This window comes from Leisingera sp. ANG1 (genome assembly GCF_000203975.2).
In the GTDB taxonomy this organism is placed as follows: Bacteria; Pseudomonadota; Alphaproteobacteria; order Rhodobacterales; family Rhodobacteraceae; genus Leisingera.
Genome location: NZ_AFCF02000016.1, coordinates 57,264 through 157,570, shown reverse-complemented (window position 1 = coordinate 157,570; position 100,307 = coordinate 57,264). Strand labels below are relative to the sequence as shown.

Annotated in this window: 83 protein-coding genes; 31 read left to right on the top strand and 52 right to left on the bottom strand. The window is 63.5% G+C overall.

Annotation, left to right across the window (positions count from 1 at the left end; all coding sequences use genetic code 11):
• From GC1_RS21765 to GC1_RS21740, 6 genes are all read right to left on the bottom strand, one after another.
• Nucleotides 1–455, bottom strand: a 455-nt coding sequence (locus GC1_RS21765; protein ID WP_039498887.1) for an NAD(P)/FAD-dependent oxidoreductase, incomplete at its 3' end; no start/stop codon positions are given.
• Between the two features lie 153 nt (nucleotides 456–608).
• Complete coding sequence (locus tag GC1_RS21760; protein ID WP_019296981.1) at nucleotides 609–1,862, bottom strand: aminotransferase class V-fold PLP-dependent enzyme; 1,254 nt, start codon at nucleotides 1,860–1,862, stop codon at nucleotides 609–611.
• Between the two features lie 119 nt (nucleotides 1,863–1,981).
• Entirely contained in the window at nucleotides 1,982–2,710 is a 729-nt protein-coding gene (locus tag GC1_RS21755) for an aspartate/glutamate racemase family protein (protein WP_019296982.1), read from the bottom strand.
• On the bottom strand, nucleotides 2,707–3,972 hold the full coding sequence (locus GC1_RS21750) for an NAD(P)/FAD-dependent oxidoreductase (protein WP_019296983.1): 1,266 nt from the start codon (nucleotides 3,970–3,972) through the stop codon (nucleotides 2,707–2,709). The genes GC1_RS21755 and GC1_RS21750 overlap by 4 nt, the downstream gene beginning before the upstream one ends.
• Nucleotides 3,969–6,194, bottom strand: a complete 2,226-nt coding sequence (locus GC1_RS21745; RefSeq protein ID WP_019296984.1) for a TRAP transporter permease — start codon at nucleotides 6,192–6,194, stop codon at nucleotides 3,969–3,971. The genes GC1_RS21750 and GC1_RS21745 overlap by 4 nt, the downstream gene beginning before the upstream one ends.
• A gap of 118 nt (nucleotides 6,195–6,312) precedes the next feature.
• Nucleotides 6,313–7,323, bottom strand: a complete 1,011-nt coding sequence (locus tag GC1_RS21740) for a TAXI family TRAP transporter solute-binding subunit (RefSeq protein WP_019296985.1) — start codon at nucleotides 7,321–7,323, stop codon at nucleotides 6,313–6,315.
• Nucleotides 7,324–7,475: 152 nt separating this feature from the next.
• On the opposite strand from GC1_RS21740, the gene GC1_RS21735 reads away from it, so the two are divergent.
• From GC1_RS21735 to GC1_RS21725, 3 genes are all read left to right on the top strand, one after another.
• Entirely contained in the window at nucleotides 7,476–8,399 is a 924-nt protein-coding gene (locus GC1_RS21735; RefSeq protein ID WP_019296986.1) for a LysR family transcriptional regulator, read from the top strand.
• A 165-nt stretch (nucleotides 8,400–8,564) separates the two neighbouring features.
• Nucleotides 8,565–10,256: a thiamine pyrophosphate-binding protein gene (locus GC1_RS21730; protein WP_019296987.1), complete on the top strand. Its 1,692-nt coding sequence runs from the start codon at nucleotides 8,565–8,567 to the stop codon at nucleotides 10,254–10,256.
• A 115-nt stretch (nucleotides 10,257–10,371) separates the two neighbouring features.
• A complete protein-coding gene (locus GC1_RS21725; RefSeq protein WP_019296988.1) occupies nucleotides 10,372–11,487 on the top strand; it encodes a cystathionine gamma-lyase in 1,116 nt (371 codons plus the stop codon).
• Between the two features lie 51 nt (nucleotides 11,488–11,538).
• On the opposite strand, the gene GC1_RS21720 is transcribed toward GC1_RS21725, so the two are convergent.
• Complete coding sequence (locus GC1_RS21720) at nucleotides 11,539–12,426, bottom strand: LysR substrate-binding domain-containing protein (RefSeq protein ID WP_019296989.1); 888 nt, start codon at nucleotides 12,424–12,426, stop codon at nucleotides 11,539–11,541.
• Between the two features lie 105 nt (nucleotides 12,427–12,531).
• On the opposite strand from GC1_RS21720, the gene GC1_RS21715 reads away from it, so the two are divergent.
• Entirely contained in the window at nucleotides 12,532–14,190 is a 1,659-nt protein-coding gene (locus tag GC1_RS21715) for a GMC family oxidoreductase (protein WP_019296990.1), read from the top strand.
• Between the two features lie 13 nt (nucleotides 14,191–14,203).
• Nucleotides 14,204–15,412 carry a mandelate racemase/muconate lactonizing enzyme family protein gene (locus tag GC1_RS21710; RefSeq protein WP_029204882.1) on the top strand — a complete coding sequence of 403 codons (1,209 nt, stop codon included), beginning with the start codon at nucleotides 14,204–14,206 and terminating at the stop codon, nucleotides 15,410–15,412.
• Nucleotides 15,413–15,427: 15 nt separating this feature from the next.
• Here the strand turns inward: GC1_RS21710 and GC1_RS21705 are convergent, their stop codons facing one another.
• The 7 genes from GC1_RS21705 to GC1_RS21675 all read right to left on the bottom strand — a co-directional run bounded on the left by GC1_RS21705 (nucleotide 15,428) and on the right by GC1_RS21675 (nucleotide 24,328).
• Nucleotides 15,428–16,999 carry a trimethylamine methyltransferase family protein gene (locus tag GC1_RS21705; RefSeq protein ID WP_019296992.1) on the bottom strand — a complete coding sequence of 524 codons (1,572 nt, stop codon included), beginning with the start codon at nucleotides 16,997–16,999 and terminating at the stop codon, nucleotides 15,428–15,430.
• 72 nt (nucleotides 17,000–17,071) lie between these two features.
• Complete coding sequence (locus GC1_RS21700; protein ID WP_019296993.1) at nucleotides 17,072–18,271, bottom strand: aromatic ring-hydroxylating oxygenase subunit alpha; 1,200 nt, start codon at nucleotides 18,269–18,271, stop codon at nucleotides 17,072–17,074.
• The gene (locus GC1_RS21695) at nucleotides 18,271–20,346 is read right to left on the bottom strand and encodes an oxidoreductase (RefSeq protein ID WP_019296994.1); all 2,076 of its coding nucleotides are present in this window, start codon (nucleotides 20,344–20,346) and stop codon (nucleotides 18,271–18,273) included. The genes GC1_RS21700 and GC1_RS21695 overlap by 1 nt, the downstream gene beginning before the upstream one ends.
• A gap of 76 nt (nucleotides 20,347–20,422) precedes the next feature.
• Nucleotides 20,423–21,484, bottom strand: a complete 1,062-nt coding sequence (locus GC1_RS21690) for an ABC transporter substrate-binding protein (protein WP_019296995.1) — start codon at nucleotides 21,482–21,484, stop codon at nucleotides 20,423–20,425.
• Between the two features lie 17 nt (nucleotides 21,485–21,501).
• Nucleotides 21,502–22,602, bottom strand: a complete 1,101-nt coding sequence (locus GC1_RS21685; RefSeq protein ID WP_082008928.1) for an ABC transporter ATP-binding protein — start codon at nucleotides 22,600–22,602, stop codon at nucleotides 21,502–21,504.
• Nucleotides 22,603–22,616: 14 nt separating this feature from the next.
• A complete protein-coding gene (locus tag GC1_RS21680; RefSeq protein WP_029204885.1) occupies nucleotides 22,617–23,432 on the bottom strand; it encodes an ABC transporter permease in 816 nt (271 codons plus the stop codon).
• 32 nt (nucleotides 23,433–23,464) lie between these two features.
• The gene (locus GC1_RS21675) at nucleotides 23,465–24,328 is read right to left on the bottom strand and encodes an ABC transporter permease (RefSeq protein ID WP_019296998.1); all 864 of its coding nucleotides are present in this window, start codon (nucleotides 24,326–24,328) and stop codon (nucleotides 23,465–23,467) included.
• Between the two features lie 239 nt (nucleotides 24,329–24,567).
• Between GC1_RS21675 and GC1_RS21670 the strand changes: the two genes are divergently transcribed.
• Complete coding sequence (locus GC1_RS21670) at nucleotides 24,568–25,254, top strand: TetR family transcriptional regulator C-terminal domain-containing protein (RefSeq protein ID WP_019296999.1); 687 nt, start codon at nucleotides 24,568–24,570, stop codon at nucleotides 25,252–25,254.
• Here the strand turns inward: GC1_RS21670 and GC1_RS21665 are convergent.
• Nucleotides 25,243–26,328, bottom strand: a complete 1,086-nt coding sequence (locus GC1_RS21665) for an extracellular solute-binding protein (protein ID WP_019297000.1) — start codon at nucleotides 26,326–26,328, stop codon at nucleotides 25,243–25,245. The genes GC1_RS21670 and GC1_RS21665 overlap by 12 nt on opposite strands.
• 25 nt (nucleotides 26,329–26,353) lie before the next feature.
• Nucleotides 26,354–27,325: an agmatinase gene (speB, locus tag GC1_RS21660; RefSeq protein ID WP_019297001.1), complete on the bottom strand. Its 972-nt coding sequence runs from the start codon at nucleotides 27,323–27,325 to the stop codon at nucleotides 26,354–26,356.
• A gap of 98 nt (nucleotides 27,326–27,423) precedes the next feature.
• Here speB and GC1_RS21655 point away from each other — a divergent pair, with 98 nt between their 5' ends.
• The 3 genes from GC1_RS21655 to GC1_RS21645 all read left to right on the top strand — a co-directional run bounded on the left by GC1_RS21655 (nucleotide 27,424) and on the right by GC1_RS21645 (nucleotide 30,888).
• Nucleotides 27,424–28,221 carry a helix-turn-helix transcriptional regulator gene (locus tag GC1_RS21655; protein ID WP_019297002.1) on the top strand — a complete coding sequence of 266 codons (798 nt, stop codon included), beginning with the start codon at nucleotides 27,424–27,426 and terminating at the stop codon, nucleotides 28,219–28,221.
• 191 nt (nucleotides 28,222–28,412) lie between these two features.
• Complete coding sequence (locus GC1_RS21650) at nucleotides 28,413–29,186, top strand: inositol monophosphatase family protein (RefSeq protein ID WP_019297003.1); 774 nt, start codon at nucleotides 28,413–28,415, stop codon at nucleotides 29,184–29,186.
• 4 nt (nucleotides 29,187–29,190) lie between these two features.
• On the top strand, nucleotides 29,191–30,888 hold the full coding sequence (locus GC1_RS21645) for a Na/Pi cotransporter family protein (RefSeq protein ID WP_039498884.1): 1,698 nt from the start codon (nucleotides 29,191–29,193) through the stop codon (nucleotides 30,886–30,888).
• 96 nt (nucleotides 30,889–30,984) lie between these two features.
• Here GC1_RS21645 and GC1_RS21640 read toward each other — a convergent pair whose 3' ends face one another.
• Nucleotides 30,985–31,788, bottom strand: coding sequence for a helix-turn-helix transcriptional regulator (locus GC1_RS21640; protein WP_019294588.1), 804 nt, complete (start codon nucleotides 31,786–31,788; stop codon nucleotides 30,985–30,987).
• 224 nt (nucleotides 31,789–32,012) lie between these two features.
• On the opposite strand from GC1_RS21640, the gene GC1_RS21635 reads away from it, so the two are divergent.
• The 7 genes from GC1_RS21635 (at nucleotide 32,013) to GC1_RS21605 (ending at nucleotide 40,554) form a co-directional block, all read left to right on the top strand.
• A complete protein-coding gene (locus GC1_RS21635; RefSeq protein WP_019294589.1) occupies nucleotides 32,013–33,575 on the top strand; it encodes an ABC transporter substrate-binding protein in 1,563 nt (520 codons plus the stop codon).
• A 111-nt stretch (nucleotides 33,576–33,686) separates the two neighbouring features.
• Complete coding sequence (locus GC1_RS21630; protein WP_019294590.1) at nucleotides 33,687–34,625, top strand: ABC transporter permease; 939 nt, start codon at nucleotides 33,687–33,689, stop codon at nucleotides 34,623–34,625.
• Nucleotides 34,626–34,639: 14 nt separating this feature from the next.
• Complete coding sequence (locus GC1_RS21625; RefSeq protein ID WP_019294591.1) at nucleotides 34,640–35,497, top strand: ABC transporter permease; 858 nt, start codon at nucleotides 34,640–34,642, stop codon at nucleotides 35,495–35,497.
• Nucleotides 35,494–36,474 (top strand): ABC transporter ATP-binding protein, encoded by a 981-nt coding sequence (locus GC1_RS21620; RefSeq protein WP_019294592.1) that lies wholly within the window; start codon nucleotides 35,494–35,496, stop codon nucleotides 36,472–36,474. Before GC1_RS21625 ends, GC1_RS21620 begins: the two co-directional genes overlap by 4 nt.
• Nucleotides 36,471–37,394, top strand: coding sequence for an ABC transporter ATP-binding protein (locus GC1_RS21615; protein ID WP_019294593.1), 924 nt, complete (start codon nucleotides 36,471–36,473; stop codon nucleotides 37,392–37,394). The genes GC1_RS21620 and GC1_RS21615 overlap by 4 nt, the downstream gene beginning before the upstream one ends.
• 38 nt (nucleotides 37,395–37,432) lie before the next feature.
• Nucleotides 37,433–39,055, top strand: coding sequence for an amidohydrolase (locus tag GC1_RS21610; protein ID WP_019294594.1), 1,623 nt, complete (start codon nucleotides 37,433–37,435; stop codon nucleotides 39,053–39,055).
• Between the two features lie 2 nt (nucleotides 39,056–39,057).
• Entirely contained in the window at nucleotides 39,058–40,554 is a 1,497-nt protein-coding gene (locus GC1_RS21605; protein WP_019294595.1) for a M81 family metallopeptidase, read from the top strand.
• A gap of 57 nt (nucleotides 40,555–40,611) precedes the next feature.
• On the opposite strand, the gene GC1_RS21600 is transcribed toward GC1_RS21605, so the two are convergent.
• The 4 genes from GC1_RS21600 to GC1_RS21585 all read right to left on the bottom strand — a co-directional run bounded on the left by GC1_RS21600 (nucleotide 40,612) and on the right by GC1_RS21585 (nucleotide 44,112).
• Nucleotides 40,612–41,115, bottom strand: a complete 504-nt coding sequence (locus GC1_RS21600; protein WP_019294596.1) for a universal stress protein — start codon at nucleotides 41,113–41,115, stop codon at nucleotides 40,612–40,614.
• 17 nt (nucleotides 41,116–41,132) lie between these two features.
• On the bottom strand, nucleotides 41,133–42,473 hold the full coding sequence (locus tag GC1_RS21595) for a TRAP transporter large permease (RefSeq protein WP_019294597.1): 1,341 nt from the start codon (nucleotides 42,471–42,473) through the stop codon (nucleotides 41,133–41,135).
• A gap of 18 nt (nucleotides 42,474–42,491) precedes the next feature.
• Nucleotides 42,492–43,028, bottom strand: a complete 537-nt coding sequence (locus GC1_RS21590) for a TRAP transporter small permease (RefSeq protein WP_019294598.1) — start codon at nucleotides 43,026–43,028, stop codon at nucleotides 42,492–42,494.
• Nucleotides 43,029–43,098: 70 nt separating this feature from the next.
• Nucleotides 43,099–44,112, bottom strand: a complete 1,014-nt coding sequence (locus GC1_RS21585) for a TRAP transporter substrate-binding protein (RefSeq protein WP_019294599.1) — start codon at nucleotides 44,110–44,112, stop codon at nucleotides 43,099–43,101.
• 168 nt (nucleotides 44,113–44,280) lie between these two features.
• Between GC1_RS21585 and GC1_RS21580 the strand changes: the two genes are divergently transcribed.
• Nucleotides 44,281–45,231: a LysR family transcriptional regulator gene (locus GC1_RS21580; protein ID WP_019294600.1), complete on the top strand. Its 951-nt coding sequence runs from the start codon at nucleotides 44,281–44,283 to the stop codon at nucleotides 45,229–45,231.
• Between the two features lie 11 nt (nucleotides 45,232–45,242).
• Here GC1_RS21580 and GC1_RS21575 read toward each other — a convergent pair whose 3' ends face one another.
• The gene (locus tag GC1_RS21575) at nucleotides 45,243–45,692 is read right to left on the bottom strand and encodes an Lrp/AsnC family transcriptional regulator (RefSeq protein ID WP_019294601.1); all 450 of its coding nucleotides are present in this window, start codon (nucleotides 45,690–45,692) and stop codon (nucleotides 45,243–45,245) included.
• Nucleotides 45,693–46,068: 376 nt separating this feature from the next.
• Here GC1_RS21575 and GC1_RS21570 point away from each other — a divergent pair, with 376 nt between their 5' ends.
• Nucleotides 46,069–48,318 carry a methyl-accepting chemotaxis protein gene (locus GC1_RS21570; protein WP_019294602.1) on the top strand — a complete coding sequence of 750 codons (2,250 nt, stop codon included), beginning with the start codon at nucleotides 46,069–46,071 and terminating at the stop codon, nucleotides 48,316–48,318.
• A gap of 88 nt (nucleotides 48,319–48,406) precedes the next feature.
• Here the strand turns inward: GC1_RS21570 and GC1_RS21565 are convergent, their stop codons facing one another.
• The 6 genes from GC1_RS21565 to GC1_RS21540 all read right to left on the bottom strand — a co-directional run bounded on the left by GC1_RS21565 (nucleotide 48,407) and on the right by GC1_RS21540 (nucleotide 54,155).
• Entirely contained in the window at nucleotides 48,407–49,096 is a 690-nt protein-coding gene (locus tag GC1_RS21565) for an ABC transporter ATP-binding protein (protein WP_019294603.1), read from the bottom strand.
• Nucleotides 49,093–49,848 carry an ABC transporter ATP-binding protein gene (locus GC1_RS21560; protein ID WP_019294604.1) on the bottom strand — a complete coding sequence of 252 codons (756 nt, stop codon included), beginning with the start codon at nucleotides 49,846–49,848 and terminating at the stop codon, nucleotides 49,093–49,095. The genes GC1_RS21565 and GC1_RS21560 overlap by 4 nt, the downstream gene beginning before the upstream one ends.
• Nucleotides 49,841–50,830, bottom strand: coding sequence for a branched-chain amino acid ABC transporter permease (locus GC1_RS21555; protein WP_019294605.1), 990 nt, complete (start codon nucleotides 50,828–50,830; stop codon nucleotides 49,841–49,843). Before GC1_RS21555 ends, GC1_RS21560 begins: the two co-directional genes overlap by 8 nt.
• Entirely contained in the window at nucleotides 50,827–51,747 is a 921-nt protein-coding gene (locus GC1_RS21550; RefSeq protein WP_019294606.1) for a branched-chain amino acid ABC transporter permease, read from the bottom strand. The genes GC1_RS21555 and GC1_RS21550 overlap by 4 nt, the downstream gene beginning before the upstream one ends.
• Before the next feature lie 68 nt (nucleotides 51,748–51,815).
• Nucleotides 51,816–52,952, bottom strand: a complete 1,137-nt coding sequence (locus GC1_RS21545; protein WP_019294607.1) for an ABC transporter substrate-binding protein — start codon at nucleotides 52,950–52,952, stop codon at nucleotides 51,816–51,818.
• A 306-nt stretch (nucleotides 52,953–53,258) separates the two neighbouring features.
• Complete coding sequence (locus tag GC1_RS21540) at nucleotides 53,259–54,155, bottom strand: LysR family transcriptional regulator (RefSeq protein WP_019294608.1); 897 nt, start codon at nucleotides 54,153–54,155, stop codon at nucleotides 53,259–53,261.
• Nucleotides 54,156–54,296: 141 nt separating this feature from the next.
• Here GC1_RS21540 and GC1_RS21535 point away from each other — a divergent pair, with 141 nt between their 5' ends.
• The 8 genes from GC1_RS21535 (at nucleotide 54,297) to GC1_RS21500 (ending at nucleotide 64,770) form a co-directional block, all read left to right on the top strand.
• The gene (locus GC1_RS21535; RefSeq protein ID WP_019294609.1) at nucleotides 54,297–54,917 is read left to right on the top strand and encodes a glutathione S-transferase family protein; all 621 of its coding nucleotides are present in this window, start codon (nucleotides 54,297–54,299) and stop codon (nucleotides 54,915–54,917) included.
• A 59-nt stretch (nucleotides 54,918–54,976) separates the two neighbouring features.
• Nucleotides 54,977–55,963: a pyridoxamine 5'-phosphate oxidase family protein gene (locus GC1_RS21530; protein WP_019294610.1), complete on the top strand. Its 987-nt coding sequence runs from the start codon at nucleotides 54,977–54,979 to the stop codon at nucleotides 55,961–55,963.
• A gap of 136 nt (nucleotides 55,964–56,099) precedes the next feature.
• Entirely contained in the window at nucleotides 56,100–58,505 is a 2,406-nt protein-coding gene (locus GC1_RS21525) for a GcvT family protein (RefSeq protein WP_019294611.1), read from the top strand.
• A 4-nt stretch (nucleotides 58,506–58,509) separates the two neighbouring features.
• Nucleotides 58,510–60,066: a trimethylamine methyltransferase family protein gene (locus GC1_RS21520; protein ID WP_019294612.1), complete on the top strand. Its 1,557-nt coding sequence runs from the start codon at nucleotides 58,510–58,512 to the stop codon at nucleotides 60,064–60,066.
• Nucleotide 60,067: 1 nt separating this feature from the next.
• Nucleotides 60,068–60,739, top strand: a complete 672-nt coding sequence (locus GC1_RS21515) for a TetR/AcrR family transcriptional regulator (RefSeq protein ID WP_019294613.1) — start codon at nucleotides 60,068–60,070, stop codon at nucleotides 60,737–60,739.
• Between the two features lie 248 nt (nucleotides 60,740–60,987).
• Entirely contained in the window at nucleotides 60,988–62,514 is a 1,527-nt protein-coding gene (locus tag GC1_RS21510; RefSeq protein WP_019294614.1) for a DUF4153 domain-containing protein, read from the top strand.
• Nucleotides 62,515–62,527: 13 nt separating this feature from the next.
• The gene (locus GC1_RS21505; RefSeq protein WP_019294615.1) at nucleotides 62,528–63,223 is read left to right on the top strand and encodes a response regulator transcription factor; all 696 of its coding nucleotides are present in this window, start codon (nucleotides 62,528–62,530) and stop codon (nucleotides 63,221–63,223) included.
• Nucleotides 63,208–64,770: a sensor histidine kinase gene (locus tag GC1_RS21500; RefSeq protein WP_019294616.1), complete on the top strand. Its 1,563-nt coding sequence runs from the start codon at nucleotides 63,208–63,210 to the stop codon at nucleotides 64,768–64,770. The genes GC1_RS21505 and GC1_RS21500 overlap by 16 nt, the downstream gene beginning before the upstream one ends.
• A 54-nt stretch (nucleotides 64,771–64,824) precedes the next feature.
• Here GC1_RS21500 and GC1_RS21495 read toward each other — a convergent pair whose 3' ends face one another.
• The 5 genes from GC1_RS21495 to GC1_RS21475 all read right to left on the bottom strand — a co-directional run bounded on the left by GC1_RS21495 (nucleotide 64,825) and on the right by GC1_RS21475 (nucleotide 71,169).
• A complete protein-coding gene (locus GC1_RS21495; RefSeq protein WP_039135870.1) occupies nucleotides 64,825–66,225 on the bottom strand; it encodes a TRAP transporter large permease in 1,401 nt (466 codons plus the stop codon).
• A 12-nt stretch (nucleotides 66,226–66,237) separates the two neighbouring features.
• Nucleotides 66,238–66,870 (bottom strand): TRAP transporter small permease subunit, encoded by a 633-nt coding sequence (locus GC1_RS21490; RefSeq protein ID WP_019297419.1) that lies wholly within the window; start codon nucleotides 66,868–66,870, stop codon nucleotides 66,238–66,240.
• Between the two features lie 71 nt (nucleotides 66,871–66,941).
• Nucleotides 66,942–67,952, bottom strand: coding sequence for a C4-dicarboxylate TRAP transporter substrate-binding protein (locus GC1_RS21485; protein WP_019297420.1), 1,011 nt, complete (start codon nucleotides 67,950–67,952; stop codon nucleotides 66,942–66,944).
• Nucleotides 67,953–68,077: 125 nt separating this feature from the next.
• The gene (locus tag GC1_RS21480; RefSeq protein WP_019297421.1) at nucleotides 68,078–69,415 is read right to left on the bottom strand and encodes a sigma-54-dependent transcriptional regulator; all 1,338 of its coding nucleotides are present in this window, start codon (nucleotides 69,413–69,415) and stop codon (nucleotides 68,078–68,080) included.
• Entirely contained in the window at nucleotides 69,412–71,169 is a 1,758-nt protein-coding gene (locus GC1_RS21475; RefSeq protein WP_237754661.1) for a sensor histidine kinase, read from the bottom strand. Before GC1_RS21475 ends, GC1_RS21480 begins: the two co-directional genes overlap by 4 nt.
• Nucleotides 71,170–71,435: 266 nt before the next feature.
• On the opposite strand from GC1_RS21475, the gene GC1_RS21470 reads away from it, so the two are divergent.
• The 3 genes from GC1_RS21470 (at nucleotide 71,436) to GC1_RS21460 (ending at nucleotide 75,078) form a co-directional block, all read left to right on the top strand.
• Entirely contained in the window at nucleotides 71,436–72,944 is a 1,509-nt protein-coding gene (locus tag GC1_RS21470; protein ID WP_019297423.1) for an FMN-binding glutamate synthase family protein, read from the top strand.
• Nucleotides 72,945–72,976: 32 nt separating this feature from the next.
• Nucleotides 72,977–74,638: an acetolactate synthase large subunit gene (locus tag GC1_RS21465; RefSeq protein ID WP_019297424.1), complete on the top strand. Its 1,662-nt coding sequence runs from the start codon at nucleotides 72,977–72,979 to the stop codon at nucleotides 74,636–74,638.
• Nucleotides 74,639–74,733: 95 nt separating this feature from the next.
• Nucleotides 74,734–75,078: a RidA family protein gene (locus GC1_RS21460; RefSeq protein ID WP_019297425.1), complete on the top strand. Its 345-nt coding sequence runs from the start codon at nucleotides 74,734–74,736 to the stop codon at nucleotides 75,076–75,078.
• 75 nt (nucleotides 75,079–75,153) lie between these two features.
• On the opposite strand, the gene GC1_RS21455 is transcribed toward GC1_RS21460, so the two are convergent.
• The 4 genes from GC1_RS21455 to GC1_RS21440 form a co-directional block, all read right to left on the bottom strand.
• Complete coding sequence (locus GC1_RS21455; protein WP_019297426.1) at nucleotides 75,154–76,845, bottom strand: BCCT family transporter; 1,692 nt, start codon at nucleotides 76,843–76,845, stop codon at nucleotides 75,154–75,156.
• 230 nt (nucleotides 76,846–77,075) lie between these two features.
• Nucleotides 77,076–78,497 carry a carnitine 3-dehydrogenase gene (locus GC1_RS21450; protein WP_039135875.1) on the bottom strand — a complete coding sequence of 474 codons (1,422 nt, stop codon included), beginning with the start codon at nucleotides 78,495–78,497 and terminating at the stop codon, nucleotides 77,076–77,078.
• A gap of 88 nt (nucleotides 78,498–78,585) precedes the next feature.
• Nucleotides 78,586–79,503: a 3-keto-5-aminohexanoate cleavage protein gene (locus GC1_RS21445; protein WP_019294380.1), complete on the bottom strand. Its 918-nt coding sequence runs from the start codon at nucleotides 79,501–79,503 to the stop codon at nucleotides 78,586–78,588.
• A gap of 18 nt (nucleotides 79,504–79,521) precedes the next feature.
• Nucleotides 79,522–81,468 (bottom strand): acetoacetate--CoA ligase, encoded by a 1,947-nt coding sequence (locus GC1_RS21440; protein WP_029204613.1) that lies wholly within the window; start codon nucleotides 81,466–81,468, stop codon nucleotides 79,522–79,524.
• Between the two features lie 128 nt (nucleotides 81,469–81,596).
• Between GC1_RS21440 and GC1_RS21435 the strand changes: the two genes are divergently transcribed.
• Nucleotides 81,597–82,571 carry a GlxA family transcriptional regulator gene (locus tag GC1_RS21435; RefSeq protein ID WP_019294378.1) on the top strand — a complete coding sequence of 325 codons (975 nt, stop codon included), beginning with the start codon at nucleotides 81,597–81,599 and terminating at the stop codon, nucleotides 82,569–82,571.
• 30 nt (nucleotides 82,572–82,601) lie between these two features.
• On the opposite strand, the gene GC1_RS21430 is transcribed toward GC1_RS21435, so the two are convergent.
• The 7 genes from GC1_RS21430 to GC1_RS21400 all read right to left on the bottom strand — a co-directional run bounded on the left by GC1_RS21430 (nucleotide 82,602) and on the right by GC1_RS21400 (nucleotide 88,776).
• Nucleotides 82,602–83,498, bottom strand: a complete 897-nt coding sequence (locus GC1_RS21430) for a complex I NDUFA9 subunit family protein (RefSeq protein WP_019294377.1) — start codon at nucleotides 83,496–83,498, stop codon at nucleotides 82,602–82,604.
• 81 nt (nucleotides 83,499–83,579) lie between these two features.
• Entirely contained in the window at nucleotides 83,580–83,786 is a 207-nt protein-coding gene (locus tag GC1_RS21425) for a dodecin (RefSeq protein WP_019294376.1), read from the bottom strand.
• Nucleotides 83,787–83,965: 179 nt separating this feature from the next.
• Entirely contained in the window at nucleotides 83,966–85,429 is a 1,464-nt protein-coding gene (locus GC1_RS21420; protein ID WP_019294375.1) for an aldehyde dehydrogenase, read from the bottom strand.
• 12 nt (nucleotides 85,430–85,441) lie between these two features.
• The gene (locus GC1_RS21415) at nucleotides 85,442–86,479 is read right to left on the bottom strand and encodes an LLM class flavin-dependent oxidoreductase (protein ID WP_019294374.1); all 1,038 of its coding nucleotides are present in this window, start codon (nucleotides 86,477–86,479) and stop codon (nucleotides 85,442–85,444) included.
• Entirely contained in the window at nucleotides 86,476–87,402 is a 927-nt protein-coding gene (locus GC1_RS21410; RefSeq protein WP_019294373.1) for a flavin reductase, read from the bottom strand. The genes GC1_RS21415 and GC1_RS21410 overlap by 4 nt, the downstream gene beginning before the upstream one ends.
• Complete coding sequence (locus tag GC1_RS21405; protein ID WP_019294372.1) at nucleotides 87,399–88,202, bottom strand: alpha/beta fold hydrolase; 804 nt, start codon at nucleotides 88,200–88,202, stop codon at nucleotides 87,399–87,401. Before GC1_RS21405 ends, GC1_RS21410 begins: the two co-directional genes overlap by 4 nt.
• Nucleotides 88,174–88,776 (bottom strand): amino acid synthesis family protein, encoded by a 603-nt coding sequence (locus tag GC1_RS21400; protein ID WP_019294371.1) that lies wholly within the window; start codon nucleotides 88,774–88,776, stop codon nucleotides 88,174–88,176. Before GC1_RS21400 ends, GC1_RS21405 begins: the two co-directional genes overlap by 29 nt.
• A 107-nt stretch (nucleotides 88,777–88,883) precedes the next feature.
• Here GC1_RS21400 and GC1_RS21395 point away from each other — a divergent pair, with 107 nt between their 5' ends.
• Nucleotides 88,884–89,558 carry a GntR family transcriptional regulator gene (locus GC1_RS21395; protein ID WP_019294370.1) on the top strand — a complete coding sequence of 225 codons (675 nt, stop codon included), beginning with the start codon at nucleotides 88,884–88,886 and terminating at the stop codon, nucleotides 89,556–89,558.
• Between the two features lie 89 nt (nucleotides 89,559–89,647).
• On the opposite strand, the gene hutU is transcribed toward GC1_RS21395, so the two are convergent.
• The 8 genes from hutU to repA all read right to left on the bottom strand — a co-directional run bounded on the left by hutU (nucleotide 89,648) and on the right by repA (nucleotide 100,095).
• On the bottom strand, nucleotides 89,648–91,330 hold the full coding sequence (gene hutU, locus GC1_RS21390; RefSeq protein ID WP_019294369.1) for a urocanate hydratase: 1,683 nt from the start codon (nucleotides 91,328–91,330) through the stop codon (nucleotides 89,648–89,650).
• A complete protein-coding gene (gene hutG / locus GC1_RS21385; protein WP_019294368.1) occupies nucleotides 91,327–92,112 on the bottom strand; it encodes an N-formylglutamate deformylase in 786 nt (261 codons plus the stop codon). The genes hutU and hutG overlap by 4 nt, the downstream gene beginning before the upstream one ends.
• On the bottom strand, nucleotides 92,109–93,632 hold the full coding sequence (gene hutH, locus GC1_RS21380; RefSeq protein ID WP_019294367.1) for a histidine ammonia-lyase: 1,524 nt from the start codon (nucleotides 93,630–93,632) through the stop codon (nucleotides 92,109–92,111). Before hutH ends, hutG begins: the two co-directional genes overlap by 4 nt.
• A complete protein-coding gene (gene hutI, locus GC1_RS21375; protein WP_019294366.1) occupies nucleotides 93,629–94,837 on the bottom strand; it encodes an imidazolonepropionase in 1,209 nt (402 codons plus the stop codon). Before hutI ends, hutH begins: the two co-directional genes overlap by 4 nt.
• Before the next feature lie 105 nt (nucleotides 94,838–94,942).
• Nucleotides 94,943–96,268 carry an MFS transporter gene (locus GC1_RS21370; protein ID WP_019294365.1) on the bottom strand — a complete coding sequence of 442 codons (1,326 nt, stop codon included), beginning with the start codon at nucleotides 96,266–96,268 and terminating at the stop codon, nucleotides 94,943–94,945.
• 354 nt (nucleotides 96,269–96,622) lie between these two features.
• Entirely contained in the window at nucleotides 96,623–97,765 is a 1,143-nt protein-coding gene (gene repC / locus GC1_RS21365) for a plasmid replication protein RepC (RefSeq protein WP_019294364.1), read from the bottom strand.
• A gap of 180 nt (nucleotides 97,766–97,945) precedes the next feature.
• Nucleotides 97,946–98,920 carry a plasmid partitioning protein RepB gene (repB, locus tag GC1_RS21360; protein ID WP_019294363.1) on the bottom strand — a complete coding sequence of 325 codons (975 nt, stop codon included), beginning with the start codon at nucleotides 98,918–98,920 and terminating at the stop codon, nucleotides 97,946–97,948.
• Nucleotides 98,920–100,095, bottom strand: a complete 1,176-nt coding sequence (repA, locus tag GC1_RS21355) for a plasmid partitioning protein RepA (RefSeq protein WP_029204611.1) — start codon at nucleotides 100,093–100,095, stop codon at nucleotides 98,920–98,922. Before repA ends, repB begins: the two co-directional genes overlap by 1 nt.
• Nucleotides 100,096–100,307 lie beyond the last annotated feature (212 nt).

The following is a 100,307-nucleotide window of genomic DNA, read 5'->3' as shown; positions in this document are numbered from 1 at the left end:
CCCGAGGGGTCCACATTGCCGCCGTCGGGTTCGAACATGATGCAGCGGATGTCGTCGAACTGGGCCAGCGGATGCAATTCCTTGGCCTGTTCACGGCTGACCTCGTAGAAGTTCAGGCCGTAGTATTTTGCCTTGGCCTCCTGCAGGCGCAGCTGGTGCTCGCGCTCTTCGGTCTTGGCAAGGTACAGGGAGCCGGGCTGGAACACGCCGCAGCCCTGGCCGGTTTCCTTCTCCAGCTCCTTATAGAGGTTCATCGTGTAGTGCTGGATGCGGGTCACATTGTTGTTGTCGTGCAACCCGTGAATGTTGGCCGCCGCGTGCCAGGTGGAGCCCGCGGTCAGCTCATCGCGTTCCAGCAGAACCACGTCTGTCCAGCCGAGTTTCGCCAGGTGGTAGAGGATCGAGCAGCCGACCAGTCCGCCGCCGATGACAACTGCCTGTGCATGGGTTTTCATGCGTCTATTCCCTTGCCTGCGTGCCTGAAACAGCGCGCCCTGCAGGCCGGGGCGGGCCGCCAATTCCTTCCGGCGACCCTAGCGGCGGCGGGGCTGGATGACCCGTGAAGAATTCAGACCCAATGGCCCCGGATTCGATGGGTCATCCGGCCATCACCCGGTGATCTCTTTCATCACGCCCAGGAACTTCGCCACTTCGCCGATGCTGTTGTAGTGGCACATAGAGACGCGCACGCAGCTGTCCATGCCCAAAGGCGACAGGATATTGCCGGAGTAATGGTCCGCCTTGCGCAGGTGGGTGCGGATGCCCTGTTCGTTCAGCCGTTTGACCACATCCACCGAGGGCACGCCGTCCACGGTCAGCGAAACCAACCCCTCGCGGGCCGGGTTGTCCGGGCCGCCCAGGATGGTGACGCCTTCCATTTCCGCCAATCCCGGCAGATTGCCGGTGCCAAGGATCATCGCGTCGGTCAGGGTTTTCTCGTGGGCATGGATCGCTTCTCCCGCGGCCACGAATTTCGCACGCCGCTCCGTTGCATCGCTCACCTCGCCGCCGAGCCACTCCAGGTAGTCTGCAACATCGGACAGCGTTGCATAGCTGCCGGTGTCGCGGGTGCCCATTTCCCAATTGTCCGCAGGCCCATTGATCAGGCTGTTATGCGGCAGCGCGGTTAGCCGGTCGGAGATCCAGGCCAGCCCGTAGCCGTGGCGCGAGAACATCTTGTAGGGCGAGATTACATAGCCATCGACGCCATAGGCGGTGAGGTCGATACGCCCATGGGCGGCGTGTTGGATGCCGTCCACGATGATGAAGCACTCCGGTGCAACCTCGCGGATGGCGGCAGCGCAGGCGGCGACATCCACGCCCATGCCTGTGACAGGAGACGTATGGACAATTGTGGCCACAACTGTGTCCGGCGAAACCGCCTGAGCATAGGCATCGGCCATAATCGTGCCGGTGGTATCATCATGCGGGATCAGCACGTGTTTCTGCCGCGCCACCCCGGCCCAGCGGGCGCAGGCGGAGCGGGTGGCGGGATGCTCCAGCGTCGAGCCCAGCACAGTCCTGCCTTCAGAGGTGCCGAGGCAGGCGTTCATGATCAGGCGGAACAAGAGCTCTGTGCCGCTTTCACCTGCGAAAAACTGGCCGCCGGGTGCGTTCATGAAAACGCGCATGTCGTCCTTGGCCTTGTTGATGACCCGCACCAGTTCGTGGCTGCCGGGGTTGTCACGGCCCTGGTTGTCGGGGATCGCGGCGTAGCGTGCGGATGTTTCCACCACCGAATTGAGCGCCAGCGCGCCGCCTGCATTTTCAAAGAAGATACGGGCACCTTGTTCGGGGCAGTTGTCCACCTGGGCAAAACGGGCGCGGATCTGGTCCAGCAAGGTGTCGGAGATATGGGGCATGGCACGTCCAGCAGCAAAGGTTTGTTCTGCGCCACATTAGGGGGATTACCCCAGCCGGAGATACAAAAATATCCAGGGCTGAGGGCTGGAAATCTCTGTGCCAGCCCTCAGCGCATTTTTCAGGTGATGAAACCGTGGAAAGGGGCGCGGAAGGCCGCCCTGTGCACCATCTCAGACAGGGTGATGATGTCGAAGACGGGCCGGTTCAGCGCTGCTTGCAGGGCGTGGGCATAGGGCGGCAGGTCGGTGCATTCCAGAACAATCGGGCCGATTTCCGGGTTGCGCGCGATCATGGCCCTGGCGGCGTCCAGCAGTTCAGCCTCAACCTTGGCCAGATCCATTGCGGTGCGTTCATTGCGCAGGATCACGGTGGAGAATTCTTCTGCGTCATCCAGCCCTTGCACAACCACGGGCGTGTTTTCTGCACCGACGCCGCGCAAATGCGCCTCGGTCAGGCTGGCGGCTGAGGCGGTGATCACCCCAACGGTGCGGCCTGTCATCTGATGCGCCAGCGGCACCTGGATCAGCGAGGAGACAAACACCGGCACATTCACCGCGGCTGCAATCTCCTTCTGGAAAATCGCCAGGAACCCGCAAGAGCCGGTGATCGCCCGCACGCCCTTGGCCTCCAGCCGCCGGGCGGCCTCGATCAGCCGGTCCTTCATTTCGCCGGTCGGGTTGGCCAGCAGTTTCGGCACGGTGATCCCGTCCAGCATTTCATAGAGCGTGGTGAAGGGCAGGCTGGAGGGGTTCTTGATATGGCCGGGCGGCTTGGGGAAGTAGCTTTCCAATGCCAGCACGCCAATGGAGACGCCGCAGATGTTCTGGCCGCCGGGGTGGATGGTCATGTCTTGGTCCTTTCATACCGCCGTGTGCGGAACGGCGAGAGGTCTTCGTTCACGGGCGTTCCGCTGACTATATCCGCCACCAGCCGCCCGGTTTTCGGAGCCATCATCAGACCGTAATGGCTGTGGCCAAAGGCGGCGATGAGGTCCGGGAAGCCCTCGACCTCACCGATGCAGGGCAGGCTGTCGGGCAGGCTGGGGCGCTGGCCGGACCAGGTTTCCATGCCATCCGCGCGCAGGTCCGGCAGCAGCGCCTTGGCCAGTTCCGCCAGCCCGTCCAGCCGTTTCCGGTTCAGCGGCTGATCAAGGCCCGCAAATTCGGCGGTGCCGGCCACCCTCAGCCCTTCCTCCATCGAGGAGGCCACGAATTTCATGTCCATATCCATGATCGAGTTATTGAGTGCGACGCCGGGGGCCGGGAACGACACGTGATAACCGCGCTCTGCTTCCATTGGGATCTTGATACCAAGCGGCTTCAGCAGTTCCCCGGACCAGACCCCCATTGCCAGCACCAGCTTAGGCGTCCAGTCCTGGCCCGCTTCGGTGGTATAGGTCCAGCCGCCGGTTTCAGACGGCAGGATGCCCCGCACGGTCCGGGTCTGAATCTCGCCACCCATGGATAGAAATTTCTCTGCGAGCACGGCCCCGATCTTGCCCGGGGAAAGCGCCCGGGCCTGACCCTTGATCAGGATCGCGGCTTGAAACTCTGTCGTCAGCGCCGGTTCCAGATCGCGCAAATCGGCGGCCCCGATCCGCTCCATGTCGGCGCCCTGCGCGGCCCGAAGACGGTTGCCGAGGCTGTTCAGGTCGGCCTCTTCCGGGTTGCGCGAGGCATGGACATAATAGCTGTCCCTGATCAGATCCTCATGGCCGGTGCCGGCCAGATGCAGCCGGAAACCCTCGACGCAATTGCGGCACAGAAAGCCCATGGCGTCGGAAATCTGATGTATCCGCCGGTCACGCCCCTCGGCCAGAAACCGCAGCCCCCAGGGGGCGACCTTGGGCAGGTAGCCGGGCTTCACCGCCACCGGCCCCAGCGGGTCCAGCAGCCAGCCGGGCACTTTTTTCCAAAGGCCCGGCATGGATTGCGGCACCACCGACCAGGGGGAGATGATGCCGGCATTGCCATAAGACGTCGCCTGGCCCGGGGCGTCCCGGTCGATGAGCCGGACCCGGAGGCCCCGCCCAGCCAGGGACAGGGCCGAGCAGATGCCGACGATCCCGGCGCCCAGGACCGTCACATCGGGCGAAGACGATGCGCTCATTGCGCCGCCTTTGCTTGCAGTTTGCGCTGCTGGCCCAGCTGCTGGATCAGCACCGGTGCCATCACAACCAGCGCTGCGATGTCAGAGCCGCCGGAAGGCGCCACCAGCAGCAGGCCGCCAATGGCCATTAGCAGCCGCCAGATGCCGCTGAGCGGTGCCAGGAAGTAGGCCGAGACAGCAGTGGCGATGGCAAAGACGCCTGCCGCGCATGTCAGGGTGACCTGAGTGAAGCTCAGCAGAGTGAAATATTCCGGCAGCACGATCAGCATGGTGGGCGCATAGACAAACACCATCGGCACCATCAGTTTGCCCAGCCCCAGGGTAAAGGCATTAAGCCCGGTGCGGAACGGGTTGGACCCCGCAATCCCTGCTGCCGCATAAGCCGAGGCGCAGACCGGCGGGGTGATTTCGGAAATCACACCGTAGTAGAGCACGAACATATGCGTGGCGAGCGGCGGCACGCCGAGCTGGCTGAGCGCAGGCGTCGCAACAGCAACCAGCATGATATAAAGCGCCGTGGTCGGCAGGCCGGCCCCCATCAGGATGCAGGCCATGGCGATCAGCACCAGCGACAGGAACTGCTGGATCGACGGCTGGCTGAACGCCTCGATGGAGGTCCAGTCGAGGAACGGCGCAATCGCTGCCGCCATGTCCGCCGCGCCGCCGGTGACCATGAAGCCGAGGCGGAAGCCGACGCCAGTGGTGTTGATCACACCCACCACGATGCCCACCGCGGCAGAGGCCGCGCCCACTGCCAGCGCGTATTGCACGCCGACGTGGAAGCTGTCGAACAAGTCGCGGAAGTTTTGCCGCTCATTCCTGTGCAGGCAGCCGATGATGGTGAGTGCGGCCAGCATCCCGGCCATCACCGGGGTGTACCCCTCGCCGGAGTAGGGCGAGGCCTTCCACAAGATAAAGCCGAGCAGGGCAAAGGGGATCAGCAGCGTGGCGGGTTTGTCAAAGGCGCAGAAACCGACAACGATGCACAGGCTGAGACCGATGAAAGCGGCCATGTTGGGCGAGTATCCGGAGAAAAGCACCAGCAGAAGCGCGATCAGCGGAATGATCGTGTACCAGCCGTCCTTCCAGACTTGCAGGAACTTGGGCAGCTGATCCTTGGGATAGGCGGTCAGGCCCAGTTTCTTGGCGGTGAAATGCACGATCGAGATCACCCCGATATAATGCATCAGCGCAGGCACAATCGCCGCAATCACGATGGTAGTGTAAGGCACCTCCAGATACTCTGCCATCAGGAAGGACGCAGCCCCCATGATCGGCGGGGTGATCTGGCCGCCGGCCGAGGCAGCCGCCTCAACCCCGCCTGCGAAATGGCCGGGGTAGCCCAGCTTCTTCATGTTGGGGATGGTCAGCGAGCCGGTGGAGACGGTGTTGGCAATGGAAGAGCCGGAAATCGTGCCGAAGAAGGCCGATGAGACAACGGACACCTTGGCCGGTCCGCCGGTGTAGCGGCCAGCGAGCAGCATGGCGTTGTCGACAAAGAACTGCCCCAGCCCCATCCGCTGCGCCACCACGCCGAACAGCACGAAGTGGAACACGACAGTGGACACCACCCAAAGCGTCACACCGAATATGCCTTCGGACGGGAAGTACATGTTGTTGACGAACTGCTGCCAGTTGACGCCTGGGTGCTTGAGGATCTGCGCGGGCATATATGGCCCGAACAGCGCGTAGACCATGAACACCAGGATGATCAGCGGCAGCACAAATCCGATGGTGCGGCGCGCGATCTCCAGCACCGTCAGGATCAGCACCGAGCCGAAGAACACATCCAGGCTGGACGGATTGCCCTGCCGCAGCGCCTGTTCGGCGATGTCGAAGCCGAACATGTCAAAGCCGCGCCAGCTGACCCAGAGGAACAGCGCCGCCGCCATGCTGAGCCCGGTCAGCGCCCAGTCATAGAGCGGTACATTGCCGGGGCGCAGCGGATGGGGTCCGCGCCACTCCAGGCTGCGGGCTGACTTGATCAGCGGAAAGCCCACAAAAATAAACAGGAACAGGCCCGCCAGGTGAATACCCATATGCACATGGTCCACCGGGGTGCCGAAACCGGCTGTCCACAGGTGATAGAGGGCAAAGGCGATGCTGGCCCAATAGATGACGCCAGTCAGCCTGGGTCCGTTGTCGCGCGTGTTCAGAGCAGAGTCATACTGCTTCTCCAGCTCCTCAAGCGCCTTGTTGTCGAGATGGGTGTCCATGGACATCGGAGTCTCCAGTCCGGGGGCCGTGCCGGCGCGCGCCGTTCACCCGCATTGCGGACAGGGGCGCCGGGAAACAAAAACGGCAGCAAGGCGCGCCCTGCTGCCGCAGTTCAGGGGAAGTTTAGTTGAGCATTCCGATTTCGCGGTAGAAACGCTCAGCGCCCGGGTGCAGCGGCACACCGATGCCCTCGACGCCGTCCAGCGCGGTTTCCAGGGTGATCGCCTTGCCCTTGGGGTGGCCGTTGTCCAAGAGCTTGCGGGCGGTATCGGACCACATCGCCTTGGTGATCTGATAGATCAGCTCTTCGTCCATATTGGCGTTGGTGACCAGCATGCCGGAGACCGCCACAGTGTTCACGTCATATCCCACACCCGGGTAGGTGCCCGCTGGAATGGTCGAGGGGATGTAGTAGGGCACGGTGGTATTGGCCTGCTTGATCTCTTCCTCGGACCAGTTGTGCAGTTCCATGCCCTTTGTGTTGTCGAGCTGGATCATCGCCGCAACAGGCGTGCCTGCGGCATAGAAATAGGCGTCCAGCTGGCCGTCGGCGATACGCTCGGCGGACTGGGCGTTGTTCAGTTCTGCCTCGTCGATGTTGTCGCGGTTGACGCCGTGGTCATTCAGGATCAGCTCCACCGCGATCTGGGTGCCGGACCCCGCCTGGGCAATGCCGACACGCTTGCCCTTCAGATCGGCGAGCCCGCCCAGCGAATGGCCCTTGGGCAGCACCAGATGCAGGTCTTCCGGGAACAGGTTGGCAATCACCCGCAGGTCGGGCTTGGCATTGCCTTCAAACTTGCCCTTGCCGTGATAGGCAAAATGCAGCGTCGCGGCACCGGACAGGCCTGCCTCCATCTGGCCCGCCTGAATGGCATTCACGTTATGCGCCGAGGCATTGGTCGACTGCGCCATCGCCACCAGGCCGGGCACGCCGCAGTTGCCGCCCTCGTCGCAGGCGCGCGAGCCGGGCGGGTTGGAAATGGCGTTGGCGATGATGCCGCCAATCGGGAAATAGGTGCCGCCCGCACCGCCGGTGCCGATACGGAAAAAGGTCATGTCCTGCGCCGCAGCGGCGCCGGTCAGCATGGTGCAGGCCAATGCAGCCCCGGTCAGTTTCTTGAAAAACCCCATAATGTCCTCCCTGGAGTATTGGCTGCGTCTCCTCTTGCGCAGCATTCACCTGTGATCTTTGCATCATGGAAAAGGCAAAGCATAAGTTCAAATTTAAAATTATACTGTTTATATAGATTGAATTTATGTTGGCTTTACGCCGGGAGCAGATCATGAACTCTCACCAGCTTGCGGTGTTCCGCGAAGTTATGAAAACCGGCTCAGTGAGCCAGGCGGCGCGCAACCTGCACCGTACCCAGCCCGCAGTCAGCGCTGCCATCAAGACGCTGGAGGAGGAACTGGGCCTGACACTGTTCTTGCGCGAGGGCCGCCGCCTGGTGCCGGTGCCGGAAGCGCATTACCTGATGGTCGAAGCGTCTGAAATCCTGAACCGGCTGGAGACGGCGCAGCAGAACCTAGTGAAGATGCGCGAACGGGTGCGCGGCGCAATCCGGGTTGTGGCGATGCCGGGGCCATCCGTCATCCTGCTGCCGGAGTTCGTCAGCCGGTTTGTTGCAGACAAGCCCGAGGTCAATGTCACGCTGGCCACCCGGTCTTCGCCGCAAGTCCGCAGCCTGATTGCGGCCAACAGCTTTGACATCGGGTTCTGTGACATGACGCGCTACCAAGGGGACCGGAAGCTTTACAAGACCGTGGAATTGCCCTGCAATTGCCTGTGTGCCGTGCCGGCCGGCCATCGGCTTGCCCGCAAGGACAGCATCTCAGTGCAGGACCTGAGCGGCGAGCCCATGGGTGCCTTGCAGCCCGATCACAGCACCCACCAGGCCACTGCCCAGGCCTTTGTGCAGGCGGATGCGGATTTCAACCTGCGCTATGACGCGGAATACTTCCTGCCGCTGTTCCACTTTGTCGCGGCCGGCCAGGCCTGCGCTGTCGTCGATGTGCTGAGCGCCGAGAGCTACCGCCGCAGCAATGCGGGCGACGAACGCATCCGCTTCCTGCCTTTTGAGCCGGCGATTCCCTTTGGCTATTCAATTCTGACACCCAGCGAGCGTCCGCTGTCCCAGCTTGCAGCCAGCTTTACCGCCGCCTGGCAAGAGCATGTGGCAGAAATCTTGGCGCGAACGTCCGGGTAAACATCTGATTTTTCAATTTATCCCCGTCCATTCCGAAGAACCGCAGCCGGGTGCAGAGTGTCTGACCTTTTGCCTTCACATTGGTCTACAATATTGTATACAGTTTGGAACGCAGATTCCGGGCTTGCCTCGGGACAGGTATCAATCAGGCTTTAGGAGGTCCCGATGAAGAACACGATGAACGGTGCCGAGGCGATGGTGCGCGCGCTTGAGGCACATGGGGTTACCCATATCTTCGGCCTCTGCGGCGATACCACGCTGCCCTTTTATGACGCGATGAACCGGCTGGAGCATGGCATCACCCATGTCCTCACCCGCGATGAGCGCAGTGCGGCCTATATGGCCGACGGGTTTTCCCGCGTGACCGGACGGGTGGGGGTTTGCGAGGGTCCCTCTGGCGGCGGTGCCACATATATTCTGCCGGGGCTGATCGAGGCCAACGAAAGCTCCTATGCGGTGCTGGCGATCACTACAGACATCTCGGTGGGGTCTTACGGGAAATACCCGCTGACCGAGGTCAACCAAGAGGTTCTGATGGGGCCGCTGACCAAGTTCAACACGGTGATCAAACGCGCCGACCACATCCCGCGCATGGTGCGCCAGGCGTTCCGGGCAATGACCACCGGCCGCTCCGGCTCGGCGCATCTGGGGCTGCCCTATGACATCCAGTATGACGATGTTCCGGCGGATGACGTCTGGGGCGATCCAAAACACCAAAGCTACCCCGCCTATCGTGCAGCTCCGGAACCGGGCGCGGCAGAGGCTGCGGTGGAAGCCATCCTCACTGCCAAATCGCCGCTGATCGTCTGCGGCGGCGGTGTGGTGATCTCGGGCGCTATGGAGGAACTGGATAGGCTCGCCTCCCGCCTCGACATTGCCGTGGGAACCTCGATCTCCGGCAAGGGATCGCTGGCCGATACGCATCCGCAATCGCTGGGCGTGGTCGGTTCCAACGGCGGCACGGATGAGACCTGGGAGATGATGGAAGGAGCCGATCTGGTGGTCTTCATGGGCTGCCGCGCCGGGTCCACCACCACCTCGCGCTGGGAGGCACCGAAGCCAGGGCAGCGGATCGTGCATTTTGACAACGACCCGATGACCATCGGGGCCAACTACCCGACCGAGGTTGGTGTGGTGGCCGACCTGAAGCTCAGCTTGCAGGCGGTGAACGCCTATCTGGATGGCCGGGAGGGCGAATTGCCCTCATTTGGTGGTGCCGCAAAAATTTCCGACATCAAGCAGCGCAAGTTTGCCAAGTTTGAGGAGCTGGCGCACAGCAAAACCGATCAGGTTCTTCCGGAGCAGATCATCCACACCCTCAATCAAAACCTGCCGGAGGATGCCATCGTGGTCTCCGACCCCGGCACCAGCTGCCCGTATTACAACGCCTATTCGCAGCAAAAGCACCCGGGCCGCCAGTACATCACCAACCGCGCCCATGGCGCCTTGGGGTATTCTTTGTCGGCGTCGCTGGGCGCATGGTTCGGGCGTCCCGAAGCCAAAGTCGTGGGGATGATGGGCGACGGCTCCTTCAACTTCACCTGCGGCGAGCTGGAAACGGTGGTGCGCTGCAACGCACCGATCTCCTATGTGGTGTTCTCCAATGCCAACTTCGGCTGGATCAAGGCCAGCCAGCGCGACGACTGCGGCAAACGCTACTACAATGTGGACTTCAACCGCACCAACCATGCGGCGGCGGCTGAAGCGTTCGGCGTCAAGACCTGGCGGGTGGAGAAGCCGGAAGACCTGGACGGAGCGATCAAGGAGGCCTTTGCCCACGACGGCCCGACCCTGATTGACGTGGTCTGCCAGGCGTTGGAGGACTCCGCCGCGCCTGTCCGGCGCTGGATGGGGTGAGCGGCCAAGAAAGCGGAAAGAACTGATGGCCGGGAGCAGTGCGTTTCCGGCCTTGTCTCTTTCGCCGGGCGCCCGTTATGAATTTGCGAAACCCGCAGTCAGGAAAGGCGCTCAAATGGACACCCCTACCGCTCCCAAATCCGGTGCCATGCTGCACCTGCGCGGCAATTCCCTGTCCGAGGGCGATCCGGTGGCGCTGCCGCTGACGCAAAGCTCGATGTACCACCTGCCGGGCGACTGGACCGGCGGCCCCAGTTATGGCCGGGTGGACAACGCCACCTGGGAGCATCTGGAGCATGTGCTTGCCTATCTGGAGGACGCGCCCGCGCTGGCATTTCCGTCGGGCATGGCGGCGATCTCGGCGGCGCTGTTTGCCACCGTCAAAGCAGGGTCGAAACTGCTGATCCCGTCGGATGGCTACTACGTCACCCGGCGCCTAAGCGAGCGCTTCTTGCAGAACCTCGGCGTTGAGGTGCACCTGCGGCCGACCACCGGTTTTGCCGACGGCGGGTTTGATGGCTTTGATGTTGTTTTTGCGGAAACACCTTCGAACCCTGGTCTGGACCTCTGCGATCTGCGCGCGATTGCGGAGACGGTGCACGCGGCGGGCGGGCTGCTGATCGTCGACAACACCACTATGACCCCGCTGGGCCAGCGCCCGCTGGAGCTGGGCGCGGATGTGGTTGTTGCCTCAGACACCAAGGCGCCGGGCGGGCATTCGGATGTGCTGATGGGGCATCTGGCGACCCGCAATGCGGATGTTTTGCAGGCCGCGCGCGAGTGGCGCCAGTTCGGCGGCGGCATCCCCGGCCCGCAAGAGGCCTGGCTGGCGCACCGGGGGCTGGAAACTTTGGACGTGCGTTTTGACCGGATGTGCAGCACCGCTGAGGTACTGGCCGAACGGCTCGCCGCGCATCCGCTGGTGCAGGCGATCCGCTTTCCGGGGCTGAAATCCGATCCCTCGCACAACCTGGCGAAACAGCAGATGGCGCGGTTTGGCTTTCTAATTTCCATCACCCTGGACAGCGCGGAACAGGCCGATGCTTTCATCAACAGCTGCCCGCTGATCCGCTCCGCAACGTCGTTCGGCGGGGTGCATACCTCGGCTGAGCGCCGCGCCCGCTGGGGCGATGCGGTGGCCCCGGGGTTTATCCGCATCTCGGTCGGCACCGAACCGGCAGAGGAGTTGTGGAACGCAATGGCTGCTGCGCTGGACACGCTTCAGGGGTAAGGGGCAGTGTTTTCCGTCTCTGTCCCCGCGGGGACCGGCGGGGAAACCCCCTCAGTTCAGCGACTGGTACAGCGCCATGAGCCAGCTGCAGAAGGCCTTGACCTCCTCCCGCTGGCCTGCCCGGTCGTTGATCACGATGTAATGCGAGCGACGCTTCGGCAGCTTGTACGCGGTCGGGACAACCACAAGCCCCTGTTCGATGTACTGTCTGGCAAAGCTTTCCAGCACCATCGTCACCCCGTGGCCGGCCGCCACGGTCTGCAGCGCCAGCAACGACGAGTCCGCCTTGAGCCAGTCCGCGGGTGTCTGCAGGTTCAGCCCGTGCAGCTCTGACAGGCGGCCCCAGTCAGTTTCCGAGCCGAAGATCTGCACCACGTCGGATCCTGCAAGGTCATGAATGGAGGGGCTGCCGCCCAGATCGTGCAGGTAGCCCGGACTGCAGACTGGCACAGCGTTTTCGTGGCCCAGATGCAGGACCTCGCTCTCCTGCCAGTCACCGCCATAGCGGATGTCGATGTCCAGGCCTTCCTCGTCAAACCGGTTGGCCCAGATGGAGGTGGTCAGCTCTACCAGAATATCCGGGTGCGCCGCCTGAAAGCGGCCAAGCTGGGGCGCGATAACCAAGGCGGCGCAGGAAATCGAGGCCCGCACCCGGACCACCCGCTTGCGCTTCTTGCCGAACAAACCGGCGGTGGCCTGCTGCATGTCGATGAAGGACTTGCGGATCGGCTGGGAATAGGCCTGGCCGGTGTCAGTAAGTGCCACCCCGCGGGGAAGACGTTTGAACAGCTGGGTGTTCAGATGCTTTTCCAGCAGGCGGATCTGCTGGCTGATGGCGGCAGGTGTCAGGCCCAGCTCCTCCGCCGCGGCAGAGAAACTGTTCAGCCGCGCGGCGGCTTCAAAGGCCTTGAGCCAGGTGACGTGGGGCAGGTCGGTCATGACTTAGCTTTAAGCACAGCTATGCCATAGGGGCAAAACACATTGTTTGATTTATGCCATTCGCGCGGCGCAATCTGATGGGAAACCAACGGACCCGGGCGTGCCATGGCGCAGACATTTGATTTCATCATCGTGGGCGCCGGTTCGGCGGGCTGTGTGCTGGCCGACCGGCTGACCGCTAATGGCCGCCACAAGGTGCTGCTGATAGAGGCCGGCGGCAGCGACCGGCGGTTCTGGATCAAGATCCCGGTGGGCTATGGCTTCACCTTCTCGGATCCTAAGGTGAACTGGCGCTATTCCGCCGCAGCGGATCCGGGGCTGAACGGGCGCGCGGCCTATTGGCCGCGGGGCAAGGTTCTGGGCGGCTCCAGCTCCATCAACGCAATGGCTTATGTGCGCGGTCTGCCGCATGACTACGACGATTGGGAGGCCGCAGGCGCCACCGGCTGGGGCTGGGAGAACGTGCGCCGCAGCTATGAGGCGCTGGAAACAAACGACGAATGGCACCAGGGCCGCCGACGGTTGCGCGGCAACGGTCCTGTGCGGGTAACCGACCTCAGCGAGCGGATGCATCCCTTTGCCAGGAACTTTCTGGCGGCTGGGCAGGACATGGGCTGGCCGTTCCTGCCGGACATGAATGCCGCGGCAGAGGAAGGCGCCAACACACTGCCCGGCGAGGGCATGGGCTATGTCCGCAGCACGGTGAAAGACGGGCGGCGCTGGTCCTCGGCGGATGCGTTCCTGCGGCCCGCGATGAGGCGCACCAACCTGACGGTGATCAGCGGTGCGCTGGTGGAGAAGGTGCTGACCAGCGGCGGGCGCGCCACCGGCGTCGCATTCCGGCTGAAGGGCCAGCCGCAAACCGCCATGGCGGCGCGCGAAGTGATCCTGAGCGCGGGTGCGGTGAACTCTCCGCAACTCTTGCAGCTTTCCGGCATCGGCCCGGCGGCGCTGCTGCAGCGGCACGGGATCGCGGTGGCGCATGACCTGCCGCAGGTGGGGCAGGGGCTGCAGGACCATTTGGCGGTCTCGCATTTCTACTGGGCCAACACCGCGACGCTGAACGACCGGCTGGGCAGTTTGGCCAAGCAGATGAAGGCCGGGCTGCACTATGTGCTGACCCGCAAGGGACCGCTGAGCGTGCCGGTCAATCAATGCAGCGGCTTTGTCCGCACCGCGGGCGCGGCGCTGCCGGATGTGCAGGTCTATTGCAACCCGGCGTCTTACTCGACACAGGCAAACGGAAAGCCGCAGATCGACAAGGACAACGGCTTCCTGCTGTGCGTTCAGCCGAGCCGCCCGGTCAGCCGCGGGCAGATCACTATCCAATCCGCCGACCCCGGCCAGGCACCGCTGATAGAGCCGAACTCGCTGTCGGCGGAGGAAGACAAGGCAACCGCCATCCGCGCCAGCCACTTGCTGCAGGCGCTGGCAGCAACCGCCGCCATGAAGCGGGTCACGCGGGAGCGGCGGGTGCCGGATATTGCCGGGATGGATGATGCAGCACTGCTGGAAAACTTCCGCGAACGCGCGGGCAGCGTGTTTCATGCAAGCTGCACGTGCCGGATGGGGCATACTGCAACCGACTCGGTGCTGGATGCGCGGCTCAGGGTGCATGGGGTTGCGGGTTTGCGGGTGATCGATGCCTCGTCGTTTCCGAATGTGACCTCCGGCAATACCAACGCGCCCACCATGATGCTGGCCGCCCGCGGTGCGCAGATGGTGCTGGACGATAATGAAAACAGGCCCTTGGCGGCGGAATGACAAGGAATTTCAGATGAAGCTCGATAAGATTGAAACCTTTGTTTTCGGCAACCCGCCGCCGCGCCACGGCGGGCGCTATTTCATCTTTGTGCGCCTGACCACCGCTTGCGGCATCACCGGGGTGGGGGAGATATACAACGCGACCTTCGGTCCGGAACTGTGCTGCGCGATGGCACAGGAGGTGTTTGCCCGGCAGTTCGAAGGCTGCGATCCGCACCATATCGAGAAGTTGTGGCGCAAGTCCTATGGCGCGGGCTATACGATGCGGCCCGATGTGACGGTGATGGGGGTTTTGAGCGGGCTGGAAATGGCCTGCTGGGACATCATCGGCAAGGCCGCGGGCAAGCCGGTTTACGAGCTGATAGGCGGCCAGGTGCATGAAAAACTGCGCAGCTATACCTACCTCTATCCGGCTGAGGGCGACGTCTACCCGGACCCGGACACGCCCAATGTCTACAACGACCCGGACATGGCGGCGGAAGTTGCGCTTCAGCGGGTGGAGCAGGGCTTTACCGCGGTGAAATTCGACCCCGCAGGCCCTTACACGATCTATGACGGGCATCAGCCGCGGCTTGAGGACCTGGAGCGCAGCGAGATGTTCGTGAAGCGCATCCGCGAGGCGGTCGGCACCCGTGCGGACCTGCTGTTCGGCACCCACGGGCAGTTCACCGTCTCCGGCGCCAAACGAATGGCGCGGCGGCTGGAACCCTATGAGCCCTTGTGGTTCGAGGAACCGGTGCCGCCGGAAAACCCCGCCGATATGGCGGAGGTGGCGCGGTTCACCTCGGTGCCGATTTCAACCGGCGAGCGGCTCTGCACCAAGCATGAGTTTGCCCGCGTGCTGGAGGCCGGGGCGGCCTCGATCCTGCAGATGGACCTAGGGCGGGTCGGCGGCCTGCTGGAAGCCAAGAAAATCGCATCCATGGCCGAAACCCGGCAGGCCCAGATCGCGCCGCATCTTTACTGCGGGCCGGTGGTGGCGGCGGCGAACATCCAGATCTCGGCCTGCAGCCCGAACTTCCTGATCCTCGAGTCGATCGGCACCTTTGAAGGCCCCTATATGTCCTGCCTCAAGTCCGCGATCACCTGGGAGGACGGCTATGTGATCCCCTCCAAGGAACCAGGACTGGGGGTGGAGCTGGACGACGAAGCCATCGCTGCCAGCCCCTATACCGGCAAAGAACTGCATCTGGAACTGGCGCAGGAACCGGTGGTTCAGTGAACGCGGCCCCCGGCATCAGCTGCCGGGGCGCATCGCCTCCGGCGGCAGTTTGACGGGGAACCTTGCGCGGACCTCAGCATCCAGCTTGCTGCCGAAGTAATTCGGGTAATGCTCACCCAGGATCCTGTCCGACACCTCGCGGGCGCGGTCGAACATGGTCTGCTTGCCCGCCTTCTCCCAGGTATCCGTCAGTTCCCGGTCCATCAGGTCGGGATAGACATATTCCGTCTCCATATACTGCAGCGTCTGGGTGTTGCCGAGGAAATGGCCCGGTCCGGTGGCGCAGTCGTGGATCACATCGACCGAGAGGGTGTCATCGCTGACCTCGATCCCGCGCAGGGTACGGGAGATCATGCCTGCGGCCTCGTTGTCGATCACCATCGACTCGAAGGAGCAGCCCATCAGCGAGCCGACCATGCCGCCGAACTCGCAAAGGCGGTTGGCGCCGGCGTGGGCGGCAAGGCTGAAGGTCAGCGCCTTTTCCAGCCCGTACTGGGCGTCGGGGATCTTGGAATCGGTCATGCCGCAGCCCACGGACGTGGGCAGGTTGTAGAAATTACCCATCTGGATCGCGGCCGCGCCGATCAGCGCCTGCTCACCGGAACCGCCGGTGAATGAACCGGTGCGCAGATCGGTGATGAAGGGCCAGGCGGCAAAGACAACCGGCGTGCCGGGATTGATCAGGTTGACGATGGCGACGCAGGAAAGGGTTTCGGCCACCGCCTGCGCCAGGGTGCCCGCCAGCGGGGCAGGGGAGGTCGCACCGGCCTGCGGCGGCACCGCCAGATCGCAGGTGAGGCCCAGCTTGGCGGTGTCGATCATGATCTCCAGATTCTCGCGCCCCAGCCGCAGCGGCGAGACAATCGGGCAGCCCCCGAAAATTACCGAGGGTTTTTGCAGGAATTTCCCCTCGCCGCCCGAAGCAATATCGAACATCTCGATCGCCGGCTTGATGTGGGAGCGGTCGCGGAAGGTGAGGCAGGACGGCTTCTCGCTGCCCGCCAGGATGGAATAGAGCATCGACATGTCGTGCTCGAAATCCTGCGGCACATCGGTGCCAAGCACGGTGTCGCCGGTCATGTGAATATTATCTAGCCGGTCCACCAGCCGGGTGAAGTCATAAACGTCGCGGATGATGGAGGGGCGGTAGCTACGGCTGGCGGCGTCAAAGGTCGTCACCGCAGTTCCGGAGTTGGCGTAATAGACCTTGTCCTTGGTGCAGTGCATGTCGTCCTTGCCGGCGCGGCTGCCCCGGGCGTGGACGTAGAATTCATTGGCCGCACCGGCCAGAAGGTCCTCCATCAGCGCCCGCGGAAAGCAGAGGCGGCCGTGTTCGCTAAGGATGGCGCCCTTGGGCAGCACCAGATCCAGCAGCTCCTCCGTCGGGTCGCCGATGCCGGTGCGTTCCAGAATGGTCAGCGCGGCATGGTGGATCTTCTGCATGTCCGCATCGGACAGAGGCCGGTAGCGGCCGCCGGAAAGTCCGGGCCAGATCGCCTGGCTGGCTGAGGGTTGGGTGCGGGCCGCGGCGCGGGCATCGCGGCCGCCGCTGCGGCGCCGGGTTCGGGTTTTGGTGACGTCAACCATATAGCGGTCTCCGGGATGGGGTCAGGGCAGGCCGCGGGCGCGGCCTGCAGTAGAGATTAGGGCCTTGATGGCTCAGATCATGTTGAAATAGCTGCGGTAAAAGCCGGGCAGGCTCCACTCCATCTCGGACAGCGGGCCGGGCGCGAAACGGTGCGAATTCACGCCCTCCTGATTGTGGCGGATGATCCGCTCATCATCGAGCGAGGTGACATGCCACAGCCAAGTAAGGACTTCCTTGTCATAATCGCGCCCTTCTTCGGCATCGCCGCGCACGTACCAGGCAATCTGAATGTCGGTTTCCTGCAACCCGCGGGGAACAAAGCGGTAGCCCACCAGATGGTCGGCATAGATCAGAAAGTAGTTCAGCGTGCCGATGGCCAGATCGGTGGCCCCGCCGTCATGGCCGCTGAGTGCCCCAAGCGGCGGCGCCAGCGGTTCGCCATCCTTGCTGCCGGTCTGGTAGCCGGGGAACAGCGGATAGCGGCGCCAATAGACGTCCGATCCCGGCGCCTGTGCATTGGGACCGGTCAGGTCCAGTTCCTCCACCGGCAGGCCGATGGAGGCGGAGCGTTCACGCAAATCCGCGCCGTATTTCTCCACGTCCGCCGGATCCTTCAGCGAGTGGCTGCGGGAATAGTCCTGATGCGAGGGGGCGCAGTGGTAGCATTCCAAGTAATTTTCCAGCGCCAGTTTCCAGTTGGCAGGCACCGGATAGGAGGCCTCATGCGCCAGTTTAAGGTTTTCCAGTCCCATCGGCGCCGACAGCGGTGCCAAACGGTCTAGGCTGTCCGCCAGTGGCGGCGGGTTTTCATCGGCGCAGATGAAGATCAGCCCCTGGAAAATCTGCACCTGCACCGGGAACAGCCCGTAATCCGAGGGGTCGAAATCCGGCCCCATGGCGCGGCCGCCGCGCAGTTTCCCGTCGAGGCCGAAGGTCCAGGCGTGATATGGGCAGGAGAACACCCGCGCGGTGCCCTGTTTTTCCAAACACACGCGAGAGCCGCGGTGGCGGCAGACATTCAGATGGGCGCGTACCTCGCCTTCGCGGTCGCGCACCACGATCACCGACTCCGGGCCGTAGTCGAACAGGAAGTAATTGCCGGGTTCCGGGACTTGGCTGACGTGGCCCACCCAGATCCAGTTGCGGTTCCAGAACATCTTGATGTCGTGGTCATAGACCGCTTCCGAGGTGTAGAAATGCCGGTCTAGCGCAAACCCCTCGCGGTGGTTTTCCATCAGCTCGCGCATCACTTGCAGGTCGTCTTTAGGCATCATGCGCCTCCCATGTCTTCGAGGGAAATCAGTTCGCGGCGGAACCAGTCGGCGTCTGCCGCCGCCGGGTCGCGTTCAAAGTTGCGGGCCGCCAGGTGGCCGGCAAAGACCGCATCGGCAATCAGACCGGGGGAGGCGGCATCGCCGAACAGCTCCAGTGTTGTGAAACTGTCCGCGTGGTTTGCTTTCAGCTCATCAAACAGCGCGGTGTCGCGCTGGCGGGAGGTGACCATCAGCAGGCTGGCGCAATCCACACGGCGGGTGCGGCTGGTGTAGACGCAGGACAGGTCTGCACCGGCAGCATCCGCTGATTGCAGGGAATGCAGCGGAATGATCTCTACGCCCGCTTCCAGCAGTTCCGCCTGCACCCGGTGCTGTTCCAGAGTCAGATCAGTGAAGGCCGAGGCGATGGCGCCAGGCGTCGCCAGCACCACCTTGCGGCCTGTCGCGGCCAGATGGCTGGCCAGCACCCCGCCGATGTAGCCCTGATCGTCGTCATACAGCAGCACCGGGCCATTGTCTGGCGGCAGGGTGCCTTCCATCACGTCGTCGGGGGTGAACACGGAGATGCCCTTGATCTCCAGGGGCAGCGGCGACGTGCGCCCGCGCCCGTCGCGGTGCCAGGTGCTGCCGGTGGCAAGGAAGACATTGGGGATGCCAAGTTCTGCAACATCAGCGGCGCCGAGTTTGCTGCCGGTGAACATCTGAACATTGCCGCGCTGCTGCAGGTCCCACAGGCGGTTGTCGGTAACCCGTTTCCAGGCGGACAAGCCTTTCAGCTTGCTTTCCTTCAGCACCCGCCCACCGAATTCCTCTGCCGCTTCTGCCAGTGTCACCTGATAGCCGCGCCTGGCGAGCTGCATGGCGCATTCCAGGCCAGCGGGGCCGGAGCCGACAACCAACGCGGCCTCTTCCTGCTGCTTAGGGGCGATCTGCTCGGGATGCCATTTGCGCCGCCATTCCTCGCCCATCGTGGGGTTCTGGGTGCAGCGGATCGGGACGCCCAGATTGTCGGCAGAGACACAGATATTGCAGCCAATGCATTCGCGGATTTCCTCGATCCGGCCTTCCTCGATCTTCTTGGGCAGGAAGGGGTCGGCGATCGAGGGGCGGGCGGCACCAATGAGGTCCAGCACGCCCTTGGAAACCAGCGAGGTCATCAAGTCAGGCGAGGTAAAGCGGCCAACGCCCACCACAGGTTTATTCGTCACCTGCTTCACGAAATCGGTGTAGGGAATCTGATAGCCATCCTCGGGCTGAAACCGGGTGGTCATACTGTCGTTGCTCCAGTCGGCAACGTTCACGTCCCAGAGGTCGGGCAGATCCGCCAGCATTTCCACCACCGCGCGGCCTTCCTCGCTGGCCTGCATGCCATCGGCGCCCATCATCTGGTCAACGGCAAAGCGGAAGGCGACAGCGCAGTGGCCATCCAGCACCTCGCGGGTGTCCTCCAGCAGTTCGCGGGTCAGGCGGACGCGGTTTTCGAGGCTGCCGCCGTATTCATCGCTGCGGGTGTTGTACTGGGGCAGCAGGAAGTGATGCGGCAGCGTCATCTGGTGGCCGGCGTAGACATAGACGATGTCAAAGCCTGCCTCCTTTGCGCGCAGCGCCGCTTCCCGGTGCCAGCGGCGCAGGTCGCGGATGTCCTGCTTGTCCATGGCGCGGGCCTGTTTCGGGTAGGCTAGGTCAATCGGCCGGTCCGTGACTCCCAGCGCCGGGGCGCGGGTCAGGTGGTTGGTGGCGTGGTGGCCGTTGTGGGCCAGCTGGATTGCCGCCAGCGCCCCCTTGGCGTGGACCTGTTCGGTCATCAGCCGCAGCGCAGGGATATCGTGCTTGTCCCACAGCCGGTGCTCTGCATATGGGCCAAGGTCCGAGGTCGGGTGGATCTCTGTCTCCTGGGTCGAGACCACGGACCAGCCGCCCTCGGCTTTCATCGCGCGTACCGCGGCCTCTGCCTGCGGGCGGACATGGCCCAGCCCGGTGCAATGCGGCACCTGGAAAAAGCGGTTGCGGGTCGTGACGGGGCCGATCTTCACCGGCTCGAACAGAATGGAATACCCATTTGCGCCTGGCATGCTGGCACATCCTTTTGTGTCTTGATTGTTTGGTTTTGGCGGGACGGCGGGCGTCAGCGCCCGCCGCTTGCGGGGATCAGAACCCGGCCTTTATGCGCTCGAATTCCTTCAGCATCCGGCCTTCCAGCTCCGGATTGACCGCATCAAAGAACAGGCTGCCCTCGAAGAACTTGTCGACATCGGCAAAGCCGTAGGTTTCGATCAGGCTCTGATCCGCGGATTTGAACGCCTCGGCATTGGCGTGGGCATAGCCCCAGTTCTCGATGATGTATTTGCCACTGGGCTCAGAACTCAGCGCGTTCAGCATGTCATAGACCTGCTCGTCGCTCTGGGTCGAGGCGTTCAGATGCACATAGCCGCAGACCCAGGTGGCGATGCCCTTGTCCACGTCGCGCATCATCCTGGCCGGCGTCTCGTTCCAGATCAGGTTCAGCTCCGACTGGTTCCAGCCCCATCCCATCAGAACCTCACCCGAGGCGATGGCCTGATCCAGCTGGCCCGCATCGGACCAGTAGAAGCGCACATTCGGGTGGATCTGGCGCAGGAAATCAGAGGCTTTCTGGAACTCCTCGTCCGACATGTCGGTATAGCTGGAGGCGCCGGTCGCCAGGGCCGCCATCGCATAGGCCGAGGATGCGGCGTCGGGGATGGCGATCTTGCCCTGATAGGCGGGGTCGGCCATCAGCTGCAGGGAGACCGCGCTTTCGTCGATCTGATCGGTGCGGTAGATCAGCCCGGTGTTGCCCCATTCAAACGGCACCATATAGGTCTGGCCGTCGATAGTGACGCCGTCCACATCCTTGATCTGCGGCAGCAGGCTGTCCCAGTTGCTGATTTTCGAGGTGTCGATGGGCTTCAGCAGCCCCGCTGCCACCCATTTGCGCAGCCCGTCGGTGCAGGGGTGGGCGAGATCGGCCGCAAATCCCGATTGCAGCTTGGTGAAGGCCTCCTCGACGCTGCCGAAATAGGTGTAGCTGGGGGCGCCGCCGTATTTGGCGACGTAATCGCCGTAGAACCCCTGATCCTCGTAGCCGGACCAGTCAAAGACCGACAGGCTGGCGGCGTCGGCGGATGCGATGCCCGCTGAGGCGGTCAAAGCCGTGGCCGCGGCCAGTGCCGTTTTGAAGTGTTTCATCATTCTTCCTCCCTTTATTCTCATGCTTCGCGGGCGCCGAGATCGATGACGGAGGCGTTCTGCACCCCCAGCCAGACCGGATCGCCCTGCTTGTGATCAACCGTGTGGAAGTAGTTCGGCACCGATACCGCGATGGGCTGCGGCAGGCCGTCGGCGGTGACGTGGTAGTGCACGTTCTCGCCGTAGAAGGCGGCATTGGTGACGGTGCCCTGCAGATAGCCGTCGTAGCCGTCCGGCTTTTGCGCCGAGATTTCCAGCTGTTCCGGGCGGATGCCTGCCAGCAGCTGCGGCCCGCGCCGCGCCACGTTGGGGTTCACGTCGATGGACAGCGGGCCGAAGCCCCGCACATCGGCGTGCAGTTTGCCATTGACCTCTCCGGTGACAGCCGCATCCAGGAAGTTCATGCCGCCGATAAAGGCCGCAACCTCCTGGCTGCAGGGGCGGGCATAAAGCACTTCAGGCTTGTCGACCTGCTTGAGCTGGCCCTTGAACATTACGCCGATGCGGTCGGACATGGTCATCGCCTCGTACTGGTCGTGGGTGACCATGACAAAGGTGATGCCCAGTTTCTGCTGCAGGCGCCGCATTTCGAACTGCATCGCCTCGCGCAGGTTCTTGTCGAGCGCCGACAGCGGCTCGTCCAGCAGCAAAACCTTGGGCCGCATCACCAGTGCGCGGGCCAAGGCCACCCGCTGGCGCTGGCCGCCGGACAGCTCCGTCGCCTTGCGCGATTGCAACCCGCCCAGCTCCACCATTTCCAGCGCCTCGGCGACGCGTTCTTCGGTCTCTGCTTTGCCCAGCTTCAGCTTGCGCAGGCCAAAGGCGACGTTATCGCCGACGTTCAGATGCGGGAAGATCGCATAGGACTGGAACACCATGTTGGTGGGCCGTTTGTTGGCCGGGATATGGGCCATGTCCTGGCCGCCGATGCGGATGGTGCCGGCGTCGTGGTCCTGGAAGCCCGCGATCATCCTGAGCGCGGTGGTCTTGCCGCAGCCGGAGGGTCCGAGCAGGGAAAAGAACTCGCCCTCCTTAAGCGTCAGGTTCAGGTCGCGCACTGCGGTGAACGTGCCGAACCGTTTCTCTACCCCGGAGATTTCGATGATGTTCTGAGTGGTCATCTGCGTATCCTTCATCAGGCGGACTTGGCGGAGCGGCGGCGGAAGTATTCGGCGGTCAGCAACAGCAGCACCGAGGCAAGCAGAAGCAGCGAGCCAAGTGCCAGCGTGTTTGGCAGCTTGGCCGGGAAGCGGATCTGGCTCCAGATATAGACCGGCAGGGTGGGCTGGTTGCCGGACAGGAAGAAGGCCAGCACAAACTCGTCAAACGAAACGGTGAAGGTGACCAGCAGGCTGGCAACAATCCCCGGCGCCACGATCGGCAGGGTCACCCGGCGGAAGGTGCCGATGACGCTCTCGCCAAGGTCAAAGGCGGCTTCCTCCAGCGACTGGTCAAAGTCGTCGAAAGCCGATTTCATGATCGAGACAGCAAAGGGCAGCGCTACAAACACATGGCCCAGGATCACCGTCGTCAGCGACGGCTTCAGCCCCAGCGAGATGAACAGCACCAGCATCGAGGACGCCACGATGATGCCCGGAATGACCAAGGGCAGCATCACCAGACCCTCCGACAGCTCACGCCCCTTGAAGCGGTAGCGGACAAAGGCGCGGGCCGCGAACAGTCCCAGCGAGGTGGCCACCAGCGCGGTCACCGCGCCGACAATCAGCGAGTTCACCATGGCCTGCAAGAGCGTGTCCTGCTCGCCCAGCTGGGCGTACCATTTCAGGGTGAAGCCCTTCATCGGGAAGGCCACGATGGTGCCGTCATTGAAGGAGAACAGCGGCAGCAGCAGCACCGGCAGATACAGGAAAATCAGGTAGCCGATGGCATAGGCCAGCAGCCAGGGGAAGCGGAGGGGTCTGCGCCGGGACTTGCTGGCAGCAGCGCTCAACGGCTTGTTCAGGGGTTCGCTTACCGGAGTGCTCAACGGATCCTCCTCCCCATGGCGGTGGCCAGGATGACAAACAGGATGGCGACAAAACCGACCGAGGCCATTGCCACCAGCGACAGCGTCGCGCCAAGCGGCCAGTTGTTGGCTGGGCCGAACTGCACCTGGATCAGGTTCGCCACCATCTTACCCTGCGAGCCGCCGACCAAAGACGGGGTGACGTAGTCGCCCACGGTCGGGATGAAGATAATCAGGCTGGCGGCGATGATGCCAGGCACCGTCAGGGGCAGGGTGACGCGGATGAACCGCTCCAGCTTGGTGAGGCCCAGGTCGGTGGCCGCCTCCAGCAGCGAGCGGTCGATCTTCTGCAGCGAGACATAAATCGGCAGGATCGCAAAAGGGGCCCAGGCATGCGCCAGAGTCAGCACCACGGCGAATTCATTGTACAGAAGGAAGGTCAGCGGCTCTGTGATCACCCCCATCGAGATCAGCGCCGAATTCATCACCCCGTTGAAGCCCAGGATCAGCTTCCAGCTGAACACCCGCAGCAAGTAGCTGGACCAGAAGGGGATGGTGATCAACAGCAGCCACAGGGTTTTCTTCTGGGTGCGGAAGGCGATGAAATAGGCAATCGGATAGGCCAGCGCCACCGTCGCCATGGTCACCGCCCCGGCAATCAGGATCGAGCGCAGCATCAGATGCCGCACCAGCGGATCGGTGGCGGCCTCCAGGTAGTTGGCCCAGGTCAGCGTCTTGTCGATCTCGACATAGGTCTGGGTCCAGAAGCTGTAGGCCACCAGGATCCCCAGCGGCGCAGCCACCAGAAGCCCCACATAAAGCGACGCCGGGGCGCTGAGCGCCAGGCCTTTTCCAGCCTCGGTTCTGAGAAATCCAGCCATGTCTCTCCGTTGCTTGCAGGGGTTGCGGCGGGGTGCTGCCATTAAAAATGGACAATCGTCCATCAAAATCTGACGGCTGGAAGGGTGTCCTGTCAACAGGATTTTGTAAAAAATGTACAAACGTCCATTTTTACTGGAGAAACCGTTTGGCCTGTGTCTAAACTGGACAGGCGGCACCGCTTGCCGCACAGGATTGAACCGCGTTACAGCAGTGGAAACGACCAGGACCCAAGGGAAAGATGGCCGGAAAACGGGAACAGAATCGCGAGCAGAACCGCCTCGCCCTGATAGGCGCGGTGCTGGATTCGGTGGCGGAAAAGGGGATTTCCGAAACCTCTGTCAGCGAAATCATCCAGCGCGCCGGCCTGTCGCGCGGCATGATCCACCTGCATTTCGGCGGCAAGGACAACCTGGTTCAGGCCGCGGCGCATCATTCCTCGGAAGAATATTACGACGGGCTGGAGGCGCTGCTGCAGACCGCTGGCGACAGCCCGCAGGAGCGGATCGAGATGATCGTGCGCGGCGACCTCAGCGAGCGGGTGCTGAACCGGCGCAACGTCAACATCTGGTACGCTTTCCGCGGTGAATCCCGCAACCGCACCGCCATTGCCGAGCATTCGGACACCCGTGACGGACGCCTGCGCGGCATGATCCACAACGCCTTTTCCCGGATTGTGCGCGAAGCTGAAACACCGGATGCCTCCGGTGCGGCGCGCGATGCCACCCATGGCACCCTGGCACTGCTCGAGGGCATGTGGACCGACTTCCTGCTACACCCTGACCGGTTCGACCGAGGGGAGGCCGCGCGGATCATATTCCGCTTTCTGGCCGCGATGTTCCCGGCGCATTTCTCGCTTGAAGGGGCGGTCCAGCCCCAGCAGAAGAAGGGGGCCGCACCCGCAGCCCCCGCGGTGTCAGATCCCTGACTTCACCTTGGTCCAGGCCCGGGTGCGCTGGCGCAACGCTTTGGCGCCCAGGCTCTTGTCCGGGAACAGGCGGGCGAGGGTGGCAGCATCCGGGTAGACCCCCGGATCGGACAGCACCTCCGTCAGCACATGGGCGTCCGCCGCCGCATTTGCATTGGCAAAGAACACGGCATTGGAAACCCCGGCAATCACCTCGGGCTGCAGCATGTAGTCGATAAAGGCATAAGCCGCGTCCAAATTGGGCGCATCTTCCGGGATCGCCATCAGGTCGATCCACATCAGGGTGCCCTCCTTCGGGATCGAATAAAGCACTTCGACGCCATTCCCCGCCTCCGCCGCGCGGGCCTGGGCGATGCCTGCGTCACCGGAATACATCACCGCCAGGCAGACATTGCCAGCGGGCAGGTCGGTGGAAGGTTTCTGATTGTTGAAATAGCTGACGTTTTCCGCTGCAGCGGCCAGCAGCTCCTGCGCCCTAGCGATGTCCGCCTTGTCCTCGGAATAGGGGTCGGCGCCAAGGTAATTCAGGGCCACCGACAGCATCTCCACCGGCGAATCCAGCACTCCGATGCCGCAGTCCTGCAGCCTGGCAGCATTGGCCGGGTCGAACAGCAGGTCCCAGCTGTCGACAGGGATGTCCCCCAGCCGCTCCACCACCAGCGCCGGGTTGTAGGCGATGCCGATGGTCCCCCAGGTATAGGGCACGCCCAGCTGCCGCCCGCCCGGCACCTGGTCAAGCGAAGCCAGGATTTCAGGGCGCAGGTTGCCGTAGTTTTTCAGCCGCGCGGTGTCGACCGGATGCAGTGCTCCCGCCTGCAGCTGCCGTTCGGCGTTGGAGGCGGCGGGAAACACCACGTCGTAACCCGAGCCGCCCGCCAGCATCTTGGTTTCCAGCACTTCGTTGCTGTCGAAGTAATCCAGCGTGACCCTGGTTCCGGTTGCCTCCTCGTAACCGGAAATGGTGGTTTCGCCGAAATAGTCCGCCCAATTGTAGATCGCCAGATCGCCGGCAGAGGCTGGCGCCGCCAGGGCGGCGGCCAGCAAGGTTGCAGTCATGGTATTGTTATTGATCATTATTTCCTCCCTGTTGTGCGCCGCCTCAGCGCTGGCCGGAAGGTCCGGCTGCGTAGAGGCAGAGCAGATCGTTGGCGATTGTGGCTGCCGCGATGGCGGTGATTTCAGAGATGTCATAGGCCGGGGCGACCTCGACCACGTCCATGCCCACCACGTCGGTGCCCGCCAGCCCGCGGATGATCTCCTGCGCCTGATAGGGCGACAGGCCGCCAATCACAGGCGTGCCGGTGCCGGGGGCAGAGGCAGGTTCCAGCGCGTCGATGTCAAAGGTTACATAGGTCTTGTGGTTGCCGACGATGCCACGGATCTTTTCCGCCACCGCTTCAGGCCCAGTCTTCTGCACCTCGATGGCGTCGATGATGTTCATGCCCAGCGGATCCGGGTTGTGGGTCCGGATGCCGACCTGAACAGACCGGGAAGGGTCCACCAGCCCCTCGCGGATCGCGTGCCACAGCATGGTGCCATGGTCGATGCGGCCTTCCTCATCCGCCCAAGTGTCGGAATGGGCATCGAACTGGATCAGGCTCAGCGGCCCATGCTTTTCCACATGCGCCTGCAGCAGCGGATAGGTGATGAAATGGTCGCCGCCGATCGACAAGAGCGCCGTATCGGTTTCGAGAATATCCCTTGCCGCCTGGGCAATTTCACCTGGGACCTTGTGCGGATAGCCATAGTCAAACTCGCAGTCGCCGTAATCGACCACCCGCAGCGCCTCATAAGGGTCAACCTTCCACGGCCAGGGTGCCGACCAGGCGATATGACTGGAGCCTGAGCGCACCGCCCGCGGCCCCAGCCGGGTGCCGGACCGGCTGGACACCGACAAGTCGAAGGGCACCCCCATCACCGCGACATCGGCGCTGCTGAGGTCACGCGAATAACGCCGCCGCATGAAGCTGAGCGCGCCGGCATAGCTGGCCTCGGCCACCACGCCGCGGTCGCTCTCGCGGGTAAAGGCCAGATCGCCCTGCACGGGGTTCACGCTGGAGGAATCGGTCATGTGGGTCTCCGTCATGTTGAAAATTCATTTGGACCCAGTTTGACTTTCGCGATTATGTCCGCAAACTTGGCCAAAGATATATATCTTTGGGTATAGGCATGAGTGGCACTACCTTCCCGCCGCTGCCCGCTGGCTGGGCCAAGGCGATGACGGCGCTGGCGGAATCCATCGCAACGGAGCGCTTTCCCGGCGCGCTGCGGCAGATCCTGTCGCAATGCTGCAGCTTTGATTCGATGGTCATCTCGCATTACGCGGGCGCGCAGCCGCCGGTGCCGCTGTATCAGGATCTAGATGAGCTGCAGGCAGCGATCACGGTGGAGTTCTACGCCAGTGGCCCCTATCTGCTGGACCCGCTTTACCAGGCCTGCCGCAATGGCTGCACCCCGGGCGCTTACCGGCTAATGGACCTGGCGCCAGAGGCATTCTACCGCTCCGAATACTACCGTGCCTTCTACCGCAAGATCAGCATCAGCGATGAAATCGGCATCCTGGTGCAGGACGGGAAAGAGCGCTGGTTCATCGTCTCCCTGGCCCGGTTTGCCCGCCAGCAGAGATTTGAGGCAGCAGACACGGAACGGCTGAATGCAGTTTTCACGCTGATTGCTGCAGCCATCCGGCGCCAGTGGGGTCAAAGCGAAGACACCACCGCGGCCCATCAGCCTGCGGATTGGGAGGACCGGATGCAGACCTTCGGCACCGGTGTGCTCAGCCCGCGTGAGCGGGAGGTCGTGCAGCTGATCCTGCAGGGCCATTCAACCCCCTCCGCCGCCGCCTATCTCGGCATTGCCGAAGGCACAGTGAAGGTCCACCGCCACCACGCCTATTCCAAACTGGGCATCGCTTCGCAGGCGGAGCTGTTTTCGATGGCCACAAGGCATCTGGCGGGTGCCGGGTAGCCCGATCCAGGCTCATCAAACCCGCAAAATCCCAAAAGCTGCGCAGAAAACGCACTTTCTCGGTGCGAAACTTTGGTTTTTCGGTCATTTTTTGGGATATTATGTTGACGAAACCCACATTTTTACAAATTCTGGCGGTGAATCCGGTCGCAGAGCCAACGTCTCCGGCCTCAGGAAGGAAAGCCGCAACGATGCTCACCACAGAAACCCATGCTGACCACGCCATGAGGATCGCTGGGATCGCCGCGGAGGCCGCGCGCGGCTACTTCCGCGGCCGCCTGGGGATTGAGTTCAAGGCAGATGAAAGCCCTGTCACCCAAGCCGACAAGGCGGTCGAGAGCGAGGTACGCGCCTATCTGGAGCAGCACTTCCCGGACCACGGCATCTTTGGCGAGGAGCACGGCTTTGCAGGCTCGGATCGCTCGGAGGTCTGGATCATCGACCCGATCGACGGCACCCGCTCGTTCCTGTCGGGGCATCCGCTGTTCGGTTTCCTGCTGGGTTTCCTGCAGGGCGGCGTGCCGCAGCTAGGGGTGATCGGCATGCCAGCGCTGGGAGAAACCTATCTCGGGGTGCGCGGCCAGGGTGCCACCTTGAACGGGCAGTCCATCCATGTGTCGGAACAGACCCGGCTGGACCAAGCGGTCCTCTATGTGAATGAAGGCGACAAGATCCACCGCGATCATCCAGAGCTGTTCAACCGGCTGATGCAGGCGGGCCAGACCCGGCGTTTCGCCTATGACTGCTACCCGCATGCACTGCTGGCGGCCGGGCATGTGGATGCGGTGATCGACTATGACCTTCAGCCTTATGACTATCTGCCCGTATCGGCAGTGGTCGAGGCCGCGGGAGGGATGATCACCGATTGGAACGGCCAGCCGCTGGATCTGGCATCTGATGGCAGGGTGGTTGCGGCAGCTACGCCTGCGCTGCACGCCGAGATGCTGGCGCTGATCAAAGGATAACCATATGGCAATACTGACTTTTCTGATCAGCCTTGCGGGTGCGACGATGCTGCTGCTTTATGCGGTTCGGATGGTGCGGACCGGGATTGAGCGCAGCTACGGTGCCTCGTTCCAGCGGCTGCTGACTGGGCGCCAAAGCCATTTGCAGGCGGGGCTGATGGGGCTGATCCTGGCGATTGTGCTGCAAAGCTCGGCCGCGGTGGCGCTCTTGACCTCCGGCTTTGCCGCCAGCGGCTATCTCGCCTTCCCCGCCGGGCTGGCGATTGTGCTGGGCGGCGATCTCGGCTCGGCGCTGATCATCCAGATCCTGTCGTTCAAGCTCGACTGGCTGGTGCCGGTGCTTTTGGCGGTCGGCGGCTACCTGTTCGTCAAGACCGAGGCCAAGAAGGCGCGCCAGCTGGGGCGGATCCTGATGGGTGTCGCCTTCATCCTGATTTCGCTGCGCTTTCTGCGCGAGGCAATGGACCCGATCCGCGACAGCGCCTTTCTGCCTGCGGTGGCGGGCTATCTGGCGCGCGACTATATCACCGCCTTCCTGGTTGGTGGCGCACTGGCCTTTGTGATGCATTCCTCCGTCGCGGCGATCCTGATGTGCGTCACCCTGGTGCAGATCGGCGCCATCCCCTTTGCCGCCGGGCTGTCGCTGGTGCTGGGGGCCAATTTCGGCTCTGCCTTCATTCCGGTCTGGCTCAGCCGCGGCATGGCGCTGAAGGCGCGGCGCATTCCCTATGCCAACCTGGCCTTGCGCGGCACCTGGGCGGTGATTTGCCTGTTCGGCGCCAATCTGGCGCTGCGCCAGGGCTGGCTGGGTGACCCGCAGGGCGGCCAGATGCTGGTCAATGCGCATCTCGCCTTCAACGCATCGCTCTTGCTGCTGGCGCTGCCGGTCTGCACCCCGCTGGAGGGGCTGTTCATGCGCAGTTTTCCCGAGCCCGCACAGGCCGGAACCGCAGCGCCGGGGCGGGCGGCCAGCGCGCTGGAGCAGGGCAGCTACGGCTCTCCGGCCCAGGCGGTGGCCAACCTCAAGCGCGAATTGCTGCGGATGGCCGATCAGGTCGGCGCCATGTTCCGCCCGGTGCTGGAGCTGTATCAGGGCGGCAGCAAGGAGCAGATCAGGGCGGTGCAGCGGATGGATGATGAGGTCAACGCCTGCCTCTCCGGCATCCGCCGCTATGTGGCCGCAATCCCGGAAGAGGCGTTCAGCAAGGCGGAGCTGAAGACCGCCCGCAGCCTGATGGAATACGCCATCCGGCTGGAGACCGCGGGCGACGTGGTGGCGCGGCGCCTGACGGTGCTGGCAGGCGAAATGAACAAGAAGGGCCTCAGCTTTTCAAAGGACGGCTGGCTGGAAATCACCCGCATGCATGAGGCGATCCAGGCCAATCTGCAGCTGGCCTCCAATGTGCTGATCTCCGACGATCTGGAAAGCGCCCGGCTCTTGAGCCTGGAGAAGACCGAGCTGAAACGGATGGAGCATGACAGCCGCAAGCGCCACCTGAGCCGATTGCAAAACGGCGGGCGGGAGAGTTTCGAGACCTCCGACATCCACCTGGAGACGCTGCGGGCCCTGCGCGAGTTCAACAGCCACATCGCCGCCGTCGCCACCCCCGTGCTCTACCGCAACGGACAGCTGCTGGAGACACGCCTGATCGAGGAAATGCCTGAGCAGGATGAGGACGCCCTGGAAGAGACAAACCGCTGAAATGACCCGGGCCAAATTCCCTGGCCAAGGAATTTGCCAAAACTTTTACATAAAAGTTTTGCCCGGCCCGCAGGGGCGTTTGCGGGGCAGAACTGCTCAGAGCAGCACGCTGCCGGACATCTCCGGGTAATCCTCCTTGTCCGGTGTCGCCAGATAGTTCCGCACTGTCGGGTCTATCCGGGTGCTCCGCACCGGATAGACGCCGCAGGCGGCAATCGCCTCGCGTGCCGAGACCCGTTCATCCAGCCGTTTCCAGATTGCCTTGGCCGCATAGGGCCGCGGGAAGGGGCGCCAGGCCAACCCCATTGTCATGCCGCGCAAGTATTTCAGCTGCTGCCGGTGGGCGGAAAACAGGATGGTCTGTGCCACGCTGCCTTCATGGGCGCGCTCATGCTCGGTGATGAACAGCCGGTTTCCACGCTGGGTCACCATGCCTTCGTAGCGCGAGATTTGCCGGATGCTCTGCTCCGGATCATGAGCGATTTCCAGGTTGCGCGACAGGATAAACCCATCCTTTTCGTAGAAACGGGTCAGGGAGCAGAAGATCCCCTCACCCCAGGAGGGCGTCCGGAAATAGGCATGATAAAAGCCCAGATAGCGCTTCAGATTGCGCTGCTGGCCGCGGAACGGCTCCAGGAAACTGTCGCTTGGACCCGGCGGTGACGAGCGCGCTGCATCGCTGAGCTGTGCCTCGAACTCCGCTTGCGGAGCAAACAGCCGCGCTTCCGGAATGTCGAAATAACGGGCAATCCGGCGCAAGTTGTGAGCCGCGGGCAGGCTGGAGCCGTTTAGGTAGCGGTTGAACTGCTGACGGTTGATTCCAACCTCGCGGCAGATCTGGGCAATGCTGCCGTGTTCGGCGCAGAGCGAACGCAGGTTTTCTGAAAAATTTTCGGACACCGCCCATTTCCCTTCGCAAAGTGACGCGGCTGTGATGCAAACCGCGCTGCTTCGCGCATGTTTGCACAATTCCACGTTCCGCGAAACAGGCGTCTTCTGGTGCCAAGCCGTCTGAGCCAGGGGAACCAGAATACCAGCAAAAAGGCCCGCCGGGGGCTGCCCCCGAGAGGTGCTTGCAGGCGGAGGAGCTCAGGCGGAGCTGATCTGATCCAAGGGAGGACACAATGAAGATCGAATGGACCAAGACGGCGCTGGGACGCCGCGGATTTCTGAAGGGCGCCACGGCGCTGGGGGCGGCGGCGGCGCTGCCGATGGGGCTGGGCGGCCGCGCCATGGCGGCAGAGGATGGCACCCTGCGGGTGCGCTCCTACGGCGACATGCAAAGCATCGACCCGGCGTTTTCCAAAGGCGTGATCGACGAGGAAATCCATGCCTCGATCTACAACAAGCTGATCCAGTACAAGCCGGGCCGCGAATGGGACTGGCAGATGGATGCCGCCGCGATGATCGAGCAGGGCGACGAGACCCACATCAAGTTCGCGCTGCGTGACGACATCGGATTCACCAACGGTTTTGGCGCGATGACCGCCGAGGACGTGAAATTCAGCTTTGAGCGAATCGTGGACGAGGCGACCGACAGCCCCAACAAACCCGACATGGGCCCGTTGAGTCACGTCGAAGTGACCGGCGAGCGGGAAGGCACCATCGTGCTGAAGGAACCCTTTGCGCCGCTGTGGTCCATTGCGCTGCCCTATATCACCGGCAACATCGTGTCGAAGAAGGCCTGGGAGGCCGCGGGCGGCAAGGCAACCACCGATCCGCTGGCGGAATCCGGCCCCTACCTGCGCGACAGCTGGTCGCCCAAGGAAAAGACCGTGCTGAAGCGCAACCCGAACTGGAAGGGCGAAGCTCCCGCTTGGGACACCATCGAGATTCTGCCGATCGACGACGAGAACACCGCCGAAATCGCGTTTGAAGCCGGGGAACTGGATTTCACCCGTGTCTCGCTGGGCTCTGTCGAACGTTACCGCGCTGGTGTGCCCAATGGCGGCACGCTGCTGGAGTACCCGTCGCTGTACTATGCATGGCTCGGCATGAACCTGGACCACCCCAAGCTGCAGAACAAGAAACTGCGTCAGGCGATCCAGCACGCGATTGATGTGCCCTCGGTCCTGGAAGCTGCCTATTTCGGTGCCGTCGAGCCCTCGACCGGCATCATCGCGCCGGGCCTGGCGGGCCACCGTCCGCAATCGCTGGTTCCACCGCAGGCCGATTTTGCCAAGGCGGCGGAGCTGCTGGCGGAATCCGGTGAGACCAACGTCACGCTGAAGCTCGACACGCTGAACAAGACCACCTTCACCACTGCCGCCCAGGTGATCCAGGCCACGCTGGCGCAGATCGGCATCACGGTTGAGGTCAACGTGCTGGAATCCGGGGCCTTCTGGGCCAGCGCCGACAACGAGGATCTGCAGCTGGTACTGAACCGCTACTCGATGACCCCTGATCCCTACTACGCGACCTCCTGGTTCACCACCGAACAGGTCGGCCACTGGAACTGGGAGCAGTTCAGCAACGACGAGTTCGACAAGATCCATGCCGAGGCCTCGCAGCTGACCGACCAGGCGAAACGAGACGAGATGTACCGGCGGGCACAGGATCTGATGGAGGAAAGCGGCGCCTACCGCTTCCTGACCCATGAGGCGACGCCGGTGATCCACTCGGCTGGCGTGGTGCCGGCGCTGCGGCCCGACGGGCTGGCACTGCTGCGCTACTTCGGCAAGGCCTGACACTCCCCGCAGGCCCGGTCCTCCCCCCGGGCCTGACCTGGCACGGCTGCAATATGCGGCGCAGCCGTGCCGTTTTCATCCGCACAGCGAAGACAAGGGAGCCATGCGGCCATGTTACTTTATGCAATCCGGCGGTTCGGGCTGGCACTGCTGATCCTGATCGTGGCGGTCACCGTCATGTTCCTGATGATCCGCGCCGTGCCCGGCGATCCGGTCCAGATCATGCTGGGCCCGCGCGCCACGCCAGAGCTGCAGGCGCGGCTGACGGCGGAACTGGCGCTGGACCAGCCTATCTGGAAACAGCTGCTGATCTTCTACGGCAACCTGATGCAGGGCGACCTGGGGATCGACGTGTTCTCGGGCCGCTCGGTGACGGCCATTGTCTTTGAACAGCTGCCGCACACCCTGTGGCTGATCCTGGGGTCAATCGCCTGGTCCGCCACTCTGGGCATCGCGCTTGGCGCCTATGCTGCCGCGCACCCCAATACGCTGATCGACAGGATTACCGCGGCCATTTCGGTGAGCTTCGTTGCCGCGCCCGCCTTTGTGGTCGCGCTGCTATCGCTGCTGATCTTTGCGGTGAACCTGCAATGGTTCCCGGCCATCGGCGCAGGCGAGGGTTTCTGGGGCCGCCTTGACCACCTGGTGCTGCCCGCCTTTGCCATCGGCCTCAGCTGGGTCGGCTATATCGCCCGGCTGGTGCGCGCCTCGATGCTGGAGGTAATGGGCGAGAGCCACATCCGCACCGCCCGCGCCTTTGGCATTCATGAACGCCGGGTTGTGATGGTCTATGCGCTGCGCATCGCCATCCTGCCGGTGGTCACGGTGATCGGCGTCGGCATGGGTTTCCTTTTGTCCTCTGCCGTCTTTGCCGAAATCGTCTTTGCCCGCCCCGGCCTTGGCAAGCTGGTTATCGACAGCATCACCACCCGCAACTACCCGATCGTGATGGGATCGGTGCTGATCTCGACCGGCCTGTTTGTGGTCTCCACCGCGCTGGCCGACCTGATTAACGCCTGGCTCGATCCCCGCGCCCGCACAGCAGCATAAGGAGGGCGTGAGATATGGCAAAATCCCGTTCCGAACTGGGCCAGATCATCCACGGCGTCGCCCGCGACCCGCTGGGGCTGATGGGGCTGATCATCGTCGGCACCATCGTGTTCTGCGCCATCTTTGCCTATTGGATCGTGCCCTTCGATCCGGTTGGCATGAACATCAAGGACCGGCTTCAGGGACCGTCATGGACCCATCTTCTGGGCACCGACCAGCTGGGCCGCGACACGTTTTCCCGCGTGATTGCGGGCGGCCAGGTGGCGCTGCAGGTTGCCCTGCCGGCTGTCTTCGGCGCCATGGCCATTGGCCTGACGCTGGGCATGATCGCCGGTTACGGGCCGAAATGGCTCGACAACCTCTTGATGCTGTTCTTTGACACCATCCGCTCCTTTCCCACCGTGATGTTTGCCCTGGCGGTGGTCGCGTTGGTGGGGCCAAGCCTGCAAACTGTGGTGTTTGTGGTGATGGCGACCTCGATCCCGACCTATGGCCGGGTGGCGCGGACCCAGACGCTGACCTTGCGCAATTCCGAGTTCATCCTGGCCGAACGCTCCATGGGTGCCAGCATGAAGCGTATTCTGGGCGTGCACATGCTGCCCAATATCGTCGGCGTTCTGGCGGTGCTGGCGGCGATGGACATTCCCACCGTGATCGCGCTGGAGGCGGGGCTGTCCTTCCTCGGCCTCGGGGTGAAACCGCCGACACCCAGCTGGGGCGCACTGCTGAAGGACGGCTATTCGCTGATCCGCCAAACCCCTTGGTTGGTGGTGGGCGGCGGGCTGCCGATCATCCTGGCAACCCTTGGCTTCACCTTCCTGGGCGAGTCCCTGCGCGACGTGGTTGACCCCAAATTGAGGAAACAGCGATGACTGAAAGCTTGTTGGAAATCGACCGCCTCAGCGTTGACTATGAGACCGCCCGCGGTGATCTGAAGGCCCTGCGCGATATCTCCTTTGATGTGCGCAAGGGCGAGATTGTCGGCATCGTCGGGGAATCGGGCTGCGGCAAGTCCACCCTGATCTCCTCGATTCTGCGATTGACCGCGCCGAACACCCGGTTCCGTCAGGGCGCGGTGCGGTTCAAGGGCGAAGACTTGCTGCAATTGCCCGAACGCAAGATGCGGAACTTGCGCGGCGCCGATATCTCCATCGTGTTTCAGGACCCGATGCAGACCCACAACCCGGTTCTGTCCATCGGCCAGCAGATGCTGGATATCCAGCACCGCTCCAAAGCGTCCAAGGCTGAAAAACGCGCCCGCGCAGCGCAGATGCTCGGCGCGGTGGGCATCCCTGACCCTGAGGCGCGGCTGGCGCAGTTTCCGCACGAATTCTCCGGCGGCATGCGCCAGCGCATCGCCATCGCCATGGCGCTGATGTCGGAACCGGACCTGCTGATCGCGGATGAGCCGACCACGGCGCTGGATGCCACGCTGGAGGTGCAGATCATCGAGCGCCTGCAGGAGCTGCAACAGGAATTCAACTGCGCCATCCTGTTCATTTCGCACCATCTGGGGGTGATTGCAGAGCTTTGCGACCGGGTGGTGGTGATGTATGCGGGCGCCGTGGTCGAAAGCGGCGAGGTGCGCGAGATCTTCCACGATCCCAAACACCCCTACACCCGCCGCCTGATCGACTGCGACCCGGGCCACATCAAGGAGCGCGCCCGCGTGCTGCCGACGATCCCCGGAGAGGTGCCGGACCTCGCCAACCTGCCCGGCGGCTGCATCTTCCGCGACCGCTGCGACCAGGCGATGCCGCGCTGCACAGCGGAAGTCCCACCGCTCGATCAGCTCAAGAACGGTCACCACGCTGCCTGCTGGCTGAACCACAAGGAGGCCGCAGAATGAGCCTGCTGGATGTAAAAGACCTCAAGACCAGCTATGGCCCGGTCAATGTGCTCGCCGGTGTCAGCTTCACCGTGGAGCAGGGCGAGACCTACGCGCTGGTGGGTGAGAGCGGCTCCGGCAAGACCACGGTGATCCGCGCAATTGCCGGTCTGGCGCCGGCGCAGGAGGGTTCCGTCACCTTCGAGGGGCGAGAGATACGCGGTGCCTCGGAACGCGAACTGCGCCCCTTGCGCAAGGACATCGCAATGATGTTCCAGGATCCGGTCGGCAGCCTGTCGCCGCGCCTGACGATCCGCAGCCTGATCACCGAACCCTATCGCATCCAGGGCATGAAGGACCGCGATCTGGACGCAGAGGCCAGGCGCCTGCTGGAGATGGTGAACCTGCCTGCGCATTTTGCCGACCGCTATCCCTATCAGCTGTCCGGAGGGCAGGCGCGCCGGGTCGGCGTCGCCCGCGCGCTGGCGCTGGAACCCAAGCTGATCCTGGCGGATGAACCCACCGCGGGCCTCGATGTGTCGGTGCAGGGAGAGCTTCTGAACCTGATGAACGACCTGCGCGAACGGCTGGGGCTGGCGATGGTGATCATCACCCACAATCTGAACGTCGTGCGCCATGTGGCCGACCGGATGGGCATCATGTACCTTGGCCGGCTGGTCGAGGAAGGCACCACCGAGGCCATCTTCAAGGAGCCGCGCCATCCCTATACCCGCTGCCTCTTGTCCGCGAACCCGGAACCCGACCCCGACGCCCGGCTGGAGCGCATCGCGCTGAAAGGCGAGCCGCCCAGCCTGCTGCGCCGCCCCAAAGGCTGCGAATTCCGCGAACGCTGCCCGTTTGCCCAGGAGATCTGCAGTCAAACCCCGCAATGGGAGGTCGAAAACGGCCACGGGTTGCGCTGCCTGGCACCCTTGGGCTGAAGGCCTTTCGCTCGAAACCTCTCAACATCTGAAAGACCATGACCAGCACATTGTATTTCAACGGCGCTGTCCTGACGATGGACGCGGCCGATTCCTGCACCCAGGCGGTGCTGACCGAAGGCGAAGTCATCCGCGCTGTTGGCGCTGAGGCGGACCTGCGCGCGCGGATGCCTGCGGGCACCGATGAGGTGGATTTGAGGGGCCAGACCCTGATCCCCGCCTTCATCGACCCGCACGGGCATTTTCCCGATCCCGGCTTCATCCGGCTGTTCCGGGTCAACCTGGCCTCTGCCCCCAGCGGCGACTGCCCGGATATCCCAACCGCGCTGGACCGGCTGCGGGCCAAGACAGCCGAAACCCCTGCCGGGGAATGGGTGATGGGGGTGCTGTTCGACAACACCGCGATTGCCGAAGGCCGGATGCCGACACGCGCCGAGCTGGACAGTGTCTCAACTGAGCATCCCGTCTGGGTCATTCATGCCTCCGGCCACAACGGCGCTGCCAATTCGCTGGCGCTGGAGCGCCGCGGCGTCAACCGGGACACGCCCGATCCCTTGGGCGGGCGTTTCGGGCGCGACCCGGACACCGGCGCGCTGACCGGGCTGATCGAAGGCCTGTCAGCGATGGGGGAGATGGGCGATACCGATTTCCTGATCGACCGCGACCGCTTCTGGGCCGGGTTCGACAGCTGCCGCGACGAGTACTTGGCGTATGGCGTCACCTACGCCCAGAACGCCTGGGCCACACGGCAGATGCTGGAGCATTTCGCCTCGCTGCCTGCTGATCAGGATCCCGGCTACGACCTGATGCTGCTGCCGATCGGAGAACTAGAGCCGGAGCTGAGCCGCGGCCCCGATGCGCTGGACTGGCCCGGAAATCCGCATTTCACACTTGGCCCGCGCAAGCTGTTCACCGATGGGGCGTTCCAGTTGCAGACCGCATTGCTCAGCGCGCCTTATCACAAGCCGGTGGACCCGGCGCACCCCTGCGGGATGTCATACGCGGATGCCGCCGAACACCGGGCGGAGGTCCAAAAGCTGCACGACCTGGGTTTTCAAATCCACTGCCACTGCAACGGCGACGCAGGCGCGCAGATGTTCATTGATGCAGTGGCCGCCGCGCTGGAGGCCAACCCCCGCGAAGATCACCGCCACACCATCATCCACGGGCAAGCCTTGCGCGACGACCAATTGCAGCAGATGGCAAAGCTTGGCATCACCGTCAGCTTCTTCCCGGCGCATGTACATTTCTGGGGCGACCGCCATTACGACACCTTCCTGGGGCCGGAGCGGGCAGAGCGGATTTCCCCCTGCGCCTCCGCTGAACGGTTTGGCGTGCGCTACACCATCCACAACGACGCCTCCGTAACGCCGACGCGACCCATCCACCTGGCCCATTGCGCGGTGAACCGGCTGACCGCCAGCGGGCGGCGGCTTGGTGAGGCGCAGCGGATCAGCGCCCTGTCGGCCCTGCGCGCCCAGACCATCGACGCCGCTTGGCAAGTCTTCCAGGAAAACACCCGTGGCTCCATCGAACCGGGCAAGCTGGCGGATTTCGCGGTTCTGAACCGCAATCCGCTGGACGACCCGGACCAGATCGAGACCACCACAGTCACCCGCACCATCCGCCGCGGGCAGACCGTCTGGACGCAGGAGCAGTGACAATGCAGGCCAAACCGCGGATTGCCATTGCAGGCTTTCAGCATGAAACCAATTGCTTCGGCACCACCAAGGCCGGGCTGGCAGAATTCGAGATGGCGGATTCTTGGCCAGCCATGCTGCAAGGTGAGCAAGTGATCCGCGAAACCCGCGGCATGAACCTGCCCATCGCAGGCTTTGCCGAGGCCGCAGCGGGGGCCGGGATGGACCTCGTCCCCATCCTGTGGTGCGCAGCGGAGCCGTCAGCGCATGTCACCGATGAGGCCTTTGAAACCGTCTGTGCCAAAATTCTGGAAGGCCTTAAGGCGGCAGGCCCGCTTGATGGCATTTTCCTGGAACTGCACGGTGCGATGGTGACCGAAAGCCACCCCGACGGCGAAGGGGAGCTGCTAGACCGGGTGCGCGCGTGGGCCGGGCCGGATCTGCCCATCGTGGTCAGCCTCGACCTGCACGCCAATATCTCTGCGGCGTCGGTGGAACGGGCCGATTACATCGCCATCTACCGCACCTATCCGCATCTCGACATGGCGGAAACCGGCGCCCGCTGTGTACCGGTGCTGCAGCACCTTCTGGCGGGCGACAGGCTGCACAAGGCTTTCCGGCAGATGGACTGCCTGATCCCGCTGCATGCGCAATACACCACCGCCACACCTGCGCGGGAGCTTTATGCCGCGCTGCCGCCTCTGGAGCAGGCGGGCGTGCTGGCGGACATCGCGCTGGGGTTCACCGCAGCGGATTTCCCGGATACGCGGCCCTCTTGCGTGGCCTATGCCCGTACTTCTGGCCCCGCGGCACAAGCCGCGGACCATATCGCCAGGCTGTTTACCGAGCTGGAACCGCACTTCAGCCACCCGATGCTGACGCCACAGCAAGCGGCGGAGATTGCCTGCCAGCCGCGCGCAGGCATGCCGATTGTGCTGGCGGATGTGCAGGACAATCCGGGCGCAGGCGGCACCTCTGACACCACCGGACTGCTGTCGGCACTGGCACAGGCAGGCGCAAAAGGCGTTCTGATGGGACTGTTCCATGACCCCGCAACCGCCGCCGCGGCGCATGAAGCCGGGCAGGGCGGCATCTTCCGCACAGCACTTGGCGGACGCTCAGGCGCAGAAGGCGACCAGCCGTTTGAAGCAAAGTTCGAGGTTCTGGCACTTGGCGATGGCCGCTGCCGCTATAGCGGTGAGATGTATGGCGGCGGAGTAGCGGAGCTGGGTCCCGCAGCGGCGCTGCGGCTGCATGGGACAAGCGCAGACATCACCCTGGTTGTTACCAGCATCCGCAACCAATGCCTCGACTTGGCGCATTTCACCCATATCGGGCTGGCCCCGGCGGCCTTCAGCACGGTCTGCGTGAAAAGCACTGCCCATTTCCGCGCTGACTTTGAGCCCATTGGCAGCGCCGTTTTTCCGGTAGCGGCCCCGGGCGTGTTTCCCTGTGATCTGGGCGGGTTCCCGTACAAGAACCTGCACCCGGACGTCAGAACCATCCCTGCAAAGGGCTGACACCTGTTGCAGGGATGGTCTTTGCAGGCGGCCAGGGGAAACCGCCTGCGGGGAGGATCAGTCCTCGTCCTCGCCGTTCTGGTAGGGCACCACCAGCGTCGGGATCTGCGAGCGGCGCAGCACCCGTTTGGCCACAGTGCCCAGAAACGTATGGGAGAACCCGTGGTCATGGGCCCCCAGCACGATCAGGTCGCACCCTAACTCGACCGAACGGCGCAGGATCACCTCTGCCGGGTGGCCGTCGGTCACCTCGACAGAGGTGACCTGATCGCGGATCTTGGCCTCGTCGCCTTCAAAAGATGCCCAGAACCGCGCCTGCCGCTCGGCCAGCATCTGCTTGACCATCTCATGCCGCCGTTTGGCCGCGGATTTGCGGGTTTCATCGTTCAGCACGAACATCTCAAACGTGATGCGCGCATCCTCTGAGATCGGCTCATTCACATGCAGCACGTGGATCTCCGCTCCTGTCGCATGCGCCAGGCTGGCCGCATGGCGCAGCGCCAAGGTAGAGTTGTGCGACAGGTCGGTGGCAAACAGGATGTTTGTGATCATCGGTTTCATGCCAGTCTCCTTTCAGATCAGTAGCCGAACAGCCGCGGCAGCCACAGCGAGATTTCCGGGAAGAAGGCGATGATGAAGATCGCAATCGTGTTCACAGCCGCAAAGGGCAGGGCCCGCAGCGAAATCGTCTCAATCGAGATGTTCGAGATGCCAGAGGCAATGAACAGGTTCTCCCCCAAAGGCGGCGTCTGGAAGCCGATGCCCAAGGTGCAGACCATCACCACGCCAAAGTGGATCGGGTCGATGCCCACAGAATAGGCCACCGGCAGCATCACCGGCACCAGGATCAGGATGGTTGCCAGCGTCTCCATGAACATGCCGACAAAAAGCAGGAAGAAGATGATCAGCGCCCAGATCACATAGAGATTCTGAGTAAAGCTCAGCATGCTGTCAGCAATCATTGCCGGGATCTGGTTTTCCACCAGCAGGCGGCCGAACACCGTCGCCGTGAACAGGATCAGCAGCACCCGCCCTGTCAGCCAGGTCGTGGCCTCCAGCGATTGGAACAGCGACGACCAGGTCAGTTCGCGGTAAATGAAGACACCAATCACAAGGGTATAGAAGATCGCCACGATGGCCGCTTCGGTCGGGGTGAAGAAGCCAGTGTAGATACCTCCCAGGATTACCAGCGGCGCCATCAGCGACCAGAACCCGCGGTACATCTCACAGCCGACATTGCGGATCGACCAGCCGTCGGCAGAACCCTTGTAGCCGCGCTTCTTCGACATGAAGAAGTTCAGGATCAAAAGGCTTGTGGCAATCAGGAAGGCTGGCACGAAACCTGCAATGAACAGTTTCGAGATCGACACTGACTGGAAGGTGCCGAATTTCTCAACCGCTTCCGGCGGCGGCGCCATGCCCAGGGCTGCGATACCAAAGATCACCATCGGGATCGACGGCGGGATGATGATGCCCAGACCGCCGGAGGACGCCGTGACCGCAGAAGCATAACCCTTCTCATAGCCCCGGTTGATCATTGCCGGGATCATCAGCATACCGACTGCCGCCGTGGTGGCCGGGCCGGAGCCGGAGATTGCACCAAAGAACAGGCAGGCCATCACGGTGGCCGCTGAAATGCCGCCGGTGAATGGCCCAGCCAGGCTTTCGGCCACGTTAATGAGCCGTTTGGATATCCCCGCAGCCTCCATCAGCGCGCCTGCCAGAATGAATGCAGGCAGCGCCATCAGTGGGAAGGAGCCGACAGATGTAAAGGCGATCTGCACAAATTTGATCGGGTTTTCATCCAGATAGAGGAATGACAGCAGCGACGACACCCCCAGCGCAACGGTGATCGGAGCGCCCAGAAGCAGCAGAAGAAGAAAGGATCCAAACAGGATCGTGACGATTTCGGTTTCCATAGTCCTGTCCCTTCCCGGTTACGTGCGCTTGTCCACGCCAGCGGCGGCCTTGATTTCATCAAGGTCGATCTGGTCTGGATCATGGATATCTTCGCCGCGGATCAGCTTGCGGTAATTCACCTGCAAAATGCGGATCGTCATCAGCGCAAAGGCAATGGGCAGCACCATGTAGATGTATTTCATCTCAATGCCCAAGGTCTGCGACTTCCAGAACTTGTTCATCTTGTTGAAGACGAAATCGGTGGCCAGCCACAGGAAATAGCAGTTGAAGAACAGCCAGAAGAGGTCGGCAAAGGCCTCAATGTACTTGATCCAGCCCGCAGGCAGGAACTTGAACTGGAAGGTGACCCGGTTATGCGCGCCTTTCAGCGCGGCATAGCTGGCACCAAAGTAGACGAACCAGACGAACATGTAGACCGACAGCTCTTCGATCCATGAAAACGAATGGCCGAACACCTCGCGCGAAACGATCTGCACAAACAGCAGAATGACAAAGCCGGACAGCAATATTCGGCAGATATAGCTTTCTATATTTTCCAGGAATTTCCAGAACATGATGCACTCCTCCCCTGTGCGAAGCAGCGCCGCGGCGCTGCTTCGTTATTTTTATAGGTCTGTCAGAGTCTTATTGAACCGGATCACGGCCAATGGTGGTCAGCACGGTGTTCAGCTTCTCGACACCGCCGATGGAGTCATAGAACTGCGGCCAGACTGCCTCGGTCGCCAGCTTGATAAACTCGGCTTCGTCGTTTGCCGGATCATCGATCTGCATGCCTTTGGCCAGCAGTTCTTCTTTGATCTGGGCCTCGATGTCGCGCAGGAACTGAGCCGACTTCACGGTCGCTTCCTTGCCCGCCTCGATCAGGATCTGCTGGTCTTCTTCGGACAGGTCCTGGAACACTGCCTCAGACACGATCAGCGGCTCGATCGAGAAGATGTAGCGCAGGTTGGTCACATATTCCTGCACTTCGTAGAACTTCATCGCGTTGATGGTGGTGTAGGGGTTGTCCTGGCCGTCAACAACCTTGGTCTGCAGGCCGGTGAAAGTCTCGGACCAGGCCATCGGAGTCGGGTTGATGCCCCAGGACTTGTAGGTCTCGATCATGATTTCGTTCTTGGGAACGCGGATGACCAGATCCTGCAGGTCAGCCACGGTGGTGACCGGCTTCTTGGAGTTGGTCAGACGGCGGAAGCCGGTGTAGGTCCAGGCCAGGATACGCACGCCGGCGTCCCGGATGGTGTTTTCGGTCAGCTCCTGGCCGATCGGGCCCTGGGTCAGCTTTTCCGCATCTTCCAGCGACAGGATCACATAAGGCAGGGTGAACACGCCGACGGTCGGCGAGAACGGCGTGACGTTGTTGATTGCCAGCAGCGACATGTCCAAGGTGCCGATTGCGGCCTCGTTCACGGTGTCCTGCTCAGAGCCCAACTGGCCGTTCAGGAACATGGTGCCGGTGTGCTTGCCGCCGGATTTTTCTTCCAGCGCCTCGATAAAGAACTTGCCGGTGCCTTCTTGCGAGCTGCCAGCGCCGTCACCCACGGCGATCTTGAAGTTCTTGGCGGAAACAGCGCCGGTGGTCAGCATTGCGGCAGCAGAAACGGCCGCAGTCAGCGTGCAGACCTTCTTGAGAAATGACATAACTTCCTCCCGTATTGTCATCTTGGGTCCCAAGGTCCGGGGCGGCGCGCCCTCCACAGCACATCTGCCAGCCGGTTCCAGCCTTGGTCTGCGGGAGGCTACATTGCGTTCTATGTTTCTAGAATGTAAACTATTGAGCTCAAGGTTTCACATTTATCGAACTTTAAAATGGCCCGCAAAACCCATCTCAAACATGTCGCAGACGCCGATCTGAAATTACTTCGCGTGTTCAAGGCAGTGGCCGAAAGTGGTGGTCTGGCTGCCGCCGAAAGCGAACTGAACATCGGCAAATCGACGATTTCCAAATACATTGCTGACCTTGAACTGCGGCTGGACCTGAAGCTTTGCAACCGGGGGCCTGCGGGGTTTTCCCTGACAGACGATGGCGCCAAGGTGCTGCGCTCCGCCGAAGGGCTGCTGATCTCTGTGGCGGATTTCCGCGCCGAGGTGAATGAAATCAAGCAGCAACTGGCCGGAACCATCCGGATTGCGCTGTTCGATCAATGCGCCTCAAATCCGGAAGCCTTCGTCCCGGGCGGCATCCGGGCCTTCAACAAAGCCGCCCCCGCGGTGGAAATCGATTTATCGTTGGAGCCGCCCAACGTGATCGAAACCAAGGTGATCAGCGGCCAGCTCGACATTGGCATTCTTGCGTTGCACCGGCCGTCCCCCAGCCTTGATTACATGCCGCTTTATGGTGAAAACATGTTCCTTTACTGCGGCAAGGGGCACCCGTTCATGGACCGCGACCTATCCGCTCTGAGCCTGTCGGATGTGCAGGCAATGAACTATGCGGGAATCCGGGTGAACTCCCCTAACTTGCATGTTGGTCAGACGTTGGGTTTCCGCCGCGCCGCGAAAGTGCAGAATGAACAGGCACTGGCGATCCTCATCATGTCCGGCAGCTATCTGGGGTTCCTCCCGGACCATATGGCCGAGGGTTATATCCGAAAAGGACTGATGAAAGCAGTGCTGCCCGAGGAGATCCGCTACCGCAGCCAATTTGCGGCTGTCACCCGCAGACGCCCTGCGGTGAACCGCATCACCAAGCTGTTTCTGGACACGCTGACCGCCGCGCACTCCCTCCCGGCGGCCGATGCGCTACTTGCCCGGACCTGAGCCGAAACTGTTCAAATGATGTCCAGCGACACCTTGACCCGGTCCATCACCACAGAAGATGTGAACCGGCTGACGTTGGACTCATCAAAAAAGTACTCCTGGGTGAAGGCTTCGTATTCCTTGATGTCTTTCACAATCACCATCAGAATAAAGTCCGCCTCTCCAGTGGTGTAGTAACACTGCTGCACCTGCGGCGCCTTGCGCATCTTGCGCTTGAAGGCGTCCAGATGCATCCGGCTTTCACGCTCCAGCACAACCTGCACGATCACCGTCATCTCCCGGCCCATCTTGGACGGCGACAGGATCGCGATTTCCCTTTCGATCACCCCGGTGTCACGCAGCTTCTTCAGCCGTTTCTGCACCGCGGGCGCTGACAGGCCGACCTCCTGGCTGATCGCTTCAGCGGTCAGCTGGGCATTGGCCTGTATCAGCCTCAGAATTTCACGGTCTTTTTTGTCCATGAGTGATTTTTGGTTTGGTTTAACATGAATGACAACTTGAAAACCCGCCACGGGCCTTGCCGGCGGCCGGCTAAAGCGAACGTCTTGCGGATGCAAAACTACGGAATGTGAATATGTTCAGACCTGACAGTTTGCGTCATTCCCGCAGCGCATTTCCTGACTCAACGCTCTAGCAGGGCCTTAAAAATAAGTGCTTCAGGCATCTTTCCGGCCGGATTGGCACACGATTCAAATTTGCGGCATCAAATACGCAAAGATTCCGGAAAACTTCATTTGCGGCCTATTTGCGGTACACACTTTATCAGGACTTTCCAGACTATGACTCCTTCAGGCCCCGGTGCGACCGGGCGCCGCAGACTGCAGGAGACCCTGGCCAATGCCCCGACTAACGAAACTGCCGCTGAAACTGAAACTGCCGCTGATCATGGTTGCGCTGACGGGTGTGTTTCTCGTCACCGTGTCCGTTCTGGTCTATTCCATGGCAGAGCGCAGCATCCGAGAAAACGCCTTTGCCGCCCAGAAGATCGAGGCCAAATCCGGCGCCCAGGCGCTTGGCTTCCTGATCAAGGCTGCGCGTTCCGACCTCTCCAGCCTGGCAGGGCAGCCTGCGGTGTTCCGCGCCATCAGCAATTTCGAGCGGGTGATCGGCATGGTCGAGGAAGACGACCCGGTTGCGTATCTCAAGCAGACCTACGCCGCCGGAAACCCCAACGCTGAGGACCGGCGGGAGGAGCTGACAGATGCGGGCGACGGTTCCTACTACAACCAGTCGCATGTCACCTATCACCCCACTTTCCTGCAAAGCCTGCGCCTCAACGGTTATCAGGACCTGTATCTGATCACCCCCGCCGGGCAGGTGGTCTATTCGGTGAAAAAACAGGACGATTTCATGACCGGTGTTCAGGAAGCGCCTGACAGCGGTCTGTCGCAGGTGTTCCAGGCAGCGCTGGAGGCAGAAGCAGGCACAATCGCGGTGGCAGATTTTTCCGCTTACAGCCACAGTCCGGACGCCGCAGCCTTTATGGCCGCACCAGTGTTTGCCAAGAATGGTAAGATCGCCGGGGTGATTGCCATCCAGCTCGGCACCGATGGCGTCGTCAAGGCGCTGACCAGCAACCTGTCCGGCGGCACCCATCAGAACATCTATGTGGTTAGCAGCGACGGTGTAGCCCGCAGCCCGTCCTCCGTTGTGGGCCTGTTTCCGGCACTGCAGAAACTTACGGGATCACCGCAGATCGAGGCCGCCAAGTCGCGCGAGGCAGGCCAGTTCGAAGGTGTCGCCTCCTCAATGGGCGGACGCGCCATTGCGCAGGTAATGCCGCTGGGCCTGCCCGGATTCGACTGGTCGCTGGTGCTGGAAACCGACGAACATACCGCCTTTGCCGTTGTCGAGCGTATCCGCCTGATTGCGGCTGCCATGATCGGCGCGGCGCTATTGGCCGCGATCGGTGTTTCCTGGCTGGCGGCGCGCAGCGTCACCCGTCCGATCCACGCTCTGCGCGAAGCCACCAATGCGCTGGCCGATGCAGATTACAATTCTGAAATCCAGGGCCTCGCCCGCGGTGATGAGCTTGGCGATCTGGCCCGCAGCCTCGACACCTTCCGCGGCAAGCTGAAGGACGCCGATGAGGCCGCAGCCCGCGAAGTAGAGGCTGCCCGCCATACCGCCGCCGTAGTCGAAAGCATGAGCGCGGCCCTGTCAGAACTGCAGCGCGGCAACCTGGCCTGCGACATCCAGGCGCCATTCGACGGGCATTACGAAACCCTGCGGGAAAACTTCAACCGCAGCCTGGAGCGCCTGCGCAGCTCTATGGGCGAGGTTGTCGATGCTGCAGAAAACGTCGGCCGTTTCTCAGAAGAACAGCGCGGCGCAGCAACTGAGATGGCGCATCGCACCGAGAGCCAGGCAGCGACACTGGAAGAAACCGCAGGCGCCATCCGCGAGCTGACCGGTGGCATCCGCAATACCGCCGACCGGGCAGGCCGGATGGACGAGACTATGCGCGGCGCCCGCAGCGAGGCAGAGCAAAGCACCGATGTAGTAACCTCGGCGGTGGCGGCAATGGATCAGATTCAGGAAGCCTCGGCGGAGATTTCCAAGATCATCAACATGATCGACGACATTGCCTTCCAGACCAACCTTCTGGCGCTGAACGCGGGCGTCGAAGCCGCCCGAGCGGGTCCCGCCGGGGCAGGCTTTGCCGTGGTCGCCTCTGAAGTGCGCGCACTGGCGCAACGCGCCTCCAATGCCGCAGGGCAGATCAAGGGGCTGACCTCCGCCAGTGAAGAACACGTTGCCAATGGCGTTGCCATGGTGGGCCGCGCAGGCGATGCGCTGACCAGCATCATCGAGCAGGTCTCAGCCGTTTCCGGGCTGGTGACTGAAATCGCTGACGGCGTCCGCATCCAGTCCGAAGGGTTGGAGAAAATCGACGGCGCCATGCATCAGCTGGACAATATGACCCAGCAGAACGCAGCCATGTCCGAAGAAGCCGCGGCAGCCAGCCAGCTCTTGCAGAATGAATCACAAAGCCTGACGGATGTTGTTGGCCGCTTTGACCTGGGCGGCAGCGGTTCAGCCCCGGCCCAAGAGTTCGCCAGAGAACCGCACCGAATGAGCGCTTGAACATAGTTCCCCCGGCATCAGCCGGGGGAAATTCACAATGCGGGGAAACGGATCAAACTTAACATAAGTATCATTACAGACCTCTCACCTAGACCCCCAGGAACCGGTCCGCAATATCCGCAGGCAGCTCGGCAATCCGGCCCACCCAGGCATTGCTGCCCTTGTTCAGGATCACCGCCCGGTCGGCGATGGCAGACAGCTCCTTCAGCGACTTGTCCACCACCAGGATCGACAGACCCGCCTCGCGCTTCAGCCGGGCAATGGCAGCCCAGATTTCCTGCCGCACCACCGGCGCCAAGCCTTCGGTTGCCTCGTCCAGGATCAGCAGCCGCGGATTGGTCATGAGAGCCCGGCCGATGGTCAGCATCTGCTGCTCCCCGCCCGAAAGCGATCCGGCAGCCTGCGTCCGGCGCTCCTCCAGCCGCGGAAACAGCTCTGCCACCTTGGCCATATCCCAAGGGCCGGGACAGGCCGCGGCAATCAGGTTCTCCTCCACCGTCAGCGGCGCGAAACAGCGCCGGCCTTCCGGCACTAGACCAACTCCCAGCCGGGCGACCTTGTGCGACGGCAGCTGGCGCAGGTCGTGGCCGTCGAACGTCAGCTCCCCCTTGGAGGCCGCCAGCATCCCGCAAATCGTCTTGATGGTGGTGGATTTGCCCATGCCGTTGCGGCCCATCAGCGCCACCACCTCGCCCTCGCCGATCTCCAGGCTGACGCCGAACAGCGCCTGCGCCGGGCCGTAGGAGGCCTCAACCCCTTGCAATGACAGCAGGCTCATGCGGCATCCTCCTCTCCCAGATAGGCGCGGCGCACCTCGGCATTGGCGCGGATCTCATCCGCGGTACCGGTGGCGATGATCTGGCCGTAGACCAGCACGCTGATCCGGTCCGCCAGGGCAAAGACCGCATCCATGTCGTGCTCCACCAGCAGAATCGGAGCCTCTTGCCGCAAGCCATCGAGGAACCCGGTCAGCGCCTTGGACCCCGCAGTGCCCAGACCCGCCATCGGCTCATCCATCAGAAACAACTTGGGCTTCAGCGTCAGCGCCACCGCCACCTCCAGCTGGCGGCGCTGGCCGTGCGACAGGTCGGCGGTGCGGCGGTTTGCGTCCTGCGTCAGCCCGACCCGCTCCAGCGCGTCGCGCGCCTGCTCCAGCAGTTCCGGGTCCTTCATCACATTGCGGAAAAAATGGAAGACCCGGCCCCGCCCGCCAAGCGCGCCCAGCACCGCGTTTTGCAGCACCGTGTATTCCATCGCCAGTGCGGAGATCTGGAACGTCCGCCCCAGCCCCATCCGCGCCCGCGCCACCGTATCCAGCGCGGTCACATCCTGCCCCAGCAGCTCGACCGTGCCGCTGTCCGGCACTAGGTTGCCCGCGATCTGCTTGATCAGAGTGGACTTGCCCGCCCCGTTCGGCCCGATCAGCGCGTGAATTTCTCCGGACCGCAGGTCCAGGGAAACATCGCTGCTTGCTTTCAGCGCGCCAAAGCACTTGTTGAGCCTATCGGTTTTCAGAACCACATCAGCCATGTGCCTTCTCCCGTCCAGCCAGCGCTCCAATCAACCCGCCGCGGGCAAAGAGCACGATGAGCAGCAGAAGCACGCCTAGGAAAATCTGCCAGTAATCGCTGATCCCGCCCAGAAGATGCTCCAGCAGAATATAAAGCGCGGCACCGGCAACCGGACCGTAAAGCCGCCCGACCCCGCCGAGGATCACAAAGATCATGATCTCGCCGCTGGTGTGCCAGCTGAGCATGGTCGGGCTGACGAACCGGTTCAAATCGGCAAACAGCGCCCCCGCCAGCCCGGTGATGGCGCCGGAAATCACAAAGGCCGTCAGCCGTAAGACGAACGGTGTGAGGCCCACCGCCTGCACCCGGTCCTCATTCTGCCGCGCCGCCGCCAAAGCCAGCCCGAAGGGTGAGCGCGCCAGCCGCGCCGCGAAAACCAGCGCCAGGCAGAGGATGACATAGGCAATGGCAAAGAACTGGATCGGATCCAGGGTGTTGAGACCTGGGAATTCATTCCGCACCCAGATCGACAGCCCGTCCTCGCCGCCATAGGCACTCCAGCTGATTGCGAAGTAATAGAGCATCTGCCCGAAGGCGAGGGTGATCATGATGAAATATACGCCCGAAGTGCGCAAAGACAGCGCGCCGATCACCAGCGCCGCAAGCGCGCTGAACACTACCGCCACCAGCCAGATCAGCGGCATCTGGTTGCTGCCCTCAAACAGGAAGGGCCATTCAAACAGCGGCTCATAGTTCTGGGCGTGGGCCGCAAGAATGCCCATGGCATAGCCGCCGATCCCGAAAAACGCTGCGTGGCCCAGGCTGATCAGCCCGCCAAGCCCTAGGGCAATGTTCAGCCCAACCCCGGCCAGCGCCAGGATCGCGGCCTTGGTCGCCAGCGTAATGATGAACGGCTCATCCAGGCTCCAGGCGGCCAGCGGCACGACCAGCAGCGCCGCAATCATCGCCCAATTGAGCAGGCTCTCGCGCGTCAGCATCATGCGCTCCCTCCATAAAGGCCAGAGGGGCGCACCAAGAGGATCGCCGCCATCAGGATATAGATCAGCATCGAGGCCAGCGACGCCCCGGCAGAGGCCGCACTGGCCGGGTCCATGAAGACTGCAAACAGCTGCGGCAGGAACACACCGCCCAGCGTATCGGTCATCCCCACCAGAAGCGCCCCGGCCAACGCGCCTTTGATGGAGCCGATGCCGCCGATCACGATCACCACAAAGGCCAGGATCAGCACCGGCTCGCCCATGCCGACCTGCACCGACTGGATCGCGCCGACCAGCGCGCCTGCCAGCCCGGCCAGCGCCGCGCCGAGCGCAAATACCAGCGTGTAGAGCTTGGAAATATCAACGCCAAGCGCGGCAATCATCTCCCGGTCGGCCTCGCCCGCCCGGATCTGGATGCCGATGCGCGTGCGCGCAATCAGCAGGAAAAGCCCGGCGGCAATGGCCAAGCCGATCAAGATGATCGTCAGCCGGTACAGCGGATATTGAATACCCCCCGGCAGGCTCACCGGCCCCGACAGGTAGGACGGCACGTCCAGGAACAGCGGGAAAGAACCGAACAGCCAGCGTGTGCCCTCAGAGAAAATCAGGATCAGCGCAAAGGTCGCCAGCACCTGGTCCAGATGGTCGCGCCGGTAGAGGCGCCGGATCACCACCAGCTCCATCAGCGCGCCCGCGGCGGCAGCGGCGGCCAGGCTTGCGATCAGCGCCAGCAGGAACGATCCGGTCCAGCCCGCCACCGCCGCGGCGGCAAAGGCGCCAACCATATAAAGCGAGCCATGGGCCAGGTTGATCAGCCCCATCACCCCGAACACCAGCGTCAGCCCGGCTGCCATTAGAAACAGCATCATCCCGAGCTGGAGCCCATTCAGGATCTGCTCCAGAACTAGAATATACGTCATTTGATTTTCCGAAGGGGAAGTCTTGCCGTGTGCGGGGGCACCTCAGGCGCCCCCGTCCGGGTCAGGTCTTACATCTTGCACTCGGCCGCGTAGGCGTCGGCGTGATCGCTCAGGCCGGTGGCGATGATCTTGTTGGTGAAGACGTCGCCTTCCTTGATCACCTCACGCACATAGATGTTCTGGATCGGGTGGTGGTTGTCACCGAATTTGAAATCACCGCGAACCGATGCGAACTCCGCCGCTTTCAGCGCCGCGCGGAAGCTGTCCTGATCAGACACCTCCGCCTTGTCCAGCGCGCTCAGGATCAGATTGGCAGTGTCGAACCCCTGGCTGGCATAGAGCGACGGCAGACGGCCGTATTTCTCCTGGAAGGAAGCGACAAATTCAGCGTTGGCCTCATTGTCGATATCCTTGTTCCACTGCGAAGTGTTCTTCACCCCCAGTGCGGCGTCACCCACCGCCTGCAGGATGCCCTGATCGAACGAGAACGCAGGTCCCACCACCGGCAGGTCCACACCGCTGCCCGCATATTGCTTGAGGAAGGAAATCCCCATGCCGCCGGGCAGGAAGAAATAGACCGAGTCGGCTCCGGACGCCCGGATCTGCGCGATTTCGGCGGCATAATCGGTCTGACCCAGCTTGGTGTAGATCTCACCCGCCAGTTCGCCGCCATACATCCGCTTGTAGCCGGTCAGAGCGTCCTGCCCCGCCGGGTAGTTCGGCGCCAGGATGAAGCTGTTCTTCAGCCCTGCCTCGTTGGCATAGGCGCCCGCGGCCTCGTGCAGGTTGTCGTTCTGCCAGGCGACGTTGAAATAGTTCTGGTGGCAGCGCTTGCCCGCCAGCGCCGAGGGGCCGGCGTTCGGCGACAGGTAGAACACGTTCTGCGCGGTTGCCGCAGGCACCACCGCCATCGCAAGGTTCGACCAGATGATGCCGGTTAGTATGTCCACCTTCTCGGACTGTATCATCCGGTCGGCGATCTGCACCGCCACGTCGGGCTTGCGCTGATCGTCCTCAATCACCACCTCGACACCCTCGCGGCCATCCTGTTCGATCGCCAGCATGAAACCGTCGCGCACATCCACGCCCAGCCCGGCGCCGCCGCCGGACAATGTGGTGATCATACCGATCTTGGTATCCGCCTGTGCTGCAACAGCCAGCGCCGGAATCGCAGCCGCCATTGCAAGCATCCGAATGGTCTTCATTACGTCTTTCCTCCCAGAATATGACCGGCCCTTGGGGGCCTGGGTTCTTGATCAAATGCTTGCGACTTTAACGCCGCCCCGGCAGAAGCCAAGACCCGCCGCAGCCGGCATCGTCGCGGCTGATCTTGCGCCAGCCCTCGGGATCAGCCTACGCAGGCTTGAATATATATTTCAAGCATAAAATATATAGGGCAATATTGTTGCCCGAATTGCTGCAGATGCATGATAATGGCCTTGCTGCAGATGCGAGGGGCCGGCCCCTCGCGCTCCCCGGGGTACTGGTCACCAGAAAGAAGCAGCAGGTTCTCAGGCTGAAAAGCCTTGTCCAAAGCAACCTGCCAGATGATCAATCAGTGCCCGGATCCGCGCCGTCAGGTGGCGGCTGGAGGGATAAACGGCGTAAAGCGTTGCCGGGTCAGTTTCCTGTTGTTCAAAAAGCACTTGCAGCCTGCCGTCGCGCAGGAACGGCAGCGCGGTGTAATGCGGGCAGCGGGCAATGCCGAGCCCGCTGGCGGCCATATGCGCCACCGCCCGGGGGGAGTTGGCGCGGAAGCTGCCTCTGACGGTGACGGTCCGTTGCGCAGCACCCTGGCCAAAGACCCAGGCATCGGGCTGCGGCGAGGTCATCTGCAGCAGGCAATTGTGGGTGGCCAGCGCCTCCGGCTCGGCCGGTTCGCCATGCGTGGCCAGATAGCCGGGCGAGGCCACCACCACCAGCCGCATGCCGCACAGCTTGCGGGCGACCAGCGTCGAATCCTTCAGGGCGCCAAAACGCACCGCCAAATCGACCCCCTCCTCCAGCATCGGCAGATGCCGGTCGGACAGCACCAGCTCCACCAACACCTTGGGGTGCGCCTGCTGGAACGGCTGCAGTGCCTCCACCAGTTCCCGGCTGCCGAAACCAGTAGGCGCGGTGATGCGGATCGGGCCTGCCAGCTCCTGCTGGCGCAGCTGCACCACGTCCTCCAGCTCGTCGAATTGCGCGAGCAGCGGCAGGCACCGCTCCAGATAGGCCCGCCCGGTATCGGTCAGCGTCACCTTGCGGGTGGTGCGATTGAGCAGCTGCGCGCCCAGCTGCTCCTCCAGCCGGGCGACATACTTGCTGGCCAGCTTGGTGCTGATCCCCAGCTGCCGTGCGCCGGAAGTAAAGGAGCTTTGCGCCGCCACGGCGGCAAAGGCGCGCATGCAGTCCAGCTTGTCCATCCCAGAGCCTCCGGCATCAGTTATGAACGACATATACACAATCATTCCATGAATTGGAATATTATCGCCATGCACGGCACAGTGTATCTACCGGGTGTCATCAGAAAACAGCGGCCCCTGCCGCAGCAAAGGACCCCAGACATGGCACATCAGATCCGCATCCACAGCTTCCCCCTTTCCGGCCACGCCCACCGGGTGGAGCTGTTCGCCAGCCTCACCGGCCTCGCCCATGAGGTTGTGAACGTCGACCTCGCCGCTGGCGAGCACAAACAGCCGCCCTTCCTGGCGCTGAACCCCGCAGGCCAGGTGCCGGTGATCGAGGACGGTGAAACCGTCATCAGCGATTCCAACGCCATCCTGGTCTACCTCGCCCGCAAATACGCGCCGTCCTGGCTGCCCTCCGATCCGGTCCAAGAGGCCGAGGTGCAGAAGTTTCTGACCCTTGCGGCAGGCGAGATTGCCTTTGGCCCGGCGGCGGCGCGGCTGATCAACGTCTTCAATGCGCCACTGGATGCAGACTTCTGCGCAACCGTTGCGGCCCGCGTGCTGGGCAAGATCGACGCCCATATGGCGGGCCGCCGGTTCCTGGTTGGCGACACCCCCACCATCGCAGACGTGGCCGTCTATTCCTACGTCGCCCACGCACCGGAGGGCGGCATCTCGCTGGAGCCCTACGCCAATGTCCGCGCCCTACTGGCCAATATCGAAGGCTTGAAAGGCTTCAAGCCGATGCCCGCAACCAAGGTTGGCCTCGCGGCCTGATCCTGCAGGCGGCGGCCTGACGGGCCGCCGCCGCATTTCTCCAGCCACAGGAGGTTCCCATGCCCCATGACCCAGAAAGCCCCTCGCCTTTCCACGCGGGCGAACAGGAAATGCAGCGCCGCGCAGGCAAGCGCGGCATGGCAGAGACCCTGGGCCGCCGGATGATCCGCCCCTTCATGCCTGAGGAGCACCGGGAGTTCTTCGCCCAGCTGCCGTTCCTGGCGGCCGGCGCCGTGGACGATGACGGCTGGCCCTGGGCCAACCTGCTCAGCGGTGCGCCCGGCTTTGCCGTCTCGCCCGACCCGGAACACCTGCAGGTCTCGCTGAACGGAACTGCCGGGGATCCGGTCCAAGCCGCCATCCGCGAGGGCGCACCGCTGGGGTTGTTAGGGATCGAGCTGCACAGCCGCCGCCGCAACCGGCTGAACGGGCGCGTGGTTTCGGCAAGCCGCGACGGCTTCACCTTGCGGGTCGACCAGTCCTTTGGCAATTGCCCGCAGTACATCCAGGAGCGCGATCTGACCCCTGCCAATGACGCGGCCCCCGCGCGCCCACAGGCCTTTACCACACTGCCGCCGGAGCACAGCACGCGGATCGCCCAGGCCGACACATTCTTTGTCGCCAGCCACATCCCCGCCGCCGCGAACCCGGATCGCGAGGGTGTCGATGTCTCCCACCGCGGCGGGCGGCCCGGCTTTGTCCGGGTGGCGGGCAAGACCCTCACCATCCCGGATTTTCGCGGCAACAACCACTTCAACACGCTGGGAAATTTCCTGCTGAACCCGCGCGCAGGCCTGGCCTTCCCGAACTTCGAGACCGGCAGCCTTCTGCTGCTGACCGGCACGGTGGAGCTGCTGGAAGAAGACCATCCGGACGTGACCGCCTTTGAACGCGCACAGCGCGGCTGGCGCTTTACCCTTCACAAGGGATTGTGGCTGGAAGCCGCCCTGCCCTGGCGAACCGGCCCGGGAAGGTTTGCCGCTCAAACCCTGCGCACCGGCACCTGGGCGGAAACCCAGGTCAGTAGCGGCACACCCGCCGAATAGCATCCTCGCGTGAGACCCTGAAATTTTCTCTGGACAAGACTGTCCAGGATCGTCGATGAATTGGACAGAAATGTCCAAAGGGCGGATTCGGGGGAGATCCCCGCCTGCCCGGTGACGGCAGACAGGGAGCAAAGCCATGAAGTCGCACTATCGTGCCGTTGTCATTGGGGGCGGTGTTGTCGGCACCTCCGTCCTCTACCACCTGGCGAAATTCGGCTGGACCGATGTCTGCCTGATCGAGCGCTCGGTGCTGACAGCAGGATCCAGCTGGCACGCGGCAGGCGGATTTCACGCATTGAACGCAGACCCCAACATCGCCAGCTTGCAGGCCTATACCATCGACCTCTTATCCGAGATCGAACAGGAATCCGGCCAGTCCGTCGGCATGCATATGACCGGCGGCATGACGCTGGCAGGCACCCCGGACCGCTGGGAATGGCTGCAATCGGCCTACCGCACTTTCCAGTCGATCGGCATCGACGACTGCCGCCTGATCACCCCCCAGGAGGCTGGCGAGCTATGCCCGATCATGTCCACCGAGGGCATCCTCGGCGGCATGTGGGCCGACCGCGAGGGCTATGTCGACACCACCGGCACCGTGCACGCCTATGCCGGGGCTGCCAAGAAACGCGGCGCCGAGGTGATCGAGCACAACCGGGTGCTGGAACTGCACCAGGTGGAGGGCGGCTGGCAGGTGGTGACCGAAAAGGGCACCATCCATGCCGAGCATGTGGTCAATGCCGCAGGTCTTTGGGCCAAGCAGGTGGGCCGGATGGCGGGGGTGGAACTGCCAGTCTCGCCGCTCAACCACCACTACCTGATCTCCGACACCATCCCCGAGCTGGAACAGCTCGACTTCGAGGTGCCGATGACCGTGGACCTCGAAGGCTTCACCTATATGCGGCAGGATCAGAAGGGCATCCTGCTGGGCATCTACGAGATCGACCATGAGCACTGGATGATGGACGGCGCGCCCTGGGAATACGGGTTCGAGCTGCAGCAGGAAGACCCCGACCGGATCGAAAGGGAGCTGACCCTCGGTTTCGAACGCTACCCGGCGCTGCAAACCACCGGGGTCAAAACCTGGGTCAACGGCGCCTTCACCTTTGCCCCCGACGGCAACCCGCTGGTGGGCCCGGTGCGCGGCAAGCCCGGCTACTGGTGCGCCTGCGGCGTGATGGCCGGTTTCCTGCAGGGCGGCGGCGTCGGCAAGTCGCTGGCCGAATGGATGATCCACGGCGAGCCGGAGGCGGATGTGTTCGGCATGGATGTGGCGCGTTTCGGCGACTATGCGCAGAACAAGCGTTTCATCAAGGAAACCACCGGCCAGTTCTACACCCGCCGCTTCGTGATGACCTACCCGAATGAGCAACTGCCCGCAGGCCGCCCGCTGAAAAAGGCACCCGCCTATGACGGTATGACCGCCGCTGGCTGCCGCTGGGGTGCAAGCTACGGGCTGGAGATCCCGCTCTATTTCGCCCCGTCGGAAGACTTTACCGAAACCCCGACCCTAAAGCGCTCCAACGCCTTTGGCATCGTCGCAGAGGAATGCAAGGCGGTGCGCGAGGCCGTGGGCCTCCTCGACATTTCCGCCTTCTCCCGGTTTGAGGTCTCAGGTGCAGGCGCCGTGGCCTGGCTCAACCGCCTCATGGCGTCGAAACTCCCCGCCCCTGGCCGCGCCAAACTGGCGCCGATGCTGTCGCCTGAGGGCCGCCTCAAGGGCGACCTCACCGTGTTCAACTGGGGGGACGGCAGCTGGTGGATCATGGGCAGCTACTACCTGCGCGAATGGCACATGCGCTGGTTCCAGGACCATATGGGAGAGGACGTCGGGGTGCGCGACGTGACCGATGCCGTCACCGGCTTCAGCCTCTCCGGCCCGAACAGCCGCAAGGTCTTGGAAAAGCTGACGGATGGCCCCATCGCAGACCTGCCCTTCATGGGCTGCGGCACCTTCGACATCGGCATGCTGCGCCTCAAGGTGGGCCGCCTCTCGGTCGCGGGGGAACTGGGCTACGAACTCCACTGCTCCGCTGCCGAGCACATCACCCTGCGCGAAACGCTGCTGGAGGCCGGTGCAGACCTTGGCCTCCGCGAAGTCGGCTTCAACGCGCTCCTGAGCCTGCGACTGGAAAAAAGCTTTGGCATCTGGAGCGCTGAATTCACCCAAGGCTACACCGCAGCGCAGACCGGCATGGACCGCTGGATTGACTGGAACAAGGACTTCATCGGCCGCGCCGCCACGATGAAGGAACGCGACGCGGGCGGCCCGGGTCAGGTTGTTGTGACCCTTGAGGTGGACGCCACGGATGCAGACGCCAGCGGCTATGAACCCGTCTGGCAGAGCGGAACCCGCGTCGGCTTTGTCACCTCCGGCGGCTATGGCCACACCACGGGCAAGTCGCTCGCCATGGCGATGGTGGACCGCAACGCAGCCGCCGAAGGAACGGAACTGACCGTGCATATCGTGGGGCAGGAACGCCCTGCGCGCGTGATTGCCCCCTCCCCCTACGACCCCTCCGGCAAAGCGATGAGAGGCTGATCCGATGACCTTTGAGAATGAAGGCAACCAACGCGGGCGCAGACGGCGGGGACGCGGGGGCGACACCGCCCCTGCCCCGCAACGCACCACAAACTACCGCCAGCTAAGAAACCCCTTCCCGCAAATAGAGGTCTTCCCGGCGCATCAGATCGCGGACATGCATGAAACCGCGCTGAAGATGCTCGAGGAACTGGGCATGAAGGTTTTGCTGCCGGAGGCGCGCAAAGTCTATGCCAAAGGCGGCGCCCGCGTCGATGAAGACAGCGAAATGGTCTATATCGGCCGCGACATGGTGGAGGCGGCGCTGGCCACTGCCCCCCGCTCAATCACCTGCCGGGCGGGCGCACGGGAGCGCGATATCACGCTGGAGCTGGGCAGCCTGGTGTTCCAGGCAGGGGCAGGCGCGCCAAATGCCACCGATCTGGAACGCGGCCGCCGCCCCGGCTCAGCCCGGGATTACCTGGAATACCTGCAGCTTACCCATCACTTCGACGTCTTCCACATGATCTCCCCCCAGGTGGAACCGCAGGACGTCCCCATCCATCTGCGCCATTACTTCACCACTGAGGCGCAGATGACCCGGACCGACAAGTTCCCCTTCATCTTCTCACGCGGCACGCCGCAGGTGATGGACTGCTTCGAGATGATCCGCGACTTCCGCGGGCTGTCTGACGCGGAGTTCCAGTCGGAGCCGCGATGCTACACCATCATCAACACCAACAGCCCGCGCACGCTGGACATTCCGATGGCGCAAGGCCTCATCGACTTTGCACACCACGGGCAGGTCTCGATCATCACGCCCTTCACCCTGATGGGTGCAATGGCACCGATCACCGTCGCGGGCGCGATCACCCTCAGCCATGCGGAGGTGCTGGCCGCGCTCACTCTCACCCAACTGGCTAATCCCGGCGCGCCGGTCTGTTATGGCACTTTCACCTCCAACGTGGACATGAAATCCGGCGCGCCTGCATTCGGCACGCCCGCGCATTTCCAAGCCTCCCTGGCCGCAGGCCAGCTGGCGCGGCACCTTGGTCTGCCCTGGCGCTCTGCCGCCGGGTCCGCGTCAAACTGCAACGACGTGCAGGCGGCCAATGAAAACCAGATGGGGCTCTGGGGTTGCCTGATGGCCGGCGCCACCGTGATCATTCACTCGGCCGGCTGGCTGGAGGGCGGGCTGTCCGTCTCCTACGAAAAACTGGTCACCGACGCCGAAGTCCTGAACATGATTGCCGAACTTTGCGCAGGCGCCCAGGCCGGGACAGACGAAATCGGCTACGCCAGCGCCCTGACACAGGTGGAGCCGCAGGGGCATTTCTTTGCCGCGCCCCAGACCATGGAGCGCTACAGTACGGAATTCTACGAACCCGTGGTGCATGATTATGCCAATTTCGGCACCTGGACCGAACGCGGCAGTCTGGACGCCAGCCAGCGTGCCACCCGGGTCTGGAAGGAGATCCTCGCCCATGATACCCGGCCTGTGACGGACGAAACCCGCGCTGAAGCGCTGCAAGCCTTCATCGCCAAGCGCACCGCAGAAGGCGGCGCCCCGCCGGAGAGCTGACATGGCCAGACGCGCCGCCCCGGTACTGCACCGGGACAACCCCGAGAAGGAACCCCTCAGCGGCCATGTGAAGGTCACGCCGGAGGACTGGCTGAACGTGGCCCGCGACCTGCTGGTCAGCGAAGGGGTGGCCGGGGTCAAGGTGCTGGCGATCGGCGAACGGCTCGGCGTATCGCGCTCCAGCTTCTACTGGTACTTCAAGAGCCGCAAACACCTTCTGGAGGCGCTGCTGGACGACTGGGAGGCACGCAACACCGCGCCCATCCTCGACCATTGCGACCTGCCCGCCGCCAATATCTCCTGGGCGGTCTGCAATTTCTTCCGCTGTTTTGTCGACCCGGACCTGTTCGACGCTTCCCTGGATTTTGCGGTGCGCGAATGGTCGCGCCGCGACGGCAAGGTGCGCAACCGGATCGACGCGGCGGATGCGCAGCGGCTGGCTGCGGTGACGGCGATGTTCGAACGCCACGACTACTCCGCCTATGAAGCTGAGGCCCGCGCCCGGATCCTTTACTTCATGCAATGCGGCTACCACGCACTGGAAGTGCGCGAGCCTATGCAGGCCCGCACCGCCCGGCTGGAAGGCTACCTGCTGGGCTTCACCGGGGCTGAACCGGACCAGCAGGCGGTGGCCGCGGCCCGGGCCTTTGCGGAACAAAAGATGGACCGCTGACTGCAGCACGTCTCGGCCTGCCGCGACGGCGCCGAGAAGGCGGCCCGCTGCACCCGCAGCCGAAAACTGCAGAGGCATACCCTGGGGAAGCCCGCGGAATCTCTCCCTTCAAAGGCAAGCAGCGGACACTTCATCCCTGCACGAAATCTGCACAAAAGCCCCCTGAAACCTGCGGAGACAGCACGCCAAAGCTGCAAGCGCGGGCCTCATCCTGCCTGGCAAAGAGATTTGAGAGCAGGAGACAGGACATGAGGCAGGAACTGGTTATTCACGGGGTGCCCGACAGCATCAGGCTGGATGGGTGGTGGCTGGAAACGGCGGACGGGCCGCCGCAGGCTCCGCACCGCCGCCCGCGGGACGGCGGGCCGCTCATCGCCGCTTTACGGATCCGCCATGCGATACCGCTTCTGGCGGCCCTGGTTGCAGTTGCCGACTGGCTGTTCTGGGAACAGCCCGCAGGCATCTCGGTTGCGGTTTTTGCGCTGATCCTCTCTGCTGCCGTCATGGCGATGAAACCGCGGCGGCCAACAGCCCGGGAATGGGCCGGTGCGGCAGGTTTTGCTGTGCTCAGCAATCTGCCCGCCGCCATTGAGCTGCAGTTCCTGTCGGTTCTGTTCAGCCTCGGCGGTCTGGTCTGCCTTGTGGTCTGGGCGGTCTACGGCCAGGCCGCCAGCGAACGTCTGGCGCTGCGCACCGCCCTGCGCCTGCCGACCATCGGCGCCACGCTGCTGCTGCGCGATGCATTCCGCGCCATGCCCGCCACGGACCTCAGCTCAGGCGCCCGCCGCCAGGCGGCAGCGATGGCGCTGCCGCTGCTCATGGGCGCGGTTTTTCTGATGCTTCTGGCCGCCGCCAACCCGGTGCTGGAGGAGGTTCTGGCAGAGCTGGACCCGGGCCGCCTGTTCGAGCTGGAATTCTGGCTGCGGCTCCTGTTCTGGACCGTGATGGCAGCGCTGCTGTGGCCCTGCCTCAACCTCAGCGGGACATGGCTGGGCAGTGCAGCACCGCCCGTTTCCGTGCAAAAGGCAGGCCCCAGCCGGGCCGCCTTTCTGATCAACCCGGTTTCGGTGCGCAATTCGCTGGTGCTGTTCAACCTGCTGTTTCTGGTCCAAACGGTGATGGATCTTGGCATTCTGACCGGCGGCGTCTCCCTGCCTGAAGGGATGAGCTATGCTTCTTACGCCCACCGTGGATCCTATCCGCTGGTGGTGACGGCACTGCTGGCCGGTGTGTTCACGCTGGTGACGCGCAGCATGACTGGCGCCGACAGAACCCTGCGCGCTCTGGTCTACCTCTGGCTGGCGCAGAACATGTTCCTGGTGCTGACCGCCGCCATCCGGCTGCATCATTATGTCGGAGCCTATGCGCTGACTTACCTGCGGATTGCTGCCTTCATCTGGATGGCGCTGGTGCTGGCAGGGCTGGTTCTGACCGTGATGCAAATCCGCCGCGGCCACGGCAATGCCTGGCTGCTGCGCCGCTGCTTTGCCGCCCTTGCAGGAACCCTCTACATCTGCGGTTTCGTGAACTTCGCCGAGGTCATCGCCCGCTACAACCTGACCCACGGCAGTACGCTGGTGAAACAGGACACATATTACATCTGCAGCCTCGGTGCCGGTGCCTACCCCGCTGTCCATGCCTTTGAAACCGAAACCGGACAGCAGGTCTGCGGCAGCGCAATGCACTATGACCTCTACAAGACCGCCATCACCAACTGGCGCGAATGGGGCTTTCGGAGGTGGCGGATCCAAGCCTATTATCAGCGGCAAAATTGAAGGACCCCATTTGATGCCAGCCCGCATTCTTGTTGTCGATGACGATCCCGATATCCTTGAGGTGACCGGCTTCGCGGTGGAAAAGGCAGGCTTTGAGACGCTTTTTGCCAGTGACGGCCTCGCCGCGCTGAACGCGAGCCGGGAGGAAAACCCCGACCTGATCGTGCTGGACATCGGCCTGCCGGAAATGGACGGGCTGGAAGTCTGCCGCGAGATCCGCAAATCCTCCGACGTGCCGATCCTGTTCCTCACCGCCCGTGATGACGAGATCGACCGCATCGTCGGGCTGGAGCTGGGCGCCGACGACTACCTGACCAAACCCTTCTCCCCGCGTGAACTGGTGGCCCGGATCAAGGCGATCCTGAAACGCAGCGCCCCCGCCGCCCCGGCACAGCCCGAAGCGGTGCTGGCGCAGGGCAGCCTGGAGTTGAATGCGGAGCGCCACCTCTGCCGTTTTGCCGCTGTGCCAGTGTCCCTGACCGGGTCGGAGTTCCGGCTGCTGGCAACCCTGATGGCCCGCCCGGACCGGGTGCTGTCGCGGGCGCAGCTGGTGGATGCGCTGTATGGCTACAACATCCATGTCTCCGACCGCACCATCGACAGCCACATCCGCAACATCCGCGCCAAGCTGGCGCAGGCGGGCTGCGCCGAGGGGATCGTGACCGTGCACGGCGTCGGCCTCAGGATGGGCGCATGCACCCCAGCCTGAATCGCAACACACTGGCCCGAAACGGGCTGACCCGCAAATGGCGGCCGCGGCTCTGGGCTGTGGTGCTTCTGGTGCTGGCGCTGGTCCTTTGCCTGCCCTTTGCCGGGTTGATCCTGTTCCGCTTCTACGACAGCCAGCTGGTGCAGCAGACCGAGGAAAGCCTGCTGACCCAGGCCGCGGTGATGTCGGCGGCCTATGCCGAGCTTTATGCAGGCGCAGCTGGCACCAAGCCGCCCCGCGGGCGCCCGGTCTCCGGCGAGCACGCGGTGTTTCCGTCGCTGTCCGTCAACAGCGAAACCGTCCTGCCGCCCCGCCCCGACGCAAAACCGCTCTCTGGTCCTGCGGGCGCCCCTTACCGGAAGATCGCAACCCCGCTGACCCGCATTGCCAATGCCGCACAGGCGCAGACGCTGGCCGGCTACCGGTTTCTTGACGCCCGCGGCAACGTCTTTGCAGGCACCGCTGAAACCGGCACCTTTCTGGGCCATGTGGAGGAGGTGCAGGGCGCGCTGGCAGGCGAAACCGTCTCTGTTGCGCGCACCCGCCTGCGCGAGGACGCGCCGCCCGCGCTTTACACTCTCAGCCGCGGCGCCCGCGTGCGCGTCTTTGTGGCGATGCCGGTCTATGCGGACCAGACCCTGATCGGCGCGGTCTACCTCAGCCGCACCCCGAACCACATCTTCCGCTTTCTCTATGGCGAGCGCTTCAATCTTGCCAAGGCCGCGGGTTTTATTGCCCTTTCCACCATACTGATCGGCTATGTGTTCTGGCGCTTCATCACCCGCCCGATCCAGTTGCTGATCCAGCGCAGCCAGCTGGCCGGCCACGGCAGCCAGATGTGGGAGCCGCCGGACCAGCTCGGCACCCGCGAAATCGAAGAGCTGAGCCGCAGCTTCCAGTCTCTGACCGGCCGCCTGCAAAGCAAGCAGGACGCACTGAAAACCTACACCGCCCATGTGACTCATGAGCTGAAATCGCCGCTTACGGCTCTGAAAGGCGCTGCAGAACTGCTGCGCGACGACGATCTGCCCCCGGCACAACGGCACCGGCTGCTCGACACCGTAGACAAGGGCGGCAAGAGGATGGAGGATTTGCTGGCCAACATGCGCGCCTTCAGCCTGGCAGATCAGAGCGCCATGGCAGGAAGCTGCTGCCTGAACGAACTCCAGGCCCAGTTTTCGCAAACCTTCCCGGCCCTTGCGGTCAAGCTGGAGAACGGCAGCCTGCCGCTGCCAGTGGCGCCGCGCACCCTGCAGATCATCCTCACCCATCTTCTGGAAAACGCACAGCAGCACGGCGCCAAACAGGCCGTGCTGTCCGCCTGTCAGGACGGCACCGCCACCTGTCTTCAGATCGCAGACGACGGCCCCGGCATCAGTGAAGGCAACGCAGACAAGATCCTGCAGCCCTTCTTCACCACCCGGCGGGACAGCGGCGGCACCGGCATGGGCCTCAACATCGTCAAGGCAACGGCAGAGGCCCTCGGCGGCACCCTGAGTGTCATCCCCTCCAGCAGCGGCGCCTGTTTCCGGCTGACCTTCCGCTGAAATCAGCCGGGCCGCCCAGCAGCAGGCGGCCCGGTTCAGCGCATCAAAGACGTGTCAGACCTGCCCCGGCAGCCACAGTACAATCGCCGGGAAGGCCACCAGCAGCGCAATGGTCACCGCATCGGCTATAAAGAAAGGTGTCACCCCCTTGAACACGTCCTGCACGCTCAGGTCATCGCGCACGCCCGCCACCACAAAGCAGTTGAGGCCGATGGGCGGGGTGATCAGGCAGAACTCGGCCATTTTCACCACCAGGATGCCGAACCAGATCGCGCACATCGGGCCGGACATGCCAAAGGCGCTGTCCGCGGCGGAAACCGCCTCGCCGCCATTGAGCGCCATCACCGCCGGGTAGACCACCGGCAGCGTCAGCAAGAGCATCCCGATTGCATCCATGAACATCCCCAGCACCGCATAGGCCAGCAGAATGCAGATCAGGATCAGCATCGGGCTCATGGTCAGCGAGGTGATCCAATCGGCAAAGGCACCGGGCAGATCGGCAAAGCCGAGGAACCGCACATAGATCAGCACCCCCCATATGATGGTGAAGATCATCACGCTCAGCTTGGCGGTCTCCAAGAGCGCATCCTTCAGTTCCCGCCAGCGCATGCCGTGGCGCAGGGCCATCAGGAACACCACAAACGCCCCGATTGCCCCGCCCTCGGTCGGGGTGCCCCAGGCGTCGCCGCCAAAGGGGTTGTAGACAAAGAAGATGATGGTCACGACGACAAACACGATCGGCAGCGCAGGCGGCAATGCCGCAAACCTCTGGCGCCAGGTGAAACCGGTGACGCGCGGCCCGAAGTCCTTGATCACCATCGCCATGCCAACGATCAAGAGACCATAGATCACTGCCGAAAACGCCCCGGGAATGAAGCCTGCCAGCAACAGCTTGCCCACATCCTGTTCAACGATGATCGCATAGATCACCAGAATGGCCGAGGGCGGGATCAGCGATGCCAGGGTGCCGCCCGCTGCCACCACACCGGCGGCAAAGCGCTTGTCATAGCCGATCTTGAGCATCTCCGGGATGGCGATGCGGGCAAAGACGGCGGAGGTGGCCACGCTTGCGCCGGACACGGCGGCAAACCCCGCGGTGGCAAAGACGGTGGAGACCGCCAGCCCGCCCGGAACCCAGGCCATCCAGCGCTTGGCGGCCTCGAACAATGCCTTGGTCAGGCCCGCGTAATAGGCGAGATAGCCAATCAGGATGAACGTCGGGATGAGGCTCAGCGCCTGGCTGGACACCTTGGAATGCGGCACCTGGCCTGCGGTCTTGACCGCGATGGTCAGCGCCTTGGTGAACCGCGCCGGGTCATAGCCGAACTTGGCCCAGAAAATCCAGATCAGGCCAATCATCCCGGCAGCAGCAGCGGCAAAGGCCACCCGCATGCCCAGGATCACCATCACCAGCAGCCCGGCTGAAACGATCAGCCCAATTTCAATCGGTTCCATGTCAGAAATTCCTCAGCTGTCGTGGCCGGAGACGTGATCCGCCTCCATCGCCGCCTGGGTGGCGGCATCGGCAATCATCGGGACGGCAACGGGCCTGTCCGTGCCGCTGCGCAAAGCACGGCCATAGGCCCAGAGCTGCAGTGAAAGGCGCAGGCACAGCACGCTGAACGCTACCGGCGCCAGCAGTTTCGCAGGCCAGAGCGGCAGCGAGATATCCATCGAGCTGTCGGCGCTCCACCACGGCGCAGCAAAGTCGAAACTGCGCTGAAAATGCGCCCAGCTGCCCCAGACCATCAGCAGCATCAGGATCAGCACAGCGGCGGTGGTCAGAAATTCGGCCAGATACAGCGCCCGCCCCCTCAGGGCGCCCACCAGCATATCCATGCGGATATGGCCGCCGTCGCGCTGGGTGAACGAAATACCCATGAAGGCAATCAGCGGCATCGCCTGCTCGATCCAGTCCACGTACCCCGGCAGCGGGCTGTTGAACAAATTGCGCCCGCCGACAGAGCCAACGGCCAGCAGCATCAGGGAAAACACCGCCAGGCCGCTGAGCAGGGCAAGGGGTTTTTCCAAGCGGTAGAGGTTCTGGTCAAGCGCGCTGAGACGGCTGCCGTCTGTCAGCACGAGGGATGAGCCGGCCATGGCGGGACTCCATCAGTTTTTCAGGAAAAAAGCAGTGGCCCCGCAACGCGCGGCTGCGGGGCGCGGCAGGGTCAGCTGCCGTCGGCGATCAGGCCTGTCACCAGATCGTAAAGTTCCTGCGCAGGCAGGCCGCGGGCGGCGTTTTCCTCGATCCAGGCCTTGGCAGCGGGTGCTGCGGCGGCCTCCTTGAAGGCGGCGATTTCCGCATCCGGGAAGGTCACCAGCTCAATCCGGGCGGCATCCAGCGCAGGTTCCCAGGTGTCCAGCGAGTTGAACTTGTAGAAATCAACGTAATGGGCCAGCGCCTCATCCACCGAGCCCAGCAGCGCTTCGCGGTGTTCATCGGACAGGCTGTCAAGCGCATCGGTGTTCACCACCACCGGGCAGTTCACCGTGCCGGGGTTCAGGTTGGTGGTCCACCAGGTGCCGTTTTCGATGGTGCCAAAGGACATATGCGCGTGCGGCGCAAAGGCCACCGCCTTGACGATGCCGCTGTCCATTGCCTGGCGCACCTCGGTGGCCGACATCGAGGTGGGCACCGCGCCGACCGCTTCCATCGCCTTGCCGATACCGCCGGTTGCGCGCACGGTCAGCCCTTCAAAGTCCTTCAGCGTGCCGGGCACATCGCCTGTGCCGACCAGATTGTATTGCGGCAGCGGCGAAGGCATCAGCAGGGTTGCGTTCCAGCGGGCCAGATCCTTTTGCACTGCCGGGTGCTGGTAGACCGCTTGCGAGACGGCGATTTCCTGCTCCAGCGATGTCACCCCCAGGAACGGCAGCTCCAGCACGGTGATGGTCGGGTTCTTATCGCGGTGGTAGCCGGCGCAGAACTGGGCCATTTCAAAGGCGCCGATGGAGATGCCATCGAGGTTTTCTTTGTTCTTCGAAAGCCCGCCATAGCTGATGTTCAGTGTGAATTCGCCCCCGGTCTTTTCGCTGACCAGATCGGCCAGTTTCTCGACGTGCTCGGTAAAGGCCCGGCGCTTGCCCCACAGCGAGACGTTCCATTCGGTGGCCAGGGCTTCGGTGCCAAAGGCGGCGGTGAGGGCGGCCAGCGCGGCCCCCTTGAGATAAGTGCGCATCAGTGCTCCTCCCAGAAACATGCGGATATGATTGGGGGAGTATCCGGGACGGCGGGCCACCTGCCTATGAAGGAAACCGCGCGGCATTTGCGGGCCGCCCTGCGGATTTCCGCAAGGTGCACGGGCTACAGAAGGGCGTCCTTGTCGAGGCCCAGTTTGACAATCTTTTCGTTCAGCGTGCGGCGGCCGATCCCCAGCGCCTCGGCGGCAGCATCCATGCGGCCCTCGTGGGCTTTCACCGCCTTGCCGATCAGTTCACGCTCAAACGCGGCTACCGCCTCGCGCAGGGTGTCCGGCACATCGTCCGGGGGCTGATCCATGCGGATGGCTTGCGCCATGCTGCCACCGCCGCGGCGCGCCGCCAGAACCCGGCGCTCGCAAACGCTGCGCAGCTCGCGCACATTCCCCGGCCAGCCGTGCGCCAGCAGCGCGGTCAGATCGTCCTGAGAGATATCGGGCACGGCGGTTTCGTAAAGCTGCGCAAACTGCGCCAGAAAATGCGCCGCCAGCAGCATCAGGTCATCGCGGCGCTGGCGCAGCGGCGGCAGGGTCAGCACCATGGTATTCAGGCGGAACAGCAGATCCTTGCGCAGGCGGTTCTCCTGCACGGCCAATTCAACGTCCTCATTGGTGGCAGATACCACGCGGAAGCTGACCGGCACCGGCAGATGGCCGCCTGCGGGTAGAATCTGCTTGTCTTCGATCAACCGCAGCAGCTTGGCCTGCACTTCGACCGGACAGGAGCAGACCTCATCCAGAAACAGCGTGCCGCCCGAGGCCGCCAGCAGCCGCCCGCCGGACCCGCCTTCGGTGCCGAACATTTCCGCTTCAAAGGTGGCGGGCGACAGCGCGGCGCAGTTCAGCGCCAGAAACGGCGCATCGGCGTTTGGCCCCAGATCATGCAGCGCGCGGGCAACCAGCTCCTTGCCGGTGCCGGTCTCGCCCTCGATCAAAACCGTGGTGCCGGTCTCCGCAAGGTCCAGGGTATCCTGCCGCAGCTGCACCACCGGCGCCGACTGTCCCAGCAGCACCCGGTCCAGCCCCGAAAGCGCAAACAGCCGCGCCTTCAGCCGCGCGTTGCTTTGCTGCATCCGGTGCTGTTCGGCCGCGTGGCGCAGGATCGCTAGCAGACGGCGCGGCTCATAGGGCTTTTCGACAAAGCTGTAGGCGCCGTCCTGCATCGCCTTCACGGCCATCGGAATGTCGCCATGGGCGGAAATCAGCACCAGCGGTGGCGCGGCGGGATCCAGCGCGGCCAGCAGATCCAGCCCAGACATGCCGGGCATCCGCACATCCGACAGGATGACATCGGGCTGAAACTCTGCCAGCCTCTCCTGCCCCGCCGCCGCCCGTGCCGCCGCAGTGACCTGCCAGCCCGCAGCCTCCAGCAGTTCCGCCACCGACTGGCGCATCGCCTTGTCGTCATCAATGACCAGAATGCTGAAGGGCCTGGCGCTGCTCATGGCTGTTCTTCCTCTGCTGGCCGGACCGGAAACGCGACCCGGAACACCGCACCGCCCGCGTCCCTGTTGCGGGCCGTCATCGTGCCGCCGTGATCCTGCACGATACCGGCAGAAATCGCCAAGCCCAAGCCCATGCCCCGGCCGCTTTCGCGGGTGGTGACAAAGGGTTCCTGCAGGTCGGCCAGCGTGGCTTCGCCCAGGCCATGGCCATTGTCCTTGATGTCAAACCAGGCCTCGCCCCCCTCGGCGCCGGTGCGGGCCACGATCAGCGGCGCCGCACTTTCATCGCTGGCATCAATGGCATTGCGCAGCAGGTTGGTCATCACCTGCTCGATCCGCAGGCGGCTGCCCTGCACGCTGACCGGGCCGGGACAGAGATCCAGCCGCAGCTCTGCCCCCGCCTCCTCAAGATTGGGGGCAACCAGGGCGGCAGAGGCACGCATCGCAGCGTTCAGGTCAACCGCGGTTTGGCTCTCGGCATCCGGAGTCGCAAAGAACTTTAGCTGCCGGGTGATCCCCTCCATCCGGTCTACCAGCGCTCCGATCCTGGCTGGCAGCGCCGCGGAATTGCCCGGAGCGATCTCCGCGGCAACCAGATGGTTCCGCATGGCGGCAATCGGCTGGCCCAGCTCATGCGTCACCGATGCGGCCAGCCTGCCCAGAGCTGCCAGGCGGCTGGCGCGCTCCAGTTCATCCTGGGTGCGCTTCAGCCGCCGTTCCGCGGTGCGGCGGTCCTCGATCTCGCCCGCCAGCAGTTCGTTGGCCCGGCGCAGCTGCGCCTCTTCCTGTTCGGACCGCGCCAGCGCGGCGCTGATCCGGCGCGCCCGCTGCACCTGGAACAGGATCAGTGCAAGGCCCGCGGCAAATCCAACCAGCGAGGTGACCAGCCAGCTGCGCGCCACCGCCCGGTCGCCGCTGGCAAAGTAATGCAGGGTCCAGCCGTGCGGCGGGATCGGTGCCGTCAGGTGGATCTGCTCCCGCCCGGAAATCACCGCGCGCGGCCCCTCGCCCGCCTGCCACTCCAGCGGTTCCAGCGCCTGGCCCGGAAACTGCCGCGCCGCCTTGATACGCTGCCGCTGCCCTGCCGTCAGCGGCGCCAGCACCCGGTACCGCCAGGCGGGGTCAGAGGCCAGCAGCACAACCCCGTCTTCATTGGCCATCAATACCTGCTCGCCAGATCCGCTCCAGCTCTGCTCCAGCGGCTGAAAGCCGATCTTGATCGCAATCACGCCCGCAAGCGTTCCATCCGGACCCCGCACTGCATCGGCGATGAAATACCCCGGCAGGCCGGTTGTGGTGCCAATGGCATAAAACCGCCCCTGCCCGCCTTGCAGCGCCTGCTGAAAGTAGGGCCGGAAGGCGTAGTTCTGGCCGACAAAACTGCCGGGCTGGCGGAAATTGGAGGCCGCGATGGCAACTCCGTTCGTGTCCATCAGGTAAATCGCATCCAGCCCCGCCTTGGCGGCGAAGTCTTCCAGCCGCAGGTTCAGCGTGCCGGTGTCATCACCGCCGGCGGCACCTATGACAGAGGCATCCCGCGCCAGCACATGCGTCAGATGGGAAAACCGCTCCAGCTCAGCGACAACGGAGCTTTGATAAAGCGACAGCGGCCCTTCGGCCTGCGAAACCTCTTCCGACTGGAAGTAAACGCTCGAAACCCTGAACACGCCGACCGCGACGGCAATCGTCACCACGAGGGATATCAGGAACGGGATCAGGCGCATTCCCGTCGATAGGCCGCAAAAACGCGCCATGGCAAGACATTAGTGGACCTCAGGCGCCAGCCGCTCTCAAGGCTGGACAACTTCTGCGCGCCTGCCGCACACTCCGGAAACAAGATCAATGCCAGGCGGAACCTTTCCGGGCGGCGGCACGTTGCGTCCCGGGACAGCATCCTGAACACTGCTGCTGCGGCTCCCGAGGATGTGACCGCCCCGCGGCTGCAATTTCAGCCGCGATGGCGCAGTCTGGAATAGCAAAAGCCGGGCCCAAGCCCGGCCTCAAAGGAGCGAAGGAAACCATGTCCCAGATATCCAGCACCGTCCTGGCGCTGCTCGAAATCCTGTCTTATGCCTTCATCTTCGCCCTGGGTGCAGGCCTGTTGTGGGTGATTGCAATCTACATCCACGACAAGACCCAGACCGCCAGCACCCTGCGCCGCAATTACCCGGTAATCGCCCGCTTCCGCTATTTGTTCGAGCATCTGGGCGAATTCTTCCGGCAGTATTTCTTTGCCCTCGACCGCGAGGAGATGCCGTTCAACCGCGCTGAACGCTCCTGGGTCTACCGCGCCGCCAAGAATGTGGATTCCACCGTCGCCTTCGGCTCCACCCGCGACCTGCGCCCGGCGGGAACCGTCTATTTCGCCAACGCGCCGTTTCCGGACCTGGAACACGGCACAACCCCGCCTGCCGAAGTCACCATCGGCCCCCACGCGCGCACGCCCTATACCACCTCGTCGATCTTCAACATCTCCGGCATGAGCTACGGCGCCATCTCGGTTCCGGCCGTCCGCGCCCTGTCGCGCGGCGCCAAGAAGGCCGGCATCTGGCTCAACACCGGCGAGGGCGGGCTGTCGCCCTACCATCTGGAGGGCGGCTGCGACATCGTCTTCCAAATCGGCACCGGCAAGTTCGGCGTCCGCAAGCCCGAAGGCGGCTTTGACGAGGAGAAACTCCGCGCCGTCGCCGCCCATGAAACCGTCCGCATGTTCGAATTGAAGCTCAGCCAGGGCGCCAAGCCCGGCAAGGGCGGCATCCTGCCCGGCGCCAAGGTGACTGAGGAAATCGCGGCCATCCGCGGGCTGACGCCGGGCGAGGACGCGATCAGCCCCAACCGCCACCCCGAAGCCTCCAACGTGGGCGAACTCCTCGACATGATCGCCTATGTGCGCGAGGTCACGGGCAAGCCCGTGGGGTTCAAGGCGGTGCTCGGCGCCCACGGCTTCCTCGACGGCCTCTGCCAGGAGATCCTCTCCCGCGGCGAGGCCAGCGCCCCCGATTTCATCACCATCGACAGCGCCGACGGCGGCACCGGCGCCGCCCCGATGAGCCTGATCGACAACATGGGCATGCCCCTGCGCGAAAGCCTGCCCAAGGCGGTGGATGTGCTGACCCGCTACGGCCTGCGACAGCGCATCAAGGTCTGCGCCAGCGGCAAGCTGATCAACCCGTCAGAGGTCGCCTGGGCCTTCTGCGCCGGCGCCGATTTCGTCAATTCGGCGCGCGGCTTCATGTTTGCGCTCGGCTGCATCCAGGCGCTGCAGTGCAACAAAAACACCTGCCCCACCGGCATCACCACCCATAATCCCAAGCTGCAGTTCGGCCTCGACCCCGCCGACAAGGCGGAACGGGTCGCCTCTTATGCCAAGAACATGCTCAAGGAGGTGACCATCCTCGCCCACAGCTGCGGCGTTACTGAACCGCGGCTCTTGCGCCGCTACCACGCGCGGATCGTGCATGACAGCGGCCGCTCGGTCTCGATGGCGGAGCTTTACCCGGAACAGGCCCAGCAGCACGCCGCGCAGTAACCCGCCCCGCCAGAAAAATTAAAGGAGACTCCATGCCAGATTCTGACCGCCCCGCCAAAGCTTCCGACCTTCTTGTGGCCGCGCTGGAGGCCGAAGGCGTCGAATACGTCTTTGGCGTCCCGGGTGAGGAAAACCTTGATCTGCTGGACTCCCTGCGCACCTCAAACATCAAGCTGGTGCTGACCCGGCATGAGCAGGGCGCCGGATTCATGGCGGCAACTTATGGCCGCCTCACCGGCAAACCGGGCGTCTGCATGGCAACGCTTGGCCCCGGCGCCACCAACCTCGCCACGCCGGCGGCCTATGCCCATCTGGGGGCGATGCCGCTGATCATGATCACCGGGCAGAAACCGATCAAGAAATCCAAGCAGGGCCGGTTCCAGATCATCGACGTGGTGAACCTGTTTGATCCGGTCTGCAAGATGTCGCGTCAGATCGTGCACGGCAACACCATCCCCGCGCTGATCCGCGAGGCCTTCCGCGTGGCCGAAGAAGAACGCCCCGGCGCGGTGCTGCTGGAACTGCCCGAGGATATCGCGGCGGAGGACACAGACGCCTCTGTCATCCCGCCCCACGTCCGCCATTACGCCGTGCCGGACGAGGCCGTTCTGACCGAAGCGGCTGACATGATCCGCGCCGCCAAAATGCCACTGGTGCTGATCGGCGCCGGCGCCAACCGCCGCAAGGCACGCTCGGCACTCTGTGATTTCATCGAACGGGTGCAAATCCCCTTCTTCAACACCCAGATGGGCAAGGGGGTGGTCGACGAAAGCTCGGACCTTTTCCTCGGCACCGCTGCGCTGTCAGACGGCGACTACCTCCACTGCGCCATCGAACGCGCCGATCTGATCATCAACGTGGGCCATGACGTGGTCGAAAAACCGCCCTTCTTCATGACCGAGGGCGGCACCAAAGTGATCCATGTGAACTACAAGGCGGCGCAGGTCGATCAGGTCTATTTCCCGCAAGCCGAGGTGGTGGGCGATCTGGAAGGATCCATCACCCGGTTGGGAGACATCCTCGGCGGACCGCTCGATTTCGACCGCAGCTTCTTCCAGCGCATGAAGGCGGAGACCGACAGCCATATCACTGAACTCGCCGATGATCCGCGCTTCCCGGTGATCCCGCAGCGGCTGGTCGCCGACACCCGTAAGGTGATGGCGGACTGCGATATCATCGCGCTCGACAATGGCATCTACAAGCTCTGGTATGCCCGCAATTACAAAGCCTTTCACCCCAACACCGTGCTGTTGGACAACGCGCTGGCAACCATGGGCGCAGGGCTTCCTTCGGCCATGATGGCCGCACTTCTGAACCCGGACCGCCGGGTGATGGCGATCTGCGGCGACGGCGGCTTTATGATGAACAGCCAGGAACTGGAAACTGCGGTGCGGCTTGGCCTCAACCTCGTGGTCACGGTGCTGAACGACAGTTCCTACGGCATGATCCGCTGGAAACAGGCGCATGTCGGCTTTGCCGACTGGGGGCTGGAATTCAACAACCCCGATTTCGTGCAATACGCCGCCAGCTATGGCGCCACCGGCCACCGGATTGAACGGACCGAAGACCTGGCGCCAACGTTCGCGGCCGCCTTTGCCGCGGGCGGCGTGCATCTGATCGACGTGCCGGTCGATTACAGCGAAAACCAGCGGGTGCTGATTGATGAGCTGGCCGCCAAGACCTGCCTGATCTGACGGGCCTGATCCAGGTGGCCTGATCTGCCCGCCCTTTCCCCCGGCTGCCGCGGCCGCTATGACCGCGGCAGCTTACCCAAGGAAAGGCAAATCCCATGACCATCACCCGCATCGGCACTACCGCCCGCTCCAGCAAAATCGTCAAGCACAACGGCGTTGTGTACCTCAGCGGCCAGGTGTCCGAGGCCGAAACCGCCGCCGAGCAGACCCGCGAGATCCTCGCCAAGGTCGACGCCCTGCTGGCCGAGGCAGGCAGCGACAAGACCCGCCTGCTGCAGACCGTGATCTGGCTCTCCGACATGTCCTATTTCGCAGAGCTGAACGAGGTCTGGAACGCCTGGGTCCCCGAAGGCCACGCCCCGGCCCGCGCCTGCGGCGAGGCCAAGCTGGCGCGCGAAATCCTGAAGGTGGAAATCATCGTCACCGCCGCCTGCGACTGACCCGCACCAGCACGAAAAAAACAGCGCCGGGCCTCTCCAGCCCGGCGCTTTCCTTTTGCGGAAACCTTACGTGCCTCAGGCGTGCAGGTCCTGCTTCATACGGGTTCCGTCCGCTGCCACCGTCTCAACCGAGATCGGCGACGCCGAAGGATCGTCGTGCAGCGACTTAAGCAAACCCCAGATCATTGCGATCAGCACAAAGGAAATCGGGAAGGCCGCCGCAATCGACGCGGTCTGAAGCGCGCCAAGCCCCCCGGCCAGCAGCAGCGCCGCCGCAACCACGCCTTCGCCCAGGCCCCAGATGATGCGGAACTTCTTCGGCGGGTTGTCGTCCCCCATCGAAAGCATGGTGGTGATCACCAGCGTGCCGGAGTCCGACGAGGTGATGAACCACGAGAACAACAGGAACGTCGCCAGCAGCGACATCGGCCAGCTGACCCAGCTCATGTCGCCCATCCAGCTGGTGGCGCCGATGTTGTCGATGGTCCCGAACAGCGCGCTCGGCAGGTTCCAGTCACGCACGGTCTGGATGATGCCCGCCCCGTCAGCCGAAGCAATGCCGGAGCCCATGTGCATTTCCTGCCAGATCGCATTGCCGCCGAACATGCACAGCCAGAAGAACGCGATGGTGGTGGGAACAAACATCACCCCGACCATGAATTCGCGGATCGTCCGGCCGCGCGAAATGCGGGCAATGAACACGCCGACAAACGGCGACCAGGAAATCCACCAGCCCCAGTAAAAGATCGTCCAGCCACCCTGCCAGGCCACATCCGGGCCTTCGGTTGCCGTCCAGAACCCCATCGGAACGAAGCTTGCAACATAGTCACCAAGAGTGGTCACAAACAGGCCCATCAGCCACTGGAACGGCCCAAAGATCACAAAGGCTGCCAGCAGCACGATCGACAGCCAGATGTTCCATTCCGACAGGATGCGGATGCCCTTGCCAACGCCGGACACCGCGGAAATAGTTGCGATGACCGACACAACCGCGATCAGAACCAGCTTGGTGCCGGTGCCGGGATCAACACCGAACAGATGGTTCAGACCCGCCGCCATCTGGCTGACGCCCAGACCGAGCGAGGTCGCGACGCCAAACACCGTGCCGAACACCGCCAGAAGGTCCACTGCGTGCCCCCAGGGGCCGTAAATGCGCTCGCCGATCAGCGGATAGAGCGCCGACCGCAGGGTCAGCGGCAGCTTCTTGCGGAACCCGAAATACGCCAGGCTCAGACCAACCAGTACGTAAAACGCCCAGCCGTGGAAGCCCCAGTGGAAGAAGGTCACGCGCATCGCGTCCACCGCGCGCTGCATGTCCATTTCCGTATGGCCCGCAAGGTCCGCATGCGGGTTGTTGGGATAGCCCCAGACTGCAGAGGTGTCGAAGTAGAAGATCGGCTCGGCAACACCAAAGAACAGGATGCCGATGCCGATGCCTGCGGAGAACAGCATCGAGAACCAGCTGAAGTTGCTGAATTCGGGACGCGAGTCGTCATCGCCCAGGCGGATCTTTCCGAAACGCGAGAACATCAGCCAGAAGCAGACAAAAAGCCCGATGGAAAACAGGGTGATGTAATAGAAGCTGAGCCCGTTTTCGATCCAGCTGCGGATCGACTTGTAAAGGCCTCCGGCGAACTCGACGTTCATGACCGTAAAGATCACAAAGGCGGCAATCATGCCCTTGGCTGCAATGCTCATCCCCGGATGCAGGCCGGTAAAGAAACCGGATTTTGCCACCAGGTGGCTGTTGGAGTTTTCTTCAGACATTTGGTCCTCCCGTAGATTTCAGGTGTCTCAGCGCCGGGACCCTCCTTGCCCGGCGGGCTGATCAGAACGCCCTGACGGGATGAAGCTTTCCCCGCCGCGCTCCGGCTTGATCCTCCCCCGGCCGCCGCATCCGCAGCAGACCGCCAATCAATAAAAAACGGGCCGGATCGGGGAGGAGACCCGGCCCGCAAAAAGAAACCCGGCAGCGCGCGAGCCGCCGGGTTTCCAAGTTATCCGCGCTGTCCGACGTGGCGCCCGGCACCTTCGGGCAGCGGCAGACCCGCGTGCGCCGCAGCGAAACCTGCCAGCTTGTCCGCAACCTCCGGCGACGGCAGCGAGGTGCCGCGCGCGTTCAGGTCCATGTGCAAAAGCAGCGTTTCCACGGTCGCCGCCAGCTTGCCCTCGGGGCCGAACAGGCGGTGGAACAGTTGCATTTTCTTGCCTTCGCCCTGCAGCACCTGGGTGGTCACGGTCAGCACATCGCCCTCGTGCAGCTCATCCAGGAAGCGCACATGGTTCTCGACGGTGAAGTAGCTGCCGCCCGCGGCGATGTAGTCTGCATCCGCGCCGATCATCTCCATGAACCGGTCGGTCGCCTGGGCCGAGGCCTCGGTGTAATGCGCCTCGTTCATGTGGCCGTTGTAGTCGGTCCAGCTCTGCGGCACCGGGCGGCTGACGGTGACCGGCAGCTCCACCGCGTCCGGCACGGGCAGCGTGGCCTCATGGGTGTTGATGACACCGCCGGCACCGCTGCCGGATTTCTTCAGCGCCCGCATCATGCCGACCAGGTTGTCGTCGCGCAGACGTTCCAGCGCGCGGATCGGCATATGGCCGGATTGCGCATCGGACTGGCCCGCGATCAGGTCGACCAGCTCCTCGGTGAACTCCGGAACATCCATCAGCTTGGTCCAGGGCCATTCCAGCGCCGGGCCGAACTGCGCCATGAAATGCTTCATACCCGCCTCGCCGCCGGCAATCCGGTAGGTCTCGAACAGACCCATCTGCGCCCACCGCAGGCCAAAGCCCATACGGATCGACTCGTCCAGCTCCTCAGTGGTGCAGATGCCGTCCTTGATCAGCCACAGCCCTTCGCGCCAGACCGCTTCCAGCAGACGGTCGGCGATATGCGCGTCGATCTCCTTGCGCACGGTCAGCGGGTACATCCCCACCTCGCGCAGCAGGTCTGCGGCCTGCGCGCAGGTGTCCGCATCGCCCACCAGCTCGACCAGCGGCAGCAGGTAAACCGGGTTGAACGGATGCGCCACCACGGCGCGGGCGCCTTCGGCATTCAGTTCCGAGGGCTTGAAGCCGGAGGTCGAGGAACCGATCACCGCAGATGCCGGTGCGTGCTCCTGCAGCTGAGCGTGGATCTTGTGCTTCAGGTCCAGCCGCTCCGGCACGCTCTCCTGGATCCAGGCGGTATCTGCCACCGCCTCCGCCATGTCGGCGTGGAAGGTCAGTTCACCTTCGGCCGGCAGCGCCTTGTCATACAGCGACGGCAGCGAGCGGCGGGCGTTGGCCAGCACTTCGCCGATCTTGCGCTCCGCTTCCGGGTCCGGGTCGAACACCCGCACGTTCCAGCCGTTCAAAAGGAACCGCGCGGCCCAGCCGCCGCCGATAACCCCGCCGCCGATGATTGCTGCTGTTTTCATGATCTATCCTCTGATCGCCTTCCCTGTGCGCCCGCCGGTGCACAGGGGGTGTACAGGGGGTGCACGCGTGGCACCCCCGCATTTCGGCTTATTTCGCCACCGGCGCGCGCTTGGTCAGGCCCAGCTTCTCGCGGACCGCCTCCGGGCCGATGATCCGGGCGCCCATGCCCTCGATCACGCCGACCGCGCGCTCCACAAGCTGTGCGTTGGTGGCCAGCACGCCCTTGTCCAGGAACAGGTTGTCCTCAAGGCCCACCCGCACGTTGCCGCCCGCCAGCACCGACTGCGCCGCATAGGGCATCTGGTCCCGGCCAAGGGAGAACGCCGACCAGGTCCAGTCGGACGGCACATTGTTGACCATCGCCATGAAGGTGTTGAGGTCGTTCGGCGCGCCCCACGGAACACCCATGCACAGCTGCACCAGCGCGTTCGGCTCCAGAATTCCTTCTTTTACCAATTGCTTGGCAAACCACAGGTGGCCGGTATCAAACGCCTCGATCTCCGGCTTCACGCCCAGATCGGTCATCATCTGACCCATCGCCCGCAGCATGCCCGGTGTGTTGGTCATGACGTAATCGGCCTCGGCAAAGTTCATGGTGCCGCAGTCGAGCGTGCAGATTTCCGGCAGGCATTCGGCGATATGGGCCATCCGCTCGGTGGCGCCGATCATGTCGGTTGCCGCCTCGTTGACCGGCAGCGGCGCTTCAGTCGAGCCGAACACGATGTCGCCGCCCATGCCTGCGGTCAGGTTCAGCACCACGTCAACTTCGGAATCGCGGATGCGGTCAGTAAGCTCCCGGTAATACTCAAGTTTCCGGGACGGTGCACCGGTTTCGGGGTCGCGCACATGGCAATGCACCACCGCCGCACCAGCCTTGGCCGCCGCGATCGCGGACTCCGCGATCTGCTTGGGCGAGCGCGGCACATGGGGGGATTTGTCCTGGGTGCCGCCAGAGCCGGTCACGGCGGCAGTGATGAAGACGTCTCGGTTCATGGTCAGGGGCATGGTCTCGCTCCTTTGGGGTTAAGCTTGCAATTCAGGGTGATCCGCAAACAGCTCCAGCACCTGCGGATTGGCGAGGCCGGAGAGGTTGCGGACGGGATGTTTGTTCACCACATCGCGCACCGCCAGCTCGGCAGTCTTGCCGGACTTGGTGCGCGGGATGTCTGCGACGGCGATGATTTTCGCGGGCACGTGGCGTGGCGAGGCATTTCTGCGGATTTCCGTTTTGATCCGGGCGGTTAGCGCGTCGTCTAGCGCAGCACTTTCGGCAGGAACCACAAACAGCACCACCCGCACGTCGTTATCGATGCTCTGGCCGACCACCACCGCATCCGCGACCTCGTCTATCTTGTCGAGCTGCCGGTAGATTTCCGCCGTGCCGATCCGCACGCCGCCGGGGTTCAGCGTCGCGTCCGAGCGGCCCAGCACCACATAGCCGCCATGTTCCGTGCGGATGGTGAAATCGCCCTGCCGCCAGATATTGGGATAGGCTTCGAAATAGCTGGCGCGGTAACGGGCATTGCCGGGGTCGTTCAGGAACCGCGTCGGCATCGACGGATGCGCATTGCGGCAGACCAGCTCGCCCGCCACACCTTCAACAGGTTCGCCCTGATCGTTCAGAGTCGCCACATCCAGCCCCAGCATCGGCGCCTGAATTTCGCCCTGATGCACCGGCAGCAGCGGGCAGCCGCCGATGAAACAGCCCAGAATATCGGTGCCGCCGCAGATCGAGGCCAGCTGCACATCCGCCTTCCAGTCGGCATAGACATGGGCAAAGCCCTCGGGCGACAGCGGCGAACCGGTGGACAGAACCACCCGCAGCGCAGCCAGGTCATGACTGTCCGCAGGCCGGTTGCGGCGCTTTTGCGAGGCATCGATGTATTTGGCGGAAATACCGAAATGCGTGACCTTCTCCGCCTCAGCCAGGTCGAACAGGCGGCGCATGCCCGGATACATCGGATTGCCGTCAAACAGCACGATCACGGCCTCGGAGGCCAGCGCCGCCACCTGCCAGTTCCACATCATCCAGTTGCAGGTGGTGTAATAGAACATCCGGTCGCCCGGTTGCAGGTCGCAGTGCAGCTGCTGCTCCACCAGCATCCGCAGCAGGGTGCCGCCGCCGGAATGCTCAATGCACTTGGGCTTGCCGGTGGTGCCGGAGGAAAACATCACATAGAGCGGATCGCGGAAGCCCATGGGACGGCAGTCCAGCGCCGGGGCATCTTCCTGCTTGAAACCCTCATAGGCGGCCATGCCTTTCGGCAGGTCCTGCGCCTCGCCGGCATAGGGCCAGACCACGATCTGCCGGACCGACGGCACCCGGGCGGCGACCTCGGCAATGGCGGCGCGGGTCTCAAACACCTTGCCGTTGTAGAAATAGCCATCTGCGGCAAACATCAGCTTGGGCTCGATCTGGCCAAACCGGTCGACCACCACATCCGGCCCGCTCTCCGGCGCGCAGGAGGACCAGACCGCCCCCAGAGAGGCCGTGGCCAGCATCGCCGCCACGGTCTGCGGCATGTTCGGCACATAGCCCGCGACGTGGTCGCCAGCGCCGATCCCGGCGTCCCGCAGGGCGGCAGCGAGCATTTCAACCTCGCGCTTCAGCTCTGCGCGGGTCCAGGCCATGCGGCGGCCATCCTCACCGATGAACACAATTGCCTCGCGCCCGTCAGCGTTCTTCAGGAATGTCTCCACGATGTTCAGCCGCGCTTCGGGGAAGAAGCGGACTTGCATCGGGTCCTGATGGGCCAGCAACGGAACCGTGCCCTGATCGCCCTCTAGCCCGCAAAAGTCCCAGGCCAGCGGCCAGAAGTCCTGCGGCTGCGCAACCGACCAGGCGTGCAGTGCGGCGAAGCTGTCCAGAGCTGTACCAGCGGCAGCAGAAGCCTGCGCCATGAAGCCGGACAGCAAAGGTTTGCGGCGCGCCGAAAGATCCGGCTGCCAGAGAAGAGGAGCGGTAGTCATGAAGGTATCAGCGGTTAGAGAGCAGGCGTCAGGTGGTCTTCGGCGGATCGTCAAGATGCTTGACTTCCTGCGTGATTAGCGCAGGAGTTGACGCAGCGCTTATACAATTTCGGTCAATTACTATACAGATGCAGACAAATCCGCCGCCAATATTCGAATTCCTGCTGTTCGAGGGGTTTTCCAACATGGTGCTGGCCAGCGCCATGGAACCGCTGCGCGATGTGCGGATGAATGCGGGCCAGGATGTTGCCGGATGGCGTGTCACCACGCTGAACGGGGCGCCGGTGCGCAGTTCCAGCGGGCTGCAGATCACACCGGACGGTGCCTTTGACGAAGGCCAGGGCAACCGCACCCTGGTTCTGGTTGCCGGCTACCATGTGCGCGAACAGGTGACGCCTGCCCTGCTGGCCAAGCTCCGGGCAGCCACGCGGGCTGCCCGGCTCGTACTGGCGCTCGATACCGCCGCCTGGCTGCTGGCTGCGGCCGGGGTGCTGGACGGGCACAGCGCGACGATCCACTGGCAGGAGCTGGACGCCTTTGCCGAGGCCTTCCCGAATGCCGAGGTTTCGACAGCCCGCTTTGTCCGCTCCGGCCCCTTCCTGACCTGCGGCGGCGCCAGCACCGCGCTCGACATGATGCTGAGCCTCATTCAGGATCTTTACGGTTCCGCCGCCGCCTTCGGTGCCTCAACGATGTTTGTCTATGACCCGTCGCGCCAGTCGGAACTGAACCGCGGCGCCGCGAGGCTGGAGCAGCGCGGCTCGCCCAAGATCCTGAAGGCCGCGAACCTGATGGCCGAGACCATCGAAACCCCGCTAAGCACGGCGGCCCTGGCCAAGCGGGTGTCGCTGTCCGAACGCACCCTGGCCCGGGCGTTCCAGCGCGAACTCGGCATGACGCCGGGAAAATACTACAAGATGCTGCGGCTCCAGCACGCCCGCTACCTGTCGGAGGAAACCCATCTCAGCCTGGAGCAGATTGCGATGCGCTGCGGGTTTTCCTCTGCCTCTTCGCTGGGGCGGTCGTTCAGCGGGCATTACGGGCGGACCATCCGCGAGGCACGAGTGCAGGAGAAGCCCTGGGTCAGGAACACCAGCGGCTGACAGGGCGGACGGGGGCAGGACCCCTTCGATCTACACCAGCCCCATCGCCACGGCGGAATGCGGCTTGATCCCCAGATCGGTGAACCCTGCAACACCTGCGCCCACGGTATTGTCGCGCCGCATCAGCGCAATCTGCGCCGGGGTGACCGGCGGTTTTGACAGCGGCGCCAGCAGCGCCGCCGCAAGCCGCCACAGCGCAAAGGGCACCGGCAGCAGCAGGCGGCGGCGGCCACTGCGGGCCGCCAGCCGCCGCAGGATGTCGCGGTAAGCAAACACATCCGGCCCGCCCAGCTCATAGACTTTCCGCTGCGCGCGCGGCCCTTCCAGCACACAGGCCACCGCTTCGGCCACATCCTCCACCCAAACCGGCTGCAGCCGGGTGCGTCCGGCCCCGAACAGCGGGATCACCGGCAGGCGGGCTGCGATCTTCTGCAGATCGCCAAAGAACACGCCGCCCTGGCAGAACATCACGCTGGGCCGCAGGATCACCGCATCGGGGCAGGCATTTCGCACGGCCACCTCGCCTTCTGCCCTGGCCCGCACATAGGCTGAGGGCGAATGCAGGCTGGCACCGATCCCGGAGACGTGGATCAGCCGCTGGCCAGGTGTCTCCTGCACCAGCCGGGCAACCCTGCGGGCGCCTGCCAGGTGCACGTCCTGAAAACTCTGCTGCCGTGTCTCCGTGTAAAATCCGATGCAGTTGACCACCCAGCCGGCGCCGCTGAGGGCGCGCGCCATGACACCCTGCTGCGCAAGATCGACCTGCACCTGCTGCACCCCGGTCTCCCATTCCTCCGGCGCTGGTGCGCCGGGGGTGCGGGTGCCTGCGCTGACGCGGCATCCCTGCTGCTGAAGACGCCGAACCACCCGGCGGCCGAGAAACCCCGTGCCGCCCAGCACAATCACGCTGCGGGGGCTGATCTGCATCTGGAAACGCTCCCCATCCGGGTCTGCGCCAACAGATAGCGCATCCGCGCCGCTGCGCCACTTGCGCCCGTCTCTGCCGGATCAGTCCAGCCGGAAGCCGATCTTCAGCCCCACCTGGTAATGGGCCACCTTGCCGTCCTCGACATGGCCGCGGATCTCTCCGACCTCGAACCAGCTGATATGGTCAATGGTCTTGGACGCGCGGGCAATCGCCCCGCTGATCGCGTCCTCGATGCTGGACTGCGAGCTGCCCACCACATCCACCGTCTTGTAAATTGCGTCACTCATCACACACCTCCTCACGCTGCATCCAAAGCGGCTGCAGTATTGATTAAGTGTGCCCCGATCAGCGCCCGCGTCCAGAGATTCCGCTGCCGCACGGCGCGGATCCCCTCTTCTCCTGGCTGAAAATATCCCCGGGGGAGCGCGAGGGGGCAGGCAGCCCCCTCGTTCCTGAGCGCCTCAGATCAGCGCATCACAAAGGGATCGGGGATTGGATCATCGCTGGTGCGAAGCCAGACGGCCTTCACCTTGGTGTAATCCAAGGCCGCCTGCAGCCCGCCCTCGCGCCCGTGGCCCGACAGCCCATGGCCCCCAAAGGGCGCAATCGGGCTCACCGCGCGGTAGGTGTTGACCCAGACGATGCCCGCCCGGATGCCCCGGATCATCCGGTGCGCGCGGGTGAGGTTTTGGGTGAACACGCCCGAGGCCAGGCCAAATGCGGTGTTGTTGGCGATTTCCATCGCCTCCGCCTCGGTCTCAAACTCCACCACCGACAACACCGGGCCGAAGAATTCAGTCGACAGGCAGGGTGCCTCCGGTGCACCGGAGCAATCCAGCACCGTGGGCGGAAAATAGAACCCCTCCCCTTCCGGCGCTGCGCCGCCAGTGACCAGTTTCGCCCCGGCGTCAACCGAGGCTCCGATCAGCCGCAGTGCGTGATCTCGCTGTTTCAGGGTGCAAAGCGGCCCGACCTCGGTTGCCATGTCATCCGGCGCGCCGATCACCACCGCTTCGGCTTTCTCCTTCAGCCGCGCAAGGAAAGCATCCTTGATGCCCTTCTGGATCACCAGCCGCGATCCCGCGACGCAGCTTTGCCCGGTGGCAGCGAAGATACCAGAGACCTGCGCATTCACTGCGCTTTCCAGATCCGCATCGTCGAACACGATAAAGGGCGACTTGCCGCCCAGCTCCAGCGAGGTGGAGGCAAGATTCTCTGCCGAGTTGCGCACGATATGGCGCGCGGTCTCCGGCCCGCCGGTGAAGGCCACATGGGCGACCGACGCGTGGCTGGTCAGCGCAGCACCCGCCTCCGGCCCGCCGGTGATCACGTTCAGCACGCCGGGCGGAAAGCCCGCCTGATCAAAGATGCGGGCAAATTCCAGCATCGGCGCCGGGCCTTCCTCGGACGCCTTCAAGACAACCGTGCAGCCCGCCGCCAGCGCCGGGCCAATTTTGACCGCAGACAGGAACAGCTGCGAATTCCACGGCACGATGGCCGCCACCACCCCCACCGGCTCGCGCCGCAGCCAGACCTCCATGTCCGGTTTATCAATCGGCAGATGCGCGCCTTCGATCTTGTCGGCGAGGCCGGCATAGTAGCGGTAGTATTCCGCCACATAGGCAATCTGGGCCGAAGTCTCGCGAATGATCTTGCCGGTGTCGCGGGTTTCAAGCTCCGCCAGTCGCGGCGCATTTTCCGCCACCAGATCAGCCAGCCGCATCAGCAGCTTGCCGCGCTGGGTGGCCGTCATCCCAGACCATTCAGGCGAGAAGAACGCAGCCTCCGCAGCCTTGACCGCCCGGTCCACATCCGCCGCCGAAGCGGCAGGCATCTGTGCCCAGGGTTTGCCGGTGGCCGGATCGAGGCTGTCAAAGGTCTCGCTCGCGTCCTCGAACGCACCGCCGATATACTGCTGGAATGTCTGCATTCTCAGGTTCCCTTACTGAAACGCGGGCATGACTTCGGTGATGAACCGCTCAAGCGAGGCTTTCTTGCGCTCGAAACTCATGCTGCTATCGATCCAGAACGAGTATTCATCATATCCCAGCGCCTCATACTTTTTCAGCCGCTCGATCACCGCCGCCGGTTCGCCAATCACCAGATCGCGCTCCATCGCTTCAGGGCTGTAGAAGGGATGCGCGGCAATCTCCTCGTCACTCAGGGGATCAATCAGGCCCTGGCTGACGTCCCGCTGGTTCATGAACCAGGCCCCGAAGTAGCAGTAGAAACGGTTCAGCTCCTCCGCCCCGCGTTTCACATCCTCGGCGCTGTCCGCGACATAGGTGTGCTGCAGCAGCATGATCTTGGGCCGCGGCACGTCGCTGTGTTTCGCACAGGCATCGTTGAACTTGCCCATCAGGTCGGTGATTTCCTCATCACCCTTCCACAGCGGCGTCACCTGCACATTGCAACCATTCTTCACCGCGAATTCATGACTGTTGGGATCGCGCGCCGCGACCCAGATCGGCGGCCCGTCCTGCTGCAGCGGCTTGGGCGAGGAGGTGGTTTTCGGGAAGGAGTGGAACTCCCCCTCCTGCGCATAGTCACCCTGCCACAACCCCTGCACTGCCGGGATCAGCTCCCGCATCCGCTGGCCCGCCTCCCAGGCGTCCATGCCGGGCATCATGCGTTCGTATTCAAACGAATAGGCCCCGCGGGCGATGCCCAGGTCCAGGCGGCCCTCGGTGATGATGTCGGTCATCGCCGCCTCACCCGCCAGCCGGATCGGATGCCAGAACGGCGCAATCACCGTGCCGGTGCCCAGCCGCACGTTCTTGGTGTGCCGCGCCACGTCGATGAGGTTCAGAAACGGGTTCGGCGAGATGGTGAAGTTCATCCCGTGATGCTCGCCGGTCCAAACCGCATGCATACCGCCGTCATCGGCGATTTTGCACAGCTGGATGAACTCGTCATAAAGCCTCTTCTGGTCGTCTGCCGCGGAAATCCGCTCCATATGCGCAAAGAGGGAAAATTTCATGCGCCCTTGCTCCCTGTCGCCACGGGGCGGACCTGCCCGGTGGTCTGATTGCCATAATACACCCCGAAATTGCCCATCCGGGATTCACTCGCGAACCGCTCCAGCATGGTGCACATCGCCGCGTCGGCAATGTCCATCAGCGTGGATTGGGTCAGCGGTGTGAAAACCCCCTTGGCCGGTGTGCCGCCGGCCGATTGGCACAGAAACGAGATGTGCTGATGTTCGCGCGCTTTGTCTTCGTAAACGGAATAGATGAACCCCGGCTCCGCCTCGACGCCGGTGTCCGCGATCAGCTTGGCCAGGGCGGCAGAGGCACCCTCCTTGCCGACCCGGATTTCCGGCAGCGTCAGCTTGCCCTGATCGTTGCCCATGAGCAGCACTTTGCCCTCATGCTCGATCAATGCCGAGACGATCAGCTTGGCTCCTTGAGTCAGGGCTTCGGCCTCCGCCGCCGCGGTCACATAGGCGCCGCGGGCGTATCCCAGCCCCGGCGCGGGCGAGGTTTCAAACGCCTCCACCCGTCCGATCAGGATCAGGTGGTCGCCCGCCTCAACCCGGTTGTGCATGGTGCAGTCGAACCAGGCGGAGACACCCTCGAACACCGGGCTGCCCTGCGGCCCGTTCTGCCAGCTGACGGCGGCAAAACGGTCCTCGACAGGCCGTGCGAAGGTGTTCGAGACGTCCTTCTGGTCCTCCGCCAGCACATTGACGGCAAACCCGCCCGCCTGCTCGAACGCGGCGTAGTTGCTGGAGGAATTGGCGATGCACACCAGCACCAGCGGCGGGTCCAGCGACACCGAGGTAAAGGAATTGGCGGTAAAACCGATGGGGTTTCCGTCCGCATCATGGGTTGTCACCACGGTAACGCCGGTCATGAAGGTCCCGAATGCGTTTCGCAGAGCGCGCGGGTCGATCTCGCTCATGACGTTGCTCCTTCCGTATCCAGCCAGCCCTGCAAGGCGGCATTGACCGCTGCGGGTGCAGTCAAGTTGACCATATGCCGGTGGCCTTCGATGACAACCGCCCTGCCCTGCGGCGCGGCATCCGCCATGGCTTGCGCCATCGCGGGTGTCGAGTTCGGATCGCCATCGCCGGTCAGCGCCAGCAGCGGGCAAGGGATGCCCGCAAAGCCGTCCGCATAGGTGCTGTCACCGCGGGCAAAGGCGGTATAGGCGGCTGCGTAGCCCGCCAGGTTCACAGCTGACAGCCATTCCCCGACCTGCGCCCGTGCCGCCTGGTCGGTCTCACTCTGCCCGAACCAGCGCGCCAGCGGTGTCTCCAGATCAAAGCTGCCCGCGCGGATTTCAGCCGCGCGCGCCTCAACCGCAGCCCGTGCGTCTGAGGAACGGCGGAACACCCCGTTCAGCAGCGCCACGCGGGCCGCGTTCTCCGGATGGCTGACAGCATAGCCGCCGGCAATCAGCGCGCCCATGGAGTGGCCAGCCAAGGAAACCGGCCCCAGATCCAGCGCCTGCAAAACCGCGTGCAGCCAGGCCACATAATCCGGCAGTTCCGCGCCCTCCGGCAGCGGCGCGCTGCCGCCATGGCCGGGCATGTCCAGCGCGATGACCTCATGGGTCTGCGCAAAAGCCTCAATCTGCGGCCCCCAGGCCGCCGATTGCATGCCGACCCCGTGGATCAGCACCAGCGGAGACCCCTCCCCTGCCCTATGGCAGGAGACGGCCCCGTAAGGCTCAGACAGCGGCAGGATTGTCGACGTCATGGCCCAGTTCCTTCAGGTCCTGATAGCGGTCGCCGATGCGGTGATGCGGACGGCCGCCTATCGAAGCACCCAGCGCGATCACGATCTCATCCGGGCCGGGCGCATCGGCAACCGACAGCTGGATGGTCAGGTAATGGCTGCGGCGCCCGCCGTCGTTCTTGTCCATCAGCGGGATCTGCAGCGAGGCATTGGCCGGCCCGCGGGTGTTGGTGAAGGCCAGATAGGATTTCGCCCCCACCGCCTCGCGGAAGTGATTGCCGAACCGCAGCGTGTGGATCAGGGCAGAGGCATGCTCGACCTCGCCATTCACACCGACGATGGCGGATTTGCCGTAGCCCTCCACCTTGTCGCCGCCGCCGGCCGCTTCCAGGATCATCGCGGTCAGCTTCTCGCCCAGACCGGGCGCGCAGTCATGGATCGCCGGGCGCAGGTCCTCGACAAATCCCTGCCCTGCCCAGGGGTTTTTGATCACCGCCACCGCGGCAATCATCTTGAGCGGGGTTTCCGCTGCCTTGCCGCCCTCGATCAGGGTTTCTTCGACATGCAGCAGCGTCTTGCGGATTTCGGCAGGCATGGGCGGGTCTTTCTTGTCTGATTCCAGTTGCCGTAATATGGTATACCATCATACAGTATGTCAATGCAGACTTGTTCCGCCCTGCCCTCGTTGTTATCGGAAGAACTATGACCAGCCCCATCATGAGCAAAATCGACCACCAGCCGCAGACCCTGCGCGACATCGTGCAGGAGCGGATGCGCGAGGCGATCATCTCCGGCCAGTTCACCCCCGGCGAACGGCTGGTGGAGCGGCCCCTGTGCGACCAGCTTGGCGTCAGCCGCACCGTGGTGCGGGAAACCATCCGCTATCTGGAGGCAGAGGGACTGGTGGAGATCCTGCCCGGCAAGGGCCCGATCGTGGCGCAGCTCACATGGGCCGACGCGCGGCAGATCTACGACATCCGCCAGATGCTGGAGACCGCCGCCGCCACCGAATGCGCCCGCAACATCACACCGCAGCTGGCAGAGCAGCTGAAGGCGGCACTGCAGAGCCTGCAAGAGGCCGTGGGCGCAGGCGTGCCCACCCCGATGCTGCGCGCCACGACAGAGTTCTACCGGATCATCTTTGACGGCGCCGGCCACAACGTCGCCTGGGAAATCGCCCAGCGTCTGAACGGCCGCATCAGCCGGCTGCGGGCGGTGACGCTGTCGACCGCGGAGCGCCAGAAACCCGGCCCCGCCCATATGCAGGACATTTGCGAGGCGATTGTGTCGGGGGATGCAAAGGCTGCGCAAGCCGCCATCGAACGGCACCTGAGCGACGCCAAAAACACCGCCGAACGGCTGCTGAACGAAAAATAGCCGTTTCCCTGCGAGGGAAACGGCCATGAAAAATCGATTTTTCATGGCAGAAATCCGCGCCGGATTTCTGCCTTTCTCTCGCTCGGACGTCAGCCCAGAATGCCGGGCAGGTTCAGCCCGTGCTCGCGCGCGCAATCCTTGGCGATGTCATAGCCCGCATCCGCATGGCGCATGACGCCTGTGGCCGGGTCATTCCACAGCACCCGCCCGATGCGGCGGTCGGCGTCCTCGGTGCCGTCGCAGCAAATCACCACGCCGGAATGCTGCGAGAAGCCCATGCCAACGCCGCCGCCGTGGTGCAGCGACACCCATGTGGCGCCGGAAGCGGTGTTCAGAAGCGCGTTCAGCAGCGGCCAGTCGGAGACAGCGTCAGAGCCGTCCATCATCGCCTCGGTCTCACGGTTCGGAGACGCGACAGAGCCCGAGTCCAAATGGTCGCGGCCAATCACAACCGGCGCCGACAGCTCGCCGTTTCGGACCATCTCGTTGAAGGCGAGGCCGGCCTTGTGGCGGTCACCCAGGCCGATCCAGCAGATCCGCGCGGGCAGGCCCTGGAAGGCGATGCGTTCCTGCGCCATGTCCAGCCAGCGGTGCAGGCCTTCATTCTCCGGGAACAGCTCCTTCATCTTGGCGTCGGTCTTGCGGATATCCTCCGGGTCGCCCGACAGCGCGCACCAGCGGAACGGGCCGATGCCCTTGCAGAACAGCGGGCGGATATAGGCGGGCACAAAGCCGGGGAAGTCAAAGGCGTTCTCCAGCCCTTCCTCCAGCGCCATCTGGCGGATGTTGTTGCCGTAATCCACCGTGGGCACGCCCATCGCGTGGAAGTCGCACATCGCCTTGACCTGTACCTTCATCGAGGCGCGGGCGGCCTTTTCCACCGCTTTCTTGTCCGTTTCCCGGCGCTCTTTCCATTCGCCCATGGTCCAGCCCAGCGGCAGGTAGCCGTTGACCGGGTCGTGGGCGGAGGTCTGGTCGGTCACGATATCGGGGCGGATTCCGCCTGCTTCGGCGCGCTTCACCAGCTCCGGGAAGATCTCTGCCGCGTTGCCCAAGAGGCCCACGGATTTCGCCTCGCCTGCGGCGGTCCAGCGCTCGATCATCTCCAGCGCTTCGTCGAGGGTCTCGGCCTTCTCGTCCAGGTATTTTGTACGCAGGCGGAAGTCGATGCTGTCGGGGTTGCACTCCACCGCCAGGCAGCAGGCACCGGCAAAGACAGCCGCCAAAGGCTGCGCGCCGCCCATGCCGCCCAGGCCGCCGGTCAGGATCCACTTGCCCTTGAGGTCGCCGCCGTAATGCTGGCGGCCCGCCTCGGCAAAGGTCTCATAGGTGCCCTGCACGATGCCCTGCGTGCCGATATAAATCCAGGAGCCGGCCGTCATCTGGCCGTACATCATCAAGCCCTTCTTATCGAGCTCGTTGAAGTGGTCCCAGTTGGCCCAATGCGGCACCAGGTTGGAGTTGGCGATCAGCACCCGCGGCGCGTCCTTGTGGGTCTGGAACACGCCGACCGGCTTGCCGGACTGCACCATCAGGGTCTGATCTTCTTCCAGGTTCTTCAGGGTCTCGACGATCAGGTCGAAATCCTTCCAGGTGCGCGCCGCGCGGCCGATGCCGCCGTAGACCACCAGCTCATGCGGGTTTTCGGCAACGTCGGGATGCAGGTTGTTCATCATCATCCGCATCGGTGCCTCGGTCAGCCAGGACTTGGCGGTGATTTCCGGGCCGGTGGGCGGGAAGATGTCGCGGGTGTTCTTGCGGGGATCGCTCATGCCGAGGGCCTCCAGTTTTTAAGATCAGTCAGAATGTTGGTGAGATGGGCGCGCAGTTCTTCCGCGCGCTCCGGCAGATAGGTCCAGGGCGGGCTTTCCTGGCAGTAGGTGGCCTGCGCCAGCTCCATCTGAATCGCGTGCAAGCCATCCGCAGGCCGCCCGTAGTGACGGGTGGTCCAGCCGCCCTTGAAGCGCCCGTTGAGGGTGGAGGTATAACCCTCCGCCGCCGCGCAATGGGCCACAGTCAGCGCCTCGATCGACGCGTCGCAGGTTTCACCCATGTTGGTGCCCACGTTGAAATCCGGCAGGCGGCCTTCGAACAGGAACGGAATGTCGCCGCGGATCGAGTGGCAGTCGTAGAGGATGGCAAAGCCGTGAATCGCCTTCACCCGCTCCAGCTCCGCCATCAGCGCCGCGTGATAGGGCGCATGATAGGCGTCGCGGCGGCGGGTGATCTCCGCCTCGTCCGGCTCCTTGCCCTCCTGCCAGATCGGCAGCCCGTCGAAATCCGTGAGCGGCACCAGAGTGGTGGTGTTTTTCCCTGGATAGAGACTGATACCTGCGGGGTCGCGGTTCACGTCGATCACATAGCGGTGGATCGGCGTGCGGACGGTCGTGATGTCCTCCACCAGCCCCGTGTAGAGGTCGTGAATGTGCCAGTCGGTATCGGCCAGCGCCCGGCCGGTCTCGTTCAGGCTGTCCCAGATTTCCGGCGGAACATCGGTGCCGGTGTGGGGCAGCCCCAGCACCAGCGGCGAGGTGCCTTGGGTCACTTCGATCATGCCGCCACCTTCACGCCAGCGGCATCCGCCACGCGGCCCGCACGGACCATGGCGCTTGCAGATTCGATATCCGGCGCCAGATAGCGGTCCTCAGCCAGCGAAGGGATATCGGCACGCAGCATTGCCAGCACATCCTGCAGGCGGGCCGAGGTTTGCAACGGCGCACGCGCCTCCACCCCTTGCGCGGCACACAGCATTTCGACGCCCAGGATCACCGACAGGTTCGCGTTCATCTTCGACAGCCGCAGCGCGCCATGGGCGGCCATCGACACGTGGTCCTCCTGGTTGGCCGAGGTCGGAGTCGAGTCGGTCACACAGGGGTTGGCCAGATGCTTGTTCTCGCTCATCAGCGCGGCGGTGGTCACCTCGGCGATCATGAAACCGGAGTTCAGCCCCGGATCGGGCGTCAGGAACGGCGGCAGGTCGTGGCTCAGCGTCGGGTCCACCATCAGCGCCACCCGGCGCTGCGCGATGGCGCCAATCTCGGCCACCGCCAGCGCGATCTGATCCGCGGCAAAGCCCACGTACTCGGCATGGAAGTTGCCGCCCGAGACGATCCGGCCTTCGTTCACCAGCACCAGCGGGTTGTCGGTGACGGCGTTGGCCTCGATCTCCAGCGTCTTGGCGGCCATCCGCAGCACGTCCAGCGCCGCGCCCACCACCTGCGGCTGGCAGCGGATGCAATAGGGATCCTGCACCCGGGTGTCGCCCTCGCGGTGGCTTTCGCGGATTTCCGATCCGTCCATGATGCCGCGCATTTCCCGCGCCACATCGATCTGCCCGGCATGGCCGCGCAAGCTATGGATGTCGGCAACCAGCGGCGCGGTGGAGCCCATGATCGCGTCTGTGGTAAGCGAGGCAATCACCATCGAGGCCTCAGCCATGCGCCAGGCGTCAAACAAGCCGGCCAGCGCGCAAGCGGTCGAGAACTGGGTGCCGTTGATCAGCCCCAGGCCTTCCTTTGGACCCAGAACAATAGGCTCTAATCCGGCCTTTTTCAGGGCATCCGCGCTGGACATGCGGGTGCCTTCAAAGGTGGCCTCCCCTGCCCCGATCATCGCCGCCGCCATATGCGCCAGCGGAGCCAGGTCGCCCGATGCACCAACGGAGCCTTGCGACGGGATCACCGGTACCACACCGCGCGCCAGCATCTGTTCGATCTGCTCAATCACCAGCCAGCGCACACCTGACGCGCCGCGGCCCATCGACAAGAGTTTCAGCGTCATCATCAGCCGGGTCTTGTCCTCCGGCAGCGCCTCCCCTACCCCGCAGCAATGGCTGAGGATCAGGTTGCGCTGCAGGGTGGCAGTGTCAGCCGGTGCGATCTTGGTCGAGGCCAATTTGCCGAAGCCGGTGTTGATGCCATAAACCGCTTCTTCTCCGGCAGCAGCATCCGCCACCATCTGCGCGGCGGCCTCCACCGGCTCACGCGCCGAGGCATCCAGCTTGGCCGGGGTCAGGTTGCGGTAGATATCTTCCAGCGTGGACAGCGTCACGGTGCCGGGGATCATCTCGATCATCGTTTTCCCTCATAGATACGGGTGTAAAGCGGGTTGAAGCCGATGCGGTAGGCGAGCTCTGCGGGCGTCTCCACGTCCCAGACCGCCAGATCGGCGCGCATGCCGGCGGCGATCTGGCCGCGGTCCGCCAGTCCCAGCGCGCGGGCGGCGTTGCGGGTGACACCTGCCAGCGCCTCCTCCGGCGTCATGCGGAACAGGGTGCAGCCCATGTTCATGGTCAGCAGCAAGGAGGTCAGCGGTGAGGAGCCGGGGTTGCAATCGGTCGCCAGCGCCATCGGCACGCCGTGGGCGCGGAAGTGCTCAATCGGCGGCGCTTGGGTTTCTCGGATGGTGTAGAACGCACCCGGCAGGATCACCGCAACAGAACCCGCCGCGGCCATCGCCCTGGCGTCGTCTTCGGTGGCGTATTCCACGTGATCAACTGACAATGCACCGTACTGCGCCGCCAATGCGGTGCCGCCCTGATGGCTCAGCTGCTCGGCGTGCAGTTTCACCGGCAGACCCAGCTCCCGCGCCACCTTGAACACCCGTTCGATCTGCGCCGGGGCAAAGGCGATGTTCTCGCAGAAGCCGTCGACCGCATCCACCAGCCCCTCCGCATGGGCGGCGCGCAGGGCGGGGATGCAGACCTCGTCGATGTAGTCGTCGTCCTGGCCCTTAAATTCGCCGGGCGTGGCATGGGCGCCAAGGAAGGTGGTTTTCACCGTCACCGGGCGCAGTTCACCCAGACGGCGGGCGGCGCGCAGCATGTTCAGTTCGGTCTTCAGGTCCAGCCCGTAGCCGGATTTCACCTCCACCACCGTTGCGCCCTCGGCGATCAGCGCATCCAGACGGGGCAGCGCATCCTGCACCAGCTGTTCAAGCGATGCCTCGCGGGTGGCGGACACGGTGGAGACAATTCCGCCCCCTGCCCTTGCGACTTCCTCATAAGACGCGCCATTCAGGCGCATCTCAAACTCCATCGCGCGGTTTCCGCCGAAAACAATATGGGTGTGGCAATCGATCAGCCCCGGTGTCACCAGCCGCCCGTCCAGATCAACATGCTTCCAGGGAAAATTGTCAGCTGACAATTCCTGCCGCGGCCCGGCCCAGACGATTTTCCCGTCCGACACCGCAACGGCCCCGTCCTCAATCAGCCCGTAAGGCGCGTCTGAGCCGACCATCGTGGCCAGCCGAGCGCCTGTCAGAACGTAGTTGCCAGTCACGCAAATCTCCCCGAGTCGCTTGGTTGCCGGTTTAGCAATAAGCTACTCATTTAGGACATTATGTCTAGTCATAAAATGAATAAGCGGCGCCTTTGCCCGGCGATGCTAGGGTCCCTCTTTCTGCGGTATCCGCGGGTGCAGATCGTCAATGATGATCGGATGCGCATGCGGGTGGCCGCCCTGCAGATGCGGATGATCGGGCGGCAGGTCCGGGTGCTCATGCGCAACCGGCGCTGCGCTGTCCGCAGGCCACAGGTGCTGCGCCGCGATCAGCCCGGCAGCGGCCAGCAGCGCCAGCACCAGCATTGCGGCCCCTGCCCCCCAGGACGCCATCAGCCAGGCCGACAGCGGATAGAACACCAGCCAGCAGGCATGCGACAGGGTGAACTGTGCGGCAAAGATCGCAGGCCGGTCCGCTGCATGGGCAGAACGTGCCAGCAGCCGCCCTGAAGGCGTCATCACGGCGGAATAGCCAAGGCCGATCACGAACCAGGCAATTGCCAGCCGTGCAAAATCCAGTGGCAGCGCCAGCAGGGTCAAAGCCAGCACCATCAGCGCAGCAGTCCCCAGCGCGCCGCCCGCCAGCATCACGCTGCGGTCGGGAACACGCTCCAGCAGCCGCGGCAGCAGCATTGCCGACAGCATCGAACCGCCGCCGAAACAGGCCAGTGCCAGCGCCACCGCGCTTTCCCCCTGCCCCAGCCAGGCGCGCACCAGCACCACGGTGTTGACCAGCACCATCGCGGCCATTGCCGAGACCACCCAGTTCATTGCCAGCAGCCCGCGCAGCCGCGGGGTGCGCAGATAGTTGCGAATGCCGCGGGTGGTGCGCTGCCAGATGGGCCGGGGCGCCTTGGGCGCTGGCGACGGCAGAACGATTGAAACGAGCAGCAAGGCTGAGGCCGCAAACCCCGCCGCGGTACCCCAGAACAGCGTCGAGGAACTGACCAGCACCAAGAGCGCCGCCGCCAGCATCGGACTGATGAGGCTTTCCAGTTCATAGGCCATCCGCGACAGCGACAGCGCCTGAGTATAGTCCTTCTCCTCCGGCAGCACATCGGGGATCGAGGCCTGGAAGGCGGGCGTGAACCCGGCTGAGGCAGACTGCAGCACAAAGATCAGCAGATAGACCTGCCAGACCTCGGTGACGAACGGCAGGCAAACGGCCACTGCCACCCGCACCATGTCCAGGCTGATCAGCATCCGGCGCCGGTCCACCTGTTCAGCCCAGGCGGCGGCAACCGGGGCCACGGTGACATAGGCCACCATCTTGATCGTCAATGCTGTGCCCAGCACCACACCCGCGCGCTCCCCGGCCAGATCATAGGCCAAAAGGCCAAGCGCCACGGTCGCAAGTCCGGTGCCGCTGAGCGCCACGATCTGGGCGAGGAACAGGTGCCGGTAGGTTCGGTTCTTCAGGATAGAGAGCATGCAGGCCTTGCCTTCTGGCTGGGAATATCCCCGCCACTGTGACCGCGGCCCGGCGCGGAAAGCAATGGTCCACTGCAGCCGGAGCGCCAAGCAAAAGTAGAAAATTGTCAGCTGACAATTTCAGTCAAAAGTAGCCGGTGCCGGGAGGCGCCGCCGGTGATTTTCAACCTCAAACTCTGCGCCGGTCCACATCCGTTCCCCGGTGGAAACCGGCTTCACGCGCAGGGCGGGCTTCGCGGCATTCCCAAAAGTTGTCAGCTGACAATTCACTTCTGGCTCCTGTACTGGAGAAGCCGAAATCCAGTGTTCACCGCGTCAAACCAGTCACTGAAGACCGGCGGCTTGTGAAAATTGTCAGCTGGCAATCTCCGCCCGATTCCCCGCCTGCAGCAGTGCGTTCAGCATCGGCGCTGTGGAAAACTGGCCTGCGCGCGCCTTCTGCGCCAAGCGTCTGAGGTAGGCGCCGGGGCTGCGGATGGTGCCGAGTTTCTCCAGCATGCACATCACTGCCGTTGCCGCGTCCTTGCGGCCCATGGCAGCGCGTGCGTCGCTTAGGACCGGCATCTCGATCCCCATCATGGGCGACAGGGTTTCTGCAATGCGGTCGGCATCCTGCCAGCTGCGCAATGCACCAGGGTAGTAGGTCTGAACCTCTGGGCAGGCACGCAGCACCTTGGCCAGATCACTGCTTTTCTCTGCTGTGCTGTCCTCTGCATCTGAATGCAATGGCGAAGGGCATGGCGCTGAGACCTGAGCCTCTTCAGAGTCAGAATCTTTTTTTACTGAATCCTGTATGTGCCGCTCATTTTGGCTGTCAGGGCCGCTCATTTGGCGTGCAGGAAGTTTGGTTTCCTGGGCAGGCTCTTCGGGTGTCCGGCTGGCAATTTCATCCTGCAGGGCGTTGGCCATTGCGGTCAATTCGGTGGCGCAAGGTTTGCGGCGCAGCAGTTTGCGGGCGGCTTCCAGCAGCACGTCAGCACCGCCCTCCGCCAGCTCCAGCAGTTCTTGCCGCAGCACGGCAACCCGGTCGCGCAGCAGGGCCAGGCGCTCGGCACGGGCCTTGGCGTCTAGCGCGGCATCAAAGATCTGGCTGGCATGGCGGGCGAGGGGGGAGAGATCGAAGCCAAAGGCAAGGGCCATGTCTTCGCCGCTGCGGCGCGCATACCGCTTACGGTTGGGGCTGTTCTTCCGGCTGACAATGCCAATCCGGGTGAGGGCAGCCAGGTGGCGGCGCAGGGTGCTTTCGGGCATCCCGTTGAGCCGCTCCATCAGCTTGCGGTTCGACGGGAACACGATGGCGCTGTCGGGCGCCGCAGGCAAGGCGCGCTCCGGGAAGAAAGTCAGCAGCGCCTTCAGGACGCCAAGGGTGCGGTGGCTCAGTTCAAATTCCGCGGCGGCGTGCGTCAGCGCAGCCAGAAGGTCCCACTTGTCGTGGGTACCCGCCAGCCGGCCGCACGGATCCTGCCGCCCAAATGCGATTTGGGACGCCTGTTCCATGATTTTTTCACGAAAGACAAAAAATACCCGCCCCTGTGCGGCGCACAGAGTTGACACTGACGAGTCTGAGAGGCTATTCCAAAGGTGCTAAATCTGAGAACGGCCTTCTGGGATGTAATGTCCTGGGGGGCTTTTCTTTTGCCTGCTACGTGCCTCCTGTCCTGTTTTCTCTGCTCTTGCTCAGTCTTCCGGCTGCTCGGGCTGGTCTTGCTGCCAGCGGCCGTGAAGCTCTGCCATGATCTCTTCCGCGTTTTCGTCGAACCAGGCGTCAAAGCCGGGCGCGTGCTTGCCGGAGATCGTCAGGGTGATGCCCTTGGCGGTTGTCTTGATGCCTGCGACCTCAGTCCCGTTGCTGCCGGGCAGGCCGCGGGTCTTTGGCGGGGCAGGGGGGGCTTTCACCTCCTGGCTCACGCCCTGGGCATGTGTCAGAACCGCCTCGAACCGCCCGTCGGAATCGAAAGTGGTGAAATCGGGCCGGTTAGTCCGGGTAATTGCCCGGGCCCGCGCTGCGGGATCGTCAAACAGCTTGACCATCTGCATCCAGCGGTCGCGGCCGATGCCGGGGGCGGAGCCGATGGCCCGCAGGAAGGGAAGCTCAAACGCGGTGCCGACCTTCAGCATCCGCGACACCATCGGCAGGTCGATCGACAGCGCCGCGGCAATTGTCGGCCGGTCATAGCCGTCGTTCTGCAGCTGCGCCGCAAAAGATGCCTTCTCGATGAAACTGAGGTCCAGGCGCGAGGTGTTTTCCTGCCCCTGCGCCATCACCAGCGCGTGGTCGTCCAGTTGGCGCACCATCGCCTTTACGGCCATGCCAAGTTCCCGCAGCGCCATTAGACGGCGGCGGCCATAGACGATCTCGAACCGCCCCGGCGCCTTGGGGTGCGGACGCAGCAGCACCGGCACCTGCTGGCCATAGGTCCGCAGGCTCTCCTTCAGCTGGTTAAGCGCGGCGCCGTCCAGGCCCAGCCGGTCCTCGTAGCCCGCGTCGTCGATCAGCGCGGCGTCGATCTCCTGCACCGCGCTTTCCTGCAGCTTGCTGAGCGAGGATTGCAGCGCCCCGACCGCGCCGCGGGGCATCATCTTGGGTTTCGGCCCCGGAGCGGATGCTGCGGGGCTGCTGAGTGCCGTGCTGAGAATGCCTTTGCGTGCCATCAACGCCTCCATGCTTGTTGAAGGAGCGATTCTATTTCATCGTTAACTTGATTTAGTGAATCGACCGCACGGTCGTAGGTTGACCTGTGAAACATGGACCTTTCGACCTCATAGACGGTTTGCTGGGTCAGGCCCGCATCGGAAATCGCGGTGGATTTCAGCATCGGCGCGACCATCACTTCCTCGCCGAACAATTGCCGCAGGAATGCAACCACCTGTTGCTGCGGGCCGTCGTTTGGCTCGTACCGGTTGATGAGAAAGCGCAGGAAATCGAACTCCAGCGTGGCGCCGGCGTTGGAAACCACGTCCAATAGTTCGGCCGACATCTGCAGGAACTGCGACATCGAGGCGATGTCGAGCATATTCGGCACCACGGTGATGATCACACCAGTGGAGGCGCAGAGCGCTGACATGGTCAGATAGCCCAGCTGCGGCGGGCAGTCGAAGATGATCACGTCGTAATCCTTCTCGACCTCCTGCAGCGCCGCGGCCATGCGCGAGAAGAACGCGGGCTGCACGTTATTGATCAGCGCTTGCGGGGTCTCGTGCTCAAACTCCTGCAGGATCAGCCCGCCGGGGGCCAGATCCAGATTGGCGAAATAGGTTTCCTGGATGATGTCGCGCAGGGGCAGGGGGTCTTCATAGCGGATTGCGTCATAAATCGTCCCTGTTTCGAGGAAATCGACCTCCGGCTGGTAGCCGAAAAGCGTCGTCAGCGACGCCTGCGGGTCGATGTCCACCGCCAGCACCCGGTAGCCCTTGAGTGCCAGCCGCTGCGCGGTGTGAATGGAGGATGTGGTCTTGCCCGAGCCGCCCTTGAAGTTCAGGAACGACAGCACCTGCACCTTGTCGCCTTCACGCCGCCCGCGCAGGTAGGTGCCCGGCGTCTTGGCCGCGGCATCCAGGATCTTGCGCATCTCCATCAGGTCGGCGGCGGAATAATGGCGGCGCCCGCCGGGCGTGGTGTGCACCTCGGGGAATTTGCCGTCAAAATGCAGCTTGCGCAGGAAGCTGGGAGAGATGCCCAGCATCTCAGCTGCCTCTCCCGCGCTGAACAGGCGCAATTCCTTCCTTGCATCCGGCGCAAAACTGGCCAGCATGTGGCTGTTGAGGGCCGCACTGAGGTTCTCCGCGTTCTCGCGGATACGCTGATTGATGTGGAGTGCTACTGCCACCTGCTGCCCTCTCGATAGTAACGCTGTTTTGCGTCAGCGCTTTATTTATCGTTTCTATACGCAATGCGAACGCAGTTGTGCAATAGATTCCTTCAGTTAGAGGTTGCAGCCGGGCGTTTTGGTTCTCCGCCATACACGGTGCATTTCGGGTGAATTTCCCGTAACTCATTGAAATTATGAAAATTGCCAAAGGTCAAATGAGCTCTCACGGC

Excerpts from the sequence above, each read along its gene's own strand:
- GC1_RS21400 (WP_019294371.1), bottom strand. The coding sequence starts at position 88,776 with ATGCCTGCCGAAATCCGCAAGACGCTGCTGCATGTCGAAGAAACCCTG.
- GC1_RS21580 (WP_019294600.1), top strand. The coding sequence starts at position 44,281 with ATGGCCCGCAAAACCCATCTCAAACATGTCGCAGACGCCGATCTGAAA.
- GC1_RS21560 (WP_019294604.1), bottom strand. The coding sequence starts at position 49,848 with ATGGCTGATGTGGTTCTGAAAACCGATAGGCTCAACAAGTGCTTTGGC.
- GC1_RS21405 (WP_019294372.1), bottom strand. The coding sequence starts at position 88,202 with ATGACGTCGACAATCCTGCCGCTGTCTGAGCCTTACGGGGCCGTCTCC.
- GC1_RS21665 (WP_019297000.1), bottom strand. The coding sequence starts at position 26,328 with ATGATCAATAACAATACCATGACTGCAACCTTGCTGGCCGCCGCCCTG.
- GC1_RS21515 (WP_019294613.1), top strand. The coding sequence starts at position 60,068 with ATGGCCAGACGCGCCGCCCCGGTACTGCACCGGGACAACCCCGAGAAG.
- GC1_RS21725 (WP_019296988.1), top strand. The coding sequence starts at position 10,372 with ATGGACACCCCTACCGCTCCCAAATCCGGTGCCATGCTGCACCTGCGC.
- GC1_RS21620 (WP_019294592.1), top strand. The coding sequence starts at position 35,494 with ATGACTGAAAGCTTGTTGGAAATCGACCGCCTCAGCGTTGACTATGAG.
- GC1_RS21430 (WP_019294377.1), bottom strand. The coding sequence starts at position 83,498 with ATGCAGATCAGCCCCCGCAGCGTGATTGTGCTGGGCGGCACGGGGTTT.
- hutU (WP_019294369.1), bottom strand. The coding sequence starts at position 91,330 with ATGAGCGATCCCCGCAAGAACACCCGCGACATCTTCCCGCCCACCGGC.
- GC1_RS21440 (WP_029204613.1), bottom strand. The coding sequence starts at position 81,468 with ATGACTACCGCTCCTCTTCTCTGGCAGCCGGATCTTTCGGCGCGCCGC.
- GC1_RS21500 (WP_019294616.1), top strand. The coding sequence starts at position 63,208 with ATGCACCCCAGCCTGAATCGCAACACACTGGCCCGAAACGGGCTGACC.
- GC1_RS21510 (WP_019294614.1), top strand. The coding sequence starts at position 60,988 with ATGAGGCAGGAACTGGTTATTCACGGGGTGCCCGACAGCATCAGGCTG.
- GC1_RS21450 (WP_039135875.1), bottom strand. The coding sequence starts at position 78,497 with ATGAAAACAGCAGCAATCATCGGCGGCGGGGTTATCGGCGGCGGCTGG.
- GC1_RS21565 (WP_019294603.1), bottom strand. The coding sequence starts at position 49,096 with ATGAGCCTGCTGTCATTGCAAGGGGTTGAGGCCTCCTACGGCCCGGCG.
- GC1_RS21595 (WP_019294597.1), bottom strand. The coding sequence starts at position 42,473 with ATGGAAACCGAAATCGTCACGATCCTGTTTGGATCCTTTCTTCTTCTG.
- GC1_RS21655 (WP_019297002.1), top strand. The coding sequence starts at position 27,424 with ATGAGTGGCACTACCTTCCCGCCGCTGCCCGCTGGCTGGGCCAAGGCG.
- GC1_RS21540 (WP_019294608.1), bottom strand. The coding sequence starts at position 54,155 with ATGGACAAGCTGGACTGCATGCGCGCCTTTGCCGCCGTGGCGGCGCAA.
- hutH (WP_019294367.1), bottom strand. The coding sequence starts at position 93,632 with ATGATCGAGATGATCCCCGGCACCGTGACGCTGTCCACGCTGGAAGAT.
- GC1_RS21370 (WP_019294365.1), bottom strand. The coding sequence starts at position 96,268 with ATGCTCTCTATCCTGAAGAACCGAACCTACCGGCACCTGTTCCTCGCC.
- GC1_RS21495 (WP_039135870.1), bottom strand. The coding sequence starts at position 66,225 with ATGGAACCGATTGAAATTGGGCTGATCGTTTCAGCCGGGCTGCTGGTG.
- GC1_RS21605 (WP_019294595.1), top strand. The coding sequence starts at position 39,058 with ATGCAGGCCAAACCGCGGATTGCCATTGCAGGCTTTCAGCATGAAACC.
- GC1_RS21760 (WP_019296981.1), bottom strand. The coding sequence starts at position 1,862 with ATGCCCCATATCTCCGACACCTTGCTGGACCAGATCCGCGCCCGTTTT.
- GC1_RS21610 (WP_019294594.1), top strand. The coding sequence starts at position 37,433 with ATGACCAGCACATTGTATTTCAACGGCGCTGTCCTGACGATGGACGCG.
- GC1_RS21525 (WP_019294611.1), top strand. The coding sequence starts at position 56,100 with ATGAAGTCGCACTATCGTGCCGTTGTCATTGGGGGCGGTGTTGTCGGC.
- repC (WP_019294364.1), bottom strand. The coding sequence starts at position 97,765 with ATGGAACAGGCGTCCCAAATCGCATTTGGGCGGCAGGATCCGTGCGGC.
- GC1_RS21645 (WP_039498884.1), top strand. The coding sequence starts at position 29,191 with ATGGCAATACTGACTTTTCTGATCAGCCTTGCGGGTGCGACGATGCTG.
- GC1_RS21745 (WP_019296984.1), bottom strand. The coding sequence starts at position 6,194 with ATGTCCATGGACACCCATCTCGACAACAAGGCGCTTGAGGAGCTGGAG.
- GC1_RS21710 (WP_029204882.1), top strand. The coding sequence starts at position 14,204 with ATGAAGCTCGATAAGATTGAAACCTTTGTTTTCGGCAACCCGCCGCCG.
- GC1_RS21460 (WP_019297425.1), top strand. The coding sequence starts at position 74,734 with ATGACCATCACCCGCATCGGCACTACCGCCCGCTCCAGCAAAATCGTC.
- GC1_RS21715 (WP_019296990.1), top strand. The coding sequence starts at position 12,532 with ATGGCGCAGACATTTGATTTCATCATCGTGGGCGCCGGTTCGGCGGGC.
- GC1_RS21740 (WP_019296985.1), bottom strand. The coding sequence starts at position 7,323 with ATGGGGTTTTTCAAGAAACTGACCGGGGCTGCATTGGCCTGCACCATG.
- GC1_RS21675 (WP_019296998.1), bottom strand. The coding sequence starts at position 24,328 with ATGGCTGGATTTCTCAGAACCGAGGCTGGAAAAGGCCTGGCGCTCAGC.
- GC1_RS21425 (WP_019294376.1), bottom strand. The coding sequence starts at position 83,786 with ATGAGTGACGCAATTTACAAGACGGTGGATGTGGTGGGCAGCTCGCAG.
- GC1_RS21410 (WP_019294373.1), bottom strand. The coding sequence starts at position 87,402 with ATGAGCGAGATCGACCCGCGCGCTCTGCGAAACGCATTCGGGACCTTC.
- GC1_RS21755 (WP_019296982.1), bottom strand. The coding sequence starts at position 2,710 with ATGACCATCCACCCCGGCGGCCAGAACATCTGCGGCGTCTCCATTGGC.
- GC1_RS21685 (WP_082008928.1), bottom strand. The coding sequence starts at position 22,602 with ATGACCACTCAGAACATCATCGAAATCTCCGGGGTAGAGAAACGGTTC.
- GC1_RS21695 (WP_019296994.1), bottom strand. The coding sequence starts at position 20,346 with ATGCCAGGCGCAAATGGGTATTCCATTCTGTTCGAGCCGGTGAAGATC.
- GC1_RS21415 (WP_019294374.1), bottom strand. The coding sequence starts at position 86,479 with ATGAAATTTTCCCTCTTTGCGCATATGGAGCGGATTTCCGCGGCAGAC.
- GC1_RS21590 (WP_019294598.1), bottom strand. The coding sequence starts at position 43,028 with ATGTTCTGGAAATTCCTGGAAAATATAGAAAGCTATATCTGCCGAATA.
- GC1_RS21575 (WP_019294601.1), bottom strand. The coding sequence starts at position 45,692 with ATGGACAAAAAAGACCGTGAAATTCTGAGGCTGATACAGGCCAATGCC.
- GC1_RS21585 (WP_019294599.1), bottom strand. The coding sequence starts at position 44,112 with ATGTCATTTCTCAAGAAGGTCTGCACGCTGACTGCGGCCGTTTCTGCT.
- GC1_RS21435 (WP_019294378.1), top strand. The coding sequence starts at position 81,597 with ATGCAGACAAATCCGCCGCCAATATTCGAATTCCTGCTGTTCGAGGGG.
- GC1_RS21420 (WP_019294375.1), bottom strand. The coding sequence starts at position 85,429 with ATGCAGACATTCCAGCAGTATATCGGCGGTGCGTTCGAGGACGCGAGC.
- repB (WP_019294363.1), bottom strand. The coding sequence starts at position 98,920 with ATGGCACGCAAAGGCATTCTCAGCACGGCACTCAGCAGCCCCGCAGCA.
- GC1_RS21570 (WP_019294602.1), top strand. The coding sequence starts at position 46,069 with ATGCCCCGACTAACGAAACTGCCGCTGAAACTGAAACTGCCGCTGATC.
- GC1_RS21615 (WP_019294593.1), top strand. The coding sequence starts at position 36,471 with ATGAGCCTGCTGGATGTAAAAGACCTCAAGACCAGCTATGGCCCGGTC.
- GC1_RS21480 (WP_019297421.1), bottom strand. The coding sequence starts at position 69,415 with ATGAGCAGCGCCAGGCCCTTCAGCATTCTGGTCATTGATGACGACAAG.
- hutG (WP_019294368.1), bottom strand. The coding sequence starts at position 92,112 with ATGATCGAAGTGACCCAAGGCACCTCGCCGCTGGTGCTGGGGCTGCCC.
- GC1_RS21670 (WP_019296999.1), top strand. The coding sequence starts at position 24,568 with ATGGCCGGAAAACGGGAACAGAATCGCGAGCAGAACCGCCTCGCCCTG.
- GC1_RS21650 (WP_019297003.1), top strand. The coding sequence starts at position 28,413 with ATGCTCACCACAGAAACCCATGCTGACCACGCCATGAGGATCGCTGGG.
- GC1_RS21700 (WP_019296993.1), bottom strand. The coding sequence starts at position 18,271 with ATGCCTAAAGACGACCTGCAAGTGATGCGCGAGCTGATGGAAAACCAC.
- speB (WP_019297001.1), bottom strand. The coding sequence starts at position 27,325 with ATGACCGATTCCTCCAGCGTGAACCCCGTGCAGGGCGATCTGGCCTTT.
- GC1_RS21550 (WP_019294606.1), bottom strand. The coding sequence starts at position 51,747 with ATGACGTATATTCTAGTTCTGGAGCAGATCCTGAATGGGCTCCAGCTC.
- GC1_RS21735 (WP_019296986.1), top strand. The coding sequence starts at position 7,476 with ATGAACTCTCACCAGCTTGCGGTGTTCCGCGAAGTTATGAAAACCGGC.
- GC1_RS21475 (WP_237754661.1), bottom strand. The coding sequence starts at position 71,169 with ATGGCGCGTTTTTGCGGCCTATCGACGGGAATGCGCCTGATCCCGTTC.
- GC1_RS21535 (WP_019294609.1), top strand. The coding sequence starts at position 54,297 with ATGGCACATCAGATCCGCATCCACAGCTTCCCCCTTTCCGGCCACGCC.
- GC1_RS21530 (WP_019294610.1), top strand. The coding sequence starts at position 54,977 with ATGCCCCATGACCCAGAAAGCCCCTCGCCTTTCCACGCGGGCGAACAG.
- GC1_RS21750 (WP_019296983.1), bottom strand. The coding sequence starts at position 3,972 with ATGAGCGCATCGTCTTCGCCCGATGTGACGGTCCTGGGCGCCGGGATC.
- GC1_RS21555 (WP_019294605.1), bottom strand. The coding sequence starts at position 50,830 with ATGATGCTGACGCGCGAGAGCCTGCTCAATTGGGCGATGATTGCGGCG.
- GC1_RS21720 (WP_019296989.1), bottom strand. The coding sequence starts at position 12,426 with ATGACCGACCTGCCCCACGTCACCTGGCTCAAGGCCTTTGAAGCCGCC.
- GC1_RS21455 (WP_019297426.1), bottom strand. The coding sequence starts at position 76,845 with ATGTCTGAAGAAAACTCCAACAGCCACCTGGTGGCAAAATCCGGTTTC.
- GC1_RS21545 (WP_019294607.1), bottom strand. The coding sequence starts at position 52,952 with ATGAAGACCATTCGGATGCTTGCAATGGCGGCTGCGATTCCGGCGCTG.
- GC1_RS21635 (WP_019294589.1), top strand. The coding sequence starts at position 32,013 with ATGAAGATCGAATGGACCAAGACGGCGCTGGGACGCCGCGGATTTCTG.
- GC1_RS21485 (WP_019297420.1), bottom strand. The coding sequence starts at position 67,952 with ATGCGCACTTATCTCAAGGGGGCCGCGCTGGCCGCCCTCACCGCCGCC.
- GC1_RS21465 (WP_019297424.1), top strand. The coding sequence starts at position 72,977 with ATGCCAGATTCTGACCGCCCCGCCAAAGCTTCCGACCTTCTTGTGGCC.
- GC1_RS21625 (WP_019294591.1), top strand. The coding sequence starts at position 34,640 with ATGGCAAAATCCCGTTCCGAACTGGGCCAGATCATCCACGGCGTCGCC.
- GC1_RS21730 (WP_019296987.1), top strand. The coding sequence starts at position 8,565 with ATGAAGAACACGATGAACGGTGCCGAGGCGATGGTGCGCGCGCTTGAG.
- GC1_RS21705 (WP_019296992.1), bottom strand. The coding sequence starts at position 16,999 with ATGGTTGACGTCACCAAAACCCGAACCCGGCGCCGCAGCGGCGGCCGC.
- GC1_RS21690 (WP_019296995.1), bottom strand. The coding sequence starts at position 21,484 with ATGATGAAACACTTCAAAACGGCACTGGCCGCGGCCACGGCTTTGACC.
- GC1_RS21520 (WP_019294612.1), top strand. The coding sequence starts at position 58,510 with ATGACCTTTGAGAATGAAGGCAACCAACGCGGGCGCAGACGGCGGGGA.
- GC1_RS21630 (WP_019294590.1), top strand. The coding sequence starts at position 33,687 with ATGTTACTTTATGCAATCCGGCGGTTCGGGCTGGCACTGCTGATCCTG.
- GC1_RS21445 (WP_019294380.1), bottom strand. The coding sequence starts at position 79,503 with ATGCCCCTGACCATGAACCGAGACGTCTTCATCACTGCCGCCGTGACC.
- GC1_RS21395 (WP_019294370.1), top strand. The coding sequence starts at position 88,884 with ATGACCAGCCCCATCATGAGCAAAATCGACCACCAGCCGCAGACCCTG.
- GC1_RS21600 (WP_019294596.1), bottom strand. The coding sequence starts at position 41,115 with ATGAAACCGATGATCACAAACATCCTGTTTGCCACCGACCTGTCGCAC.
- GC1_RS21470 (WP_019297423.1), top strand. The coding sequence starts at position 71,436 with ATGTCCCAGATATCCAGCACCGTCCTGGCGCTGCTCGAAATCCTGTCT.
- GC1_RS21490 (WP_019297419.1), bottom strand. The coding sequence starts at position 66,870 with ATGGCCGGCTCATCCCTCGTGCTGACAGACGGCAGCCGTCTCAGCGCG.
- GC1_RS21505 (WP_019294615.1), top strand. The coding sequence starts at position 62,528 with ATGCCAGCCCGCATTCTTGTTGTCGATGACGATCCCGATATCCTTGAG.